This window comes from Maribacter sp. Asnod2-G09 (assembly GCF_045063795.1).
Taxonomy (GTDB): domain Bacteria; phylum Bacteroidota; class Bacteroidia; order Flavobacteriales; family Flavobacteriaceae; genus Maribacter.
The window spans coordinates 230,685-346,027 of record NZ_JBEFOA010000003.1 but is presented as its reverse complement, the minus strand read 5'-3'; the positions used below and the strand labels follow the sequence as shown (position 1 = coordinate 346,027).

Below are 115,343 nucleotides of genomic sequence, written 5' to 3'. Positions count from 1 at the left end.
TAGTTGTCTAGTGTAGTATCTAAGCTTAATTTGTTTTCTTCAACAAGTTGCATAATCATTGTAGCAGTAAATGTTTTTGAAATAGAGCCTATTCTATATTTAGAAGCTGAATTTGCTAAAATAGATTTTTCGACATCTATAAAACCAAAAGAAGTTTGATAGTCTTCTTTACCATCTTTGAAAATAGAAATACTGCCCATTCCTAAATTTTTATCTTCAATTCGAGAAAAGAACAAGTCCATTTTGTCTCGGTCAAAATCTTCGCCAAATTCGTCCACTTCTGGCGTACAAGAAAATACTAGCAATAGTAAAAATATTACAGCAATAGATTTTAGGTAATGCTTCTTCATATGTAAATAATTGAGTTAGTTAATGTTATGATGCCAAACTTCGACCATTAAAATACACAAGGTTGTTAATGAAACAATAATGAAAGTTAAATTTAAGGTAATTATGTAGGAGGAATTCTGTAGGGATATTATTTACAGAAATTAACTTTTTTTAAGATTTAGTAGAAAGATTTATAGACTACATTTGCCGCCTTAAAATTATTATCAAGAATCTCAAAAAAGGAGATAGCAACCTGCAATAACAAGCAAGGTGCTAAATAGATAAGCCATTAATTGGAACAAATGTTAACACATGATTCTTCTAATTTATAGCTATTTCCTTTTTTAAAAATGATGAAAGAGAAATGGAAAGTACTAAAAAGATTATCCCAAAATTTTCAGCTTTAATACCCTTGTTCGTATTTGTATTGACGTTTTTAGGTGTAGGTATCTATCAAAACGATTTCTATGCACTGCCCGCTCCTATAGCGGTAATAGTTGGTATAGTGGTCGCATTTATATTGTTTAGGCAAACCATTTCTTCTAAAATTAATACGCTACTTAAAGGCTGTGGAGATAATAAAGTATTGACCATGTGTCTTATTTATTTGTTAGCAGGTGCTTTTGCCGCTATTACAAACGAAACAGGTAGTGTCAATGCTATTGTAAACCTTGGTTTAGATGTTATAGCTATTCAATACATATATGTGGGTATTTTTATTATCGCCGGATTTTTATCGGTTTCTACAGGTACTTCAGTTGGTGCCATTGTTGCATTGGCGCCTATTGTAATAGGCTTTGGAGATGAAAGTAGTGCAGATTTGGCAATACTATGTGGAGCTTTGTTGGGTGGTAGTATGTTCGGTGATAATTTATCTGTTATTTCAGATACTACAATTGCGGCAACTCAGTCTTTGGGATGTAAAATGAGCGATAAATTTAAACAGAATATCAAAATAGCGGTGCCTGCAGCTTTGTTCACCATTTCAATTTTAGTATTTCAGGGATTAGGGTTGGAGTCCGTCGTAACTGAAGCCACGGTTTATAATTATTCAATTATAAAAATAATGCCATATGTATTGGTGATTATTCTTTCCATTGTGGGAGTCAATGTCTTTGTAACCTTGTTGTTAGGTACAATTGCGGCAGGTGCATTAGGAATCGCTTACGGAGATTTCACATTAATAGAGTCCACTAAAATCGCCTATACCGGATTTACCAATATGACCGAAATATTTCTGTTGTCGTTATTGACCGGTGGACTAGCTGCCTTGGTAGAGAGAAATGGCGGAATTGAATTTATACTGGTCAATATTAAAAAACTCATTAAAAATAAGAAGTCGGCACAGTTTGGTATAGCTACTTTGGTAAGTACAATAAACATGGCAATTGCAAATAATACGGTTTCCATTATTATTGCTGGTCCCATAGCAAAAACGATAAATGACGAGTATCATTTAGATAATAAAAAGACAGCTTCAATCTTAGATATTTTTGCTTGTATATTTCAAGGTCTATTACCCTATGGTGCTCAGGTTTTAATGATTTTAAGCTTCTCAAAAGGGAAAATCGATTATTTAGATTTGGTAGGTAATACCTGGTATTTACTGCTTTTGTTTATTTATACATTACTGTTTATTGGGGTAAAGTCCCAGAAAAATGATTGATGTTAAACAAAAAATCAAATTATTAATTCCCAATAAATTGCAGTAAAGTTCGAAATGAGGTTCTTGGGTTGCTCAATTAGCAATACCTAAGGTAAAATCAAGTATAAATTTCAAATAGAGTGTTAAAAAATAACTATAGATATAGGAAATTTCCTTAAAAAAGTAACTTTGATAGACTAATTAAAAAAATGCAATTAAAATCTTAGCGATACTCTTAAGGTTGTTGGTCAAAACTCTGTTAATCAGTAGTTGATGTAGTTTTACTTTTGCTAATAAATTAGTTTAAAATCAATTTTCAACTTATAAATCATTTATTATGAAACACTTAATCGCTGTATGTGCAGCTGTTTTATTTAGCACGATATCTTATGGGCAATTGCAGGTTTCTGCAAGTTCTGGATTGGCAATTGGTAGTGCAACCATGAAATTAGGAGAACGTATTAATGCTTCTAGCACTGAGAACTCTTATGGTAGTTATGGAGAAGGTATTAATTTTCAAATAAGGGGTACCTACTTCTTTGACGATTCATTTGGTGCAGATTTAAGTATTGGGTATTTAAAAGGAACAGATCAAGATGTATCGATAGTTAATTTGCCAAGTACAGAAGTTAATGCTGTAGCTAGAGCACGTGCTTTTGGAGCTTCTGCATCTGTAGTATATAAGTTTACTAATAATATTTATGGTCGTTTTGGAGCTTTATTAAAATTAGGCGGAAAGACCGAGGGTGTTATCTATCAAAAATCTGTTTTTTCTGAAGCGGAAGCAGAAGCTTTTGGAGTGCCGGAAGGGTCGTATTCTGAGACAAATTATAAAGAAGATTTTCACGGACATTTTCCTTTAGGTTTTGTAGGTGCACTTGGTTATAAGTATGACCTAGATTCTAATTTTAGTCTTTTTGCTGAAGTAGAGTATTACGGAATCAGTTTAAAGCGTAAAGATTCTGAAATAGCTGAGTTTAATACCGATGTTAAACTACCTGATGGTACGGTTGCGGTTAGCGGATTGTATACTATTGATAATTTGCCAGAAGGAATAAACAAGACTACAACCTATGTAGATGAATTATCGAATACTAATACTGATACTTCTAGAGAATTATCTCAAAAAGTACCTTATTCATCTTTCGGTATTAACTTTGGTATTACGTACAAATTTGCACGTGCTATAAAAGAATAATTGTAAAGGTTTAGTCCTTTTAGTAATAAAGAAAAATCCCTATGAAACTTTTAGTTTTATAGGGATTTTTTTATTTTGGTTACTAAGGTTTTAAACTATCGATTGAAGAACTTCGGATAGTCAAAATCTAACTGTATGATTGAAAATAAGCTCTGTACGCTCTAAAAAATGTTTAATTAGTTTTCAAAAATTAAAAACGTATCTTGTTAATTATTATGCATGCATAATAAAAAAGTAACTAAAAAGTAACAAGTAATGACCAAGTACACCCATATTTTTGAGCCACTAGATTTAGGATTTACCACCCTTAAGAATAGAATATTAATGGGTTCGATGCATACCGGATTAGAAGAAGAAAAGAATGGCATAGATAAAATAGCCACGTATTATGCCGAACGAGCAAAAGGCGGAGTCGGATTAATAGTAACTGGTGGAATAGCGCCTAACGTACAAGGTTGGACAGGTCCTTTTTCAGCACGTATGAGCACTAAAAAACATGCAGAACATCATAAGATCATTACTGATGCCGTACATAAAGAAGGTGGTAAAATTTGTATGCAAATACTACATGCTGGTCGGTATGGGTATCATCCTTTTGCAGTTGCTCCTTCCGCAATAAAATCTCCCATCTCCCCTTTCAAGCCATTTAAGCTCAAAAAATCTGGCATTAATCGTACCATTCGTGATTTTGTAAATTCTGCTAAACTTTCAAAATTAGCAGGTTATGATGGCGTAGAAATTATGGGTTCTGAAGGTTATTTAATAAATCAATTTATTGTAGAAAGAACCAATAAAAGAACTGATGATTATGGCGGTAGCTATGAGAATAGAATGCGTTTACCGATTGAATTAGTAAGACAAACACGTGAAGCCGTTGGTAAGGAGTTTATTATTATCTATCGTTTGTCAATGTTAGATTTGGTAGAAAAAGGAAGCACTTGGCAAGAAGTGGTTGCCTTAGGTAAAGAAATAGAAAAAGCTGGTGCCACAATTATAAATACAGGAATTGGCTGGCATGAAGCCCGTATCCCCACCATTGCAACATCGGTACCCAGAGCTGCATTTAGTTGGGTGACCAAAAAGATGAAAGAAGAATTAACGATTCCGTTAGTTACCTCTAACAGAATAAATATGCCCGAAACTGCTGAGCAAGTTTTAGCAGAAGGTCATGCCGATATGATTTCTATGGCGCGACCATTTTTAGCAGATCCAGAGTGGGTCAATAAGGCTGAAGCTGACAAGGCAGATGAGATAAATACTTGTATAGGTTGTAATCAAGCTTGTTTAGATCATGTTTTTCAACGTAAGGTGGCTAGTTGCTTGGTGAATCCGCGGGCATGTCATGAAACGGAACTGAATTATAACCCAACAGAAACAAAGAAAAGAATAGCCGTTGTAGGAGCTGGTCCGGCAGGTTTGGCAGCATCAACGGTAGCAGCACAACGAGGACACGATGTTACACTTTTTGATGGTGAAAAAGAAATAGGCGGACAATTTAACCTTGCAAAACAAATTCCCGGTAAAGAAGAGTTCTATGAAACCATTCGCTATTATAATAAGCAATTAGAGCTGCATAATGTTACGGTGAAATTGAATACTCGAGTAACTGCAGAAGACTTGCAAAATGGTAATTTTGATGAAGTTATTGTAGCGACCGGAATACAGCCAAGAACTCCGAAAATTGATGGTGTAGACCATCCAAAAGTCCTGAATTACATAGATGTATTAAAATTTAAGAAACCTGTGGGTAAACGCGTTGCAGTTATCGGCGCAGGCGGAATCGGTTTTGATGTATCTGAATATTTAGCCCATGAAGGGGAAAGTACAGCTTTAAATATTGATGCTTGGCTTAAAGAATGGGGAATCGATAAGACTTTAGAAGCTCGTAGTGGTATTGAGAATATACAGGCAGAAATACATCCGTCACCAAGAGAAATTTTTATGTTTAAGCGTAGCAAAGGTAAGTTTGGTGGCAATCTTGGTAAAACAACAGGGTGGATCCATCGTTCTACCTTGAAAAAGAAAAATGTACAATTTATTAATGAAGTGCAGTATACTAAGATAGATGATGAAGGTTTGCATTATACCCAAAATAACGAGCAAAAAATACTAGAAGTAGATACTGTTGTTATCTGTGCAGGGCAATTACCCTTTAAAGAACTTTTAGAACCATTGCAAGCAAAAGGCATAAAAGTACATGTAATAGGTGGTGCAGATGTTGCAGCCGAATTAGATGCTAAACGAGCCATAAATCAGGCTTGTAGATTAGCCGCCGAAATTTAATGCAGCTAAAACAGGTTAAGGCGCTATTTTAAAATAATCTAATTTTCTAGAGGTATAAACACTCCGTTTTTATACCTCAGTTTTAGAATTTTACCGGTAGAATCCATAAAGCCCGATGGGGAATCTGGATCTCCATTAATATAACCCTCTACTAACTCATGGTATGATATTTCTTTTGTTTCGGGGTTGTATTGTGGTATCAATTCATCATGACCTCTACTTATTTCGTACATGAATTTATCATCCCCATTAAAGCAGCCATCGCAGTCTTTTAAAATACCATCATTAAAGCTTAAGAGTCTAAACATGTAAAACTCTTTGCCGCTACCGTGTGTGCCGTACGCCTTAGCTAGGTATTTGTCGTTATCGATTAACTGTACTTGATAGTGGTAAACTTCTGTATTATCTGTAATGTAATTATCCTCTGTTTTAATTGTTAAAAAGCCTACTGCTAATTCATTATTTACTTTGTACTGATACATAGAGTTATAGACGTGCCAGGTACCACCATTAAATTCATCCCAAGAAAATATCTTTAGTTTATCATCTTCTGAAGATATGATCCTCATGTATTCAGATAACGAATCGTATTTGACATTTAAAAAAGATTCCTTTCTAAGTGTTTCAGCCAATGTGTTTTGAAATCGTATTAAGATAGTATCTCTAGCTTCCCCATATTTACCACCATAGTCATGTCTATTATCACTGAACTTTTTATAAATGGAAGTCAAATGATTATCTATAGAAGCGGTATCAACCATTTGTTGAGAATGTATGATAGTACTATATCCTATGGATATAATAAAGCTGAGTATAAAAATTGATTTGTTCATTTCTTGAGAAGGACTAAACGTGCTACTATATTAAGCAAAAATTTGAACATTGGGTAAATTGATATTTAATGACAAGCAGCCTTTTAAAAAAAATGTTTTTAAAAGGAATGCTTATTTTACATAGTACCAAGATAATTATCAAATTTGATAGGCTTTAAAGTTTTCTAATCTTTGGCAGCATAGTTTCGTTCTTTTCTTGGTAGTCTTCCATATTAGAAAGAATTGTATTCAAAAGCACGAGCACATCTTCCATGTACGGACCTTTGTTTACCATTACACATTCCGAATTTAGCGCCGTAACCACATCGGTAATCTCTGATCGTGATGGCAGTCCGTTTTTCGCGAGGTTCTCCAAAACTTGTGTCGCCCAAATTACAGGTACGTGAGCAGATCCGCATATAGATAAAACTTCATGTTGCACTTGCCCAATATCTTGCCAACCCGTTTCTACAGCAAGATCACCACGTGCAATCATTACCCCAACATCTCGTATTTGCATGGCTTCTTGTAGTATTTCCTCAAGATTATCGAAAGCAAATTTTGTTTCTATTTTCAATATGACTCCGATAGTATTAAATACACCAAGTCTTCTAAACTCTGATAATAGCTCGCTCACATCTTTTTTAGAGTTTACAAAAGAGAAATTGACAATATCTGCATGCTGAGCAACAAACTCAAGGTCTTCTATATCTTTAGGGGTGAGACCGCCAGTACCTAAATTCGTATTGGGGAAATTCATGCCTTTTTCCGCCTTTAATTTAGCACCCTTCTCTACAGCTCTAGTGATTAGGACTTCAAAATTTTCTTTAGATACAGATTGTATCGCTCCTTCAATTTTACCATCATCGAATAACACTAAATCACCTTGGTTCACTTTTTCGAATATATCGGCAAACTGACATGGAATATGAGCTTTTTCAATAATCTCTCCTGTCTTACTTACAATAGCAGAACTCCCTAAAATGCTTTCTTTGGTTACAACTAGAACATCACCTTTATGGAGTAGTACCGCCTTTTGAATTTCAGGTAAAGTACCTATAGTTCCTTCTTTATTTAATTTTTTACACTCTAAAAGCATACCGCTTTTAAAAATAATCCGCTTTTTAGACCTTACAATAATTCCATTTTCAGAAGCGCTAACTACCTTTAATTTTCTAGATTTATTCTTAGCATCAATTAAGCTAAGCGTTTCATCTACAGCAAGTTGGTCTAACCAGTCCGCTTCAATAGGTATGGCATTCTCTGGTATGATTTTAGCAGTACTAGAAATCAATTCAATTTCAACAGGTTTTACAACATAACCCTCATCATCTTTCTCAGGTTTAAATTTTACGATTCTGCCACCTGGTTTAACATTACCAGTTCTAATTTTAGGTCCGGCTAAATCCATCGCAATTTTAACTGATGTCTTAAATTCCTCAGAAGCTTCTTTTATATTTTTAATAATTGCGAGCCAAACCTCAGGTGTATCATGCGCACAATTAATTCTTGCACAGTTCATACCATTTTGAACCATTGTGTTGACGAATTCTTTATCGTACGCGGCATGAGACGGCATGGTAACCATAATACGAACTCTACGACCCTTTGAAGGAGAACCTAAAAGTGCTTCTGTATTTGACTTTAAAAGAGCTTTACTCTTTTTGGTAGATAATTCTATTTTCTTAAAATCTGCTGGTTTACCATCTTTTAAACGGTATAATAGATATAGTACTTTTACCAAGCTATCTTCAACATGACCTTGAGCATTCGCAAAGCGCGTCATACCTAGGTCACCTAATTTTCTTTGACTTACCCTAAAATCTGATTTTCTAAACCTTTTATAATGCACAAGATTTACCGCACTCATTTTGTGTAATGGATGTGTTTTTTTCAAATTATGAGCTGTCTTTTTCTCCTCTTTCTTTATTTTTCGCAATACAGCTTCGACTTCTTTGATGAGGCTATTTATCTTTTTATGATTGATATTCATAGGTGCATTAATAAAAGGATTGTCTTTGAGGGCAAGGTATTGAAGACTACTTTTTTAAAATATGACAACTGTCATTTACAATTCTATATATTATAGAACAGACGGGTAGTCTATTATACACATAAACACTATTGCTCGGTTACCTTTCTCAACACAGTTCCGCTTAAAGCATTCAGTACCATAGAATTTACCTCTTCCCCTACTTCATTTAAATAAGGAGTGTCCAAATTTAATTGTATACTACCGGTGTCACTAGCATTTACTAAAACTAGGGCACGAGAGAACTCTCTATGGTAGAGTCCGTTTTCTAGTTGCGTATAGTTGCCATTGGCTATTCCAAAATTCCATGTGTATTCATCTCGCCAAGGTGAAGGGTCATTATAGGCATCGGTAACCTCTTGTTCAGAAAAATAGGTGTTACCATCGTTAACCAACCAATAACTGGCAAAGGCATAATAAAAGCCTTGGTTATCATTTGTTGAAGTATGCGGTTGTACCAAGGTGATTTTGTTTTCTAACTCGTTTACGACCACTTCGTTAATTTGAGGTGCAAAACCTTCAGCATAGTCAGATAGGTAATTTCCGTTGCTGAAAACAAGCCACCATTCGTCTAAAGCACCATCTAAATGCTGCATATAACTTTCCCAAACGCCAGGGTGTAATCTAGTATTGGTAATATTGGCGATTCCGATTTTATCATCAGCCTTAAGTCTGGTATTTATGGTCGTCAACATTGACTTGTATGCCAGTTGAAAATCTTCATCAGATTCATAGTTTTTGGGGAATATATTTTCATGATAGGTATCTAGCGTGTAAATAGCATTGTCCATTAATACTCCGTCCCAATTATTAGCAATTAGCTCGTCAACCACTTGGTTTGCCCAAAGCTGTTGGTATTCTGTATTGCCAATATCCATCTGCCAATGATCGATATAGCCGGTATACTCCAATCGATTATCATTTTCATCCACTAAAAACCATTCAGGGTAATTGCTATCGGCATATTGAAAACCCACTCCTGTTGGTAAATATTCATTGTCTTCCCCATTTTCAACGGCATAACTTCTAGTAGAAGAAAGATCTTTGTAAACCAATGTTTTAATATCAGGGTTAACAGATTTAAATTTCTGCACATATTCATGAAACCAAGCATTCATTACAATTAAATCTCGTCTTGCTGCTTCGGTTTGTATTAAGGCATCGGGTATTTCTTCGTGATGCAGGTATAACCAAAACAACTTGGTTTGGTTGACGATAGTATCAGTTGAGATTTCTTCAAGTATTATAGGTGGTTCAGTAGTATCAACCTCAGAAGAATCAATCTTATCAGTGAACGCCTCATTTTCATCACTGCTGCACCCTTGACAGATGAATAGGATAGATACCGCTACTACTCTTAAAATAAGCTTGTTCATAATTCAATTTTAATATTCGGCAGATTTGGGAATCTGTAATCAATTTACGGAAAATCATTGTTTTAACAACTATATGGATATTTCTAAACGTACATAACATAACCCCAAAATTAAAACGCTATGCGAAAATTAAAGACTTACCTATGGTTATTTAGTCTTAGTTGTGCCATAATTGGCTGTACTAATGAAGAAGCTATTTTACCAGTAAATGACAGTATTGAAGCTGAAACAGAAACAGCAGAAGAAACAGTTGAAGAGGCGGAAGAAACGGAGCCTACAACTGACGAAAATGTAACATCGGTAGATGTGGCAACAACACTCATTGCAAACGACCTTGAACCACACCCCATGCAAGATGTTGCAAAACCAGCATATTTAGAAACAATTGTAGATCCGTCGTTCGGAACACTTATTCGTAGAATTTCGAATGCAGGTACTGGCGGAGTAATTAAACCTATGTATAGTACCATACAGGCATGGAATGCAGATGAAACTAGAATGATCTTGTATGATCAAACTAATGGAGTACATCAATTACTGAATGGTATGACATATGAGTTTATTCGGAATCTTGATGATGTTCGACCAGACGATTTAGAACAACTCTTTTGGGATTTTAATAATTCTGATATTTTATATTATTTGGATGCCGTTACCGATGAATTTGTAAAGTATACAGTATCATCAGGTACTAAAGATATTCTTGTAAACCTTAAAGAAATAGCTAACTGCTCAGGAAGCATTAGTATGGGTAATGATGTGCAAATGATGTCTTGGGATTCTGATGTTATAGGATTTCGTTGCGATAACAGTCAGGGGTATTCTTATAGAATATCTACACAAGAATTAGTTACCTTCAATTTAGATGATGTCAATTATACAGCGGCAATGCCAGCACCAAGCGGAAACCTATTTTATCATAACGTATCATCTTATGATGCTAATGGTAACTTTAAGGCTAGATTGAATATGAGCAAAGCAGAACATTCTTGTCTAGGAAAGATGGCAGATGGTACTGATACAAGTTTCTCTGTAAGTTTTGATACCGGACCAAACGGCGGATGCCAGGGTAATATCATTGCTTATGATTTAAATACAGGTGATTGTCTACCCGTCATATCAGAAGATTTAGGGTATGCCTATCCGAAATCGGGAACACATATATCTGCAGTTGCACATAAGAATCCGGGATGGATCGCTGCATCCATGATCGGTTTTGAAGGAGATGGTCAGGCATTGTTAGATCAAGAACTGGTAATAGCTAGTGTTGAGCCAGGTAATGTTCAAGTATACAGAATTGGACATCATAGAGCAGATGAAGACGAGTTTGACTATTGGGGAGAACCGCACGCTGTTATTAGTCCTACAGGTACAAGAGTACTTTTTGGTTCTGATTGGAGCGGTAGTGAAGATGGTACCTCTGTAGAATCTTATGTGGTAGAGTTGCCTTCGTTTAATTAGATAACCGGCTTGTAGATTGTTAATAACAGTAAGTACTAAAAGCAAAAAAGGCATATTCATCAGAATATGCCTTTTCTATTATAATTTATGTTTACTTCAACAAAGCAAGTATACCTTGTAATTCAGTAACGTCTAAGTTTGAGCTGTTATCTGTATCTAATACATCAAAATTTTCAGCGACAGAGCCAATAGCTTCTGTAGAGCTAATAGCTGCGTCGTTATTTGTGTCCAAAAGACTAAATAGACTTGCTACTTGTTGTACTGTAGAATTAGAGCTTAAAGAACCTAATAGTTGAGCAGCATCTGAAACCTTAGAGGTATCCATATTTTTAACACTATTACAGCTGGTTAATGAAGCTACTAAAATGAATGTTGCAATTACTTTTTTCATGGTTATGTGTTTTATAATTTAGTGCAAAAGTACTCTTAAACTAGATATGGTTGTACTAAAGATATGCGAGTAGTACAATTGTCGATACATATTCAAGAAATTGATAGATGAAAAAGAATTTTTAACTGTACTTCTAAAATAAGTGGTTACAAACAAATAAGTTATTTTAACTCATTGTTAGCTTACATCTCGAGAACTCTAAAAAAAGAAAGTATTATATGGATAAAATATATGACATTGAATCAATTGAAGAACTTTCTGGCTATCTAAATGCTTTAAATACGGACGAAATAAGAAAAGCACTCGAAACTGAATTTAAAAGTTTAGTTGAATATAAAGATGCGAATGAGTGGAATAAACTTGTAAGAATTTGTGAGGTTTTTTCAATTATTGGATGGATAAATTTAGAACGTGTTGATGCTATTTGCTACAAATCAATGAATATTTGGATTACGGAGCTTCGTAATAAACAAAAGGAAGCAAGATTTTTATCAGCAAGTTGGCTTAAACGAAAAAATGGATTTATTTACACAAACCCAAGTTACCATTATAGTCCTGATATTAATGAAAAGCAAAGTATTGGTTGGAAAGATTTTCCGAAAGCAGACCTTAAAGAAATTGATGTACCTAAGTTATTAGATCAATGCAATAAGCAAAAAGTAAACCCTATCATATTTTCGGGTGTATACCAATATCAATCAAAAATTGACCGTTCAATGCTGTTTCCTTTACTCAAAGAATTGCGAATACGACTCGACAACAACCTAAATGTGGACAATTTTGGTAATGGAATAAACAAAATTTATATTCATTATAGTACAGCAAAACCCAATGAAGAAGGGATAACAAGACTTTTGAAAAGTAGATTTTCGTCAAAAGTATCAGAATATTCAGCAGACCTATTTATAGGAGAAGAATTTGTTCTGAAAACAGAAATACAAAGAAAAGAATTGCTGAAATATATTATTCTACAAGTTCTTGAAGACGTAAAGAAAAAGGTAATTAAGAATAAATTGAAATATGATATTGATCTATTGATAAGTGAAGTAAAAAATGAAGCATCAATTTGGATTGACTAATAAAACAAAGGCTAAAACCGTAAATGATTAACTGCTTGATTTTAGCCTACTAGTGAATTTTCTATTCGTTTTATATTTCTTGATTTTAATGTTTTATCACACAACTAATCATTCATTACTTTAAACCAAATATCTATAGTCGTTTCTTCTGGTCTGTCTTGTTGTGGTGGCGGTCCGCCTTTTGATCCCCCGCGACCACCGCCGCCCTGGCCTCCTCTTCCACCACCAGGTCCGCCGCCTTGACCACCACCGCCAAAGCTGATATTTGAATTTTTATCTTGAGTTTCTTTTTCCCTTTTAGGTGTAACGATACCAATGGATAATTTAGATAAGTTAGCATCGGAAATTTTATGCTTCGGAATGATCAGTTCATACTGTAACTCTTTATTTTCTTCATTATAAACGTAGTTAATAGAAACCCCTAATTGGTTTAGGTCTAAATGGAATTCTTGTTCATAATCTAGATTTGTATATTCCCCAATTTTTGGCATCTCAGCTAATAGTGTAGCAATATCAGGACCGCTTTGCTCCTCTTCTTGATCTTCTCTGCTTCCATTATTTCTTTCGCTTCTATTCGGTCTTTCAGGCGGCGCGCTGTTTATAGGGTATTGTATAGCCACATTCTTTTTTCTTTTACCCTTAACATCAAAATACACATTAAAGCCTTTATGTAACATGGTAAGCATTGTGGCTTGGTCAACAGTGCTTAGTTGTACGTGAACATTTTCATCCGTAATAAAACCATTATAATTGATGTTGTCTTGTGATTTTTGGGCTTGGATTGTTGTTGCCAATAAAACTATCATTGCTTGAAGATATAATCTCATACTTAATTGCTGTTATATATTAAGTTTCAAACTTAACATTAATGCAAAAGCAAGAAGCAAAGTTTAAGTGGCTGTAAAGTAGCTCTCAGTAAACGTATCATGTTGGGCGGTAAATGAATTAGTTTATTAATCAAACTAGTCGATAACTATTGTTTCAATGATTCAAAAAACTGTGCTAATTGATACTTTAAAAAAGCAATATCTTTGAGAGTAGAAATTAAAATTAAACAACACTTAAAAAATGGCGACCGAATCTCATATATCTGTAAACGGACATACGCATGTACTATATAAAGAAAATGCCTTGTCACAAGAAGAACTTATAAAACAGAGCGAGGTGTTTTATAAGCTTTTAGATGAACGAAGATCGGTAAGAGAGTATGCAGATAATCCTGTGCCAAAAGAAGTGATTGAAACTTTAATTAAAACGGCATCTACAGCACCATCAGGGGCGCATAAACAACCTTGGACCTTTTGTGCGGTATCTAACCCAGTATTGAAAACGAAGATTAGAGAAGCCGCCGAAGCAGAAGAGAAAGAAAGCTATGAAAGTAGAATGAGCGACCGTTGGTTGAAAGATTTAGAACCGATGGGTACGAATATGTACAAGCCCTTTTTAGAAGATGCACCTTGGCTTATAATCATTTTCAAAAAAGTACATGATTTAGATACTGATGGTGAAAAAGTGAAAAATTACTATGTAAATGAATCTGTAGGTATTGCTGCTGGCATGTTAATTACAGCGATACACAATGCGGGGTTGGTTACATTAACACATACTCCGAGTCCGATGAACTTTCTCGCAAAGCTATTAGGTCGACCGAGTAATGAACGCGCATTTTTATTGTTACCAGTTGGTTACCCAAAAACACCAACATATGTGCCAGATATAGAAAGAAAACCATTAGATGAGGTTTCTAAGTTCTACGAGTGATACTTTAAGTAAAGATATTTTAAATCCTATCTAATAATATTTTAGATAGAATTTTTTATGCACATTATTAAGTAGATTGTTGAATTAGGTAGACGGTTTTATATTCTGATTTACTTGAAATAAATTCTGCGGGTCATAACTATTTTTGATTTTAACCAGCCTCTTATAATTGTGTTTATAACTGGCTTTAATTCGATTTTGACCTTCATCCATCATAAAATTAGAATATGCACCACCGGCAGAAAAAGGATGCAAGGCTTCTTGGTATGCTTTGCACCATTCTGTTATCTCTGTAGCTTTATTTGGATCAGAAGATACACCAATGAAAACCCCGGCATATTTCGCATCTCTATATGCCCACGGCGTATCCTCAGCACCTACTCTACTCGCTGCCCCTGTAATGGGGTACAAATGCATTTGTGATAAAGGTGTCGGAATTTTAGAACCGTATTTTAAATGTTCAGCACGAATTTCAGGAGTTAAGTCATTGAAAAAATCTGCACGCCAGTACCACTGTAACCCTGGGGGTAATAATCCGTCAAACATGCCTTGTAAGCTTGGGTAAGGCATTTCGCCAACATGGGCAAAAACAGGATTCAAATCTAAAACCGGTTTAAAGATATCTGCGAATTTGTCTGGGTCACCGGTATAACACCAAACAATAGCACAGAATTTCTTATTGTGTAATTCCGCAGGAAAAGGAGATTCAGGTATTATCATAGTTGCAATGAAGCCGTTGAGGTCTTCAGACACCTCATGTATGAAAGTGTCGTACCATTCCATGATTTCTTCTACTTTTTCTATAGGCCATAAAGTGGGTCCTCCAGTAATCATTTTTACAGGATGCGCTTGAAAGGTAAAAGAAGTCACCACTCCGAAATTACCGCCACCGCCACGTATAGCCCAAAACAAATCTGTATGCTTAGATGCATTTACAGTTACGAAAGATCCATCTGCTAAAACCATTTCAGCTTCGATGAGGTTATCTATGGTAAGTCCGTATTTTCGAGATAAATAGCCTACACCACCACCAAGCGTTAATCCGCCAACACCAGTGCTAGAAATCATACCTGAAGGTATTGCCAGACCAAAATCATGTGTAGCACTATCGACTTCGCTCCATATATTACCACCACCCACTTTTACTGTATTATTAGAAGCATTAACATCAACAAACTTAATACCAGAAAGGTCAATAACTAAACCATCATTACACAGACCCAACCCAGCTCCATTATGACCTCCACCTCTTACAGCAACTAATAAATTGTTATCTCGCCCAAAGTTAACGGCAGCGACTACGTCATCAGTATTTTTACAGAGAGCGAATAGTCCGGGGTGTTTATCAATCATTGCGTTATACACTTTTCGGGTATCATCATAACTAGTGCTTGAAGGCAATACAATGCTTCCTTTTAAAAGCTTTTTAAATTCATTGATGCGGTTTGATGGTATTTCAGCAACTGTATTTTTCATTTTTTATATATTTAAATGTAAACTTTAAATGATATTATTTAATTTATTGATGTATAGTAATTAAATACTAAATTAATAATCTATTTTTTGTTACTAATTTAGTGGAGAATGATGTTCGTGGACCATTTTCCAGCCATCTGTTGTTCTAACAAACAACAAGGTTATTTGGTCATTAACTATTACTACATCTTCACCAAACTTCAAATCAAAGTCTGAATGGAATGTTAGGTTAGCAACATCGCCGTACACCGCTATCTGCAAATCTTTAGCATCGAATTTTACCACTTCGGTTACAGAACCGAAAACTGTACGTTCATGAGCTTCAGTTGCTACATCTCCATTTCGTGGTTCACCGTTCTTGAATTCTGTAAACTTCGGTCCATAAGCATGAAAGGATATCAACTTATCCATATCGCCATCTTTTATACTTTGAGCAATAGCTCCAAAAGTTTCTAAGACTTCTTGTTTTGCCTCTGGAAATTCTTCGTTGATTAAATCGATTTTTGCATCGTGCGATTCTGTTTTAGTCGAAAATCCTGTCAATAAAATTCCAGAAATCATCAATACTACTAATGTCAATTTTGTCTTCATAATTAAAAATGTTTATTTGGTTCTCAACAAAACTAGCGCAGAAGAATATCTTCAAATTCTATATTTAGACCAAATAAAAGCACTTTTAGACCATTAAGTAATTATATATAATAATCTGTATTACAGTGATTTGTAATTAAAAAATAAAACTAGATGGCTGTATTCCGTATTTTTTAAAGAAACATTTAGAAAAATAAGCGGGACTATTAAATCCTGTAGAATAGGCAATTTCAGAAATGTTGGCATCTTGTTTTCGTAGTAAAGCTAAAGCTCTATCTAATCGATAGTCTCGTAAATAAGTGTTAGGAGATTTTCCTACTAAATCCATCATCGTTCTATAAAGTTTTGATTTACTGTATCCTAAATTTTCTTCAAAACCATTCACCGTAGTAGCAGAATGAGACCAAACTTTCTCTGTAATATTCATGAGGGACATTAGAAATTCTTCATCCTTAGTTTTTACAACAATTATGGAATCGCTTTGTATGGGTTTATTTTGATTTTCACTTTCATAGAGGTCATTTACAGCTGTGGTTATCGAGAAATTACCTTTAGAGATATCACTCAAATAATCTGATGTCTTTATAGTGTCTTCGAAGATTTCGTCTTTATTGGTAACCGGTATGCCAGCGCTCATACCAATTTTAAACTCCAGATCAGGGGTGACAATAGTATTATAGCTTTGAATAATTTCTGTGGCGCAATGAATACCATCACTAACCGAGGCAAAAGACACTAGAAACGAATTAGATTCATGGCGAACCAAGCCACCATTGTATTTAGCTATTAATGTTTTTATGGCAGTAGTATATCCTCTAATAACTGCTTGAAGTGTAGTTATATCTTTAGTTCGTAAGCTTTTGTTTTTTATTTTAAGAATCATTAAAGTTCTAAAGGCGGGGTCGTTAACGATATTAAGAGTGTCGTCTTTAGATTTTTCGGGGTCTTCAATTCGACCAAGAAACGATTCTACAATAGTATCGTTGACCTCAATAATTCGTGTTGGTACGGCACCATGCGCATTTTCATGTAATTCGATAAGTGCTTCTTTACTTGGAGCTTCAATTAAGCAAAAGGCAGTTTTTCTTATCTCATCGCACCAATAGGTGAGTCCGCGGCAACCATATTCATGTTCAATATCTAAATCGGCCTTGTGCATTTCGGCAACATGTGCAGCGGTAACTCCGTCAGGTAAGTCGTGTAAATCTAGAAATAAAGGCATCCTCTTTGTTTTAGTGTAATACTACATAGTTCATCTAACAAGAATGATATATGTCGCTCTTGCTATTTTGTATGTACCAATTCTATTTAAGGGGAATGTTTTGAAATTACGTAATTTCTAAGAAGTTACGTTAATTAAAGGTGTAAATATTTGATTATCTAAAATTTAGATTTATTTGAGATAAATCAATTAGGCTATCGAAATATAACTAGGGGTATAAAACTTCAAATCCCCATTAAACTAATGAGGATTTGTGTTGCTGTAAAAGTGTAACTATCGCCTTCTACTTGCTTAAGCCATTGCCAATTCTTGTAATTCTTTGGCAGCTTTAGCAGGATCTTCTGCACCATAGATAGCTGCACCAGCTACTGCAACTGTTACGCCAGAGTTTTTAACCGCGGTAATACTGCTTAAATTAACACCACCGGCAATCGAAACTGCCACCCCTGCTCTTGTTGCTTCATCAATTAATACTTGAATAGAGTATCCGTCTTCAGCTTGCTCGTCTAAACCAGCATGCAATTCTACGAACTCGGCACCTAAAGCAATAGCTTCTTGTGCACGTTTTACTCTGTCTTTTACTCCGATAGTATCAACAACCACACCTTTACCATGTGCTTTTGCTGCTTTTACTGCACCTGCAATTGTTGAATCGCCCGTTGCACCTAAAACCGTAATATAATCTGCACCAGCACCGAAAGCCATGTTAGCTTCTAGTTCACCAGCATCTGCAGTTTTAAAATCAGCCAATACCAATTTATCAGGAAAAGCATCTTTCATCTTTCTGATACCTGCTAAACCTTGACTTTTAATAAGCGGTGTACCTAACTCGATAATATCAATATACGGAGCAACTTTTGTTGCTAATGCAATAGCGTCATCAATGTTTAATAAATCTATTGCTACTTGTAATTTTGCCATAATATTCTATTTAAAATGTTATTAATTTGTATCTATTTTTCTATTCTTAATTATTCCATATTCGCGTGACGTTTCCATAATTCAGAAGCAGAACTACCGTCAAGATCCCAAAGCGTTTGTATTAATGCATCAAATACCAAAAGCAACGATTGTTCAAAAAGGCTACCCGCATATTGTTGAGAAACATTTTCGTCACGTTCTTGCTTTTGTGCAGCAGGTATTAATACTGTTTGTATTGATAACTCAGCCAATGGAGAACTACTATTGGTTGTAATACAGACGACATCTGCACCAACATTTTTTGCGGTTTTTGCAGCATTCACAATTCCGCCAGTTGTACCAGATCCAGAACCTGCAATTAATAAGTCTCCTTCTGCAATTGCCGGTGAAGTCGTTTCTCCTACTACATGAACGCTATAGCCTAAGTGCATTAAACGCATGGCAGCAGCTTTCATCATCAGCCCTGTTCTACCTGCACCCATTATAAAAATATGTTTGGTATTTGTAATAATAGGTATCAGTGCAGCTACTTCATCATAATTTATGGTGTGTACTAGTTTTATGTGCTCATTTATAATGATATTCATTGCACTTTCAACCAATTGGGTATCCTTATTTTTTAGTAAATTTTCCATAATTACTTTGTTGTTTTTTTACTGCTTCACTAATTCGAGTACAAAGTTATGGCGGTACTTACGCTATTACTTATACAATTTGATAGATGTGTGGTACAATCTGCCCATAGCGTAAAAACCATTGGTGTTATTTCCTATTTTTGTGGTACATTTTGGAAATGACGGGATTTTAGCTTGTAAATTGTGCTTTCTAAAATCAACTATTAAAGTGCTTAAAAAATAGAATTATGCTGAGTGATAAGGTTTTATACATTAAAGATTTAGGTAACTGTCCCCCATCCTATTTAAACGACCCTGCTAGAAGAGATTTCTATGAAATTGTATGGTTGGTTAATGAGGATGCTCTACATGTACCACAACATGATTTTCAAACCTTAAAAGGAGATTGGATCTATTTGATTCCCCCACACCGGGTTCATCAATTGAATAAAGCAGGTAAAAACGGAGTGCTTATTTCTTTTAAACAAGAATTATTAGAAGGCGATCTAAAAGAGTTTTTGCTAGATGTATTTAGAATGTTCAATATACAAGGTGAGTTTTCTTGTTTACAGGTAAATGAAGAAACCAGTAAAGGATTGGCGACCGTATTACAATTATTGAAAGATGATTATAATAAGGAAACGGTAAACCTAATTATGATAAAAGCATTGTTAAAGGTGTTTCTATTAAAGTTGATCCATTTAAAGGAACAACATTTTACCTTACAGGATATAAATGAAAAGCGCGTTTATGAGTTCATGCTTTTGCTTGAAAATAATTATAAAGAAGAGCGTAATGCCAAGTTCTATGCAGAGCAATTGGGTATTAGTGCAAAGCGATTGAATCAGATATTGAAAGAAAAGCTAGATAAAACCGGAGTACAATTAATTCATGATCGATTAATTCTAGAAGCCAAAAGACAGATTATACATAGTGAGAGTACGATAAAGGAAATTGCGTATAACCTAGATTTTAAAGATCACTCCTATTTTAGTCGATTCTTTAAACAACACGCAGAACAAACTCCGCAAGAGTTTCAAAACAAGGTAAAAGAACATGTTATCTCACATGATAATACCTTGTATAGTTAATTAATAGATTTTACGATTATTTTCTTTCGATTGACTCGTGGCATTGCACTATAGATTTAGATAAGAAGTATTTTAAAGTGTATTTAATACAATAGAATAAATTATGTAACAATTTGATTGTAAGTAGTGAATTTGAAAATTGGTTCGCTTTTAAAGTTTTAATATTTGTATATTAGAATCCTATATATTTAAATAATTCAGCTGATTTTATGGTTCGTAAAAAGTTTCGGATTATTTATTTTTCATGTCTTCTAATATGTTTTTTAGGCTGCAAGACAAACGACCAAAACAACTTTGTTTTAAAAGCAAGCCTTTTAGTAAGCGAAGATCACTCTTGGCATAAAGCATTTATATTTTTCGGAGAACGCTTAAAAGCAGAATCTAATGGTCGCTTACAATTAGAAACTTTTCCTTCTGAACAATTGGCTAAAGAGGTAGAGGCTATAAGAATGATTCAGACGGGCGTTCTAGATATGACCACTACCAGTTCATTACTTAGTAACTGGACAGAAATTATGACATTTTGCGAGTTGCCTTTTTTATTAAAGAGTCCAGATGACGTTGAAATATTAATGAATGGACCTTTGGGTAAACGTATTTCTCAAGAAATGCAAGAAACCACAGGCTTAATACCACTTGGTTATTTTCAGGCAGGTGTTCGCCAACTTACTTCTAATAGACCAATAAAACATCCAGATGATTTACAGGGATTAATTTTGAGAGTGCCCAATGTGCCATCTTTTGTAACCGCATGGGATGCCTTGGGCGCAAAAACAACTCCCATGGCATTTTCAGAAGTATTTACCTCATTACAACAAGGTACTATAGATGCGCAAGAAAATCCATTAGCACTAATCAAAGTATCAGGATTTTATGAAGTTCAAAAATACGTTAACCTCACCAACCATGTAGTAAGCTGGACCTACCCGGTTATTGGAGAGAAATCATTAAATAAGCTTCCGAAAGATTTACAAAAGTTATTTTTAAAAACATCAAAAGAGATGATTGATTATCATCAAACCTTGTTTCTAGAAAATGAAAAGAAAATACGAGAAGAATTAGAAGCTAAAGGGATGATTTTTGTTGATGTTGACAACGAAGCATTTGTACAAAAATGTGGTACCACCATGTATGATATTCTTTCACCAGAAATGCAGATTATATATAATTCAGTTAAAGAAGATTTGCCTTGAAATCACTATTTAAAGCTTTTAGAAAATTGATGATATGGGGTACAATTACCAGTACTTTATTATTTATAGGGATTACATTAATTCAAATATATGGTAGATTTTTTATGGTTAAAGCGCCTTCTTGGTCAGAAGAAGCAGCTAGGGTAGCTTTTATTTATGCTATTGCCTTTGCGGCCGGTTTAGCGGTTAGGGGTTCTTATTACGTCGATTTCGGTTTCTTGGCTCAAAAACTAAAACCTCGTTTACAAAAACGGCTTACTTATTTTGTTTGGGGTGTAACTGTTATATTCATTGTACTATTTACCTATTACGCTATAGATTTTTTAATGTTGGGGTTATTAGAAAAATCGCCAAGTTTAAAATATAAAATGGCCATATCATTTTCAGGAATAGCAATTATGGGACTTTCCATTTTAGTACATCTATTAGATCAAAAACCAAAAATTTAATATCGAACTTATGATAACAATTCTTTTTGTGGTTTTTGTTGTGTGTCTACTATTACGATTTCCAATAGCATTTTCGCTTGGTATATCAAGTATGGTATTTTTGATATTTAATGGGACAGATTTGATTGTAATGCCCATGAAAATGTATTCTGGTATAGATGTTTTTGTTTTGTTAAGTATACCAGGGTTTATTATAGCAGGTAATTTAATGAACCAAGGTGGGCTAACCGCAAAGATCATTAGATTCTGTAATCATTTAATAGGTCATGTTCCTGGTGGGCTTGCATTGGCAAATATTGGATCTTCTATGCTGTTTGCAGGTATTTCTGGTACAGCTATTTCAGATACGGCAAGCATAGGTTCGGTAATGATACCCGCTATGAAAAAAGAAGGTTATGATGCAGACTTCGCTTGCGCGGTTACCGCATCTTCCTCTACCGTTGGTCCAATTATACCGCCAAGTGTACCAATGATTATAGCCGCAACCTTAAGTGGTCTGTCTGTCGGTAAATTGTTTTTAGCAGGTGCTATACCGGGTTTGTTATTGGGTGTGGCAATGTTGATACTTACCTATTACATCGCTAAAAAAAGAAATTATCCCAAACACGAGCGTAGTTCTTTAAAGGACATTTTTAGAGGATTCATAGATACCTTTTGGTCGTTATTAATGACTTTTATTATTCTTTTCGGAATAATAGGTGGTGTATTTACGCCAACTGAAGCCTCAATTATAGCAGTACTTTATGCCTTTGTAGTAGGCGCATTTGTGTACAAGAAATTGAATTTTAAAAGAACCATGGCAATCATTATTGATGCCATGAAAACGTCTGCGAGTCTAATGGTCCTTATTGGTTTTGCTAACTTGTTTGGTTATATATTGGTTTCAGAAAAAGTACCTCATGAAATATCTAATATGATTTTGGGTTTTTCGGATAATAAATATGTGGTGCTTCTACTTATAAATATTCTCTTGATTCTTGTGGGTACCTTTATGGAGACGATAGCGGCATTACTTATTCTATTCCCAATTTTATTAAAAATTGCTATAAGTGTTGATGTAGATCCAATTCACTTTGCAATTATTGCACTATTGAATTTAATTATTGGTCTAACGACACCTCCTCTAGGGGTTTGTTTATTTGTAGCCTCTGGTATAGGGAAAGTACCTTTAGAGAAAGTAAGCATAGCCAATTTACCTTATTTAGGCATTAGCTTTTTAGTGTTGATTATAGTTACCCTATTTCCAGAAATAACCCTGTTTTTACCTGAACTCTTAATGGGTGATTAATAACATTCAATTAGTATTCGTTTTTAAGTAATTATATTAAAATAGCTATAGGCTGCCAAACAAATGTTGCTTATTACTGTAAAGTGATGAGAACTTCACATTGCAACAGCACTAGATTAAAACATCAAAAAAATCTTTAGGTATTCAGGGTTTCTGAGTTAAACAGTTATACTATGCCTATGTATTATAGATTTGACAATATCATATCATTTTCTTAGAAATAATTATATTTATTTAAGTGATATTAAAGATCATTCTTATTTTAGTCGTTTCTTTAAACAACACGCAGAACAAACTCCGCAAGAGTTTCAGAATAAGGTAAAAGAGCATGTTATCTCGCATGAGAATACCTTGTATAGCTAGTTATTACATCCGTTAATAACATACTAAACGTTAATAAAAAGAAATCTAGCCCTTCATTAATTCCTCTAAATCTTCTGGAGTTCTAGGTAAATCGTCACTTAATAGCTCACAGCCATCTTCAGTGATAAGAATCATATCTTCAGTAAAAACTGATATATTTTCATCATGATTATAATACCATGGCTCAACTGTAAACACCATACCTGGTTTTAGTGTTGCGGTAGATATATTTGGATCACCGGTAGAGAGACCTAAATGATGCCCAAAAAACAAGCCTACTTGCATATATTTTTTTGCATTAGCAGGAATAATGCTATTAGTAAGTGTTTGTACCTCTTTAAATGTAATACCGGGTTTTAGAAACTTAATTATTTCATCGGCTATTTTAGTTTCCATAACAAGAATCTCTTTCTGCCTTTCGGTAAACTTACCAGATACGGGAAAGGTTCTGCCAATATCACTAACATACTGCTCATATTCACAACCGACATCAAAAATAACCAAGTCGCCATTTTCCATAACTCTATTTCTACGGTTATAGTGGGTTGCTAATATACGCCATGGCCAGTGCGAATTAGGTCCCGATTTTATGATGGAACCAAAAGCTAAGCGTTGAGATCCGTTGATTTTAAAATCGCCTTCAAGAATACCTTCTAAATAACGCTCATCTACACCAGGTTTAATCTTTTTAGCAGATTGTTTAATCGCATTTACCGTTATGGTAGCAGCCTTTCGAATGATTTCAATTTCAGCTTCAGATTTGATCATACGTACATTGGCAACTGCATCGTATATATTTTCATGTTTCAAACTAGGCTGTTTCTTGCTTAGGGCTTGTAATAAAACTTGAACGGGAGAATAGGTGGCGATATAGGCGTCAGAAGCATATCTAATTTTGCCTTGCCGACCATTATTAATCAATACAGTGTTTGCTTTTTTACTTTCAGCATCCATAAAAATGCTAAAGTCTTCAATAGATGCAAGGGTTACGCCAGTTTTTTCTGTAATGCTCTTATCGTTCAATAAAGGTCTCCCCGGAAAATCATTTACCCTAGAACCATTTTCAAAACGTAAATCTCGTTCAGGTGTATATATAATTGCCGATTGGTTTTCAACATTCATCACCAAAATGGCATTTGGTAATTCTAAACCGGAGAAATAATAAAAATCATCAGCCTGTCTAAATGTTTCTCCGAATGAAAATCCGTCACTAGCAGGTATCACGACTACTCCTAATTTGCCTTGTTCTGCTAAAAGGTTCATTAGGTTATCTCGTCGTTCACTTAACTCTTCTTTTGTGAATGGCAAGTTTGTCCATTCAAAATAAGATTGCACGGGAGTTTGGGCAAAAAGAAAGGTAGCTGAGAAAAGCAGGATAAAGAATGTGATGGTTGTTTTCATGTTGGTTTGTTACGGTTAGTCCGAATTTCGAGCTTTTTTAAAACTTAAAAGAATTTTCTTTATTAATAATCAATGATTTTAAAGTTTGAGAATATTATATGGCTTAGGTTGTACCAAAAGAAGTAAATTATTCAGATTCAAAAGTTTGTAGATGTAAAATCTTAATTTCTGAATATTAGTGCTTTATGACATATTTTTGAAGCTGCAATTAGGTAGATAAGAATTTTTTTGTAATTTTGTCAACCAAATGGTTAAACCATGTAGTTAGCAATGAAAAAGGGAAAAGACGAAAATACCGAAGAACAAATTTTAGAGGCTGCAAAGATTGTGTTTCAAGCTAAAGGAATGGATGGTGCTAGAATGCAAGAAATAGCAGATAAAGCAGGTATTAATAAAGCTATGCTTCATTATTATTTTAGAAGTAAACAATTACTTTTTGAGGCCGTTTTTAAAAATATGTTTTCTTTATTGGCACCTCAGTTAAATGCTATTTTGAATGGGGATTCTACTATTGAAGATATAATTAAAAACTTCACTTTTAACTACATCTCTTTTATAAGCGAGCATCCTTATTTGCCAAATTTTATTATTCAAGAATTGAATAGGAATCCGGAGTTTATTCTAAAAATGAAGGGTAATCCAGGTTTTCCTAACCTCGTTAAATTTAAAAAGCAAGTAGAAAAAGAGGTAGAAGAAGGTATTATAAAGCCTATAAGTGCCGAGCAGTTGTTCATTAATATTTTCGCTTTAAATGTATTTCCGTTTGTAGCCAAACCTTTAATAATGGCATTCTCTAATGTGGAAAGCACCGCATATGAACAACTTATGGAAGAGCGTAAAACTGAAGTTGCTAATTTCATTATCAATTCTATAAAGAACACTTAGTATGAAACGTATACTATTCATTATTATACTACTAAACATGCTTCCTGCTGTTGCTCAGCAAAGCATTACGTTAGAAGAATGTTATAATTCCGTGACTAAAAACTATCCTTTGGCAAAACAGTCTCAACTGTTAGAAATTCAAAATAGTTTGGAAGCTGAAGTTATATCAACTACTAAATTGCCACAATTAAGTTTAGATGGGCAAGCCACTTATCAATCTGATGTAATTGAAATTCCTATAGCCAACGCCAATATTGACCCCTTAAATAAAGACCAATACCGTGCAACGTTTTCTGTGAATCAACTTATTTATAATGGCGGGGCAACGGTTGCATCGTTGGCTGTGAAATCTGCAGAGTTAAAATCGAAACAAAAACAGGTAGAAGTCAATTTGTATCAATTAAGACAGCAAATTAATCAACTCTACTTTTCTATTCTGTTAGCACAAGAAAGCAATCTATTACTAGAATCTAAAAAAATACAATTACAGGCTAAGTTAAAAGAGGTTCGTTCTGGTGTAAAAAATGGTATGCTTCTACCCTCTTCCGATAAAGTGTTGGAGGCTGAATTATTAAAAATTAATCAACAATTTCAAGAATTAGAAAGCAATAAAATAACCTTGATAGAAACGCTATCTAGATTAATAAAGCAGCCTTTAGATACTGCTACAGAATTTAAGAATCCGCTTATAGAAACGCATCCGGAGAATGAATTAATTAGACCTGAATTAGAATTGTTTCAATTGAAAAAAGATGAAATAGCACATTCAGAACATTTGATTTCCAAACAAAATGCCCCCACATTAATGGGCTTTGCCACTGGTGGTTATGGTAACCCAGGTTTGAATATGCTAGATAACTCATTTCAACCTTTTTACACGGCAGGTGTAAAATTACATTGGAATGTTTTTGACTGGAATGCGAATAAAAAACAACGGGAGTCTTTAACTATTAATAAAGATATTGTGGATAATGAGACAGAAGTTTTCAAACTCAATACGGCTATAGAACTCAACCAACAGCAAAGAGAAATTGAGAAAATAGAAGCTATCATAACTTCTGACCAGGCTATAATCAACCTTAGAAAAGAAGTGTTGCAAATGGCAGATTCTCAACTTAAAAACGGGGTAATTACCTCTTCGGCATATATCACAGAACTTACCAATTTGTATGAAGATGAAAATACTTTAATACAACATGAAATTCAGTTACAACTTGCAAAAGTAAATTACAATGTTATTAAAGGGTAATACAGACTTAAAGATGAAAAAATACAACTATATACTCGGATTTATAGGCATAGCCACTACCCTATTTTCCTGTGGTGATTCTAATGGAAAAGCGGATGGTTATGGCAATTTTGAAGCTACTGAAATTACTATTTCAGCTGAAAATAATGGAAAGCTACTACAGTTTGATGTTAATGAAGGTGATGTGCTTAAGAAAGCTCAATTTATAGGATATATAGATACCATTCCGCTAGCCTTAAAACGGGAACAGTTAGAAGTTTCTAAAGCCGTAGTGAGTTCAAAATCTAAAGGTGTGCTGTCTCAAATTAATGTGTTGAATGCCAAATTAAAAAATGGCAATATAAACAAGAATAGAATTGAGAATCTAATTAAGGATAATGCCGGTACACAAAAACAATTAGATGATATCGAAGGAGAAATAGAGGTGTTCAAAAGCCAAATTAGAAGTGTAGAAATACAGAATGCACCTGTGGTAAACGAACTTAAATCTATAGATGTTCAGCTTAGACAGATTGATGATCAAATTCAAAAAAGTAAAATTGTTAATCCAATAGCGGGAACGGTGCTTACCAAGTATGCAGAACCTAATGAGATAACAACTTTTGGTAAACCGCTCTATAAAATTGCAGATTTAAAAACCATGCAGTTACGTGTTTATATAAGTGAAACGCAATTGGCAAACCTAAAAATAGGACAGGAAGTCACCGTTAAAATTGATGATGACACTACGATGAAATCTTATAAAGGAACCATTAGCTGGATTGCCTCTGAAGCCGAATTCACACCTAAAATTATTCAAACAAAAGAAGAGCGTGTTGCTTTGGTCTATGCCTTAAAAATAGATGTAGCCAATGATGGAAGCCTTAAAATTGGTATGCCTGCAGAACTTTGGATTGATAGAACAAAGGATAATGAAAAATAAAATATTACTTAAAAACAAAATATAAAAAAGATATAATAATGGATAAGCATAGCTATAACGTTAATGTAAACTGGACACAAGAAAGAAAAGGAACTATGTGTTCACCAGAATTAAACAACAGTGCAACTAACGAAACTAATTGTATAGAAGTTGCCACACCACCAGAATTCCCTGGAGGGATGCCTAATATTTGGTCTCCAGAACATTTGTTTACAGCCGCTGTAAGTAGTTGTTTAATGACCACTTTTTTGGCAATTTCTGAGTATTCAAAGTTAGAATTCGTGAGTTTTAAATGTGAATCTAAAGGAATTTTGGAAAAAGTAGATGGCAAATTTGTTATAAGTGAAATACTATTATTCCCAGAAGTTGTGATTACAGATGAGTCTAAAAGAGAACGAGCAGAACGTATTTTAGAAAAATCAGAAAAAGCATGTTTAATCTCAAATTCAATCACTTCAAAAATTACTATGGAAACTAAAATTATTGTTCAAAATTAAAACTGAGTGAGTATATCTATTAACCATATTAGCAAATCATATAAAACCGTAAAGGCTTTACAAGACATCTCATTTGAGGTGAATGAAGGTGAACTCTTTGGTCTAATTGGTCCTGATGGTGCCGGTAAAACAAGCCTATTTAGGGTGTTAACTACCTTGTTGTTGGCAAATGAAGGCACGGCAACAGTTGCTGGTTTTGATGTGGTATCAGATTATAAGCAGATTAGAAGAAACGTAGGTTATATGCCCGGAAAATTTTCGCTCTATCAAGATTTGACCGTAGAGGAAAACCTAATTTTCTTCGCCACTATTTTTGGAACCACTCTTCAGGAAAATTACGACCTCATACAAGAAATATATGTTCAAATAGAACCGTTTAAAAATCGTAGAGCAGGCAAACTTTCTGGCGGAATGAAACAGAAGCTGGCGTTATGCTGCGCGCTTATTCACAAGCCAAAAGTTTTGTTCTTAGATGAGCCTACAACAGGTGTAGATCCAGTTTCTAGAAAAGAATTTTGGGAAATGCTAAAACGATTGCAGCAAAAAGGTATTACCATTTTGGTTTCTACCCCTTATATGGACGAGGCTACTTTGTGTGATAGAATAGCATTGATACAAGACGGCAAAATTCTACAGATAGATACGCCCCAGGCAATTATAAAACATTATCCAAAACAGATTTATAATGTTAGCGCAAATAAAACATATCAACTTATAAACGCTTTAAAAGCCTATGAACACAACCACAGTGTTTATCCTTTTGGGGAATTTATTCATTACACCGATCAAAGGTCTGATTTTAATCCCGTTGAACTACAACGTTATTTAGCCTCTAAAAAACTATTTGATATTGTAATAGAAAAAACCAAGGCTACTATTGAGGACACCTTTATGGAACTGGCAAAATAATGAAAAACGACAACGTCATACACGTAGAGGGTTTAACTAAAATGTTCGATGATTTTACGGCTGTAGATGCCATTACCTTTGATGTAAAAAAGGGAGAGATATTCGGTTTTTTAGGTGCTAATGGCGCAGGGAAAACTACAGCCATGAAAATGCTTATCGGTATTTCTATTCCGACATCTGGTGCAGCTAATGTAGCAGGCTTTGATGTTTTTACCCAACCAGAAAGCATTAAGAAGAACATTGGTTACATGAGCCAAAAGTTTGCATTGTACGATGATTTAACGGTAAAGGAGAATATTACTTTTTTTGGTGGTATTTATGGCTTGTCACGAAAAGCAATACAAGAAAAATCAGATCTATTAATTTCTGAACTAGAACTTGAAAAAGTAGCCAACCAACTAGTAGGTTCTTTGCCTTTGGGTTGGAAACAAAAACTATCCTTTTCTGTGGCTTTGATACACGACCCCAAAATTGTGTTTTTAGATGAACCCACGGGTGGTGTTGACCCTATTACCAGGCGCCAGTTTTGGGAAATGATTTATAAAGCCGCAAATGACGGCACTACCGTTTTTGCAACCACGCACTATATGGATGAAGCGGAATATTGTGATCGCGTATCTATAATGGTGAATGGCAAAATAGAAGCTTTAGATACACCAAAAAAACTCAAAGAACAGTTCAACGTTACTACTATGAATGAAGTATTTCTAAAACTAGCTAGAGGATGAAACGGTTTATAGGCTTCGTAAAAAAAGAATTTTACCACATCTTTAGAGATAGGCGCTCCTTGTTTATACTTTTTGGGATGCCCATTGCCCAAATTTTACTTTTTGGTTTTGCGATTACCAACGAGATTAATAATGTAGATATTGCCGTGCTAGACCATTCAAAAGATGCGACTACAAAAGAAATCATCAATAAAATAGCCGCTTCAAAATATTTTAGCATAAAACAAATGATTACGCATGAAGCGGATATTACTTCCGTTTTTGAAAAAGGACAGGTTAAAGCAGTTTTAAATTTTGAAAATGACTTTAGTAAAAACCTAATCAACGACCACAAGGCAACGCTGCAAATCGTTACCGATGCTACTGATCCAAATACAGCAAATACCATAAGTAATTATGTAAGCGCCATTCTACAGCAGTATCAAATAGAATTGAACAAAGGCATCACTACTCCTTATCAAATCGTTTCTCAGACGCGTATGGTGTACAATCCAGAGTTAAAAAGTGTCTATATGTTCGTTCCTGGTGTAATGACCATTATTCTTATGTTGGTTTCGGCAATGATGACTTCTATCTCTATTACAAAAGAAAAAGAAATGGGTACTATGGAGATACTTTTGGTGTCCCCAATTAACCCCTTTCAGGTGATTATAGGAAAAGTAGTTCCTTATATTTTTCTGTCTATAATAAACGCTATAGTTATCGTGCTACTGAGTATTTTTATTTTTCATATGCCAGTGCAAGGCAGTTTATTTCTGTTAGGTTTTGAAAGTGTATTATTCATAGTAAGTGCTTTGGCATTGGGTATTTTAATCTCTACTATTTCAAAAACACAGCAAACGGCTATGATGATTTCATTAATGGGGCTCATGCTGCCGGTTATTCTATTGTCCGGCTTTATTTTTCCGATTTCAAGTATGCCCGTACCGCTTCAAGTAATCAGTAATATCATTCCTGCTAAATGGTTTATTATTATCATTAAAGGCATTATGCTTAAAGGTGTAGGCTTACAATATATATGGAAAGAAACCCTAATATTAATAGGAATGACCGTATTTTTCATCGCATTAAGTGTGAAGAAATATAAAATAAGATTGGAGTGAAATGTGTACGCAGTAACACTATTCAGTCAAAAAAAAGAAAAGATTAGCATTAAAAAGAGATTCCTGTTTTTGCAGGAAGTTTTATGAAAACAATTCTATACATCATACAAAAAGAGTTTAAGCAGATCTTTAGGAATAAGGGAATGCTACCCATCATTTTTGTGTTACCGGTTCTTCAATTGATTATCCTTTCTAATGCAGCTACTTTTGAAGTGCAAAACATCAAATTTGGCTATATAGATAATGACCATACCTCTACTTCTAGAGCGCTGGTAGAGAAATTTAATGCTTCTGAGTATTTTAATGTGTTGACAGATTTTCCGTCTGAATCAAAGGCTAGTGCAGAAATGTTGCTTGGTAATGTAGATGTGGTGCTAGAAATTCCGCAATATTTTAAACGTGATTTGCAGAAAGAAAAATATATGAACCTAGGGGTTACCATTAACGCTATAGATGGCGCAGCAGCAGGTGTTGAAAATGTATATGTTACCCAAGTATTACAACGTTTTAACCAACACTTAAAAGTTGATTTACAACAAGTTTCAGATCAGCAAATACAACCCGTAAATATTAATTCGATACCCCTGTTTTGGTATAATGAAACCTTGAATTATAAAACATTTATGGTACCCGGAATATTAGTGTTATTGGTAACGATGATTACACTATTTCTTTCGGGAATGAATATTGTTCGCGAAAAAGAGATAGGCACTTTAGAGCAAATAAACGTTACTCCTATTAAAAAGAGTCAGTTCATTATTGGAAAACTATTCCCTTTTTGGGTCATTGGAATGGGGCTATTAACTATTGGGCTGCTGCTTGCTAAGGTAATATTTCAAGTCCCCATGGTTGGTAGCTTAGCACTTTTGTATTTGTATACGTCCATTTATATTTTAGTGATTTTAGGCATAGGATTGTTCATCTCTAACTTTACGGATACGCAGCAACAAGCTATGTTTATTGCCTGGTTTTTTACGGTGATTTTCATCTTAATGAGTGGTTTGTTCACACCTATAGAAAGCATGCCTAAATGGGCTCAAATCGTAACGGAATTCAATCCCATCAGGTATTTTGTAGAAGTTATGCGTATGGTAATGCTAAAGGGCTCTGGTTTTGTTGATATTTTACCCCACCTTTTAAAAACGCTGCTCTATGCCTTTGTTATGAACGGTTTGGCAGTTTGGAGGTATAAAAAGACCACTTAGTTATCCTTATATAACAGATAACTTTATCTACAGGTAGCTACATTAAGTATCATAGTATTAATTTACAAAGACCAGCAGGATAGAGAGCCCTAGTCTATAAATTGATGATTTAATAAAATAATCTCAATTTTTGAAATAATATTAACTTTTATTTATGAATATTTAAAATTTATTAAAATAATGTCAATAAATATTAAAATTCATTAGGATTTCATCAAAAAATAGCTTAAATTATAACAACGATAAAAACAAAAATAATATATGAGGCAACTGAAGATCACTAAGCAAATTACAAACAGAGACACTAAATCATTAGAAAAATACTTTCAAGAAATATCAAAAATTGATTTGATTACTGCAGATGAAGAAGTGGAGCTAACTAGAAGAATACGTGAAGGAGATCAAATTGCCCTAAATACATTAGTAAACGCCAACCTACGATTTGTAGTTTCTACAGCAAAACAATATCAAGGTAGCGGATTACGACTTTCAGATTTAATCAATGAAGGAAATATTGGTTTGGTAAAAGCGGCAAAACGTTTTGACGAAACCAGAGGTTTTAAATTTATTTCATATGCTGTTTGGTGGATCAGACAATCCATATTATCATCGATTTCTGAGCAATCGCGTATGGTACGTATTCCACTGAATAAAATCGGAGAAATCAGTAAAATCAACAAGGTGTATTCTACGTTAGAACAATCTCTACAAAGACCACCAAGTACAACCGAAATAGCTAGAGAACTAGATATGAGTGGTACGCAAGTAAAGCTTGCTTTAAAAAATTCAGGCAAACACTTATCTATGGATGCACCTTTTCAAGAGGGGGAATCATCAAATTTATATGATGTGGTAAGCTCTAAAGATGCAAACAGACCAGATGCTGGTATGATGATGGATTCCCTTAAAACGGATCTTAATCAAGCATTAAATACACTGCCTAGTAGAGAAAGCGAAATAATCAAACTTTATTATGGCATTGGTGAGAGTCACCCTAAAAGTTTAAGTGAAATCGGAGAGCTTTTTGATTTAACGAGAGAGCGTGTTAGACAGTTAAGAGAAAAGGCTGTACGTAAATTGCGTAACAAGTCTCAAAACGAAATGTTGAAAGCATATTTGTAGATTACAAATCATTATATATTAAAAAAGCCGACTACATAAGTCGGCTTTTTTATGCAGTAAGGTGTTGTAAACGATGAAGATTACTAATTATAATTATTTTTTTCTTTTCGGCTCTTCTGACTTCATATGTAAACTAGCAGTTTGTGCTATATGGTTCGCCAATATTTTCTCTACCAATTCTTCTTTCGTCAAGTGATGAAAAATGGTTCTTACCTTAGTTTTAAATTCTTCGGACACTTCGCGATTAGGCTTGGTTTTAAAGATTTTTTTAGCCCAAAGTAAGGTGTTGTTCTCTTCGATACTCTGTGCATCTGCTTTTTGGTATTTCGAGAAAGAAATACTTAATTCTTTTTCAAAATCAAATACTTCGGCTACTTCCTCTTTTTGTAGAATGGTTAAGGAAAGTCCCTTCTCCCCTGCTCTAGCTGTTCTTCCGCTTCGGTGAACATAGGCATCGTAAGTATCAGGTAAATGATAATTAACTACGTAACCCAATTCTTTTACATCGATACCACGCGCAGCTAAATCGGTTGCTACCAATATATCGATATGACCTTCTCTAAACTGACCCATTATACGATCACGAATACCTTGAGATAAACTACCGTGTAAAGCTCCCGATGAAAATTTATTGATAGCCAAGTTTTTCGCCAGCTTATTAACTGCCGCTTTCGTTTTACAGAAAATGATACCGCGCTGCCCTTCTTTTGTGTTTAAGAAGTGCATAAGTACATCTAACTTTTCAATAGGCTCTACAACTACATATTGGTGATCGATACCTTGATGACCAAGTGTAGACATATCTGCCTCTACATGAACTACATGTTTAGACATATAGTTTTGTACCAGCTGTTTAATAGCGCCAGACATGGTAGCAGTGAATAATAAAGTACGGCGCGATTTTGGAATGCCTTCGATAATGGAATCTAAATCTTCTTTTAAAGCAGTTACCATTTCATCGGCTTCATCTAAAACCAGGTACTTCAAGTTTTTAATGTCTATAGCCTCGCGTTTTACCAAATCAACCAATCGACCTGGTGTAGCTACTACAATATGAGTAGCTTCTTTTAAACGTTCTATTTGAGGTTTTATAGGTATACCACCACATACTGCAGCGATTGATATAGCAGGACTATGTTTTGCATACGAAATTAGGTTCGTATGTATTTGTTGAGCCAATTCTCTAGTTGGCGCTAAAATAACGGCTTGCACGGCAGTATTCTCTGTATTTATTAATTGTAATAATGGTAAACCAAACGCAGCGGTTTTACCCGTTCCGGTTTTTGCCAATGCAACAAGGTCATCTTTTTTCTTTAGGACAACAGGTATACATTTTTTCTGTATATCTGTAGGAACAGTAATTTGTAACTCCTCTAAACTCTGTTGAATTTCTTTACTAACACCTAAATCTGAAAACTGCCTTGACATAAAAATATTTTTGGCAAAGATAGCGACAGTTATGCTGGTAGTAACATGAATATGATTATTAGTGAAATATAATCACTAAAGATATTAGACTTGCTGAAATACAGTGAAATAACTAATAATACATTATGTAAATATTCAATATTATTTATCGACCCAACCCCACGGAGCTTCTGGTTCATCTATAGGCTTAGTAATATCCATAACCACTTTAAAAACTCTGTCAGAACCAAGTCTTCTTAAATTATATGTAAAAGAGGTGTCGTCTAAAGTAATCCACCAAACATTGGTAGCTGCACCAGGTATCATTTTTTGAGTTGCGACATCTGCTGGAAAAAACTGAATATCTTCTTTACCGGCATTACTGGCTATACCACCGTAAAAATTTACATCATCTTCAGTACCATCTTCATGTCTATGGTCATGCTTTAAAGTAAGAATGCTATTATCTTTAGTTATTACCCATGTTCTAGATTTATCTTCACCCACATAAAACGGAATTTTAATTTCGTTATCACTACAAGATCTAACATGCATAACAAGTTTTTTGCCACCAAAACTTTCATCTTCTTCGGGTAATGCCAAAGTGCCTTCGTAAGCCTTGCCACAATGAGATTTTAAGGTGTTCCAAAATACTTCAGAAGGGCTAGTTTTTTGAGCTATAAGTGGTAACGCAAATAAAAAAGTAATGATGTAAAGTTGCTGTTTTAGTGTCATGGTGTTGAGTTATTTATTTTCTCAAAAATAGGCAAATGCATTGATAAACTTTAATACAATAGCAAAGCTGAATATTATATAAAGAATCTTAGTTCTAGGTAGGGGATTTTTAATAAGGAGATTATTCAGTAGCTTCCCAACTCCTCCACCTATCCATTCCGTCTTGGTACCACTTATCCCCTTTAATAAGCGATAAATCATTGTTACGCTCCACTTTAAACTCTATTGGCTGATTATATAATTGTCCGCCTTTCCAAGCATCAAAACATTTAATCAATGTATCAATTTCTTCATCTTTAGTTAAGTCCATATCTAATTTATACAAATCTTGAACTAAGGGAATTATTGAAGCGTCAGTTTCTTCGTCGTAATGAATTAATGGCGATAAGCGTATAATTTGCTCGTTAAGTAATTTACCCGTAGCCACCTGTAAAAACATCATGGCAATATAATTGGCAGTATCTGGCGGTTGGTATAAAATAGTTTTAGCTTGATGAAGTACGGTCTCTTTAAAAAAGTTGAATTGCGGTTTCCATTTAGAGAAAGCAAATTTCTTTCTTCTAAATATTAATGCAATTTGTTTCCAATCCCAAAAGTTTTTCTTCGCATCTGCTGACATTAAAGAATTACTGGTGCCAAGCGATATAATCTGAATCGTTTTTAAATCTACTCCTAATTTATAAGCTTCAATGATTCCTGCTAAAATTGGATTATTGAATCCGCCCAAAGCGCCATCCCATAACTCATAATATATTTCACTTTGTTTCGCTTTAAACCGTGCCGGAAAATCGAAATATTGAACTGGTGCATTAGATGATCCGTTGATGGCTTGGGTAAGTCTAACAGAATCATACGAATCGGGATTTTTTGAGAAAGATTTAAAGAATTTAGCTCGGTTATTTAAGGCATCATATGTAGCAACCACTATTTTTAGTGATTCCTTGCCAATAAGAGTTGGCAGTTCATCCATCTGAATTTTATCAATTTCAGGGAACAGATTTTCAAAAGCCTCTTTCTTTTTGGTAGCGCTATATTTTGGTCCGAATCCGGCATTGAATAGTCCCAAATAATCCACCGGAAAATAGCGATCCTTAAACGTGTTTTTATGGAATATGAGTTCTCTATTCTTCTGTTCTTTAAATAATGATATTGCCTTATCTAGAGTATAGTTTTCGGCAAGCGCAGCTAAAACAATGCTTCCGCCAGAATTGGCAATGACTAAATCGAATTTTTGTAGAATCTGATGTCCATTAATATTTCCGTATCTGTCTTTAAGGGTAAGTAGTTGAATAATAGCCCAGCTTCCGCCGCCATCTAAAGAGAGAATTTTATACATTTTCAAAAACGAATTGTTGATTTATCTTCAATTGAGATTTTAGTGCAATAAGAAAGGTCGCGGGAACTACCTGTAATGGAGTTATTAAATTTAACTATTCATTTTTAATATTGATTATAGAAAGTTATTACAAATTAAGAGGTTATACTGTTATTCGGTCTAAATTTTAACTATTTTTCAATAACATTAGTAGAATTATGCGAGTTATAATATCACAGGTATAATTATTCTAAATTTTATAAAACCGCCAGTACCGCCATTACTATATGCTAATAACTGATTCTGTACAGAAAAGACTTTATAACGTTATACTTATTATGCTTGTATTTTGTGCATCGACTTCCGCTGTACTATTAGGTCAAACTCGAGAAGAAGATTTGGCTGAGATTAAGAAAATGAGGCTTGATGAAAGTATATCAACTGAAAGCATAGAATACATTGACCTGTTAGTTCACCTAGCCAATAATTACTATTTCTACAAGCCCGATAGTACGCTTATAATGCTAAATGAAGCATATGAATTAAGTAAAAAATCTAACTATTATAAAGGACAGTCGAAAGCCCTAAATAGTCAAGGAAATTATTACAGCAATATAGGAAATCTTGAAAAGGCTTATGAGTTACTAAATGAATCGCTGTCTACTGCAAATCAATTTAGTTTACAACGAGAAAAAATCGATGCTATAAACTTTATAGGCCTAGCACAATGGCAAGAAGGTAAAAATGGATTGGCACTAACTAACTTTCTAGAGGCATTGCCTATCGCCGAACAAATTAATGATACCTATATGATGGGTGTACTTAATGATAACATTGCCCTACTATACGACGACTATAAAGATTATGAAACTGCATTAGCTTTTAATGAGAAATCGCGGAAAATTAGTTTAGCAAATAATTTCGACGTTTCAGCGGCGCAGACATTATTGAACATGGCTGTGATTTATAGAAAGCAAAAAAAATATGATTTGGCTACTAAATCGGTCGATGAATGCATCATTGTATTTAAAAATGGAAATGTCATTGATTGGTTATCATTTAGCTATGAAAACAAGGGCAGTATAGCATTAGAAAAGCATCATTATATAGAAGCTAAAGATTGGTTTGAAAAAGCAATGAAGATTTGTGACGAAATTGATTTTAACATTGGTTACACTCAAACATATAAAGGTTTAGCAGAATCATACTTAGGGCTATCTAATTTAGAAATGGCAGAATTCTATGGTCTAAAGGCATTAAAAGTATCTGAAGAGTTAAAAATTTTTGAAAATGTAAAAACCTCGAATGCTCTTCTAGCTAAAATATATCATGAAAAAGGAGACTTGTTGAAAGCATATGAATATCAATCGGAGTATTTAAAGCTTTTTGAAAAGTCATCTTTAGAAGATTATCAAAAAGGACTGGGAGTACTAAAAAGTGAAATTAAATTTGAAGACCAAAAGAAACTATTAATAGAAGAGAATAAGTCGGCGATAGCACAACAAAGACTTTATATTTTTGGGGCATTCGCAGCATTATTGGTTTTAGGAACTTTTCTAATATTATTATATAGAACACATAAAATACAAAAAAAGTACAATCATCAGTTACAAGAAAAACAAACCGAATTAATAAAACACGAAACAGAGTTACAAGAAGCAAATGATACTAAAGACAAGCTCTTCTCTGTTATTGCCCATGATTTAAGAGGACCCATAAATTCATTACAAGCATTAATAAAGCTCTACGTAGATGATAGTCTATCTAAGGTTGAAGTTGATATGATTTTGCCCAAAGCACTTCATGATATTAATGGCATTTCAGATATGCTTAATAACCTTCTGGTGTGGGCGAGAACGCAAATGAGTGGTTCAATGATAAAGCCGAGCAATTTGAATTTAGAAACCTTGGTGAATGAAAATATTAAATTATTAAATCCTTTAGCGGAGAAAAAAAATATAACACTCACTAGTACCATTCCAACAAACATGATAAGTTTTAGTGACCGGGATCATATAGATATTGTATTAAGAAATTTATTAAGTAACGCTATAAAGTTCACCAACGAAAAAGGCGAAGTGACAATTAGTGCCATAGAATTACCGGACAAATACCAAATTAAGGTGAAAGATAATGGCGTTGGTATGAGCACTGAAGCCCAGACCAAACTCTTCGATAAAAATAACACTAACACCACCTACGGCACTAATAATGAAAAAGGTACCGGTTTAGGTTTATCTTTAAGTAAAGAAATGGTAGAGAGTAATGGAGGTGAAATTTGGGTTGAAAGTACATTAAATGAGGGAACGTCAATCTTTTTTACTGTTCCTTTAAAAGCTCATAATAATAGTTGAGAACATTTTGGGTTTTAAAGTATATAGCCACGTATTGTATGCAGTACTCCCCTTTCAACATTCGAATCAATAATATTTTAAGATGATTTTTTGATGGAATTAAAGTTCTGTTAATAAAAAAGAATGAACGTTCATTTTCTATATCTTTGTACTCTGATATAATAAAAATGGCAGCACTTCAAAAAAGTATAGACAAAAGAAACGCATTGATAAATGCCACCATAGAGTTGGTAAACAATGACGGTTTTCATGCGACACCCATGAGCAAGATTGCAAAAATGGCGTGTGTTTCTCCGGCGACTATATATCTCTATTTTGAAAACAAGCAAGATTTAGTAAATAAAACCTATATAGAAGTTAAAGCGAGCTACACAGCATATGCATTTGCGACATATAATGAAACCATGCCGGTTGAAGAAGGTTTTGAAGTGATTTGGAAACGTATTGCGGAGTTTAAACTTAAAGAAAGTGCTAACGCCATGTTTCTTGCCCAATGCGATAATACACCAATGATCGATGAAGAAAGTAGACAAGAGGGCATTAAGCATTTACAACCCCTACTCGATTTATGGGCACGCGGCAAAAAAGAAGGAGTCATAAAGCCTTTATCAGATTACATGTTGTATGCGTATTCAATTAATCCACTTTCTTTTCTTATGATTACTCAAATTCGTGGTTCGGTAAAAATGGATAAAGAAGAATTAGAGCAAGCATACCAAGCAGCATGGAGTAGTATAAAAGTTTGTAACTAATATGAAAAAGACGGCAATTATTTTAGGAGCTTCTGGCTTAACTGGTGGGTTATTATTAGAAAAATTAATAGCAGATGATAGATACGAAACTATTAAATTATTTTCTAGATCTAGAATAGAAGGGCTACCTAACAAAGTGCAACAGTATATTGGTAATCTCTTGGAGTTAGATCAATTCAAAAATGATTTCACAGCAGATGAAGTATACTGTTGTATAGGTACCACAGCAAAGAAGACTCCAGATAAAGCAATGTATAAGAACATTGATTATGGTATACCAGTAGCTGCAGCAAAATTAGCGAAAGAAAACGGTATCCCTACTTATTTAGTAGTGTCTGCAATGGGTGCAAATAAAAAAAGTAGTGTGTTCTATAATAGAACTAAAGGAGAAATGGAACAAGATGTTGTCAACCAAGGCATACCAAATACTTCAATACTAAGACCGTCATTAATTGGAGGTGAAAGAGAAGAACAACGAGTATTGGAAAAAATAGGATTGTTAGTATTTAAAGCCATTCAGCCACTATTTATTGGTCCGTTGAAAAAATATAAAATTATCAATGCAGAAAGCATTGCACAGGCAATGTTGAATTTAGCAAATACAACGAGTAATACCGATGTTATTATAACATCGAACGATATAGAACAATTAGCAAAACGCAACTCAAAATAGAAAGATTAAAAATGGAATTATTAGATAAATTAAACTGGAGATATGCCGCTAAGGCAATGAATGGCGAAAAGGTAGCAGAAGATAAAGTAGAACGTATTTTAGAGGCTGCCCGCCTTGCTCCTACCTCTAGTGGTTTGCAACCATTTGAAATTATAGTGGTTAAAAATCAAGATATTAAAGAACAGATTAGACTAGTAGCTTGGAACCAGTCTATGATTACAGATTGTTCTCACCTTTTGGTTTTTGCAGCTTGGGATAATTATACAGAAGATAGAATCAACTATATGTTTGATTTAACCAATGAAATTCGTGGTTTTAAAAACGAAGGATGGGAAAATTACCGTAAAATGTTGTTAGATATGTATCCGCAGAAAGACCCTGAAGAAAACTTTAATCATGCTGCAAAGCAAGCTTATATCGCATTTTCTCAATCGATTGCTGCTGCGGCATTTGAAGAAGTAGATGCTACACCTATAGAAGGTTTTGATCCAGCTGCTGTAGATAAAATTTTAGGCTTACGCGAAAAAGGATTACGCAGTGCAGTACTGTTACCATTAGGGTATAGAAATGAAAGTGAAGACTGGTTAGTGAATTTAGTGAAGGTTAGAAAACCAATGGAAGAATTGGTAACTGTTATTGAATAAGCGGTCATTAATGTAAGTGAAGAATAAAAATTAAAAGAAAAAGAAAATGAACAATTTTGAATTTAAGAATCCGACAAAAATTATTTTTGGTAAGGATACGATAGAAAAATTAAGTAAAGAAATACCTGAAGATGCTAAAGTACTTATGCTCTACGGTGGTGGTAGTATTAAGAAAAACGGAATCTACGATCAAGTTATGACTGCATTGTCGGGCATAGAGGTTGTAGAGTTTGGTGGTATACCTGCCAACCCGGAATACGCTATCTTGTTGAAAGCTTTACAGCTTATCAAAGATGAAAAAATCACCTATTTATTAGCAGTTGGTGGTGGTTCTGTAATTGACGGAACCAAATTTTTATCTGCTGCAGCAGTATATGATGGAGATACCCCGTGGGATATTCTAACGAAAAACATTAGAACTAAAAAAGGGATGCCATTTGGTACCGTTCTAACTTTACCGGCAACAGGATCAGAAATGAATTCTGGATCGGTTATTACAAGAGCAGAGACTAAGGAAAAATTAGCAATGGGCGGACCAGGATTATTCCCTGAGTTTTCAATACTAGATCCACAGGTAATAAAATCAATTCCTGAGCGTCAATTGGCAAACGGAATTACAGATGCCTTTACACATGTATTAGAACAGTACATGACATATCCTATAGATGCATTGTTACAAGATAGATTTGCAGAAAGTATTTTGCAAACGCTAATTGAAGTAGCACCTAAAGTATTAAAAGATCCAACGGACTATAAACCTGCTGCAGATTTTATGTGGAGCTGTACTATGGCGTTGAACGGATTAATTCAAAAAGGAGTTCCGGGCGACTGGGCTGTTCACATGATGGGTCATGAGCTAACAGCATTATTCGGTATTGATCATGCACGTACGCTAGCTGTAATCGCACCAAGTCACTATAAGTATAATTTTGAGGCTAAAAAAGAAAAATTAGCGCAGTACGGTGAACGTGTTTGGAATATTACCGACGGTAGTATAGACGACAAGGCATATGCAGCAATAGAGAAAACAGAGGCATTCTTTCATGAATTAGGTATCGATACCAAGTTATCAGAGTATACCAAAGATTATGAAGGCACTGGCGAAGAAATTGCAAAACGTTTTACAGACCGTGGTTGGAAATTAGGAGAACGCCAAGCTTTAATGCCAGAAGATGCTGAGAAAATAGTTAAAATGGCTTATTAAGCTAAATAGATTATTTTATTAAAGGGCTGTCTAATTTTAGACAGCCCTTTTTTTATATTCGGCTGTGCCAATTACTAATAGAATTTGATTTTGAATTCTAGAAGGAAGAACAGTCAAAAACCAATATCTTCGCGCGCATTATGTGGATGTACCTCGGACTTTTAGCAGCGCTTTTTTTAGGATTACACAACTTATGTAAGAAACATGCCGTACAAGGTAATGATGCTTTTTCTGTTTTACTAGGTACTTTAATAACAGGTTTTTTATTGTTTTTACCCTTGTTTTTGGGTTCTAAATACTATCCGGAGGAATTACAGTCAATCGATTTATTTGTATCGGATATTTCATTGAAGACACACGGTTTTATATTTATAAAGGCAATGATTATGGCTTCATCATGGGGATTGGCATATCAAGCGTTGAAGCACTTACCAATTACTATTGTAACACCAATTCGTTCTGCTGGTCCGTTTTTCACTTTTATCGGTGCAATTTTAATATATCAAGAACGTCCTAATTTTTTGCAATGGATTGGCTTCTTTTTAATCATATTTTCTGTTTTTCTATATTCTAAAATCGGAAAAAAAGAAGGTATAAATTTTAAGAACAATAAATGGATATATGCCATTATAGGAGCCACCTTTTTAGGGGCTTCAAGTGGTTTGTACGATAAGTTCTTGATTCAGAGTTTAGCGTTAAACCCTCCTACCCTTCAGTTTTGGTTTTGTACCTATACCATGTTAATCATTGGTATGGTCGTACTTATTACACAATCTACAAACCCCAATTTAAAAGGCTCTTTCAAATGGCGATGGACCATACCAATGGTGGGTATATTATTGCAAACGGCAGATTATTTCTATTTTAAAGCTTTACAAGATCCAGATGCATTGATTATGTTATTATCTGCTATTAAGCGAAGCCAAATATTAATCGCTGTAGTCGTTGGTGGTTTTATCTTCAAAGAACAGAACAAACGTAAAAAGCTCGTACCGCTAGCAGGTATTATGCTTGGCGTCTTTCTTATACTTTATTCCTAAGAAATTGTCTTGCTTGCTTCTTATAAGAAATTAGAGTACTATAATAGGGTTAGCCCGTTGGTAGGCTGTATCTTTGCAAAATTATATATTCTTAATAAACGTAGAATTTTATAAAACATATTATGTCTTTTAAAAAACTGAATCCATACATACTTGAAACTTTAGAAGAATTTTCTATAGAAGAGCCAACAGCATTTCAAAAGAAAAGCATTCCAATTATTAAAAGTGGAGCGAACGTATATTGTACGGCAGCAAAAGACAGCGGTAAAACAACCACCTTGATTTTGACGACCCTACAAAAATTAAAATGTAAGGCAGAGGGTAATGCACCTAGAGCGGTTATTGTAGTTCAGAATAAAGAGAAAGTACTTGAACTTTATGATGAATTTTTAAGGTATACAAAATACTGTTCATTACGCGTGTATGCAAGTTATAAAGAACTGCATATAGATATTCAAAAATCAGAAATATTTGAAGGTATAGATATATTGATTACCACACCTACTACCCTACACAAGTTGTTTTTATTAAATGGAGTAAGTACTTCACAATTAAATATTTGTAGTATTGATGATGGTGATTTTTTAATTCAAAAATCAGACTATACTGCAATGATTACGGTTGCGCAAAGTATTATGAAATGCCAGTATGTGATATACTCGGAAAAAATGCATCCTAAATTAGAACGTTTTGAAGATTATTTCATGGAACGTGCTAGTCATGTGAAGTTTTAAACTAAGCTTTCTTATTGTTTTGAATATCCCTGTTTCTTTAGCGCATCAATAGTACTATTGTAACCAATATCAAAAATGGGATCTATAGATCGCATATCAAATGTAGCATATTCACAAAGCTCTTCTGGTGAAATAATTAGTTCACATTCTGAAAATTTAGCAATCGATTCTGATGCTGATTTTATTTTATACGCTCTTTCCAATACATTGTAAGAATGTTTTAAATCTTTTATTTTAATAGATTTTAGTGCGTTTACATAGCTGCCTATTATTTTATCGCAGTGTGGTTGTAAAGGCTCAATAGGGAAATTATTCAATACACCACCATCTACATAGAAAGACCCATTAATATTAATAGGTGAAAAAACACCAGGAAAAGTTGCAGATGCAAGTACTGGTTTTATCAATTCACCAGTATCAAAAATCTTTAATTCCCCTTTAACGATATCCGTAGCCGTTATAAAAAGCTCCTTGGGAAGTGATTCAAATTTATCGTTAGGGAAAAACTTTTTAAACTCATCATAAAACTTCTCGGTGTCTATAAAACCGGGTTTTTTACGGGCGAATCTGTTGGCATGAAAAATAGGAATTACTTTGAAGAATTCTAAAATATCTTCCCATTTTACACCACCTGCATATAATGACCCAACAATAGCACCCGCACTAGTACCAGATATATGAGTTGGGTAAATACCATGTTCCTCCAAGGCTTTTATTACACCAATATGTGCTACTCCACGTATGCCACCGCCTGAAAGTACTAATCCGGTATTTGTCATAACTGTTTTATGTTATATTTCTTAAAATAATCATTTTTGGGCAACAATGTCAAACTTTATCAATCCTCCATTTATTTCTGCTTTTTCTAAAAAGCCATCTTTATAATAATAAATATTCTCGTTGTTTTTAGCATTTATTTTTTTGTACGAATGATTGCCTAAAGGTATGATAGTATTAAAACTTCCATCTTGTTCAGAATAGCACCGTTCTATGTCTACTGGTTCCACAAAATATAGCAATATGGTAGCGTACTGGATATCTTCTTGTACCACTAACTCATTTTTATCATTTTTGGAAATCTGGTAATAATCTATTTCCCAATTGGTAAGAATGTCGGCATAGGGTTTATCATTGACATCTATAAGTACATTAGCCCTCTTCAATTTATTATTTTCATAGATAACATTGTACAAATAATTTACATCTATTTCTTTGATGATGCGCGTGTTTATGGTAGTTACACTTTGGTAATGAGTTTTAGAATCTTTAATGGTTTTAGAAGCTTTTAAACTACCTATTACATTGTCTTTATGTACAATATCAAAGAAAAGAGTGTTTTTTAGAGGCTTTACATCATTTGATATAGAACCAATTGATCCTAAAAAAATAAACATACATACTATAATGAAATGATTTATTGATGACATCTTTACGTGTAAAGGGGTTCTTGATTGCAATCTACTATACTAAGGTAAAAGTAAGTAATTAGGTTTTTTATAAACCTAACGAATATCATGTTTTATTGATTGGAATAAAAAAAAGGGCTTACGAATATTTTCGTAAGCCCTTGACTTTTAAAACGTTTATTTAATTACTCCATATCAATAATACCTACAACTTCATAAGCTCTTGATCCATTCACTTGTATTTTTTCATACAGTATATTAGAGTATTCATAATATGTAAATCCATCAATAGTAACTTTTTCATACCCATCAGGTATCTCGCTAACTACTGTACCAATTTCAGGATCTACAACTTCATATCCAGAATTAGCTTCTACGTAGAAGGTGCCACCAACATTAAAATACAAATGGTTATTGAAACGTACCCTAGCATAGTTTGGAGGTAGGCTATTTATTCTAAAACCAATTTTAGGTGCTATGGAAATATATCTACCACGAGATGCAGTATAGTATTTATTATTTGAGTAGTAATAATTTTGCCCATTATGTTTTACTACGGTTTTGTTAGGTACAGTCCTAACTGCTACCACTTTTTTCTTGGGTGTTTTATACTGAACTCTTTTACTTGATACTCTACCTGGTGTTTTTGTTACTGTAGTAGTTCTTGTAGTAGTTGTTTTTGTTGACGTTCTTTTACGTGTTTGTGCTGTACTTGGCAAAGCGAATGCCATAAGAAATAATCCTAGTACTACATATGTTTTAGTATTTGTTTTCATCGTTTTAAATTTAAAAGGTTAAACTTTTATTTTTACGTTCAATACTTTGACATGTAAATGCACTTGTGGTTTAAACTATATGCTAGTTATTAAGTTAGAAATAGATGAATTGGCACATTCTGTCTATGAATTAGCCTATTTTATAGAAGTACAAAATAGCCTTTTAGAAGACTTTAGTTGGTAGATGAAGAATTGTTATTTTGTTGGTCTTTTAATACCTCTCTAATAGATTCACTGTCCCAATGATTATCGTATTCGACGATACCTCTTTTAAAATCTTCTTCCAACAATCGTTCCTGCTCCTCTAATTCTTTACGAGCTTTAAAAATATAGTTCTCTTCTCCTTTTGGTTCAGCTGCCAATCTTCTTAAACTTGTTTCATCATATTTAATGAAATTCTGTACCTGTTGGTTTAAGGTATATTTTCTAAAGCCAAGCTTGCTCAATACATCTTTGGCCAATGATAAAGATGTATCTAGAGATTCTCTATAAATATTTTCGAAGCCCATATTCAAATATTCATAGGCATCATACCGATTTTGAGCACGAATCATGAGTTCAACATGCGGGTACTTTTCTTTTACCATTTTTGTAATTTCTTTGGTAACACTAGGGTTGTCAATTGCGCAAATTAATATTTTAGCTTGTGCAATACCTGCAGATTCTAATAGATCTATACGTGTGGCGTCGCCGTAATATACTTCAAACCCCATTTTACGAAGAAAGTCAACACGGTTAGAATCTTGATCTAGAATAGTGGCTTCAATACCATGAGATCTTAGAAAACGACCAACCGTACTACCAAAATGACCGAAGCCGACTAGAATAACATTTTGCGATTTAGCAATGTGATCCATTGGTCTTTTAATAGATTCTTTTGTTCCAATTTTAGGCAGAATCAATCGTTCGTTTATGATACTTATAATTGGTGTTAACGACATTGTTAATGCTGTAATTACCAGTAAAATATCCATTTGTTCTTGTTCTAGAATATTCAATTGAAAAGCAAATGAAAGAAGTACGAAAGCAAATTCACCAATTTGCGCCAAGCCGAAGGTCAGTAACAATTTCTGATCAAGTTTCATTTTAAACACCGTACCAATACCAAATAGAACCAATGCTTTAATTAAAATGACAGCAATTAATATTCCGCCAATGGTCAACGGCATTTTGGCAATAACCACAAAGTTTATCGATGCACCAACGGCAATAAAAAACAATCCTAACAGCAAGTTTTTAAAAGGTTCTAAGGTACTTTCTAGCTCATGTTTATATTCGCTATTAGATAGCACTACTCCGCCTAAGAATGCTCCTAAAGCAGGCGATAGTCCTACATATTCCATTAAAAAAGAAATACTGAACACTATTAATAGCGCAGAAGCAATTAATAGTTCTCGTACCCCAGTCTGTGCTACCTTTCTTAACATCGGTACTATTAAATACTGGCCTGCACCAATAATTAATGCAACAGAAAGAATAATGGCGAGTGTTTGGTAACCCATAGGTAAACCATCTAAAAGGTTGCTACTTGCCTCATGTGCATCGGTAGTTGCCGCCACATCTGTATTTGAGAGTAATGGAATAGCACCCAACATGAAGATTACGATGATATCTTGGAATAATAGTATAGAAAAGGCAGAATTACCAAAGGTAGTATCCATCAATCCTTTTTCTTTTATGGTCTGCATGGCAATTGCAGTAGATGATAGCGCCACGGCCATAGAAATAACCAAAGCTACTTTCCAATCAAAATCTAATAGTATAAAAAAGAGATATGAAAGTACCATGGTTCCACCAACCTGTAGCCCGCCTAAACCAGCAATAGTCTTTCGCATATTCCAGAAATTCTTTGGCTCAATTTCCAGTCCGATTAAGAACAGCATAACCACAACACCGAATTCGGCAAAATGAAGAATATCTTGACCTTCTTCACCAATAAAACCCAAAACATAAGGTCCGATAATTACCCCTGCCATTAGGTAGCCAATAACAGAACTGAGTCCTAATTTTTTCGCAATAGAAACACAAATGATTGCTCCTAATAAGAAAACAATTGCATCAAATAGTAAGCTGCCGGTCATATTGGTTGGTTTATTTGTAATGTGTTTTTAGACATTACTGTGGTAATGAAGTTATTGGTTTTATGTTTGTAGCCCGTCTATAAATGAGCTGTATTGTGCTCCATAAACCTCTAATTCATCATCTGTTAATTTATAAGTTCCCATCACGGTAAAAGGTTTATGATAGTTCATTAAACATAGATTAGCCGTCTGCTCAAAGGGTCTTAAAAATTCTGTTATGGTATAGCTATTTGTTCCTTGTGTACAATATAATTCTTTACTGCCTCCAGTGGTGATAGCGTTTAAGCAGATTTTAGAAGATAAAGCCTTTCCATTCGGACCGTAAGCCCAATTAAATTCCAGCACCATATCAATCCATTGTTTTAATAGCGGCGGACAACTATACCAATACATAGGATGATGCCATATAATAACATCATGCTCTTCTAATAATTTCTTCTCGAACGGTACATCTATATGAAAATCGGGATACTGTTCGTACAAATCATGAAAAGTGACACCTTCTTTGTCTTTGATATAATTGACCAATATATTATTTGCTCTTGATTTTTCAAACTTCGGATGTGCAAATAAAACAAGTACCTTCTTCATATTCCAATACGTTAAGAAAAATAAGTATCCTTTAATTTAGGTATTTATTTTGTAATCAGATTAAAGGAAATTTTTATTCCTTCGATAATCATACCTGTACCAATAATGGCTATAATTAAACCCATAATCTTACCAATAACAGAAATCACGTTATAGCCCACCAATCGTACAATTAAATTACTAAGCCTAAAAGTAAGGTAGGTTAGTAAACTCATAAAACCGAAAACAGCGATTACGATGGCGATATGCACAGGTTGTGCACTAGATACAAAGTTCATAGCGGTAACAATAGTACCAGGACCTGCTAGAATGGGAATAGCTAATGGAGAAACCGCAATGTTTTCATCAATATTTACATGTTTAATGTTCTTTACATTCGATTGTTTCGATTGTAGCATTTCAAATCCGATGTAGAATATTAAAATTCCGCCTGTAATCTTAAATGCGGGGATACTGATGTTGAACAATTCAAATATATATTTCCCTAAGAGCACAAATACCAATACGATTATAAAGGCAATAAGATTGGCTCTTTTATTGATATCAGCTTTGGTTTTTTCATCTGCCCCTTGGGTTAAAGATAGAAAAACGGTCATGTTAGATATTGGGTTAGTAATAGCAAAGAAGCCAGTAAAAACAGCAATAGAAAACGTAATTAAATCATCCATTATTTTAAGCAAAATTTAATCGTGCAAGAACTTGAATTCTTACTAAAATTCCAAGATTATTTTAAACCTTTTAGTAATTATTGGAATATAAGAAAAGCTGAGACTAATTTTAAATTAATCTCAGCTTTTAAAAATGTAATGTAAATTATATTTGACTATTGAAAATCCGATGCTTTAAAAGGATATTTTCTTGGTGTTTTTTGAATGGTAATCCAATGTGCTACGGTAAACGATTTCACACCCCATTGTCCATTAAAACGTCCTAGACCTGAGTTTTTAACTCCACCGAATGGTGCATAAGCACTATCATTAACTGGTTGATCATTAATATGTGTCATACCAGCTTCAATACCTTGTGCAAATGCCATTCCTTTAGCTTCGTCTTGTGTGAATACAGAACTAGATAAACCGTAGTCTGTAGCATTTGCTAAACGTAAAGCATCTTCTGTATCTTTTGCGCGAGCAATTGAAACTGCTGGTCCAAAAATCTCATTTTGAAATAATGGACAGTTTTCGTCTACATCTACAAAAACGTGTGGTGGCATATGTAAACCTTCTGCTTCACCTCCTAAAGCCATTTTGTAACCTTGTTTCTTCGCCTTATCTATCAAACCTTTTACAGTATCAAATTGTGCTTGATCTATGATTGGTCCTACAAATGTATCAGGGTCATTCATATCTAAACGTTTTAAGGTTTTTACTTTGGCAATAAACTTCTCTGTGAATTCATCATAGACTTTATCTTCTACAATAATTCTGTTTATAGCCATACAAATCTGACCTTGATTCATAAATTTACCCCAAGCAGCAGCTTCAACCGCTTGGTCAATATCTGCATCTTCCAATACCACGAACGGACTATTACCTCCTAATTCTAATTCGATATTTTTTATAATATCAGCACTCAACGCGTTAATTCCTACTTGACGACCAACTGGCGTTGAACCTGTAAACGAAATTAATTTTGAGATAGGATGTTTTGTAATTGCAGTACCAATAGTGCTTCCGCCACCAGGCAATACACTTAATAACCCTTTAGGGAAACCTGCCTCTTCTAAAAAAGAAGCAAAAATTAATCCGCCTGTTACTATAGACGTTGATGCTGGTTTTAAAACCACCGCATTACCTACTGCTAAGGCAGGACCTAAAGTACGCGCGGTTAATTGACCCGGAAAATTCCAAGGAGAAATTAAACCAATAACTCCTAATGGTTTTCTAACTGCAATAGATTCTTTGCCATCAATATCTTGTGGCAAAATTTTACCTTCTACTAATAATGGTAAATGCACAGCACTTTCAAAAACGCTAGCAACCAATTCTGCTTCAAAATACCCTTTTGCTAATGTTGCTCCTACTTCTTTTCTTGCCCATTCTGCAAACTCTTGCTTTCGGTTTCTAACTACTTCGGCTAGTTTAAGCATCATTCTACTCTTTTCAGGAGGTAGTACTGCTGCCCATTTTTTCTGCGCAACTGCTGCTTGTTCAAAAGCTTCATTCACATCATCTGTGGTAGCTCCGTTTAAGGAGAATAATTCCTCTTGGTTCCAAGGGTTAATATCCTTGATTGCTGGTCCTTTTCCGTCTTTCCATTCGCCACCAACAAATATTTTTCTCGTATAATTCGGTAATTTATCTTGTGTTTTCATTTTCAGTATGTTTTAGATGTTCTTCTATTTTTCAATCTGATTCACAAAAAAAGCTTGCATTGTAGACGCTATAATAGCCTCCTTCATTATAGCTCCCGTTTCTTGTGTGTATGGTTGTTTTCTATGGAATGCACCAGCTTCTTCATTCTTCCAATGCTCTTGAAAAACAAATGTATTTTCTTTTCCATTGATGCTGTAAAAATCAAAACGGATATTACCTTCTTCTTGCCTAGTAAGCTCCGTATGCTTAATTAATTGTTTTACAAATTTTTCTTTGTACCCTTCTTTTATTTCAAAAATGGAAAACAATAAGACTTCATTATTGTCTACTTTAATTTGACTGAAATCATTAGTTGGTAACGGTTTTTCGTTATTTAAAAACAAGGTTTTAGGTGCTTCAATTAAAGCCGATTTTACACGATCTGCAATTCCTCTTTTGTCTACCGCTTCAGAATGCGATTCTAAAGTTTTTTTACCTTCATTTATTCCGAAGACCAAAAAATTCTCTAGATTGTTTTTATCTTGAAACAACTTCATCTCTAAAGTACCTTTCTCTTTACGAACCACATCTTGGTTGGCGAGCATTTCCTTTTTAAACAATTCAACCTTTTCTGGTTTTATTTTAAAGGTGGATAGGATAGTGATTTCTGGGTCTTTCTTTTTATCATAAACCACAGACATTCCTGTTCCTTTGTTTAAGATTAAGCGCATTTTAGTGTCTGTAACATCAATCTGAATACAATCTGAACCTAAATCCATTGTTCCTAAAGTGCTTGTTCTACAGAAAAATTCATCTTGCCAATCCCAGGTTCCTTTTAATTCTTGTCCGCCAAAACTCCCTTTAATTATTCCGTCGCTAGTAGCTATAGACGTTCCGCCTTCATCACCATAATAATTGTCTGCTCCTTTTTCTATATACTCGGCTTTAGTAGTAACTCTATCCCAAGGTGTTGGTTTATACGCTACTAACTTATTATCAAAAATATAAGGCGCATAAATAATTTTTCCGTCAGTGTTGATGTCTGCAATACCTTTTGAAGAAGCATCAATTAAATAACTTTTATCCTCATCAAATGTGAATAATTGTCCCGTTGGATTACTGCTTGCCAATAAAACGCCATTTATTGAAGTGACACCATCAAAAACTCCTTTTTTGTCTGAAGTTGCAATTAACTCTAACTTTTTAGAAGTAATATCAACATTGTATAGCGACCCAAAATCTTCAGGTTTCCAAGTTGCACGCATCAATCCCTCTCCATTTTCTAACCCATAATTAGCAACAACCAAACTGTTGTTTTCTACATAAACACCATTAGGAAATGGAATTTTATCAGACTGTAACCATACCACTAATTTATCATTCTCAATAGTGTAGATTTTACCCCCTGGAACATCAGAAATAAAAACTTGCCCTGTTTTTTGATTTATTGCTAAGTCATTTAAAGAACCTGCTTCGTTTGCTGCATAACTTTTTACAATGCTTCCGTTGTCTAGGTTTATAAGATGCACTTGTTTTTGGTCGGCAACGTACAAGGTGTTTTCATAAATATCAGAGCCTGTTGGAGACGTTAATCCTGTTACCCAATTTAGGTTGTCTATAACACCATCTTTAGATACGCGACTTATAAAACCGGGAGCAGGACCATTGGTATTTGAAACGTACAACCATTTATGATTAGTTGAAGCATATACAGATTCGGGCATTTTAAATCCACCTATTTCCCATTTTACTGCTACAGAAAAATCGTTCGTAATTACGCTTCTACTTTCTTGAATTTCTGATACTTTCTCATTTTTAGGAGTTGTTTTGCCCTTGCACCCTGCAAGTATTAAAACAAACAACACGACTATTATATTTTTTAAATTTTTCATATCTCTTCTATTTGATGTAATTATTCTGGTTTTATTCTCAAATTGAGCTACAACCTTTATCATCATTTTTATGATAATGTTACAATTACTTTACCCACTGTTCTTCCTTTTTCAACTTCGGTATGGGCATTAGCCATATCTTCAAAAGCAAACGTTTTGTAAATATTTGGTTTAATGCTACCGTTTTCTAACATTTCTTTTAAGGTGTTCATATCTTCAGCACTAGAGTGTACTAAAATGTCTGAAACGGTTTTGTTCTCCTTTTTAGCTGATGCTTTTAAGTCATCTAAATCCATACCTACTGTTGTATAAGCTGTACCACCGCTTTTTAAAACTTTTACTGAATTTTCTAATACTTTACCACCTTGCGTATCTAACACGAAGTCGATATCGGATAAAATTTCTTCAAACTTTTCAGTATGATAATCAATTGCGTTATCTGCTCCAATAGAGGTAACAAATGCACCGTTTTTTGCCGAGGCAGTAGTATTTACAAAAGCTCCCATTGCTTTTGCAATTTGAATCGCAAAATGACCAACACCACCAGAACCTGCTTGTATTAGTACTTTATCACCTTTATTAATCCTTCCTTCTAAGATTTGCAGTGCAGTTAGAGCAGCTAAGGTTGTAGCTGCAGCCTCTTCAAAAGAAACGTTGTCTGGCATTATAGCTAAATGTGCTTCTGGCGCAGCAACAAATTCCGCGTAAGCGTTACCTACACCAGGAAAATTTACCATACCAAAGACTTTGTCGCCTATTTTAAAATTGGTAACATCCGTACCAACTTCTGTTACGGTTCCTGCTATGTCCCAGCCTAAAATAACAGGTCGTTTTTCTCCGTACATCATATTCAGCATCTTATCTTGATACTTTGGTTTTACGTCTGCCGGGTTTAATGAAATAGCCTTTACCGCTACTAATACCTCGTTATCTTTTATGCTTGGTTTTGCTACTTCTGCTAAATGAAGGTTTTCTGGTCCTCCTGCTTTTTCTAATACTATTGCTTTCATAGTGTTTCTATTTTTAAATTATTTTTTATTGTAGACAACGGTCATTCCCTTGCCTTGCTTAAGTGTTAAGCGCATTTTGGTGTCGGTTACTTCAATTACAAGTTCATCATACCCTAAATCCAGATCTCCGATTTTGCTGGTTCTGGTGAAGAAATTATTCTTCCAATCCCAAGTACCTGTCAAAACTTTACCTCCAAAAACTCCAAATATTTGTCCGTCGTGAGTAGCAACAGATTGCCCGTCTTTGTCACCATAAAAATTATCGGCAGCTATCTTTAAATATTCTTCTTTTGTGTTTATTCGTTTCCAATTTTCATCTACAGGTATAGCTTCACTAATCGTTGATGGAAGTGTGTAAGATGCTATTGAATTACTAAATAGAACCGGAGTAAATAACACATTGTTTTCTATAGTAATATCCGCTAAACCTTTCGGGAAGTTTCCAATTAATTGTCGCGTATTCTCATTTATAAAAAACAAGTCACTAACCGTACCTCCTGTTACTAAAAAACCATCATTAACAGCAGTTAAACCGTCTAAAGCTCCTAGTTGATAACTGCTTTTAAACCGTGTTATCGTTTTATCTTTTAGGTTAACTTTATATAGACTGCCAAACTTATCTGGTGAAATTTCTAAAGTCAATTCTTCACCAAAATTTGCAATAACCAAGTCTTCATTTTGAATATAAAGTCCGTTTGGATGCTTAATTTCAGAGGATTGAAACCAAACCTCTAATTTGTTATTTACTAATGTGAAAATCTTACCACTTGCTATATCAGAAATAAAAACCTGTCCGTTTTTAGAAACCACAACATCATTTAATGACACAACATCTGGAGAAGTAATGCTATTTACGACTTTACCATTTTTAACATTGATAATATGAAGCTCCTTACCATCGCCAACGTATAATTTGTCCCGATATAATGCCAAGCCTGCAGGCGAATTTAAACCAGTTACCCATTTATAATTATCAACTTTTCCGTCCTTTGAAATTCTACTTATATACCCTTTGTTATTTTGATTTACATTAGAAACATATAACCAATTCTCTGTTGGTGATGCCACAATAGACTCAGGCATAGAAAAGCCATCTAACTCCCAGTTTTTAACTAATTGTTGTGTTGTATTTATGTGATTAGATGCAGTATAGTTTGTTTCTTCTAAAACTTCCTTTAAAGCAAAAATGCCATTATTTGCAGCTGGAAAGCCCGTATACAAGCTTAACAAAATCATAGTTTCAGAAATCTCATTTGGCGTAGCCCCTAAATTTAATGCAGCATTTATATGCGACTTTAACTGCGACTTTGCATTAGCTTGTGTAGTAAGACTAGCTATTATTAATAATTCTTTGGTTTTAAAATCTATGCCTTTTCTGTTATAAATTTCTCCAAAACCATAGCGAATAATATAATCTGCCATATCTGGAGAGACACTTTTAAAAGCTGCTTCTAATCCTTTTGCAGCACCTTCACCATTAACCTCATTAACAATTTTTACGCCTGTTTTATAATTGTCCTCTTTTGTGTTTTGCGCATTATTTGCAAAAGAGAAAGACAATGCTAAAACCAAAATGATGTACTTTTTCATAATCTTCTTATTTTCCGTTTTGCTTTGCTGTAGCTTTTGGAGCTGCACCTTGCTTTAACGTTTTGTTTCTGAATTTTTCAGTTTGAGGAAGCTGTAGGTTTACTTGGTTTATTTCTTGAATTTCTACTTGAAGTTTGTCAAACTTGATATCTTCTAAATGTCCTCCCAGTGTTATATCTTCAGATAAAAAGTGAAAGTGCATTCCCGGAATCACTACATTTCCAATATAATCTGGCGTAAATAAACCTACTAAAGTTCCTTTGATATTTTCTCTAGTATACATTACTCTTGTATCTAAATATTCAAAAAGAGAGACATCTTCGTTTTCTACTTTATGTGCAGATGCCATTTTTAGATATCCAAACTCTCCTTTAATTCTGTAAGCATAAAAACTATTTTTAGAAGTAGAGTATTTTTGAAGCTCTTTATTTAGTTCTTCGTATGAAGTAATGTTTTCAACGGTTACCGTTTTTTTAGGTTGAAAATTTATCATCGTCATATTAGGCGATTCTAAATCTTCTGGTGCTTCTTTAATTCCGCCTTCCGCATCAATAGTATATACCACACCATCTACAGCAACCAGTTCACCTGCTAGGTGATTTACGGTACCAATACCAATATTACCTTGCTGTACCATTTGTTCTGGCGTAAAATCACCTTCATATATACTATTTAACAACGCAACCGTTGGCGCATATTGATGAATGGTGTTTTCCGTATGTGGTGCTAATCCGTTATCATCAACGTTGTGTGGATGCGGATGTTCGTGATCTTGCGTTTCTGTAGTTGAAACTGCTTCTTTTTTGTCCTGATTTCCGCAGCTTGCTAAAATTGCCAAGGAAACTAATAGAATTGCTTTTTTCATAAGAGTGCTTTTTAGTTGATTATTGATTTCTCTTAAATTTCTGTAACGAAATTCATATACTGCTTTAAATCACCAATGACAGCTTCTTCCATTAGTTTGCCTGTTTTTACTGCATAAGGTTGATTAAAGTGAATATCCCAAACATCAGATTCTTTTCTCCAATGCTCATAAACTGCTAGGGTGTCTTCTTGATCGTCTACCGTATATAAATCAAAAAGGATATTGCCTTCTTCCTCCTTTCTTGTGTGGGTAATGTGATCTTCAAACTGTTCAAGAAGTGCTCCTCTAAATTCAGTTTTTAGTTTAAAAATGAAGAAAATAATAAATACTTCATCTTCAGGATTTTCAGATTTAGAATGGTCTGGAAGCGGATTTGTATCGCCTAAAAAGTAGAAATCAGGAGCCGACTGTAAGGCGGTCTGTCCTACTTCCATTAACTTTTTGGTATGTGGCTCGTTATCGTGAGCTGTAATAGCAGCTTTGTCTGCCCAACGTTCGTAAACAAAAAACACATTGTCTTCTGCTTTAGACACAAATACTCTAATCTCTTTATTACCAGCCTCTTTTTGTGTTGCCGCTTGTGCTTCTTTAAGCGTTGCTGCAAACGTGTCTTTATGTTCTGGTTTTGCAGTAAATTTTACTATTGTACTTTTCATAATAATGTTCTTTAGAATTGAAGTACCTTTTATTTTAATGGAGTAAGTGGTACTTTTTGAATGATTGTAACCTCTTTTATTTTTGCAAATCTGTCATTTGGATTATCCTTTACAATCCAATGGTGAGAAGTAGTTGCGGTTAATTTTTGACCCTCTTTTGTTATCCCTTTCCAAACAAAATCTACGTTGACTTCATATTCATTTTCAGAAATTACTTTTACAATAAAGTTCTCTGGAAAATGACTGCTTTCCTTCAATTGTTTTGGTGTTGCATTCAACCATTGTTCTAATTGCTCTATGGTAACAATAGGTTCGCTATTTGTTGAAAAATTAAGTTTAAAACCATCTGCTAATACCTCTTTAAAAGGCGCAACATTACCATCTAACTGTTCCATATTTAAGAGCCAGTAATGCATAAGAGATAACATTCGGTTTTCTGGATATGCATCCTCAAACGTTGGATCTTTAATCTCGCCAGTAGGGTTAATATTAATTTCTGTAAACACAGGTAAAAGCGCACCAGGAACCTCTTTTAAAAATGTGCTGTAATGCAAAGGATAACTGTCATTAGAACCGTCTGACTTTAAATTTTGATAAATAATATCAGCTTCTAAATTAATAGTACCGTTCTCTAATTTATTAACTTCTATATTTTGAATATGATGCGCATTTTTCCATCCTTTATAAACTTTTAATCTTTCAGGATAATTTTCTTTGCCTTGCATTTCTCCAGCTGCAGATTTCATTTTTATATCATCTGCTAAAATTTCTAACTGATTTTCTAGTCGCTGTTTATTTTCAATATCACGTTCATAAAAAAGATACCAACGGTGATATTGTACGATAGCTGCGTGAATAATTTTTGTGTTTGTTTTCATAATATATTTAGTTTTAGAAATGAATTTTTTAATATCATTGGCTACTTCTTCCGGAACTTCTAATTGTGGAGAGTGCGATGCGTTTTCAATAACTACTAACTTCGCATTGGGGATGTGGTCTCTGTAGTACTCTGCCACATTAAACTTTACCACTTCATCGTGTCTACCCTGCAAGACTAACGTAGGTGCTTTTATAGATTGCACATCATCTTTAAGATTGAAATATTTTCCGTTTTTAATTGCAGGAATTAAAGAACCGTCAACAAAATCTTTACTGTTGTTAACCGTTTCAATCATATAATCTGCTATTGGACCTGGGAGGTCCGGTACTTTGTAAAACACACGCGAAAGCACAGCATTTAACTCTTCTTTGTTTTCAATTTCTTTACCAAAACCGCTGTACACCACGTGGTCATCTATTTTAATACCCGCAGCATCAAGTAAGATCAAGTTGGTAAGGTCATTGGGATATTTAATAGCATATGCTGCAGCGGTATGTCCGCCCATTGAGTTACCAACAAGGTTAAATTGACTCACGCCAAGTTTTTCTAAAAAGGACTTCAGAAAAGTTGCTTGTCCGTCTATAGAATAATCAAGTCCTTCTTTTCTTTCATTTTCACCGTGACCCGCTAAATCGGGTAGAATTAAATGATAATCTTCTGATAAAAATTTAGCCGTTTGTAAAAAACTACTTTTATCATCTCCCATACCGTGAACAAGAACAAAGTCTGGCTTATCATCTTCCCCTTCACTTTCATAGAAATGAACAGTGTAGCCATTTATTTCAACCGTCTTTTTCTCAAGACCCGAAGCACGAGCATAGCTGGCATTGGTTTGGTCTACAAGAACCTTTGGAAAGAAGAAGTATATGACTGCTACAGCAATCACTAATACTCCAATAATTCCACCAATTATTTTTACAAACTTCTTCATGTTTTTTTAGATTTTAAGATTGATTATAACTGAGTAATAACTGTTTCTTCAGGAAACCTAGACTTTGGTAATTTTGCATTAAAGTCACTGTCTTTTCTATAACCTAAAGACACAACTGCTAGAGCGGTGAAGCCTTTTTCGCGTAAGCTAAATTCTTCATCTAAGGCTTTTACATCTACACCTTCCATTGGGCAAGCATCAATACCTAAGGCAGCTGCACCTAATAAAAGTGCGCCCATATTTAAATACACTTGCTTTTCCATCCAGTGTGGTAAATCTTTAAGGTCATAGCGATGAATATTTGCAAATAACATACGACCACCGTGCATTTGATCTTTAAACTCTTGTGCTGCAAAGCGACCATCTTGGTCTTCTTGCTCCAAAATGCTATTCATATAATCATCGTCTGCATCTGTGCGAGCTGCGATTACAATTACGTGAGATGCATCTAAGACTTTTGGTGTATTGAATTTGAAAAATCCTTCTGTACCTTTTGCAATTCGCTCTTTACCTTCTTGAGTATCTGCAATTAAAAAATGCCAAGGTTGTAGGTTTACACTAGAAGGACTTAAACGCAGTACATCTTTTATCTGTTGAAAATCTGCATCTGATATTTTCTTAGTTGCATCAAATTCTTTTGCTGAGTAGCGGTTGTTTAATATTTCTGTTAGATTCATTTTTACTATTTCTTAACTTGTTGATTTATAATACTATCAAAATTATAGTACAAATGTAAGTGTAGAGTTGGTACGTGTCAATAACGGTCAAGAAGTATAGTATACAAAATAATTTGTAATAATATGAATATCAATTATTTGAATACATAATATTTTACTATAAAAAGTATAGTTGCATACTATATTAAAGCTTATTATCTTTGTCATATATTTAATTTTAAAGAAATGGACAGAAAAGAACTGTTTGAAAAGAAACCAAAAATTAAAATCAATAATAAAATATCATTCTGCCCAACGAGTGCAGCAATGGAATTGATAGGTGGAAAATGGAAGAGTGTGATACTAACGCATTTAATAGGTGACAAAAAACGCTATAACGAGTTGCGTAAAGAAATTCCTGGTATTACTGAGCGCACATTGAGTTTACAGTTAAAACAATTAGAAGCAGATGGTATGGTAAACAGAAAAGTGTTTACAAAAAAACCACCTTTAAAAGTAGAATATACCCTTACTGAATTTGGGCAAACATTGGTTCCTATTCTAAACCTAATTGTTGATTGGGGTTTACACGCCGCAGAAACTAAGGGAGAGTTTTTGTTTGAGAAAGAGGCTTAATAAAAAGTAGTCTTAGTTTCTGGGATTACCAAAACCGTTAGTTTTATGTCTATTTTAAAGGAGTTATAATACCATCGCGATCTTTATTTAATTTCATTTTAACCAAGACTTCATGCAGGGTTTCAGCCGCTAGACCGTGTAATACCAATCTGTATGCAACACTATAGGTGGTAGCTGGCACCATTGGGTGTTTATTATTCACCAAACCTAAATGCCCTGGGGTATTTATAATTTGAGAGGTGTAAATGGCTATGGTTTCATCTAATTGTAATGAATTTGATGCTCTAATAAAATCATTTGATGTAAGGAATAATTGGTAGTACGGCGTGAACAGTTCTATAGCCGATCTTAAATCAAGAAAGTTTGTCCATTTATTCGGAAATTCGATATGATCAAATTGATCTTCAGAAATCATATCTAAATTTATTTTTTTCGGCGGTTCAATTTTGATGCCTTTTTGTTTCAATTGATTGTTCAAATGAATTACAAAATTGTACAAATTCAAATCATGCTTTAAAAATAGGTCGTCTTTTACATCTTCAAAATCTTTAGGCTTTAAAGGATTACCTACAATTTCTGCTTCAGGAATATTGCCTGCAATAAATTGTAATATTTCGGTTCCGATATGAAAATGTCTAAAAATCAGCAAATTGGCATCTGGACTTATAAAGGTTTTTAAACCCCAAGCTAAAATGCGATGCAATATTCTAGATGAATTTATAAGGTTGGGTAAAAAGAACTTAAAAATATGAATTAAGAACATCGAAACCTTAGACCCAATATGTACAATAGGTAAAACGTATTTTGCAGATTTAGAAGCGTTGTCTCTCATCAAAGCCAACTTGGTGGTTTGATTAATAGGAATACTTTCATCTAAAAACAGTGCTAACCAAGGGTTAGGGTCCCTTTCGTCGTGTTTTGAAAAATCCATGTTTTCGTCTATCATAGCTTAATAATTACCTAATTCATTTAACTGCATAGTGTATAATTTAGCGGTAATCTTTGCAGTTTTTACTATTTTCTCAGCAACGACCATATTCATTTCTGGATGATTCAAAGCTTCTTCTAAATTATGAAAATGGTTTTCATCAGCAACACCATGATAGGTGAAAAAGGAAACCTGTTCGTCTTTCAAATTTAGTTGATCTTTTATCATTTTGCCCCAATAACCAGCCAAACGCTTGCCTATGCCTTCAATAATAAACATAGATCCCAGCAAATCAATAGGGTTGGGTTTACTAGCCTGTTGAAACATAAATGATGTAAGGGAAACCGTACCGATATTCTTTTCTCCATTTAAAATCACTTCCAAATCTTCTCCTAAAGCCACATAATTTCTTTCTAGCATTTGGTAATCTTTATGCTCGGCAGCAGTATGTTTGATAAAGGCAGAACGTAGCTCGAAAAGTTCAATATCAATATTTGAGGCAGCCCTCGATATCCATTGAGAACCGTCAATAACCTGTTGTCTAAGGTCGGTCAATAATAGCTTGTAATCAGACAAACTAAGCGTACCATTTTGTATTTTCGCTATAACGGGTACCTTAAGTAAGGCGTTTTCAAAATCAATCCATACTTGAGTTAAATTACGTATTAACCATTCTGAAGTTTCGGTCTTGTTAATAACCAACTCTGGAGATTCTATTTTTCTTAAAGGATACGGTTTTGTATCTGTATCGCTGTCACCTACTACCGTTAATTGCATGAACGAGGTAATAAATCGACCACTTTCAGGAACCATGCAAAGTATTTTGTTGCCCGGTTTTAATTTTCCTGAATGCATTAGTTCGTCGAGCATAATAAATATAGAGGCAGAACCGGTGTTTCCCTTTGAAGTTAGGTTGCTGAACCATTTATTATCGGCTATTTCGCCACCCCCTTTAAGCATTAATTCTTTAATAGGGTCTTTGAACATTTCTGAAGAATAATGGCAGCATAACCAATCGATTTCATTCGTATTGATTTTACCTTGATCAATGAGATCAAAATAGTGAGCAACTCCTGTTTTTATAACCTTATCTAATAATCGGGTGTCTTGTTGTAAATTGATGGCACCAGCCTTAGAGGCTTCTTCATAACTAGGGTAATCTAACCAAGTTTGTTCATTTTCGTTTTTATTGTCAGTCTTACCTGTATACATACAAACAGGAAATTCGTTAGCATGAGACTTTAGGTCGATCCAATCTATTTTTAAGGAAATACCATTTTCATTTTTCTTGTTTTGAAGAACAAAAGCCCCTGCCCCATCAGAAAGCATCCACCTTAAAAATTCGGCATTAAATGGTAGGTCTTTAACTCCTTGTGCTTCAAATCTAGAAGCTTTAAATAGTCGACTTGCCAATTCACTACCCACACAAACCGCATTCTCTTTTTCATCGCATTTAATTTGTGCATATGCATTTTTCAATGCCATTATACCACTAGCACACACACTTTGAAAATTAGCAACTTCACATCTGTTGAAATCCAGTCCGGCATGTACCATACTGGCAAAACCAGGTATTGGTAAATCAGCCTGAGTAGTTCCTGTACATAACAACTCAACATCGGTAGTTCTCAAACCACTTTTTTGAATTGCGTTATTAACGGCGCCAACTGCTAATTGTGCATTAGAATGAGTGCTTCTTTGATCCTTATCGATTGCATAGTATCTTGTTTTAATGCCATTTTGCTTTAAAACTCGATTTTTTGCACGGCTATCCTTACCATATATACGACCTAGGTAATCTTCCATTTCGTCATTAGTAATGGCTGTATTGGGTAAAAAAGAACCTGTACTTGTTATAAATACCTCACTCATATATTAGCGGTTATGTCTTGAAAATAATTTGTCTAAAAGATGTAATGCAAATCCGTAATTTCTACGTCCTTTGCTATGATGTTCATTGTGATGGGTGCCAAAAAGTTTCCAGTTTCGACCTTTTCCATTCCCAAACCTATAGTTACAGTGTCCTGCAAAATTTAATAAAATACTTACCAATGGATACAAAAATATAGCTACAATAGAAAATGGTACAAATGGAGCGATTATTAACGGAACCGTGCTTAGAAGAAGAGCTTCTACCCAGTGAAAACTGAAAACAGAATATACAGTAGGTACCGTAGATTTGTGATGAATTTTATGCACATGCCTCATCATGAATTTTTGATGCATTAAGCGGTGTACAATATAAAAATGAACTTCGTTCCAAATAGTAAGAATTATAAGTCCTATCAATATATTAGACCACGAATTGGGCAATAGTTCAATGTTCCCATTTCGAATTAAAAAAATAATTGGGATAATTGAAAATCCAAAAATTGCAATTGATTTTAAGGAGTGTTTTATTTCAAAGGCTATCTGCTTTTTAGAAACTTCGATAGCTATTACTATATTTAGTATTTGCTTACGCTCTAATAGCTTGCAGCTATATAAAAACAGCGTGCCCACACCAAAGTATAAGATTATAAAGTAACCGAATGTAAGACCATATAGTGCTATATAAGAATAATTAAAAACAATGTCTTTTATAAGATGGTCCAAGTCAATAATTTGCTTTGTATGTAACGAATATAAGCTCTTAAAATTGAGTAAAAGAATTAAATACAAAGTACGTTCATCTTATTAACGTAATTTATTAGGTAGTTTATTGTCTTAAATAAAAATATGTTTTTTATTGTCTGAATATTACAAAATGAATCGAGGTTTGCGCATAATAAAACCCCAACTTATAAAAGTATAAATTGGGGTTTATTCAATGTTTTTAAATTTATTTCTCTACTTCAAACAAGATAAACTGATTCAGCTGAGGACCATAAAGACTAAAATTATTATCGGCTACAACGACTAATGAGCGATTACCATTTTCAAAATCAGGTCCAAAAGTGATACCTTCAATATTGTCGACAATACCTTTGGTTAATTCATCTCTAATATCTTCAAAATTGAATAAAAGCTTCTTTGTTACTTTGGTATAGTGCTCACCTTTTAAGCTATTAAAACTACTTACATCGGTTGCTTTGCTTGCATCTACATCGTAAATTTTAACGGTATTACCTCCGTCACCGTATCCCATAGCATAAGAACGTTCTAAAACAAAAAACTTATTTTTTTCATATTCTAGAATCTCTACGATACCATTCAATTCAAAAGTAGCTCCGTCAGTTGCAGGGCGAGCAACTTTGTCCAATTCATATACTATCTCCTTCTCGAAATGCCCTGTTTCTTTATTTATAAAAGCTATTCTTACGGGGGAATCTGTTTCTTCTAAAGTAGGTTCTTCACCATCTTGTTTTAAGGGAAGTTCCATTGCAACCCAGTATCCTTTTTTATTGAAACTTAATGTGATGCCTTCGAAGACTCCGTTGTGGTGAGGTCCAAAATTTAAGTCTGAATTGGGCAAATATCGATTTGCTAGTGTAAACTCATTTACAAACACTCCGCTAGAATCAGCAATTTGTACAAAGGGTTTTAATCCATCTTTTATATTTCCTTCACTTGTCCAAATAAAAGAATTATTATCATATCGAATAGATTCAGGGTCCACTATTCCTTTAGGTATAACTTCAATAATAGAATCTTTGAAATGAGTAACGGAATTTATCGTAACCGAACCAAACCTGTTGATGTCATAAGAAATATTCGCGCTATAAAATCGAGGAAATTCGCTATCATCACTGATAGCATACCAGGTTCCATTGGCATAATCAATACCCGATAATCCCCCTACTCTAGTGTTCTCAAATGTAGTGTCATCTGGCAAAACATATTCATCTATAAAACGTAATTTTAGATTGTTTTTCGTTTCTTTAACCACATTCTTATAACGGCAAGAAATCACGGTTAATAATACTATAAATACAATTAACGTTCTAACTACGATCTTCATTTATCGGTTTTTAATAGTGAAAGTTAAAATTTGAAATTATTCCTAATTCAAAGGTAGCATCAAAAAATAACAAGCCATATTATTTAAACCAATGTATTTGTCAAAGAAAGTAATTCTTCAATCTTTTTAGCATCATATGCATCTGGGTGTGCATGTGCATAACCACCTTTGTCATTATCAAAATAGGCGTTTGTTTTCGCCATATCTGTCATACTTAAATCATACAAAATGTCAACCCCTTTTTCTGCAGGAGACCAATGTTGACCGTAGGCTTCCTTTGCCATCTTAGTATTCAATAACGAACCTGGGTTTACGGCAACAACCAAAATACTTGGTTCTTTTTTTGCTAAATCAAAACTCCACATGGTCAACGCTAATTTACTTTGTGCATAGGCATCATTAGCCCCTAAAATCATTTCACCTTTTAGTGCACTTAAAGAAACTGGGGATTGTGCCGCAGAACCAAGATTTACGATACTAGGTGCATCGGCTTTTTTCAATAACGGTAATACCGCATTTGTAAATTGATATGGTGCTAAATAGTTTACTGTTAAACGAACATCTACTCCGTTCGTGGCAGTATCAGTCTTAGCTTTTAAAACACCTGCATTGTTTACCAAAATATCAATTTTAGGCATTTTTTCAGCCACTTCTTTTGCCATTTGTTTAACCTCTGTCAAGTTTGAGAAATCAGCTAAAAAACCTACTATATTGTCATTCTTTGATTCCGCTTTGATTTCGGTTACAGTAGCCTTTAACTTAGCATCAGTTCTACCATGAACGCCAATAAAATGACCTTCTTTCGCCAAACGAAGTGCCAGTAGCTTACCTATACCATCAGTACTTCCCGTAATTAAAATATGTTTCATTTTTTTAGACTTTAGTATTTTATAAATAAAATTTTGGCAGAAAATGTTCTGCCAAAATTCTGTTTTCTTTTATTTTTAAAACGGTGCAAAGGTATCTTTGGGACCTTCTGGTAAACTCCAACGCTCGCGAGCCGTAATATTTTCTGCTACAACAACTTTTGATGTTGAATTATCAACGCTGCCATAACTATTTGCACCTCCTCGTGGTATTTGCATACGATCTCCATACAGCCATACAACCAAGTTACTACGTTGTCCGCTAGTAATTGGATGGGTAGCATGAGGTACTTTGCCAGTATGAATTATTGCCTTACCGGGTTCAAAGATAGTTTGAACAACCTTTCTTGTAGACGTATCATGAAAATCGACTTGTGAACCTGTAAATTTTTCTTCAGGTAAGTTAATATTGATATTCAAGGTAGCTGCAGAAGCATCCGTATGGGCATGCAAATCTTTATCTTTATCTGGGTTATACTGAATAGAAAAACCAAAGGTTTGGTTATCGTAGCCATAAGTACCTAGTAATAAACGGGCGATCGGACGCATATAGCGGTCCATTATTTCGTTGTAAAATGCCTGAAAATTAGGAGCTGCAATGTGTCCCTCTGAGCGCGGATCTAGCATAACTCCATGACGATTCAATTGAATACCATAAGGTGCACGTCTAGGTATTTCAGAATTTACAGTAGCCTCTAAATACTTGCGAAATTCTGCTAAGCGTTCTAAATCAAAAAACTGAGCAGAATACACACCAGGGATAATTTCTTCCCATAAATCAGCTACAGCATTTTCTTTTTCCGGATTTTCCCAAGCATCGTTTATCGCTTTTCTCAATTTTGGGTCAAGTAGCGTTTCATCAGGAATTAATAAACTGTCTTTGTTTTCTATTTCCCATTCGCTCCATGCATTTTCAAGTAACTCTCGGTTGCTATTCCAAAATTGTGACACAGAAGGATCACGGTTTAATGAAGCTTCGCGAGTTGGTAGTGTAAGTGCACGAGCTTGTGCGAGTGCATTAGTATTTGTTATTGTTTTCATGATATATTTGTTTTTTACCAAAACCTCTTTAAAAGTATTTTTGGTTTTATTTACTTATTCATTCTGATAACAAAGGTAGTATGAGACACCACTAATTTTTTGGTAGTAAAAACGGTTGTTTAGGTAAATTTCAAGGTTTTATTTTAAAGCAAAAAAATGCCCCATTTCTGGGGCATTCAACAAAACATATTAATCGGCATGTTTAGAACGTGCAACTCTAATCCTACTGCATATTTTATTATCTATTATTAGTTTTCAACCACAACTTTACCAATGGCTGTACCACTAGCTAAGTGTGCATAAGCATCACCGACTTGTTCTAATGAAAATTGATTTTCATCTACAATCGGGGTTAAATGACCTTCGTTAGAAATTTCAGCTAATTTTTCTAAAATACTACCATGATTTTCTCTTTTGAAGTTATGTAACATCGGAATCAACATAAAGACCACGTGTAATGATGCTCCTTTAAAGTGCAACGGAGTTAAATCGATTTCCAATAAGGAAACCGTTGTGGAAATATGACCGTTTAGGGCAACTGCTTCCATAGAGTTTGTCAGGTTTGGACCACCAACGGTATCAAAAACAACATCAAAACCACCATCGGTATATTTTGCTGTATAATCTGCTACTTTTTCAGTTTTAAAATCGATAAAGGTTGCCCCGAATTTTTCAACAATTGCTTTTTGTTTGTCACCTGTACCAGTAGCAAAAACTTCTGCTCCAAAATATTTAGCCAGTTGTACCGCTAAATGACCAACACCGCCAGAACCACCATGTACCAATACTTTCTGACCTGCTTTTACACCTGCTCTTGTCAAACCTTCATAAGCTGTAATTGCAACTAAAGGTAAAGCTGCAGTTTCGCGCATAGTCAAGTCTTTTGGTTTGTGACCAATTAAATTGCTATCAGCTACAATGTATTCTGTTAATGTCCCAAGTAAATCTGCTAATCCACCAGCACAACCGTATACTTCATCTCCTACAGCATAACCCTCTACGCCTTCTCCAACAGCTTCAATTACTCCGGAAAAATCCATACCTAATAAGGCTGGTAAAGCTGGTGACAATGGTAAATCTGACCCCATATTCTTAATCATCATATCAATAGTATTGACACTAGATGCCGCAATTTTCACTAAAACGTGATTTGCTTTTATTGCTGGTTTCGCTATTTCTGAAACTTCAAAATTTGCATTTTCTCCGTAACTGTTTAATAACATTGCTTTCATAATCTTTCTTCTTTATTTATTTCGTTAATCGTTAATCGTTGTTGTTTTTTCGCTATGCGCTATGCGCTATGCGCTATGCGCTACACGCTACTCGCTTCGCGCTTTACTCAAAAATTTAAAGCGATATGCGCTCAGCGTAAAGCGTAAGGCGCTCAGCGCCTTAATTCACTTCTTGAATATCCATAACCATTTGTTCCCAGTTTTTCTGATTATCGTGGTCAAATTGTGCTCCGTTATCATCTGCATAGGTAAAACGTTTTATAGCCGGAGTTTTACTTGTTGCTTGAAATAATTGGTATGCTTCTTCTTTTAAAGCTTCTTTTATTGGTAAATCTATAGACGCATATACTGCACGTTTTGAAGCTGCAATAGAATCTGCCGGAAATTGTGATATACGTTGTGCTAGGGCATCTACATAAGCACCAATTTCATCTGCGTCTAAGGCTTTGTTTATGGTTCCGAATTTTTCAGCTTCATCAGCATCCCAATCTCTAGCGCCTAAAATTATTTCTAAAGCTTTACCTAAACCTGCTTGTCTAGCCATACGCGATGCTCCACCACCACAAGGTAAAATGCCCATACCTACTTCCATTTGCATGAATTTCGCTTTTCCTCTAGCTGCAAAACGCATATCTAAAGCCAACGCCATTTCGTGTCCGCCACCTCTTGCAAAACCTTCAATTTTGGCGATTGTTGCTTGTGGCACGTTGCTTAGTCTTTCTAATATTGCTTGTAAGTCTAATAACTGTACTTCGTTTCTTGGCACAGCTTCCATAGACATATCTTTTAATAAGTTGGTATCATAATGACATACCCAATATCCTGGATTTGAAGATTCAAAAACCACAACTTTTACGCTTCTATCTCTTTCTAATCGTAAGCATAAGCTGCTTAAATCTGCTAGCATTTCTTGCCCCTGTACATTTACTGGTCCGAAGTTGATGTCTACGGTTAAAATTCCGCCTTTTTGTTCTGCTGTAAATGTTTGAAAGTTCTTGTAGTCCATAGTATTTATTTTTCGGTTGATATTTATTCTGTTTTAATTACAGTACAAAGGTATCTAGGGACACAAGGTTCAAATGGGTAAAAAACAAAGTGGTTTTGGTAAAAAAAGAGGTAAATGGTATTTTTCTGAGTAGATGAAATAAAAAAGCCAGTATTAATAACGATTACTTTGAACCATTACTAATACTGACTTAAAATATTTTATATAAAGCTTATGCCGATATACTTGCCTTAAAAGCCCCAATCGTCATCCCTTTATAGCTTTGGAAAGTTTTGTTAAGGTGACTAGAATCTGTAAACCCTAATTCCATTGCAATTTCTGAAAACTGCAAATCGGTATATTTTAAACGGGTTTCAACAAGTTTTAACTTGTAGTTGATGATGTACTTCTTTAATGAAACATCGGTATGCTTTTTAAAATATTCACTCATATAATTATCTGACATATGAAACTCCTCTGCCAGACTTTTGGTGGTAAGCAATTCGGAATTGTAAATATTGGCGTGAATGTAGTTAATGATTTGTTGAATTTTAGATGACTTCACATTCTTTACCGTATCTGCCGTATTAATGAATTGAATATTTCTAGCAATAAGATGTAGAATAACCGATACGGAATTTTGAATGATAAAAATATCAAAGGTCTGCTCGCTCATATATTCAGTCGCAACCATGTTAATAAGAGATACCAAGTGTGAACGGTCAGATTCGGTTGCAAATTGCATTTCACGAAGCTGATGACTTTCGCTATTTAGTATTTCTTCGATTTTTCGAAACCAATCATTTACCGGTAAGGTTTCGTTTAGCGCAGATGTTTTTCTAAAAAAGCTCTTTAAAAATTTTATAGCCACTGTGGTGGTGGCAGAATCAGGGTTTACAATATAAATATCGTCAGGAATAAAAACAAAAACACTGTTAGAAGTATAGGGTACGGTATTACCGTTTATTTTAATAGTCCCTGTTCCTTTTTCAAAATATACAATTTCAAAAAAACGAATGGTAGTATACTTACAGAACTCAAAAAATGTTTGGTCTTTGTATTTCGCAATAACGATATTCTCTATAATAGTTCTAGCCATGAGTATAAAAGGTTACTTTACAGTTTTTACTTCGTTTTCCAGGGCTAAAAACTTATGGATATCACTCACCACAATAGACCCCTCGCCTACTGCCGATGCCACACGTTTTACGGAACCTGAACGCACATCGCCCACAGCAAAAAGTCCGGGTAAACTGGTCTCGAATGTATAAGGTTTTCTATTGTTGAATACCGTTTCGTTTTTAAGGGCATTATCGCAAATGGTGAGACCCGTGTGCACAAAGCCTTTTTCATCTGTATCGATAATATTGTCTAGCCATTCGGTACAGGGTTTGGCGCCAACAAAAGTGAATAGGTAATTGATGTTATTCTCAATTAACGTCTCATTCTTTTTGATTTCAACCTTTTCTAAATACGTATCCCCGTCAACTTTAACCACGTTACTACTGGTCAATACTTCAATATTTTCGCAAGCGATGATACGTTGCACCAAGTAATCGCTCATTTTGGCACCAATATCCTCATTTCTGATGATTACATAAACTAGGTGTGCATAATTAGCTAAAAATAATGCTGCTTGTCCCGCAGAATTACCACCGCCAACAATACCTATTTCACTATTCTTGCACATATTGGCATGCATAGATGTGGCGCTATAGTAAATACCAGAGCCTTCAAATTTTTCAATTCCCTCTAAAGGCAGTCTTCTATATGCAGCGCCGGTTGCAGCAATTACCGTTTTGGCTTTTAAGGTTGAAGTGTTGTTAGAGTTGATTTCATAGTAACCTTTTTTACGTTCAATGCCTTCCACTCTATGCGGTACCGAAATAGTACAGCCAAACTTTTGAGCTTGAATGTAGCCGTTGTTCGCTAAATCCCGACCGGAAATACCTGTAGGAAATCCCAAGTAATTTTCAATTTTAGAACTCTTGCCAGCTTGTCCGCCAGGAGAATTACTATCAATGGTCAATACACTCAATCCTTCTGAAGACGCGTATACGCTAGCAGCCAAACCTGCAGGTCCAGCGCCTACGACCAAAACATCATAGATTTCATCATCTAGTTCTAACCGAACTCCCGTACACATACCAATTTCATCAATTGATGGACGAATAGAAATTTTATTCTGACTATTGATCAATACGGGTAAATCTGATTCCTTTAAGTTGAAAGTATCTAACATTTGTACCAATCCATCCTCCTTGTCAGAATCTATAAAATTGTACCAGATATCATTTTTATCCATAAAATCTCGGATAGCATACGTTTCATTAGAATGTTCGGAACCTATTAATTTTATACCCTGAACTTTGTTTTTAAGAGCATCTTCCCGCAATAAAAAGGCGTTTAAAAGTACATCGCTAATATCGCTGAATTTGGCAATGGCGCTTTTTAGCTTTTCTGGACTAATTCGTATTAGTTGTGTATTTTCTAAAGTTTCGCCACATACACCAACCGTTCTATGGGAGAGAATACTACTTGAACCGGAAAATTGATGCCTTCTATGTATGGTAAGGCTATCATCTTTTTTATCAGGATCAATAATTCTTATTCCGCCAGTAAGCACTACGAAAAAATCGTAATGTTGATCACCAAAGTCCAACACCACGGTGGGCTCTTTATAAAATTCGATTTCACCGTAAGATTTAAGTTTCTCTACTTGCAGATCGGTGAGTTCTGGATATTTAGGATCTATCATAATTGGTTGGTTTAATACGATACAAAAGCTTCATCTTTATAACACCAAAGCCATCTCTCGTTAGGTTCGGCAGAACTAATAACGGGATGGCTTGTTGTATTAAAATGAGCGGTAGCATGCTTGTTTTTAGAATCGTCACAGCATAGTGTAACACCACATTCTTGACATGTGCGTAGATGTACCCAGACATCGCCAAGTTTCACACATTCTTCACATACGTGCTCAGTAGCAGTTTTTAATTCTGAAATGGCATTAATATGTACACATGCATCTTGCTCCATGAAATATTGTTCTTATAATTAACTTACACTAGCACGTAACATCCAAGCCATTTCTTCATGTTCTTGTAAAAGTCCAGTTAAGAAATCTGCTGTACCTACGTCTTTCAAATCTTCTTCAATAGTTGGTATAATTTTTCTGATTTCAACTATAATAGTATCATGATCTGCTAATAGTACTTTCATATAATTTAAACTAGAATTATCACCTTCTATTTCTTCTGATAAGTGAGTTAATTCTAAAAATTGCTTAAGGGTACCTGGTGCATAATGACCTATTTTTCTAATACGTTCAGCTACACCATCAATAAATTCTTTAATAGCATTATAATGATCTTCAAAGAATACATGTTTTGTATGAAAATCAATACCTTCTAAATTCCAATGAGCCCTTAAGGTTTTGGTATAAAGTACATATTCATCTGCTAAAACTTTTGCTAAGTGCTCAGCGACTTTTTCTCTATTTTCTTCTGTAATTCCGATGTTCGTTTTCATATTTTCTTGTCTTTTTATTTAATTCTTAAACTTCTCAGACAAATTAAGCATAGAAATTGATTTTTGCTAGTTCTTCATAAATTGTAAATAGCTCATTTACAATAATTATTAATGCTTTCAATCGCTATTTTTCAATCTGTAAGATTTGTTTTACGAATTATGCTATTCTTAAAAAAAATGAACATATTTAAGCTCGGTTCGCACGGGTAATATGGTTATTAACTAGGACGATGAGCGAAATATGTAAACCTAAATAGTTTACATAGTCACTTCAAAATCACCGTTACTTCTAATATAAAGAACCGTTTCTTTAGCTGTTGAAATGATTGAGGTTGCGTTTTCTTCTGCGCCAAAATATGAAGGAGCGTCTAATTGATTTTTAGTTCCCTTTTTAGAAAATTGATGAGTTATACCACCAGAAAGAACTACTGTTCTAAAATTAGGACTCAAATTTTTGATTTTTCCACTGAAGCCTGCTGGCAACCTTAAAAGTGTTGCACGCAATTGATTTTCCTTGTGGCTTCCCCATAAAAAAGCAGTTTCAACATTACTCTTTGCAGAAACCCATTCAATATCGTTAGCATTTAGCCAAACCATATTGGTTTTGTCTACATTAATTGGTCTTTCGCCATTATCAAAGGCTTCAGATGTTGGTTGTACTAAATACGGACCTTCTTGAATATCTAAAAAAGCCATATTTTCATTATCGTCAGCAGCTGTAATATGTGCTTCTCCTGCTGGTTGCTGCCAATAAGATCCTGCTGGCAACCACTGTTTTTCTGCTTTTTCATCATCATTATGTAATAAACCTTGTATTACTACACCTCTATAAGTAATGTTGTGAATGTGTGGTGGCGATGAAAATCCTTTTTTAAATTTTACTAAAAATCCAGCAGGTTCATTTTTTGTACGATCTCCCCAAAGTTTTCCGGCAGCCGGACTTTTGTCTCCACGTAACGGGTTTAACCAACCCCATTCAACATTGTCTGCCGTTACCACCTCATTTACAGATTTGGCAGGATCTGTTGTTGGTGTTTGGGCACTTGTATATGCCGTTGTTATTATTGCTAATGCAAGTAATATTGTTTTTTTCATTTTGATATGTTTTATTTCCATGCTATTTCAATAAAAACACTCGAAGTGACAATCTCTAATAATGATTAATAGTTAAAATGTCAGTTCGAGTGAAATTCTAATTTCAGCATTTTGTATCGAGAACATATCATTTAAAAGATTTCTAGATTCCTTCCCGTTGATTACCATAATTTTGGTGCATCAAAATTCAATCGAAGTGACTTACTAATTTTCTTTATCTGTCTTTTTTAAATAATCTGGTAATTCTTTGCTTAACCAATCTTGACGTACAGGAACGTGAACATCTAAATCCACTGTTTTTTCCAATGCCCAAAATTCGTGCGGTACATTTTCTGGAAAAACAATTACTTCCCCGCCAGAAACAATTACAAATTCCTCTTTGCCATCAATTATAGTCTTGATTTTTACCTTGCCAGACATAATGTATGTTATCTGCTCATTAGGGTGTTTATGCCAAGGAATGTGTGCTCCTTTTTCCAAGTCAAAAATGGTCATTTGCCCTTTTTCACCGTGAAACCATTTTCTTTTAATACCTTCACCAATGGACTCAGATTCCATTTCATCAAAATTGAAATGTTGTACTTGTGAAGTGGCTACAGAGTCTATGGTATTTACTTGAGCATTTGCTGTACTACTTATAAATAATGCTGTTATAGCTACTGCTGCAAGTGTAATTTTTATCTTCATTTTATAATTTTATGTTAGATACCCGTTGGAATGAAATTTTAAAAGTCATTAGTATCGAAAAGCAAGCGTGTTCCCAAATTCTCGATACATTTTTATTTCCATGCTATCTCAATAAAAACACTCGAAGTGACATTTATGATAATGGGTTTAAAATCCTTCTAAAACAATTTTACCTTTTGCTTTACCTGTTTCTAAAAAAGCATGAGCTTTTCTAAGATTTTCAGCGTTTATAGTTCCGAAATTTTCTCCTAACGTAGTTCTAATAGTTCCGTTGTCGATTAATTCAGAAGCTTTGTTCAATATATTATGCTGCTCAATCATATCTTCGGTCTGAAACATAGAGCGTGTAAACATTAACTCTATATGCGTAGAAACCGCTTTTCCTTTAAAAGGCATTACATTTAGCGATTTTGGATCGTCTATAAATCCGAATTTCCCTTGAGGTTTAATCAGTTTAGCAATTTCATCTACGTGGTGTTCCGTAGCATTTAAGCTCACTACATATTCTGGAGCTGGTAAATTGTATTTCTCGAACTCTTCGCTCAATTTATTTCTGTGGTTAATAACCGTGTCTGCACCTAATTCTTTTAACCAAGACGTAGTTTCTTCACGAGAAGCCGTCCCAATAATATTTAGCTTCGTCAGTTTTTTAGCCAATTGCACCAAAATAGAACCTACACCACCGGCAGCACCGATGACCAAAATAGATTTATTGGCATCGTCTTTAGATACCTCTAATCGATCAAACAACATTTCATAGGCTGTAAGTGTGGTTAATGGTAATGCAGCAGCTTCAGCATAAGATAAACTTGAAGGTTTTTTACCCACAATACGCTCATCTACAACTTGATATTCGGCATTACTTCCTTGTCGTGTTAAATCGCCGGCATACCAAACTTCATCTCCTACATTAAACAAGGTTACATCTTCTCCAATAGCAGTTACAATTCCCGTTGCATCCCAACCAATTACACTCCAATTATCATCTGGAGAAGGTCTGTTGGCTCTAATTTTATAATCTACAGGATTTACTGAAATTGCTTTTATTTCAACTAAAATATCTCTTCCCGTAGCTTTTGGAGTTTCCAATTCTACATCTTGTAAAGACTTTATATTGTCAATTGGAAGATTCTCTTTGTATCCTATTGCTTTCATCTATATTAGAATTTTTAAAATTATATTATCGTAAAAATTTCACTTTCCGCTAATCTAGATTTTGGCGTTTTATCAGGAGAGTTGAAATCAGATTCCGCTCTATATCCTAAAGAAACAGCAACTAAAGAGGTGAATCCTTTTTCTCTTAATCCGAATTCTTCATCTAAAGCTTTTACATCAATACCCTCCATTGGTGTAGCATCAATACCTAAACTTGCAACGCCTAATAAAAAATTTCCAATGTTAAGATAGACTTGCTTTTCCATCCAGTGCTGTAAATCTTTTAAATCGTATTTATGAATCCCTGTAAAAGCTTTTACAGCCCCTAAAAATCCATTTTTAATATCCTCATTAGGAAATCTTCCATCTTTATCCTGAGTGTCTGCAATGTGCTGGTAGTATGCATCATTCGCATCAATTTTAGAACAAAACAATACAACAGCAGAGGCATTAGTTACTTTTGGCTCATTGAAGCTAAAAAAACCTTGAGTTCCTTTTGCTATACGTGCTTTACCTTCTGCAGTTTCGGTAACTATAAAATGCCAAGGTTGAAGGTTTACACTAGAAGGACTCTTTCTCAACAAGTTTTTGACTTTAGTCATATCTGCATCAGATATTTTCTTGCTTGTATTATATTCTTTTGTTGTGTATCTCCAATCTAATGTTTCTTGTAAATTCATCTTTTTATATTTAATACCGTTGATTCTTATTTTAAAACAAAGATATATACACAAAACACTAAAGTAAGAGTACAAAAAAAGGAGAATAAGGTATAAATAGAGGTTTTTAAGTGGTAAAATCTTAAAATATTGCCAAAAGAAGCTTGTTACAGGTAAAATTACCGGTTTTTAATACATTAATTTAATGTTAAGCCTTTATAATTACAATTCTAATTGGTAAGCTCTGTCATTTTATAAGCAGAAACATTCTCAAGCTTATCTTTAGAAGCAAGTCTATAAGCTGCAATATGGTCACTTTGCGAATGTTTTGTCAAATAATCTTGATTCACCCATTTTTCGTGAAATAAGAATAGATTGGGGTTATCGTTATCTTGATGTAAGTCATAGGCAATACAACCTTCTTCTCCTCTAGTGGGACTAACAAGTTTTAGTAATTCGGCTTTTATTTCTTCTCTAAATTCTTCTTTTACTAAAATATGTACCACTAAGGTTAAATAAGATTTTTTCATAAGATGCTTTAAATTGGTTCAAAAGTTAGAATTATAAAAGTAAAGATTGATAGCGGATAAATTAACCGATATATCTAAAGGTTAGGTTAATTCTTGGGGAAATCTGTTTTGCGGTCTTCGGTATTTTATGCTTCCAATTTTCCTGGGTAGCGCCTTGCATCAATAGAAGGCTACCATTTGCCAATGGAATATCCAACCGTTTTAAATCTGTTCTTGATACATGTTTTAATTGAAAGGGTCTGGTTGCACCAAAGGTAACAGAAGCAATGACCGTATTTTTTCGTTGTTCTCCTTTATAATCTTGATGCCAGTCTACGCTATCTTTTCCGTCGCGATAATAATTGAGCAAACAGCGTGTAAATTTAATAGGTACTTCCTTTTCTATACGTTCTTTAATGAAAAGTAAATCATCATTCCATAAATGCATTTTACTTTTTGTATTCGTGTATTTAATGTCTTTGTCAACATCTTCGTACCAAGCGGTCAACCTTGGGTAGTCTACCAAATTTCCATGAATGCTAATTTGTTCTTGCTGCCACGGCGTATTATGAAGCAGACTTTTATACAGCTTGTTACTCTCTTCAATGCTGAAGAAATTTTCGAACAACGTAACATCCGCTCCTGGTAAATCAAAAGTAGTTTTACGAACATCTTCCGTTGAAAATAAATTCGTTTGATTAAATAAATCCATCTGAAAATAACATCTAGTAATCATCTATTATTACAAAGATACTGGCTTTGATAGTATCATGAAGTAGTTACAGAGGTTTAAATGGTATAAATAAAGGTTAATATTTGTAACGAGTATTTGTTTTACACTATTTTCGTTCATATATCACTTAATTATCCTAAAAATGCAAGTATTAGAAGCGTATAAACCTTTTGAAATACAAGAAATTGAGCTGAAGGATTGGAAACAACGACCTGTTAAAAATAATTTTTTTGAGCTGGTATTAATAAAGGAAGGTGAAGGTACACAGTGCATCAACTACAATGATTACGCCTACGGCAAAAATAGCATGTTTTTGCTACCGCCTTTAAAATGCCATTCTTTTACCATTGAAAAACCGACACGTTTTGTCTTTTTAAAGTTTACCGATTCTTTCTTTAAAAATGCGAACAGAATCACTATTGATAGAAATGAGTGGTTTAAAGAGGCATCGTACATTTTGTCCAATTACAATCAGTTGCCGGGTGATATCATTAAGAACGAATTAGACCGTAATTATCTTGAAAACCTTATTGAGATGATACTTCAAGAGTCTAGAAATTATGGGGAAGAGTCTATAAATTTAGTGACTAGTTTAATGACTAGCATATTGGAAATTCTGATCCGTAATATTAAAAAGAGTAGTTATTTTGAATTGGCAAAAAATAATTCAGATGATAGAATTACTAAAATGCTCGCTTATATAAATTCTAATATTCATAAGACAGAATTGTTAAAAGTTGAGAACTTGGCAGATGTTTTTATGATGTCACCCACTTATGTTAGTGAATATTTTAAAAAGCAAGTGAGCATGTCTTTAAGAGAGTATATCATTAAGGCAAAATTAAAGCTTGTAGAAATTCGCCTGCTAAATTCAGACTATACCTTGACCCAAATAGCAGATGATTTAGGTTTTACAGATGTAAGTCACCTTTCAAAAACCTTTAAGCGCTATACAGGTTCATCTATTCGTGATTTCAAAAATAAAGGAGAATACATGTTATTAAAAAGAGCATCTTGTACATCTACCATAAGTGCTTAAATAATTAGTTTTTAAACTTCACTACAATGGCACTATTTACTTTTTCGCTAAGGCATATATTTTGTTCTAATGTGTATTATTAGGATATGAGATCCTCCTTTTTTTAACTCACAAACGGTAAATTTTAATTCATTTCCTTTTCCGTCAATTCTTATTTTAATCTAGTTAAAATACATCTTTCATTCAGCGTAACTTGGTTTGAAATCAAAAAAAAGACGCAATGAATTTAGAAGATAAAGTAATAATTATAACTGGAGCATCTAGCGGAATTGGTAAAGCAACTGCAGTAAAACTAGCAGAAAATGGTGCCAAAGTAGTGTTAATGGCACGTAGTGAAGATGAATTGAACGACCTAAAATCTGACATCGTAAAAAATGGAGGTCAAGCTTTGGTCGTGCCAGGTGATGTAACCAAAAAGGATGACTTTGAAAAAGTGGTTTCAAAAACCAAGCAAGAATACGGCAAAGTATCTGGCTTGGTAAATAATGCTGGATTAATGCCATTATCATTTGTTGAAAATTTAAAAACAGATGAATGGGAAAAAATGGTGGATGTCAACGTTAAAGGAGTGCTTAACGGAGTTGCGGCAGTGCTACCGCATTTAAAAGAAAATAAAGGTGGTAACATAATTAATGTTTCCTCAATGGCTGCCCACCGATACTTTCCTGGGGGCGCGGTTTATTGTGCAACCAAAGCGGCTGTTAAAATGCTTTCAGAAGGTTTACGTCAAGAACTAGCACCTAAATATGGTATTAATATTACCTCTATAGAACCAGGTAACGTAGATACTAATCTTCTTAGCACAATCACTGACGAGGATGTTAAAGAAAAATTGAAAGAAATGCCTCAGACGGAACCGCTTAAATCTGAAGATATTGCCAACGCTATTTATTATGCAATATCACAACCAGACAGAGTTAACATCAACGATGTATATATTCTGCCAAGCGAGCAACAGTAAAATTAACTTAAAACATAAAATATGTCTACTACAACAAAACAAGATACATTTAAAACTATAAATCCCACAACGGGAAAAGAAATAGCATCTCATTCTTACATGACAGATGCACAAGTTGAAGAAAGCATTCAACAGTCTCACAAAGCATTTTTAAAGTGGAAAACTAAAAGTGTTGAAGAACGCGGCGAGATTATAAAATCTATTGGCAAAGAACTTCAGAATTATAAGAAAGAGCTTGCTGAGTTAATGACCGATGAAATGGGTAAATTGCTTTCACAGAGCAATCATGAAGTAGATTTATGTACTTCTATCTGTAATTATTCTGCAGAGAATGCACCAGAATTTTTAAAAAGCGAAGAACGTAAATTAGACAACGGTAAAGGAATAATAACGTATTCTCCTATTGGAATTATTTATGGAATTCAGCCGTGGAATTACCCAAGCTATCAAGTATTACGATATACGATTGTAAACCTAATGGCAGGTAATAGTATTTTATTAAAACATGCCTCTAATGTCACCGGTACTGCCAAATTATTAAAATCAATTTTTGATACAGCAGGTTTACCTGAAGGTCTGTTCAATGTAATGGTCATTGAGCACGAGCAGTCAAATGCCATAATAGAGCATAAGTTAGTTAGAGGTGTTACCTTAACCGGTAGCCCTGTGGCAGGTGAAAAAATTGGAGAAAAAGCTGGCGCACAATTAAAGAAGACCGTCTTGGAATTGGGTAGTAATGATGCATATTTAGTGCTTGATGATGCAGATGTAGATTTAGCTGTAGAAAAAAGTGTTATGGGTAGAATCTATAATAATGGTGAAACCTGTATTGCAGCCAAAAGATTCATAGCTACTGAAAAAGTATATGATGAGTTCAAGGAAAAGTTCGTAAAGGCTATGGATGCCTTAAAAGTCGGTGATCCCAAAAAAGAAGAGACCGAATTAGGACCCATGGCTCGTGAAGATTTAAGGAAAAAGATTCACGAACAGCTTGAAGATAGTGTTGATAAAGGCGCTGAAATTTTGTGTGGCGGAAAAATTCCCGATGGTGAAGGCTACTTCTACCCAGCCACTGTATTAGGCAATGTTCTGCCAGGTCAACCTGCATATGAAGATGAGCTATTTGGACCCGTTGCTTCATTAATAAAAGCGAAAGATGACGAGGATGCTATGCGTATAGCAAATGATAGTAGATTTGGTCTTGGTGGAGGAATTTTTTCTAAAAATGTTGAGAAAGCTACCAGACTAGCCGCGCAACATTTTGATACGGGAATGGTTTTTATTAATTCTTTCGGATTAGCTGAACCTTCAATGCCATTTGGCGGAGTAAAAGATTCTGGTTACGGTCGTGAACATGGCGGATTTGGAATGAAAGAGTTTGTAAATGTTAAGTCCATCGTTATTATGGATAATAAATAAAAGCACTTAAAAAGGGGCAGTTGAATGACTGCCCCTTTTATATAATATAGTTGTCTTTTTATAAACCTTTGTTAAAAAATGAATGTTCATTCTTTTTTTGTAATATCTTTGAACTGTCTAATAAATATAGATTATAAATTTGCTATCAGTTATATAAAAGCAAACTAGAAATAGTACTTATTATCACATATTTCTATAGACAATAATTTAGTATAGAATTTTAATAATAACTTATGAATAAGTCCATTAATTTAAAAAAACGTCCAGTAGGTACTCCTACTCTTTCTGACTTTGAATTTGTTGAAACTGATGTAAATCCTAGTATTACTGATGGTCAATTATTGTTAGAAGCCAAATATATTTCTGTTGACCCATATTTAAGAGGTCGTATGAGCGATGCTAAGTCGTATGTACCACCATTTAATTTAGATGAGCCCATAAGCTCTGGTGTGGTTGCGGAAGTTATCGAATCTAACAACGACAAGTTTAAGAAAGGTGATTTTGTATCAGGATTATTACAATGGAAAGAAAAGCAGGTTTCAACAGGTGAAGGCTTGCAGAAAATAGATAAAAGTAAGGCTCCACTTAGTGCATATTTAGGTATCGTCGGCATGACGGGCTTAACAGCTTTTTTAGGTCTTCACGAAATCGGGAAGCCTAAGAAAGGGGAAACTTTGGTAGTATCTGGTGCTGCAGGTGCCGTTGGTAGTGTTGTAGGTCAGATTGGTAAAATTCTTGGATTGAATGTTATTGGCATTGCCGGTACAGATGAAAAAGTTGATATGATAAAATCTGAATTCGGTTTTGACCATGGTATCAATTATAAAACCACTAAAGATATGCAAGCTGCCATAAAAGAAGCAGCCCCTAACGGCGTAGATATTTATTTTGATAATGTAGGCGGACCAATATCTGATGCTGTTCTCTTCAATATCAATCAGTTTGCAAGAATTATTATCTGTGGTGCTATTTCAGTTTATAACAAAACAGAAATTCCGATGGCAGTGGCAGTACAACCATTCTTGGTGAAGAATAGTGCATTAATGCAAGGCTTTATAGTTTCTAATTACGCAGACAAATTCCCAGTAGCCATGAAGCAATTATCTACTTGGTTGGGAGAAGGTAAATTAACATATAAAGAAACCGTCGTTGAAGGCTTTGAGCATACACCACAAGCGTTCTTAGATATGATGGATGGTAAGAATAAAGGAAAAATGATAGTTAAAGTCTAAATACAAGACTTATTATAAATCAATAACTTAAAAACAAAAATAAGATGAAAATATTATTCGTATTAACCTCTCATGATCAATTGGGAGACACAGGAAAGAAAACAGGATTTTGGATCGAAGAATTTGCAGCTCCGTATTACGCGCTTTTAGACAAAGGTGCTGAGATTACAGTAGCTACTCCAAAAGGTGGTCAAGCGCCAATTGATCCAAGTAGTGATTCTGAAGACGCTCAGACAAAAGATACAAAGCGTTATAAGGAGGATAAAGATGCGCAAAGCGTTATAAACAATACCAAGAAATTAGCAGAGGTAAATGCATCTGATTTTGATGCGGTATTCTACCCAGGTGGTCACGGACCGTTATGGGATTTAGCGAACGATGCAACATCAATTAAATTAATTGAAACATTCAACGAACAAGCGAAGCCAGTAGCATTTGTATGTCACGCACCTGCAGCATTAAAAGGTGTTAAAGGAACTGATGGAAATCCTTTAGTAAAAGGAAAAAAAGTAACTGGCTTTACAAATAGTGAAGAAGCAGCTGTACAATTAACTGAGGTTGTACCTTTCTTAGTAGAAGACATGCTTCAAGAAAATGGCGGAATCTATTCTAAAAAAGAAGATTGGGCAGCGTACGCAATTCAAGATGGTAATTTAATTACAGGTCAAAATCCTGCATCATCTGAATTGGTTGCAGAGAAGTTATTGGCAGCTTTGAAATAGCATTCAGAATATTAAATGAAAAAGCCCGTAAAGTTAATTTACGGGCTTTTTTGTATTTACTACTTAATCAATCTATCAACTCTCTTCTAATAATGCATTTACATCGGTAATCAATTGCGCAATAGATGCTCTATTTAATCCGTTATAAATACCTCTTATGTGTTTGTTCTTATCAATTAATAAGAAGTTTTCTGTGTGTAAAAAATCATTAATATCCTTAGGAATACCTAAATCATTTTCTACAAAATATTCGTTTCTACCTAAGTTGTAAATTTCAGTTTTGTCACCAGTAACTAAGTGCCATTTAGCATCTATAACTCCATTCTTTTCAGCATATGTTTTAAGGACAGAAACTGAATCTATTGAAGGGGTAACGGAATGTGAAAGAATAGCTACTTCAGAATTATCTAAAAAAGCTTCTTGCACCTTCGTCATATTATTGGTCATCTTCAAACAAATACCTGGGCAACTCGTAAAAAAGAAGTCCGTAATGTAAATTTGATTCTCAAATGATTTTTGAGTCAATGTATCTCCTAACTGATCAACCAATTTAAAATCAGGAATTTTGTGAAATTGTTTTTCTTCTTCAGTATTCGGAGTTATCCAATGTGGTGTAAATGATTCATCATTATAATAAGGCAAGTGCTCTACCCTACTGGTATCTTTAACCTGTATGTCCTCTTTTTTTACTGTTTGTTTACAAGCAGCAAAAAAAAGTATAACAACTATAGAAAGTACTGTCTTGTTCATAATAATTCGTTTTCTGATCTAATTACAACTTCATCTTCTAATTGATAGCAAGAATTGGCTCTTCGTAACCCAAAAATACGTCCGTTTTTGGCTTCGTAATTTACATACAAGGTTCCATTTTTTAACCACGCTTTTTGTAATCCCTCTTCTCTACCGTTAACCAATTGACGTTCTTTTGCCAATTGACCATCTGCGTACCATTTCTTTTCTACTCCGTTCATGTTTCCATTAACATAGTTAGCTTCTTGAGCTAATTGCCCATTCTCCCACCAACTTTTATACGAACCTTCTAGACGATTATTTTTATAATGAAATTCAACTCGTAATACACCGGTATCTGACCATCTTTGTACAACGCCTTCTCTTTTACCTTTTACAAAACCCACCTTTTCAGCCAAATTGCCATTTTCATGTAAGGCTATTGAATAACCATCATAAGGTGAGTTTTTGTAATACCAAGTTCCTTCCAATTGATTTAGCTTTAATTCTTCTTTAAATTTAGTTTCTTGCTTAATCACTATTGGTTCATCAACCAAAGCTTTAGGCTCAGTTGTATTTTTACAACCAACTTGAAAAATTAGTATAAAACAAATAATATGGAAGTGAACTATTCTCATTCTTAATATCCTTGGTAAGGACCTGCAAATGCAAGGTATGATCCTGTTGTTGAATAAATTTCATTTATAATATGGTAATGATATTCTTCTTCACCATCAGTATACTGAGTAGTAGAAGTGTGTCCGCCAGAAGCATCTAGATCTGAAGGATAATCACCTGTAGAATTACATTTACGACCATAAAGAAAAACACCGTCTAATAAAACACCTACTAAATTTTCATCATCATCAGTAAATGCTTTAGGCTCTAAATGATAATGATATACTCCAGGACCAATATGAGCACCTGTCCAGTCTAAACTTCCTGCAGCTTGGTCTAAAGCGCCACCACCTTCTTGGTCGTTGAATATGGATGAACCACTAACAGCAATACCTATTGTATTTAATTCTGTTTCAATAGTACTGCCGGTTAAATTAGGTGTTGCATCTACCCGAATAGTTGTCGCATTATTATTGCTAGACATAATACTAGGTGTGGTAGCAACATCTGATTCTTCTAAATAAAGCTCATTACCTTCGCCCCAATAAACCGTTTCGTGATTAGGCAAACCAGTAGTTTCAATAACAACCTCAGACCCATCTAAATAAACAGTTACAGCATCTGAATTAAATGCAGCATATGCAGCATGTAATTCTGTTACGACTTCTTCAGAATCATCGTCATCATTACTGGCAATGTCTTCTGTAATATCATCATCAACACTATCACTACTACATGCAATTAAGGTGATGAACGATAATGCCAAAACAAATGACACTTGGGGAATTTTTTTTAGACTATTTTTTTTCATAATATTTAATTTGAGCTTAATTTCAGCGATTTAACACTACAATACTACTAACTTAGTGCATACCAGATTTTAGAAATCAGTGAATAACGGTAAACTTTAAGTGATTGGGAATTTTGTATGGGTGAATAGTTTTTTATCTACCTCCATTTTCACCTTGAGGACCTAATTCTCCACCAATTTGAGTTACTGTGCCATCAATGGTAAAGAAATCACCTGAATCTGTACCTCCGCTATATGTGCCAGATGTGTATAGACCGTTAACTTCAGTACCATTACTTACACTACCTCCTGTGTAGATTGTATATGTTTTACCTGTTTCTAGTTTTGAATTAGAATAAATGATGGTATTTACGCGGTAAGGAACTTCATATGTTAGGGCTTCAGTACCATCTTCTGATTGAATGTTCAATAATGTATTGGCACTTATACCGTCAAAAATTACAGTGTTTTGAGTACTTGCACTTTCTGTTGGGAAAGAAGTGTTTAGTGCTAAACCTAAAATAGTACCACCTGTAACCTTAAACAGATTGTCATCTGTGTCAAAACTTCCATCAGGTTCGTCTGTTCTAACGGATATGGCAATCGTAGTACCACCAGTAATCGTAATACCGGCATTACTATCTATGGCATCGTTAAGTGTGCTTTTTACAAAAGTATTTCCACCATTTATATATAAGGTTCCAATGGCGTTAAGTCCGTCATCATAGGCATCAATATTTATGGTGCCATCATTTATGGTCATAATACCTTTGGCTTCCATTCCTTCTCCTTCAGAAGTTGTGATGGTAAACTCACCACCATTTATAGTTAAATTAGGAGTAATTGAATCATCTGGTTCATCTTCATCATCAATATCGTATGATGCAACGATACCGTCATCTATGGCATTTATATTAAACGTACCGGCATTAATAATAATATAGCCTTCTCCACAATCCATACCATCACTGCTTGCATTTATATTGATTGTACCTCCATCGATTATTATATAATCATTAGTGTGCATTCCATCCGATGCTGCTTCTGATACCGTAATTGTACCGCTAATAACTCTAATGTAATCATCACTTGCAATACCATGTTTGTAGTTTCCTGCAACATTAAGAGCACCAGATCCGCTAAAAACCAATTGTCCTTCGCTGAAAAATGCTGCTTTTGCATCTTCATCATCTGGTATATCGCTATAACTAGAGGCATCGATTAGATTATTTGTACCCTCCAATAACACAAAAATGGTTTTTGATGATTGAATGTTTATGGCAGGACCATCATTATTTGTAATACTTAAATCGGTAAGTGATAATTTAAATTTTTTATCACTGTACATTTTTAACATTCCGTCTGTAGTGGTCCCTGAAACTTCATAGGCTACTTCTGATATGGAAGAGTTTACAGTTACATCTGCTCCGTCTTGTGAAATAACTACATCATCTGGAACCGGATTGGTAATTGTAACAGATGTTTCTGAAAATACAATTTCAACCGTATTTGTAAAAGTGGCGTTTTCTTCTAAATCATCTTCGTCGGCACCCGTGTTATCTGTATCACCTTCTGCCGTGCCAGATGCATTGGTACTTGTTATTTCTATTTCTTCCGTGGATATTGCTATGTCATTTTCACTGTCATCACTACTACAAGATGTAAACACTAATAGTGCTAATATGAAACTCGTCGCCGTTTTAAATGCTCTATACTTCATAATATTAAGATTTAATCGATTGTTGATTTAATATTTAATGACACAAGTATATGCATATGTTTGTAGCAGAATTTTAACATTCAGTAAATCACATATAGAATTAAGTGAATGCCTATTCTTTTATGGTCAACTAATTTTAGAAAATGAATATATAGCTGAAAATGTAGGCGTTGCAGTAACCAAACCGGTTCGGTTTTGATTAAAACAAAAATAGAGCAACTAATATTAGTTGCTCCATTTTAAATAATATCTAGATATTATTTATACATCATTATTTGAAAAAATAATCTTGTGTATTAATAAACTAAAAGCTAAAAGGCTCAATACGATCAATACGATATATTTAGAATCAAAACCTGCATTTTGTTGATTAACTATAACAAACTTATTTCCGCTAGCTTTGAGTTCTAAAGAATGCTCGTTTTCATTATTTAAAATAAACTGATCTTTACTGAAGCCATCTTTAAAAATGAACAATGCACTTTGGCTTCTACCAATATCCTTAAAGGTGGTGTTTGTTACCTGTAAGGACTGTAAATTAGAAGGTATTCCAAATACTTCGAATACGACTTTAGTTTCATGACCTAGCTTTACTATGCCTTGACCAAAGTTAATTTTTGAGCCATTGTTATAGCTAATTTCAAGGTTATTCTTAATATGCTCTAAAACCATTTGTTGAAACTCCTCGGGGGTTTTATACGGAGTTTCTGCAAAATGTGTTCGTACTTCTTGCTGAAAAGCGGTTAATGAAGAACTGATCTGTAGCACCCAGGTGTTATTTTCCTTCTCAACTAACATAGTTGTAGAGGCATCTGCGTTGTGGGCATAACTTAGCAATGAAAATAGCCCGGTTATATATATTAAGATATACTTTTTCATAATAATATTTTTAGTTTACGTATGCACCTTTTAATCCATCAATAAAGTTGTTATTACCAGCTGCATCTACATGGTAATGGTAACCTCTAGTATCATCAGAATGTCCTCGTAGTTCATCCAAATCGGTAGCATCGACACCGCTGCTATCAGCCAATTCATAAATTCCAAATCCATCCAAAGCATAACCAATTAAGGCAGCATGCCCGTCATCTTGCGCTACTTTAGTACTAAAGCCCGTTGCTGCGTGGTAATGATAACCTTGGTGAACGTTAATATGTCCGCCAGCATCATCAAAGGGAGCTAAAGTATAGGCACCAAGAATATTATCAACTGGCGCCGGAGCAGAAAATTCGATACCGTTTAATGCTACTCCACGTGTTGATGGAGCTGTTGTTGTTCCTGGACCTCCAGGGCCACCACCTGTGGTAGTAAATAGTACAGGAGTATCTTGTGAAACCGGAGTAATAGGAATAGTCCATGTTTGCGTTAAATCTGTGATATAGGAAGGTAGACATTCTACACAAAAATTCTCATATTCGTCACCAACATTAGGGTTAGCCGCATTTTCACAATCTTCTTGTGTATCGGTAATATAAATATCACCATTAGCATCGTACATTAACCAATTTGGGTCATCATAGAATGTCGCCATATTTTCAACGAAAGCACCATCTACATCATATACTTCGCCACCTTCTAACCAAATACCACCTTCTGTAGCGTCATCTTCAATATTACCGGGGCACCAAGGTCCCATTTCATGATCTCCAGGTAGACTGGTAGTTACTATTTGATAGCAATCAGTTTCTGTACCATCTGATAATGTGCAGGGTACAGTTGTAATAGTAACAGAGCCATCTGTTGTATAAAAGTAAGAAGCATCTACACTTACCGTATTTGTATCTTCATCAGTGGTGTCATCGTCTGTGTCGTCAGAAGTTGTATCGTCTTCATCTTCTATTACCGAATCATCTGTAGTTGAAGAGTCATCACTGCTACAACTTACAAAACCAATAGCGGTAAAGGCGAAAAGGAAGTAGGCCAAAATCAAATATTTGTTTTTTTGTATCATAATTTTAGGTTTAAATTGATAATATTTTAAAGGAATTAAGGTCTGTTCAATTCTTGATTCAACTTTGTGGCAATTGTTTTAGTTTTCTCTTTTAAGCTTTTAGCAATCGTCAATTGACCCTTGGTCTGTAGTAATCTGTCTATTACACTATTTTGATATTCACGACTAACAAGTAGTTCTGGGTAATTAGACTGATTCCCATAATTTTTAATACGTTGATAATTATAACTTTTCTGCGGCAAAATTTCCATAAGAGAAATGTGTTTTTCTATTACGGGTTTCAAACGATCTGTAATTATATTTTCAATCTTATTTTGTTGATTATTAAAACTATCTAATTCGTTAGGGTATGCAGAAATTAATTGTTTAAGTGAATCACTTTCAATAAACTCGAATTTATTGGTAGCATTTATAGAATTAATGGCTTCATCTCTTACTATTGTCTTGTTGTAATTTAAATTTACTATCAGAGATTTTGCATCCTGTGTTAATTTCTTGGGCTGTGTTCCTAAATAATTAATTGTATTTTGAAGCATTTGTATACTTTTTGTGTATTCTACAATAGCACTATCTAAAACAACCAAATTCGTATCTAATTCTTGGCTTAAACTTTTATATATTTTAATCTCAACAACTCTATTTTTTCTAGACTCATTCATATTATTGATTTTCCAGGCAATTAAAAGACCCACCACAATCAATAAAATTTCACCTAGAGCATAAATGAAATACGTTTTAAATTTTTCTAGTTTCAATAACTTACTTCTAACCTTTCTGAATAAGACCATACTTTTGTATTTACCTTCTTATTTTAAATAAAGCTTCATGATCACTCATGAAGCTTTGGGCTAACTTCAACAAAAATTATTGATTCAAATTTTTATTTAAAATGAGAGAAAAATTAATTTCTAGGTCTTCCTTTTGGTTTTGGAGCGTCATCAAATTCTTCTTCTGATATAAAACCATCTTCATTGGCATCTATTTCAGAAAAGTTATCCTTTAAAGGACCTTTTACTTCATCTTCCGAAAGCTGACCATCTTCATCTGCATCCATTTCTTCTAAAAGTTTGGCATATGTAGGTGGTTCTTTTCTTTCTCCTCTAGATTGTGCGTTAACAGCTACAGTGCCAAATGCAACTAACATTGCAAATAGTAATCCTGTTTTTAAAGTAATACGTTTCATATATTTTAATTTTATAGTTAATATTCGAATACAAAGATGTAAGAAACTTTAATGTAATATGAGCGCATTAAGTATTTGCTATTTACTTTTAAGTGAATACCATATTATAAACAGCGAACTCTTTATTATAACCTATTTATCGCCATATTTACGGGATATGTTTGAATTTTTATTCCTTTTATTTGCATCATGAACAGACATAAGAATTTTATATTTCATGTAGCCCTATGGTTACTGATTTGGTCAATTGCATGGATTTTTAGTGGCAGTGATATTCAATTTGCAGTTGAGAATGGATTGGCACTCTTATTTCAGATTGTAGTAATTGCGATATTGATTTACTATACAGTTCCACAATTATTACTTAAAAAAAAGTATATAGCATTTACTATAGTCTCTATAATTACGGTTTTTGTAGTCACGCTAATTTTAACCAATATTGTTCCTGATCAAATACTAGGATCTGAAAATACGATTAGACAGATGCCTGGTCCTGGATTTGGACAGGGACCCGGAGCTGGCGGACCAGGAACGGGACCTAGATTTGAAGATGGACCACCATTAGATATTAATCGTAGACCACCTTCAAGGTATTTTATCAATTTATTACTAATTGCCTTAGCTTATGTGATTGCTACCCTTGTTGAAATATTTTTATTTGCTCGGCGAAAAGAAGAGGAAATCGTAATCAATAAAAATGAGGCTTTGCAGACAGAATTGAAGCTATTGAAATCACAGATCAATCCGCATTTTTTATTCAATGCTTTGAACAATATTTATGCATTGTCTGCCATAGATTCTGGAAGAACACAACAAAGTATTAGTTACTTGTCAGATATGCTTAGGTATGTTTTATACGAGTGCGAGCAAGAAATTGTGCCACTTTACAAGGAGATAGATTACATAGAAAATTACATAAAACTGTTTTGTCTAAAGAGTAGTAAAACATATCCTATAAAGACGACTTTTTCAATTGAGAATCAAAATGTTGAAATAGTACCTATGTTATTGATTCCTTTTTTGGAAAATGCCTTAAAGCATAGTAATATTGAAAAAGTAACAGGAACCTTTATTAATCTTAAAATTACTGCTACCGAAAGTAGTATTGATTTTGAGCTAGAGAACAGTAAACCTGAATTTAAGGTAGTAAAGGATGATGTTGGCGGTATTGGAATAGATAATGTAAAGAAACGTTTGGCAATTCTATATCCAAACCGTCATGAATTACTAATTAATGAAACCACAGAGGCTTTTAAAGTGAATTTAAAACTGCAGTTGAATGAATAGTATAAATTGTATAGTCGTAGATGACGAAGAATTGGCACGAGCCCTACTGATAAGTTATATCGAAAAATTAGATTTTTTGAATTTGGTGGGAGAGGCTGAAAATCCGTTAGAGGCTTTACAATTAATGAAAGCACATGATGTAGATGTTTTGTTTTTGGACATTCAAATGCCCGAGATTAAGGGGACTGATTTTGCTAAAATGGTAGATTCTAATACTAAGATAATTTTTACCACAGCATACTCTCAATATGCTTTGGAAGGATATGAATTAAATGCAGTGGATTATCTATTAAAACCAATAACGTTTGAACGTTTTGTTACTGCTGTAAATAAGGTAAAAAGCAATAAAATAGTAGAAAAGTCCGATTCATTTACTATTAAATCCGGCTATGATTTACATAAGGTGAAATTTGAAGATATTCAGTATATCGTAAGCGATAGCGAGTATGTTACCTTCCATATGGCTGACAAGAAAATTATAAGTAATCAACGTTTAAAAGCCTTAGAACAAGAGTTGCCAAGTGCTATGTTTATGAGAGTGCATAGATCATATATCATTAATAAAAACAGTGTAACCGGCTTAAAAGGTAGAGATTTACTACTGTCAGATGTGATGATACCTGTTAGTGATTCTTACTATGACCGGGTAAAAGATGAATTGTTTTAATTCGTAATTTTTTCCAATTTTATACTATTCAATTGTTCAATATTTCAGAAATTATTGAAAAACTTCTAAGTATCTAATTTTAAGTAGACTACACTCATTACTCTTAAATTGTGAATATCTATTGCATTTTTTGGCTTTTCAAACTATGACTAAGAAGTATATTTAGCACCCCAAAATAAAAGGAAATTATGAGTGCAACGTGGTACGAGTGTAAAATAAAATATAGAAAGCTAGACGAAGCTTCAGGAATGTTAAAGGTAAAAACAGAACCATTTTTGGTTGATGCCATTTCCTATACTGAAGCCGAAAGTAGAATTACCGAAGAAATGTCGGTTTACTTAAGCGATACGGAAGAAATTAAAATTACCAATATTAAGGTGGCAAATTTCGCTGAGATTCATCCGTTCGAAAATTCAGACAGATGGTTTAAATCTAAAGTGTCATTGATAGCCTTTGACGAAGAAAGTGGTAAGGAACGTAAAACGAACATGTATTTACTAATACAGGCGAATGATGTAAAGGAAGCTTATGACAATACCATAAGTGTAATGAAAGATACTATGGGTGAATACTCTGTACCCTCAATAGCGGAATCTCCAATTATGGATGTTTTTCCATATTTTTCTGGTGAAGAAGATGATATGGAACGAGTAGAAAAATTCAATGTATTAAAAGATTCGGTTCCAGTTGATAATTCAATGGATGAAGAGTTGGAGCTTAGTGATGTAATGTCAAGCGAAGAATAAGCGCTGTTAGATATATAACATGAAAAAAGAGGACCCAGTGGGTCCTCTTTTTTATTATATCAATATAAAGTTTACTGCTTTTAAGACTGTGTTTGTCACATGTACGATATCTCTATAATTTTAAAAACACGTTCTACTTTACCTAATTGCAATGTTGCAATATCACCAACATGTTTAGAAATTAATAGTCGTGCAATAGGTGATAGAAACGAAATTTTACCTTTTGCTATGTTTGCCTCATCAATACCAACTATTTGAAATTGTTGTGGTGTTTCTGCATTATCAATCACTACTGTTATCGTGGCACCGAAACGAATTTCATTTTGTGGTTGATCTTTTAGGTCTACAATTTTAGCACTTGCAATTCGCTCATTCAGTAATTGTAATTTAGCATTGATTAAATTACTTGCAATACGTCTTTCATTCTCATTGTCATGTTGTAAAGATTCTTTTTCAACCAAAAAAACATTCCTTTCTGCTAACAAATTAGTATACCCAATTTTAGTAACGTAATTAACGGCTCCGTTAGGTAAATCTGCCCTAGGCGGCACCATCGGTATTTCTTCCTGATCTTCTTCTTTTACAAACCCTCTGCTCATTGTTATTTAATTTGTAATGAAGTTAAAGGTTATGGCAATGAGGTATTAATGAGATTAAAAATATAATTATCTCAAATAATCAAATTTTAAGAAAATGGTGCTTTATAATATTAATCCTCTTTAAGTAGAAATGCAATCAGATAGCTATTTTCTATCAATATTATCAATTTTTAACCTTAAGAATTTAATGAATTGTCATTTATGTATTCTAGAAATCGGGGCTTGTACTGTTCAGAGACCGTAATGCGTTGCTTATTGATAATGATTTGACTACGTTCAATTACTTCAACGTATTTTAGAGCTACAATGAATGATCGGTGTACACGCATAAAATTAGTAGCAGGTAGTTCTTCTTCTAAACTTTTAAGACTCATAAGAGTTAATATAGGTTTAGGATTACCTATTAGCCAAATTTTAATGTAGTCTTTTAATCCTTCAAAATATAGTACATCTGCCAACTTAATTCGCAGTTGTTTGTATTCTGACTTTACGAAAAGAAACTCCTTTTCTTGCGGTATTTCTTGAGTTTGATTGGTTTTATTTCCTCTTACTAACGAAAACCACTCTAAAGCTTTGTTGGAAGCAGTTAAGAATTCAGCATAATCAAAAGGTTTAAGTAGGTAGTCTAAAGCCTCTACTTTAAAGCCTTCTAGGGCATATTGGTCAAAGGCAGTGGTAAAGATGACCTTAGAATTTTTCGGTAGCATTTTAGAAAACTCAATTCCTGTTAAATCTGGCATTTGAATGTCAAGAAAAAGAAGATCAACCTGTTCTATATTTAAAAACTGCATAGCTTCAATTGCGCTATTACATTTTTTAATCAACTTTAAATATGGGGTTTTTTCTACATAACTCTCTACTAGATTAACAGCCATAGGCTCATCATCAACAATCATACAGGTTATTTGAATTGCTTCCATATTAGTTTTTAAGATAAATTAATGAATAGTGTTTTCTTGTATTTAATCAGATATTTATTCTACAGTATACCTAACAAGCACTTCGTTATCCAAAATTACATTAGTAGACCATATAAACTGGGCATCAGCAGAATAATTATCGAAAATATCTGTAAAGTTGGTATATGACGGTTTGTTGTCTACGCCAATAACATCATTTGCATATTCAGATGCATTAGGCCATTGACTATCATCAAAGCTTGTTGATTGCCAATCTGATGGAGTTTTCCAGTGTAAGGCAAAGTAAGAGGTTCCATCATCTGAATCTTCGGTACTGCAATTATCACTTAATCTCAAAGTACCTTTTTCAGAAACACATGATAAATCTTTTATTGGTGCGGTGTAATAAGTCTGTGCTTTCCAATTTGAATTAGTAGTGGCAATAATTTCATTGTTGGCATTTTTGAAAACGCCAACCATACCACCATCTCCAGGGTGAAATGCTTTTCCCCTATTGCTTTCTGATCCTAGCCCACTATTCTCTTCCCAATCCACTAATTTCATAGCTATAGTAAAAGGGGTATTTACTTTAAACCGAACAATGTTAGAATTAAATTGAGTGAAAGGCACATTGTCTTTACCAACAGGCATACCGTTTATGTACAATTCAAAATAGTTATCGGCAAATATGTATGCTGTAATTACTTCGCCATCTGCATCTACTTCAACAATATCTGTACCATCTAATGCAGCTAAAGCCTCTTCTGCAGAAGCATATTCAACTTTGGTACACGGGTTGAACAAATCTGAAGCCAAAGGGAAATTATCATCCGTAAAATTAACTGTTGACGGTACAGTCCAGCTACTACCATCTATTGCTGTAGATGTTCCAATAGGTGCTTTTCTACCTCTATCACAATCGTATATGTTTTCAGTTATAACTGTTGCCAGTCCTTGAGAAACTGAAGCTGTACCTTTGTAAATACTAATATCTGACTGTGGTGTTGCCTCTGTTTGTGCAGTTTTATTACTATTCTTACAACCAATTATTGTAAAAGAAATAAGCGCAAGTATTACTAGTGAAGTTGGTTTCATTATTTTCTAGGTTTGTACGTTTCTATAGTTGATGTTCCATCAGGATTTAAGAATTTGTAGGTGTAAACATTTTCCTTATTCCATCCATAATTTATAATATAGTCTTTAGAATCTAAGCGATAAGTTAAAGAGTACGCGTTAGTACCTGTAGTTTCAAAATTTATAATTTCAGCTCCGCGTAAAGGTCTTAATGCAGGTCTAAGCTCTTGCGTTCTCGGTTGTGGGTAAACTTGGTTTTCAGGAGCTTTGCTTTTAGGATCTAACACTACTTCACCTCTCATACCTGCAATAAAATAGGGATATTCATCAATAGTGTGGTATTCATAAGATCCGTCTGAGTTTAATATACCTAAGTATTCATCTAGAGTCTTCGTTGTTTTTCCATAAACAGGAAAACCATCAACGGCATAGGCTACAGGGTTGCCTTCTCCTACTTGATTTTGTAAATGTAACGGTGGTAAATGATAATGGTAATCATCTGCACGACCGCAATGTCCGCCCCATTTATCTAATTCTCCAATAACATTAGCATCTTCACCTCTATTGTTTAAAGGATTAAAAATGGGAATACCATTTACAGCAACCGCAATTGCACCTTTTAAGAGATTCGTTTTTGTAGAAAGTGGATGTTCCGCCATTTTTGGATGCGTAGGTATAGCCCAACTATTATCACCTGTGTAATCTTGTTTGATAGGCACTTGTTGCTGCCAGTTTGTAATACCAACCATCATGTCATGATCTGGTAATCCATTTGATGAAACATACAGGTAGTTCTTATCTGAATGCGTTGTAACACCGTCAAATTTTTTAAAAAAAGTTTGCATTAGCGAAACATCATTTGCTGGCACTTGCACAGTACTGGTTTTAGTAGTACCGGTATTTTTACATGATACTATTAAAATGACACTTAAACCAAGTACTCCGTGAGTTAAGTATATTACTTTTTTTTGTTTTATCAATTTGAAAACAGAAAAGGACAAAAGGAAAATACCTAAACCAATAAGTGCCCAATGAAAACTTGATAATGATTGTGAATCAACCTCAATAGCTTCGCTGCTATTTAAAGAATGAATGAATTTATTCTTTGTTTTAATAAAATTTTGATCAGCTTCTGTAAAGTCTGTAATTTGAAAAGTTTGAATAGTATGATTACCGTCCATAAGCCAAACTTCACCGTTTTCATATGATATAAAATTAGCTTTGATAACTTTATTATTGGCTGGTAATTCCCATTGTCTTAAAGGGTCTCCATGACCACCTTCGTGTGCAAAAAGGTGAATTTGTACTATGAGTGAAAAAATCAGTAATAAGTTAGTTTTCATATGATTATAATTACAAATTTGTAATTAATTCTATTCAGATCGCTAGTTAAGTCTCTATCTGCAAATTGACCTTGTAGACACCATCTCTAAGTTCTTTTTTGAAAGAATGTTTATTAGGATATAATAAGTGTAGTCGTTTTTCCAAGTTCGGTAAACCAATGCCACTACCACTTTTGTCACTATCTTGTTTTGGAAAATTATGATTTTCAATAGTGAAATCCACCTTATTTCCTTTAATGCCCATGTCAATTGAAATCATACTTTTTGTACTGGCAGAAACACCGTGTTTAAAAGCATTCTCAATTAAAGATATAAATAATAAAGGCGAAATTTTAATTTGTGAATCACTTACCGGAAAACTAGATTCTACTTCAGTTTTATCTGTTAATCTTAATTTCATTAACTCGATATACTTTCGCATAAATTCAATTTCCTTTGAAAGTGTTACCAATTCTGTATTTGTTTCATATAGCAAATACCGCATTAGTTTACCTAAACTATGTATGGTAGATTTAGCTTTATCCGGTGAAATATCAACCAATGAATAGATGTTGTTTAAAGAGTTGAAAAAGAAATGTGGTTGAAGTTGATATCTAAGATGTTGTAATTCTGTTTGTAACTTAAAATTATCAGCTTCTTTTCGCTCTGCTTCTGTCTTCACCCATTTTTTAGTCGATTTAATAGCTATGGACAGTAATACAGGAGCCGCATAGGATAACATTTGCACATATATGAACAATTTAAACGGTGGTCCTTCCCTATTTGCATTTGGGGGTCTATTATTAATTAGTTCGCTAAAATAATTATCTTCAATAAACTCTTTCAATAAAATAAAGAAACCGATTAAGACTAAATTGACGATGATAAAAATCAGCGTTTTCTTAGTAAAAAGAAACCTGTCTATGAGTACAAAAAAGTTTAAATAAAATATTACGGCATAGAACAACATTGGTATTAAGAAATGTGCAATCAGCCTATTTGTATCCAAATCTTGCCCGTAAGATAGAACGAAGGGCATGCTAAACAACACCAGCCAAATTATAAGATGCTGCGCAATTACTATTTTTTTATTTTTGTACATAATTATTTATTCATAACGTAAAGCTGTAATCGGGTCTAAAGCAGAAGCTTTTCTTGCAGGATACCATCCGAAGAAAATACCTGTAACTGCACAAACAGCAAACGAAATTATTATAGAATACATCGCTACGCTTGTAGGCCAATGTAAGAACTTTTCAATAAAAACAGTAGCGCTAAGCCCTAATAATACCCCAAGCACACCGCCCGTAATACTTATTAAAATTGCTTCTATCAGAAACTGCAGCAAAATATCTGATTCTTTACCACCAACAGCCATACGTAGTCCAATTTCTTTAGTACGCTCCTTTACTGATACGTACATGATATTCATAATGCCAATACCACCAATAAGCAATGAAATACTGGCAACAGCAACTAAAAGTACAGTTAGCATTTCACTAGTAGAACTAAATGTCGATATTAATTCTTCCATAGACCGTACGGTAAAATCATCTTCTTCATTATCCATGAGCTTGTGTTCTTCACGTAGAATATCGGTGACCTCTATAACAGCATCGGGAGCGTCATCTTCGCTAACGGCCGACCCCATTATTTGATTCAAATAATCAATAGCTAAAATTCGTTTTTGAACCGTAGTGTATGGTGCAATTACAACATCATCTTGATCTTGACCAAAGGTATTTTCCCCTTTTTCTTCTAAAACTCCTATTACCTTAAACGGAATATTATCAAAACGTATCATTTGCCCTACTGGTTCTTGCCCGTCAGGAAATACATTATCGACTACCGTTTGCCCAAGAATGACCACCTTAGAGGCAGATTTTACTTCGGCATCGGTGAACATGCTACCGCTTTGAAGACCAACAACTTTAATTTCTAGATAATCAGGATTTACACCATAAATCGTACTAGGCCAATTATTTGCTCCGCTAATTACTTGACCACCGCCATTTACAACTGGTGTAACATAACTTAACAAAGTAGCTTTCTCTTTAATGACCTCAAAATTTTTAAGTGTCAACGTTTGCACATCACCACCACTACCTCTAGCCGGTCCTCTATCATCGGTACCAGGTCTAATGGTAATCATATTAGATCCCATACTAGAAATGGTATTCCTTATGCTTTCTTTAGAACCTTCACCAATGGCAAGCATTGCAATTACAGATGCTACACCTATAATAATACCAAGCATGGTCAGTAATGTTCTCATTTTGTTGAGAACAATAGCCTTGAATGCAATTTTAAGTAGATTTAATATTCTCATAATCAATGATTTTCTTGTGGCAATTTTGCTAATTCTTCTGCTGCAGATTGTACTTTATGATTCTTATAATCTTGCATAATACTACCATCTTTTAATACGATTGTTCTACTACTAAATGTTGCTATATCTGGCTCATGAGTAACGAATGTGATGGTAATTCCCTTTTTGTTCAAATCTTGAAATAGTGACATAATTTCATAAGATGTTCTCGTGTCAAGATTTCCTGTTGCCTCATCGGCCAATATCATTACTGGGTTGTTTACTAAAGATCTAGCAATTGCTACACGCTGTTGCTGACCACCAGAAAGTTGAGAAGGAGTATGATGTAATCTATCTCCTAAGCCAACCATTTCAAGAGCTTTTATCGCACGTTCTCTGCGTTCGTCTGTAGACACCTTGCTATTATATAATAGCGGTAACTCGACATTCTCAATGGCTGAAGTTCTAGCTAAAAGATTATATGATTGAAATATGAATCCGATTTTTTCATTTCTGATTGTCGCCAATTCATTTCTACTTAAATCTTTCATACTAACACCATCAATTTCATAGGTACCCGATGTGGGTTGGTCCAAACATCCTAAAATATTAAGCATCGTACTTTTACCAGATCCACTAGAACCCATGATGGTTACAAATTCACCTTCTTTGATAGTAAATGATATTCCACGTAAAGCATGAACCGTTTCGGTACCCATCGTAAACTCACGCTTTAAGTCTTCAATTTTTATAATTTCTTTACTCATGGTTATTTCTTTTTACCTCCTGGGCGTTGTGGCATAAACGGACTCTCTTCCGTACCGCCTGCAGGTGCACCAGATTGAGTAGTTTCTGATTTTAAACTAAAAACCAGTTTATCCCCTTCATTAATACCGCTTAAAATTTGAACGTTTACTCCATCACTAGCTCCTAAAGTCACCTTTTTTGGAGAAATGGCACCATTAGATTCGAGAACCCAAACCCTTGTACTATCATCATTTTCATCAGGTTTTGGTCCGCCGCCTTTTGGAGGTTCAACAGTCAATTGTTCTTGTTCATTATATGCCATCATTTCAGGGGGAGTCGGTTTAAAATTTATAGCCTTCGCTTCTACAGATAGCACATCTTTTAATTCTAAGGTGTAGATTGAAATGGTAGCCGTAAGTCCTGGTTTTAATCTTAAATCAGGGTTGTCAGCTTTAATTACCACTGTATAGGTAACTACGTTCGATGTAATCGTTGGGTCCAATCTAACTTGTGTTACCTCACCTTCAAATTCTTGACCTTGGTAAGCATCAACGGTAAAGCTTACACGTTGCCCCTCTTTTACTACACCTATATCTGCCTCATCAACGTCAGCTTCCACTTGCATTTCTTTTAAATCTTGGGCAATGGTAAATAGTGTTGGTGTACTGTAACTAGCCGCAACGGTTTGTCCTTCATCAATATCTCTTGAAAGAACCACCCCGTCTATAGGAGAGTAGATATTGGCATAGCCTAAGTTTGTTCTTGCCTGCTGTAAATCAGATAAACGTTGTGTAACCGTACCTTTTGCAGTATCATAATTAAAAAAGGCATCGTCATAATCAGATTTGCTAATTACTTGATTGTCATATAAGGTCTTTTGTCTGTCGTAAATAGTTTGTAAATAATTACGATTGCTTACCGCGTTATCATATGAAGCTTGTGCCTGCGTCATAGCCGCTCTAAGATTGGTTTTATCTAATTCAGCAATCAATTGTCCTTCTGTAACTACACTGTTATAATCCACATAAATCTTCTCTACAACACCTGAAACTTGCGTACCTACATCAACTTGATTTATAGGTTCAATAGTTCCTGTTGCTGTTACCATTGTAGTTACATCACCTTTTTTGGCAGCTACTGTTTTGGCTTCAATAGCAACAGTTTCATCACCCTTTAAAAAGCTATATGCAACAAAAGCCAAGATGACCAAAATGACACCGCCTATTATGATATTTTTTTTATTTTTCATTTTGATTAAAGTTTAATTTCGTTTCCTTGATAGAATTGTAATAATTGATGGTATAAAATATTTAGGTATTTAGATTGTAAATAATTCTGTTGGGCATTTGTATACGTATTTTGACTGACTACAAGGTCTGTAGTACTTAAATCTCCCAACTCATATTTCTTTTGAGCTAAATTATACGACTGTTCTGCGGCATCTTGTGATGCTTCTGCAGCAACTAACTGCTCTTGCGATGATAATGCGTTTTGGTATGCTGTTTCTACTTTTTTAATTACCTCTTTTTCTACTGTTTGTTTTTGTATTTCAGCTTTTTCTATATTAAAAGATGCTATTTGTACCGCGGACTTTGTTTGGTTTCTATTGAAGATTGGTATACTAAGACTTAATCCCAATCTTTGATTAAAATTGACATCTAATTGATCGGTGAAATTGTTGTCGCTAATACTTGTGTAACCAGATCCAACACTACCGGTCAATGACAACGTTGGTAAATAACCGCCTTTTGCTATATCTAGCTCTTTTTCATTAATTTCTATAGTGGTTGCACTAGCTTCAACTTCCGGTAAGTACGAAAGGGCGTTGGTATAAATAGCCTCTCTATTTAATTCTAAGTGAATTAAATCTTCATTTTCATCCACGGTTTCAATCTGTAAATCTTCTAATGGAGATAATTCTAATAACTGCTTTAGCGTGATGATGTTTAGTTCATAGTCGTTTTTAGCTGCAATGACATTGTATTTATTAGTTGCGGCTTGACTTTGCGCCTCAGTATAATCGCTCAAAGCAATAGTACCGGCTTCTAATCTAGATTTTGCCCGAATTACCTCTTTTTCAGAGGCATTAAGATTGTTTTCGGCAATAGTAATTCCTTCTTTACTGTATAATGTTTGTAGATATGATTCTAATATGCTAATAACAATATTGTTTTTGGCCTCTTGTGCCAATAAACTATTTTGTTCAATTAAAAGTTTGTTCTGCTTAACCTGATTGGTTAACTGATTACCCTGAAAGAGTGTGACGGAACTATTAATTCCAAGATTGGTACTAAGTATTTGATCAGAAACATAATCACTGGTTATAGGGTCAATAGAAGTACCGCTAGAAAAATTTTGAGAAGCACTACCAAAAAGATTCGGTAGTTTGGCAGATTTGGACTGATTGTAATCTACTTCAGAAATACTAGTATTTAAATCGGCATCTTTTAAAGTGATATTATGCTCAATGGCATAAGAAATACAATCTTCTAGTGACCATATTTTTGAAGTCGTATTGGTTTCTACATCTTGACCAAATGTAAATTGGGTAAGTAGAATGACAGCTATGAATATATAATGTTTCATTTAAGCGTGTTTATAATTAACACTACAAATGTGAAACTTTATACTTCCTTATTAAAAAGGAATATAAGTCTGCCCTATATTTTTATACAGAAAGTGGAATTTTATCGATGAGAATTTTTGGGCAATTGCTATATCAACTGCAACTGCCCATTTTTAGTTTAGTTCAATTCCACTTGTTTTTTTATGGTATTCAACTGTAATTGAAGCTCTTTTAAACGCTCTACTTCTTCATTGCCAGGTATTTTATCTGCACCGCCAACGATGTAAGATAAATAGGCAATTTGAGGCACTAGCATTTGCTGCGGATAAGCTCCTTCATCATTCTTGATTTCTTTTAATGTTTTCTCTAAAGAAGCTTTTTTGTCTCCTGTTGTTTTCTTGATTTCTTTCTCTAATTGCGATTGAAATTTTCTAGCCTCGGTCAATAGTGCTAACACTTTATTTTCAAAAACTAAATGATCTTTTATAATTGTTTCATCAATGCCTTCTTCAGCTAATCTTGGATCAACCAGAATCTCAAAAAGTTGCTCAAATGTTTCTTTACCTACTGTCAGTTTTGCCGTGTAAGTTCCTGGCAATACTATTGGTCCATTTTTGTAGCTTCTAGATTCTTTGTCGCTCCATGCTCCTTTTTGGCGCATATCCCATTGAAACCTATTAATACCTTTTTTAGTTTCCAATTTATTGTCAAAGTAACTAAAAGCCATACTAAGCCCCATATTCTCTACTTCCTCTTTACTGGATTTCACTTTTGTAGAGTCACTTATGATAGTTGCAATAGATTGATTGTTAGCATCTAAAATTTCTAATTGTACTTCGGTTTTAAATTCTTTTGGTAGGTAGTAATCAATTAGAACTCCCGTTGAAGGATAATTAGGGAATCCTTTTGCTCTTCTAGGCGTACGATATCTAAAGGTATTATCTGGTTTAAACAATACAGGGGTATCGTCTAAATTAGCAATAGCAGAATCTCTTAAAGAGGTAATGTTATCCAATACCCAAAAACCACGTCCCATGGTACTTAAAACTAAATCGCCTCTTTGTATAATGATATCGGTAATTGGTGTTACCGGTAAATTTTGCTGAAAAGATTTCCAATCTTGTCCATCGTTTAAAGAAACGAACATGCCGTATTCAGTACCTGCATATAAGATTCCCTTTGTTTCAGGGTCTTCACGCAATACTTTAGCGGTATAGTCAGACGGAATTCCGTTTGTAGCAGTACTCAATAATTCCCAAGTTTTACCATAATCTACCGTTTTATAGAAATACGGAGTAGCATCACCCAATAAATGTCTATCTACAGATATATATGCTATCGCAGGATTAAATTGAGAAGGTTCAATAGACTCCACTCTACCACCTTTAGGCATTTTCTTAGGCGTAACAGTTGTCCAAGTTTGACCGCCATCTTGTGTTAATGAAACTACACCATCATTGGAACCTGTCCAGATCAAATCTTTTTTGATTTTTGATTCTCTGATGGAATATATAGTACTATAATACTCCTCACCGGTAATGTCTCTGGTAATCGGACTACCGGAAATCACTTGCTTATCAGCTTCAAAAGCTGTTAAATCAGGAGAGATCGTTTCCCAAATAACCCCGTCGTTCCTTGTTTTATGTACAAACTGTGAGCCCATATACACAACATCTGGATCATGTGGTGAAACATGAACAGGAGCTACACGCTGAAAACGATATTTTAAATCTTTAGGATTATGACCATAAATATTAGAAGCACCAATAGAATATTCCCTACCTACGCCAGTAATTTTGTTATAGACGCTAAAACGACCTTTACAATTGTTATAAACGATATTATGATTTCCCGGTTTTGGTATTGAGGGACCAGTTTCACAACCACCCACTTCAATCATAACCTGCGTACCCTGAGCGGAAGTTCCACTAGGTGCTGAACTTGGTATGGCAATGGTGGTATTATCTTGTTGTGCACCATAGATCCAATAAGGATATTGGTCATCCACAGCAACTTGATATATCTCTGCCGTTGGCTGATTAAATTGCGATGACCATGTTTTACCACCATTGTGAGAAACATTGGCACCACCATCATTACATTGTATTAGTAAATCTGGATTATTAGGGTTTAACCATATATCATGATTATCGCCGTGTGGAACCGACATCATTGTCCAATTTTTTCCGCCATCGGTAGACTTTAATAATGGGTTGGCATTTGAATACACTATGTCAGGATTAGTAGGGTCTAATTCTATATTAATATAATAGAAAGGTCTATTGACCAACCCTTTATGATTAGATGTCTGTACAAAGGTCTTACCTTGATCTACAGATTTATATACACCGCCTTCATCACCTGGTGCTTCAATTACAGCATAAAGAATACTTGAGTCTACTGCTGAAACTGCTAAATCTATTTTACCGATTAGTCCTTGTGGTAATCCTGTTTCTAGTTTGATCCAATCTTTACCGCCATTTACAGATTTATAGATTCCTCCTTCTTTGTTTTCTCCTCCAGATATAATAGTCCAAGGTGTACGTTGTGCTTTCCAAGCAGCAGCATAAACAATATTAGGGTTTCCGGGTAATAGCTCTATATCTGCAAATCCGGTTGTGTTAGATATGTGTAGCATCTTTTCCCAAGTAACACCACCATCTATAGTTTTATAAATACCACGTTCTTCATTCGCTTTAAATGCATCGCCAATTGCTGCAACCCAAACGATATTGCTATTGGTAGGGTCAATTTCAACCGCTCCTATTTGTCCTGCTTTTGCTAACCCAATGTGATCCCAGGTTTTTCCCGCGTCTATAGATTTATAAACTCCTTTACCACTAATGATGTTACTACGTAGTCCGTCAGAACCAGTACCAACATAAACTATATTAGGGTCATTGACGGCAACTTCAATAGCTCCAATAGAGGGCGTATCAAAAAAACCATCAGAAACATTGTTCCAAGATGTACCGTAATCATCGGTTTTCCATACTCCAGCACCTGAAGCTCCTAAATAAAAAGTACCAGGTAAAACAGGTGTACCAGTAACCGTGGTAACACGACCACCTCTTGACGGGCCAATAGTACGATACTCCAATGCTGAAAAATCTTGAGAAAAAAGGGATGAAGAAATGCATACAAATGATGCAACGGATAGGTAACGAAAGAACGATTTCATTTAGGTTTGAATAATAGTTTGGTTAAGACCTAAAGTTACTTAAACCATTACGCAAAACATACGTTCAAGATGATTTTTGCGATTTTCTTATTTTGACAATTCTTTATTGAGATTAGAACTAATTATTTGATAAAATTTAAGCAAAATAAATTCCGGTACTATTTTTTGTTCAATTTGTCCGCTTCCTTAAGCTTATCATTCTCCCAAATGCCACTAATAACAGAGCCTTCTTTCTTGTGAAAAATACCTTTGCCATTTCGCTTGTCGTTTTTCCACTGTCCTTTATACTTTTCACCGTTAGGCCAAAAATATGTTCCCTCACCATTTCGCATGTCATCTTTATAGCTGCCAATATAATATTCACCATCAGGCCAATAAAAAGTACCGTTGCCTTCACGTAAATTATCTTTCCATTCACCTTCATACCTGCTACCGGTTTCAAGAACAGCAATACCTACACCATTGGCCTTATTGTTTTTTACTTGCCCTACATAATGTAGACCAGTTCCTTTTTTACTAGTAAAACTCAGATATTCACCAAAAGATTTATTGTTCAGTTGCTTACGCATGTTATTTAACTGAACTCGCGCTTTTTCTAGGGCAAAATTAAGAGAATCAATACTTCTTATTTCACTTTGCGAAACCGGAGCTACAGCAATTGAATCTACAGAGATTTTTTCTGTTCCCTTTTCAGAAGTATTTACCGTATTATTTTGCATTAATTTTTGAGCAAGGGCAATCCGTAAAGGAATAACGCTGTTCAGCTCTTCATGATTTTGAAGTGTGGTATTGTAAGATTCGATTGCTTTATTATAATCACCTTCCATTAATACAGAATCAATTGCCACTAATTCTTTATTACCGGTTACAAGTACATCCAATTCCTCTTTTGCCTTGCTACTCTCCCCTATCTCATTTTCTAGAGTACTGGATTTAACTCCGAAATAAAGAGCTAGTGCAGAAATGATAGCAAGCAAACTGTATAATGTAATATCCTTTTTTTTCATACTTTTCTTATTACTGACCCTCTAGTCCGTTAAGTGAATTTCAGGAAGTTTGTTCTTTACCTTTCTAAAATCAGGAGAATAGTAAACATGAAATCTCATTGCCCAGCTTTGCTTATAATATCCTCCGTTAGCTAAATCTTGCCCTTGGGAATACATTGCTCCTGCCGCAACTGTTAATCTTGGTGTTAGAATATAACCAAGTGTAGTGGTTAAACGCAAATCTTCCATAGGGCTTGCAACAACCGCTTTTCCACTTTGCATGATCAATTCTGCTTCTGGTGCAACGTAAAAAGTCTTTGGTTTTAACTTGTGATTGTTCAGAGGAATTTTCATTCTAAACATATACCTCCAACGATTTCTAAAGATGTATTCACTATTTTCCGCAAAACCTTGCGTCCATCTATGTTCTATACGAATACGATGATAAATCATCATACTGGCAAGTGATTGTGCAAACTGATATTGATGCCAAATACGCCATTCTGGTACTAAGTTACGATCTGTAGAAGCTTCATCAGTATTAAAGTTAAGTCTTAAAACTCCACCTAATCGAACATTAAAATATTTAGAGTGAATGTACCCAATGGCATGTCTATTATATACCTGGGCTACCTGACCAAAAAATGGTGTAGCTTCTGTTTCCTCTAATCTAAGGTGGGTTTGCGCATCCCAAAATAAGCGTTTGCCAATTCTAATATTACCATAAGTATTGATCCAGGTCTTTGTACCTAAATCTTTATATTTTGAATACTCAGGCAATTCTACAGCCTCTTTCTCTTGTGAAAATCCTTGAAACACTAGAAAAAATAGGAATATAAGCTTTATGCTATATGTACGAAACGTTTTCATAGGCTATTGCTTTGCAGTGTTTTGTACATTCAACATTTCTAATATAGTAATAGGGTCTTTTTGCCTCTTTAACTTGCGTTCAAGTTTTTTGGTGTCCTGGTCTTTTAATTCTAGAATCTTGGTATATGTAGCATTGATAGTGCTGTTTAATTCTTTAGTCGTATCGCAAGACAAGTGTTGGTCTATCTCATTTAAAAAATAAGGTTCTAACGTTTTTGAATAAGCTGATGTTATTCGTTTTTTAATATCCTCATCCATCAAAGTTGCCATAAACGGATTCCAAATTCTATCAGTATAGCTTTCTTTAATTGTAGTTTGATATATTGGCATTTCTGAAACCGTCTTAGATAACTCGTTTAAATTATTAAGACATTCAACTGTTGTTCTAGCAGCAGATAATCTGTTTTCTGCAGATTTCACTTTAGAATAGTCGTTTATAGTTTTACTGGTAAAAGACTTCAGTTGTTTTAAGGCTGTCGCGTATTTTAAAGGAATATTTGAACTGGTAGAATCAATAAAAACCATCATTGAATCATTTCTAATAATGATTTCTTCTTCCAAGCTAGCCAATTCGTTTTGACGTTTTTCTTGAGCAAGTGTTTCTTTTACTTCATTTGCAATAGACAATATACCGTCATAGCCCATTTTAGCAACAGCTTCAATTTTTTCTATGTTGGGAGTGTCAGCAGATATTGAAACGCTTGAAGGAATTGTATAAGATTTAGAAGATACAACACTATCTATTTGTATCTCAATATCCATTTTAGGTTTTGGAAGTCCGTTAGCAAACACATGATTGATTAATTGCTCTTGAGAAGTGTATTCCAATATGCCCAATGAATCATAACTTACAATTTCTTGAATAGGATTTAAGAAATTCTCCTTCAATTGAACTACCGTATTATATTGATAAGCAGTATTGTTATCGGATAATCTTAAGATGTTCAGTTGTGAATTATGCAAGATAGACTCACTTAACTCATGTGCTTTTTTATAATAAGATACAATGCTATCAATTTTAGTGACCTCTAAGGAATCAAGCGGGTAATAAGGTACCTTTACTTTTAACTCTGGTAGAAATTTTGATTTACCCAATTCTGATAATATCTCATCTACTTCTTGATAACGTGCTGCATTTTGCTTTAAAAGTTCAGGTAGACTATTATGATGAAGAATATCAACATCTACTTGCGAAAGTTGAATTTCTAAAGCATTAATATAACCCGCATTTAGATTGATGATTTTCGTTTGACCGTTATACCCTTGGTAAGCCTTTATAGTTTTATGATCGTTTTCATCATCTACTCTAATAGACTGTAATAGTCCATCTTTAAAAAACCAGCTTTCAGATTGGTCCATACCATTAGAAGGAAACAAGGACCACTCGTCATGCGCCAAACCATCTCGTAGAAATCTACCTACCAATGTATAGTTTTCGTTATTGATGCTAAAGTTTTGCTGTGGTACACCGTTATCGAAAGAAATAACACTTTTAAATAAGGTCTTAGATATTTCGGAATTTTCTATTTCTTCTTCTACAATAGTCCATTTACCGTTGGGCTTACCCATTTTAATTTTACCGATAGCAGATTTCTGAATTCCACTAACTAGAACTCGGTATTGATAATCTATAACTTCAGACTGACTTTTTGAATTGAATTCTCCGAATTGAAATTTCCAAGGTCCGTTTGCGGTACCGTCAACGAAAGCGCCTTTAAATTGAAAGGAATAATCTTGTTTCTCTAAGAGTTCTTGAAGATTTGAACGTAGTACCGTAAAATCGCCATCAAGAACAGTGTCGTTGTCAACAAGTTTATAAGAGTACGTTGCTTTACCGTTATACTTACCTATTTGTAAAGGTCCGTTATACGTTTGCGTTTCTTGAGCACTCATAGGAATTGATATCCCGATGATGATGAATACAAGAAATTGTAGTAATGAATTGATAGTTAGCCTAATCATGCCGCAAAAAAACGAAAATAGATTCAGACTAGTAAATTAGAACGGTAAGAGTTTTAACTTTTTATTAAATGTTTCTAAACAATTTAGAATGCAGCAATAAAAACAACATTTTTTAAGAATAATGCAACTACCAATCTATTGGAAAATAGTCTTTTAGGAATTTACCACACCAATGTTTTCCGGTATTTATACCATCAAATAATGGGTCCATAACCCTAGCTGCACCATCAACAATATCTAAAGGTGGTTGAAAATCGTGTACTTCTTGTTTCTTCTTAGCCAATTCTGCAGGGTCTTCGTCAGTTACCCAACCCGTATCCACTGCATTCATGAAGATTCCGTCTTTTGCTAATTCACCAGCAGCAGTATGCGTTAACATGTTTAATGCCGCCTTCGCCATATTGGTATGTGGGTGACGAGATTCTTTAAAGAAACGGTGGAATTTACCCTCCATCGCCGTTACATTAATAATATGTTTCTGACCAGTGTTCTCTTTCTTCATCAACTCTGCCAAGCGATTACATAACACAAAAGGTGCTACAGAATTCACCAACTGAACCTCAATCATTTCAGTGGTTTCTATTTCGCCTAACTTTAAACGCCAGCTGTTCGTTTTTCGTAAATCTACCTGTTGTAAATCGGCATCTAATTCCCCCGTAGGGAATACTTCTTGCGCAACTAAAGCATTATCAAAACTATACGGAATTTGAGATAGTTTCGCAGAAGCTCGTAAACCAATACCAGGTTCTGGTCCGTGCCAAGTAACCGGCATGTTTTGATTTGGAGAAGCTTTAGAACTGAATGATTTTAATTCATCTAAACAACTTTCATGGTCGCTTAAAACCATTTGAGCAAACTTAGGTAATGAAGAGAATTCTTTTTCTTCATTTTCCATTAAATGATGGTAGAAACCTGCAGGTCTACGTACCGTTTGTGCAGCGTTATTAATAAGAATATCTAGTTTATCATATTCCTGCTCAATGAAATTGCAGAATATTTCAACACTTGGTATATGACGTAAATCTAGACCGTGAATTTTAAGTCTATGCCCCCACTCCATAAAATCTTCCTCTTTAGAAAAACGAAGTGCAGAATCTACAGGGAAACGTGTGGTAGCTATAACGGTAGCTCCGCCACGAAGTAACATTAACGTAATATGATAACCAATTTTTAAACGAGATCCGGTAATAACCGCAACTTGACCTTTTACATTGGCATTTTGGAATCTTTTCGCATAATTAAAATCACCGCAATCGCTACACATGGTGTCGTAAAAATGATGCAGTTTAGTAAACTCAGCCTTACAAACGTAACAATTACGAGGTGTTGTTAGTTCTGGTAAATCTTTACTGGCTAATTCTGCAGCAGGTAGTAATTTTGGAGCAACAAATACATGAGCTTCACGTGCACTTCTTATACCTGTTTCTTTACGAGCATGCTTATCGCGAACTGCTTGCTTTCTTTTTTCGTTACGTTTGGCATCTTTTACCCTTTTAGCAAACTCTTGCTTGTTTGGTCGAGATAATTGACCAGCAACTTTAATTAAGGCAATTCTTCTATCTTCAGGAATTTCAAATATCTGATTGGTATCTGTTACCAAACGATTTAAAATTTCAATACAACTTTCAATCTCGGTTAAATCGATTTCAGTTTCGTTCTCGTGTTGTTTATCCTTCATCATACTACCTTAAAAAGGGCAAAAATACTAACTATGATTAAAGTACGGTAATACGCACTTTTTTCTTTTTTAATCTGGAGTTGTTTAACTCGTTTACAAGTTTATCTGATTTGCTTTTAGGTACTGCTACAAAAGCGCAATCTTGCTTAAGTTCAATGTCTCCTAATTCTTCTCTGTTCAAACCACCTTGTTTGAAGAAAAGTCCCGCAATATCACCTTTAGATATTTTATCTTTTCTGCCACCAGAAATAAATAACGTTTCCCAAAAAGGGTCCCCTAACCTATTGGTTTTACCGATGCCAATTGGTTTTGAATTTGAAATAAACCCTGGTAACGATTCTTGATCCCATTTTATAACATAGGCAGTCCCTGTTGCATTTACACGAGCAGTTCTACCATTACGATGTGTGAACTCTTCTATACGTTGTGGTAATTCGTAATGAATGATAAAATTTAATTCGGGAATATCAATACCTCTACCAGCTAAATCAGTTGCAACTAAAATACGACTGCTACCATTTCTAAATTTAATTAAAGCACGTTCGCGGTCTTTCTGTTCCATATCACCAGAAAAGCACTCATGTAGAATGTGTTTCTGACTTAGAAACGAACTAACAGTTTCAATACTATCCTTTAAATTACAAAAGATAATACCTGGTTCTTCTCCAATATATTTTAATAGTTGAACTAATGTTTTCAACTTATCTTTTTCTTCAGAGATAACTGTACTAATGGTAAGTTTTGAAGGTGTATCTTTCTTAAGATAATTGATTCTTCTAGGGTTTTCCATTCCCACAAACTTGGGAATTTTAACAGCTTCCGTTGCAGAAGTAAGAATACGTTTTTTAAGATTTGGTAATTCCGCAAGAATTTCAGTCATCTCCTCTTCAAATCCGACTTCTAAAGACTTATCGAATTCGTCAAGAATTAAAGTTTTAATATGCTCTTTGGTAAAACGATCTGCCATAAAATGGTCAAGAATTCTACCAGGTGTTCCAACTAAAATTGCAGGAGTATGTTTTAGCTCTATCTTATCTTTAGACATAGCTCTACCACCATAAATGGCATTCACTTTAAAACCAGTACCCATATTACGAATAACCTGTTCTATCTGAATAGCCAATTCGCGAGAAGGAACTAAAATCAATACCTGAACTTCAGGATCGTTATGGTCCATAAAATCTAAAACCGGTAAAAGAAAAGCCAAAGTTTTTCCTGTACCGGTCGGAGAAAGTAAAATGGTATTATTCGATGATGAGATAGTATCTAACGCACTCTCTTGCATCGGATTTAACGCATCAATATTCAATTTTGATAAAATCTCTTTTTGATTTTTCATGCGTTTTTGATAACCATTAATTTATATACGATTACGCCTCTTGAAGGTCACGTTTCGATTTTCTGTATAAATAATTTGGGAAAATTGTTCTTTTCGCGAATCTGTTCAACTTGTTAGAATTGATCATTTTCTGAAAAATAGGCTTCGTTACACCGAAGTACTCATACGTAGCACCATCAACGAAAGTAACTTCTAAAACTAAACCATTATGCTGAAAATCAGCAACACCAGAGTTAATAGACTCGTTGTATACTTCTTTATTAGCTTCTTTGGTTTCAGGAGCGATACTTACTAAAAAGTGGTATCCGTCAATAATACGACGACTTTGAACTTCAGCTTCTTCTCTTTTTTCATCACCTTCTTGAAACTTGTCTGGGTGCCATTCTTTAACTAAACCTCTATACGTGGACTTAAGTGCTTTAAGTTCAATCTCTTTTTCAACCCCGAAGAGTTTCTTGTATTCATTAATGCGCTTCATAATACAGCTTTTTTGCGGGTGCAAAATTACATCTTTATTTTGACGTGAAAGCTTGAAATTCAGTAATAAAAGAAAAAAATAACCTCTCGTTGATAGCTACTCGTTATTCAGACCTTTTTCAAGAACCGATTTGATACCCGCTAAATTTTCAGAAAATTCCATCATTTGAGAAAGTACTTGTGCCATTTCATTATCATTACCAAATCCTTTTAGCTTATTATTTTTTACAAATTGTTCTTTAATAGCACTCCAGCGCGCATCTTCTTCCGTAGTAAGATTACCGATCAGCTCATTGTACTTTAACAAGTTTGCTTCTGCAGAACCAGTTAAAGTTTGTGCTTCGTTTTCATAATGAGAACGCAACATGGTGTTTAGTTCTTTTTCGTTCATGATTGGCACTATTTGAGCCACCAATTTATTCATGTCTCTATAAGAACCTTGAAGTTTAAAAGAAGGCTCTGTACGGTATTCGTCTTGCATGGCTGCACTTTTAATATATGTTGCATTTACTTTCAACAATACATCTCGTACCCTTAAAACTTTTTCAAGTACCTTTTTATATTCTTCAACTTCTTGGCTAGAATGGTTTCCTATAAGCTGACCTTCGTCAGATTTAGACTCAATTTGTTCTACCAATGTATACACATCGTCAAATTCCTTACTTGCCAATTGCTGTAAAATAGGATTTGCGGTAAGTGAATTTTCAATTAAACTTAGTCTGAACAAGTGTTCTGTTTCGCCAATAATATCACCAAGGTTATAAATATCGGCACGGTTGGCTAACATATCTGGAATCTGAAATTTCTCTCCGCTTTCCGTATATGGGTTACCTGCCATTATTACGCAGAATTTTTTACCACGTAAATCGTATGTTTTAGGCTGTCCTTCGTATACACCTTCTATTTTACGAGTACCATCTGATAAGGAAATGAACTTTTGTAAAAATTCCGGATTACAATGCTGAATATCATCAATATATAGCATTACATTGTTTCCCATTTCAAAAGCAAGATTCAACTTTTTAAGTTCTTCACGAGCAGCACTGTTCTTTGCAGAAGCAGGGTCTACATTGGTAACCTCATGACCAATTGCCGGTCCATTTATTTTAACGAAAATTAAACCAAGTCGGTTTGCTATATATTCCATCAAGGTGGTTTTACCATAACCTGGTGGCGATATCAAAAGCAACATACCCATTCTATCGGTACGTTTGTTTGCACCTACCGTACCTAGTTGTTTCGCTAAATTGTTACCGAAAATTGGAAGATATACTTCATCAATTAATTTATTACGTACGAAAGACGTAAGCACTCTTGGCTTAAATTCCTCTAACTTTAAATCAATTTTTAGTTTTTCGGTTATTTCGTGTTTTGTCTTTTTAAACTTTAGAAATGCCGGAACTTCATCTGACACAAATAAATTCATTCTAGAAATAAAATCATGATAATTGAATGAATAAACTCCTTCAACAATAGTTTCATGAGAACCTCTCAACTCTTTTAAACTTTCATTTGGCGAAACAGCCTTGATTTTAGAAGCAGATTCATCTCTAAATAAAATGGCACCAACAATCTCATTTTCATATCTGTTTAAATTAAGATTAGCATCGACATCTTTTTTAGATTTTAAAAATGCACCTACCCATTGTTTCACCAAACGAACTTTCGATGAAAATTTTGGAGCTTCTTCAACACTTTTCTTAAACTTTAAATCTGCATTTTGAGATTTAAGTAATTTTAAAAATTCATCTTTTAATTGAATAGCAAAGCCACTATACACGAATTCAGAATCTGATTTTAGTTCTTCAAACAGATAATCAGCAATATCTTCGCTTAATAGTACGTCAAAAAGTTTCGTTTCTCCAGAAAAGACTTCTATTTTCTTTTTTAATCCCTCAATGATAGAAGCGTATTCTTTAGATTCAGGAAAATATTGTAAAACCTCTCCTGCGGCTTTTAAACCTTTATCTAATTCGGCTTTAATATCTTGATCCAAATCATTCCAGAAAAATTGGGCATACCCACGAATTTCTGGTCGGTAGGTAAGTAAATCTAATTCATGGTGTTTATGTACCAAAAGCTTCAGTATTCTTGAAGCATCAACATCATGAACCCCTTTTATATAGCCTTCAGAATAGTCGTTTCTACTTTGTTCTTGAACAAGCTTCAACAACTCTTCATCACTTAAAGG

At 34.4% G+C, this 115,343-nt stretch carries 107 protein-coding genes and 1 riboswitch (2 of these 108 cut by a window edge); of the genes, 35 read left to right on the top strand and 72 right to left on the bottom strand.

The window, feature by feature from the left end:
• Nucleotides 1–350 carry the start of a serine hydrolase domain-containing protein gene (locus ACJJVT_RS05445; RefSeq protein WP_405397087.1) on the bottom strand. It extends 733 nt beyond the left edge of the window, so the window shows 350 of its 1,083 coding nt (coding positions 1–350); the start codon lies at nucleotides 348–350; its stop codon lies off the left edge, out of view.
• Nucleotides 351–546: 196 nt separating this feature from the next.
• Nucleotides 547–643, top strand: a riboswitch (SAM-I-IV-variant riboswitch).
• 51 nt (nucleotides 644–694) lie between these two features.
• On the opposite strand from ACJJVT_RS05445, the gene ACJJVT_RS05440 reads away from it, so the two are divergent.
• From ACJJVT_RS05440 to ACJJVT_RS05430, 3 genes are all read left to right on the top strand, one after another.
• The gene (locus ACJJVT_RS05440; protein ID WP_405397086.1) at nucleotides 695–1,996 is read left to right on the top strand and encodes a Na+/H+ antiporter NhaC family protein; all 1,302 of its coding nucleotides are present in this window, start codon (nucleotides 695–697) and stop codon (nucleotides 1,994–1,996) included.
• Between the two features lie 316 nt (nucleotides 1,997–2,312).
• Nucleotides 2,313–3,173: an outer membrane beta-barrel protein gene (locus ACJJVT_RS05435; protein WP_405397085.1), complete on the top strand. Its 861-nt coding sequence runs from the start codon at nucleotides 2,313–2,315 to the stop codon at nucleotides 3,171–3,173.
• A 255-nt stretch (nucleotides 3,174–3,428) separates the two neighbouring features.
• A complete protein-coding gene (locus tag ACJJVT_RS05430; RefSeq protein ID WP_405397084.1) occupies nucleotides 3,429–5,456 on the top strand; it encodes an FAD-dependent oxidoreductase in 2,028 nt (675 codons plus the stop codon).
• A 38-nt stretch (nucleotides 5,457–5,494) separates the two neighbouring features.
• Here ACJJVT_RS05430 and ACJJVT_RS05425 read toward each other — a convergent pair whose 3' ends face one another.
• From ACJJVT_RS05425 to ACJJVT_RS05415, 3 genes are all read right to left on the bottom strand, one after another.
• Nucleotides 5,495–6,289, bottom strand: coding sequence for a hypothetical protein (locus ACJJVT_RS05425; protein WP_405397083.1), 795 nt, complete (start codon nucleotides 6,287–6,289; stop codon nucleotides 5,495–5,497).
• A 154-nt stretch (nucleotides 6,290–6,443) separates the two neighbouring features.
• Entirely contained in the window at nucleotides 6,444–8,261 is a 1,818-nt protein-coding gene (locus ACJJVT_RS05420) for a pyruvate kinase (protein WP_405397082.1), read from the bottom strand.
• Nucleotides 8,262–8,389: 128 nt separating this feature from the next.
• Nucleotides 8,390–9,676, bottom strand: a complete 1,287-nt coding sequence (locus ACJJVT_RS05415; RefSeq protein ID WP_405397081.1) for a putative glycoside hydrolase — start codon at nucleotides 9,674–9,676, stop codon at nucleotides 8,390–8,392.
• Nucleotides 9,677–9,796: 120 nt separating this feature from the next.
• On the opposite strand from ACJJVT_RS05415, the gene ACJJVT_RS05410 reads away from it, so the two are divergent.
• On the top strand, nucleotides 9,797–11,137 hold the full coding sequence (locus ACJJVT_RS05410; RefSeq protein ID WP_405397079.1) for a hypothetical protein: 1,341 nt from the start codon (nucleotides 9,797–9,799) through the stop codon (nucleotides 11,135–11,137).
• Between the two features lie 91 nt (nucleotides 11,138–11,228).
• Here the strand turns inward: ACJJVT_RS05410 and ACJJVT_RS05405 are convergent, their stop codons facing one another.
• On the bottom strand, nucleotides 11,229–11,528 hold the full coding sequence (locus ACJJVT_RS05405) for a hypothetical protein (protein ID WP_405397078.1): 300 nt from the start codon (nucleotides 11,526–11,528) through the stop codon (nucleotides 11,229–11,231).
• Nucleotides 11,529–11,746: 218 nt separating this feature from the next.
• Between ACJJVT_RS05405 and ACJJVT_RS05400 the strand changes: the two genes are divergently transcribed.
• The gene (locus ACJJVT_RS05400; RefSeq protein ID WP_405397076.1) at nucleotides 11,747–12,607 is read left to right on the top strand and encodes a hypothetical protein; all 861 of its coding nucleotides are present in this window, start codon (nucleotides 11,747–11,749) and stop codon (nucleotides 12,605–12,607) included.
• A 104-nt stretch (nucleotides 12,608–12,711) separates the two neighbouring features.
• Here ACJJVT_RS05400 and ACJJVT_RS05395 read toward each other — a convergent pair whose 3' ends face one another.
• Entirely contained in the window at nucleotides 12,712–13,434 is a 723-nt protein-coding gene (locus ACJJVT_RS05395; RefSeq protein ID WP_405397075.1) for a hypothetical protein, read from the bottom strand.
• A 241-nt stretch (nucleotides 13,435–13,675) separates the two neighbouring features.
• On the opposite strand from ACJJVT_RS05395, the gene ACJJVT_RS05390 reads away from it, so the two are divergent.
• Nucleotides 13,676–14,368, top strand: a complete 693-nt coding sequence (locus ACJJVT_RS05390) for a nitroreductase family protein (RefSeq protein ID WP_405397074.1) — start codon at nucleotides 13,676–13,678, stop codon at nucleotides 14,366–14,368.
• Between the two features lie 84 nt (nucleotides 14,369–14,452).
• Here ACJJVT_RS05390 and ACJJVT_RS05385 read toward each other — a convergent pair whose 3' ends face one another.
• The 5 genes from ACJJVT_RS05385 to hxlB form a co-directional block, all read right to left on the bottom strand.
• Nucleotides 14,453–15,844, bottom strand: coding sequence for an FAD-binding oxidoreductase (locus tag ACJJVT_RS05385; protein ID WP_405397073.1), 1,392 nt, complete (start codon nucleotides 15,842–15,844; stop codon nucleotides 14,453–14,455).
• 93 nt (nucleotides 15,845–15,937) lie between these two features.
• Nucleotides 15,938–16,435, bottom strand: a complete 498-nt coding sequence (locus tag ACJJVT_RS05380) for a YybH family protein (RefSeq protein WP_405397071.1) — start codon at nucleotides 16,433–16,435, stop codon at nucleotides 15,938–15,940.
• 136 nt (nucleotides 16,436–16,571) lie between these two features.
• Entirely contained in the window at nucleotides 16,572–17,657 is a 1,086-nt protein-coding gene (locus ACJJVT_RS05375; protein WP_405397070.1) for a nickel-binding protein, read from the bottom strand.
• A 291-nt stretch (nucleotides 17,658–17,948) separates the two neighbouring features.
• Nucleotides 17,949–18,578 carry a 3-hexulose-6-phosphate synthase gene (hxlA, locus tag ACJJVT_RS05370; RefSeq protein ID WP_405397069.1) on the bottom strand — a complete coding sequence of 210 codons (630 nt, stop codon included), beginning with the start codon at nucleotides 18,576–18,578 and terminating at the stop codon, nucleotides 17,949–17,951.
• Nucleotides 18,579–18,628: 50 nt separating this feature from the next.
• Nucleotides 18,629–19,213 carry a 6-phospho-3-hexuloisomerase gene (gene hxlB, locus ACJJVT_RS05365; RefSeq protein WP_405397067.1) on the bottom strand — a complete coding sequence of 195 codons (585 nt, stop codon included), beginning with the start codon at nucleotides 19,211–19,213 and terminating at the stop codon, nucleotides 18,629–18,631.
• Nucleotides 19,214–19,440: 227 nt separating this feature from the next.
• Between hxlB and ACJJVT_RS05360 the strand changes: the two genes are divergently transcribed.
• The 4 genes from ACJJVT_RS05360 to ACJJVT_RS05345 all read left to right on the top strand — a co-directional run bounded on the left by ACJJVT_RS05360 (nucleotide 19,441) and on the right by ACJJVT_RS05345 (nucleotide 23,213).
• Nucleotides 19,441–20,283, top strand: a complete 843-nt coding sequence (locus ACJJVT_RS05360) for a helix-turn-helix domain-containing protein (protein ID WP_405397066.1) — start codon at nucleotides 19,441–19,443, stop codon at nucleotides 20,281–20,283.
• Nucleotides 20,284–20,492: 209 nt separating this feature from the next.
• Nucleotides 20,493–21,476: a TRAP transporter substrate-binding protein gene (locus ACJJVT_RS05355; RefSeq protein WP_405397064.1), complete on the top strand. Its 984-nt coding sequence runs from the start codon at nucleotides 20,493–20,495 to the stop codon at nucleotides 21,474–21,476.
• On the top strand, nucleotides 21,473–21,925 hold the full coding sequence (locus ACJJVT_RS05350; protein ID WP_405397062.1) for a TRAP transporter small permease: 453 nt from the start codon (nucleotides 21,473–21,475) through the stop codon (nucleotides 21,923–21,925). Before ACJJVT_RS05355 ends, ACJJVT_RS05350 begins: the two co-directional genes overlap by 4 nt.
• A 10-nt stretch (nucleotides 21,926–21,935) precedes the next feature.
• Nucleotides 21,936–23,213 (top strand): TRAP transporter large permease, encoded by a 1,278-nt coding sequence (locus ACJJVT_RS05345; RefSeq protein ID WP_405397060.1) that lies wholly within the window; start codon nucleotides 21,936–21,938, stop codon nucleotides 23,211–23,213.
• 408 nt (nucleotides 23,214–23,621) lie between these two features.
• On the opposite strand, the gene ACJJVT_RS05340 is transcribed toward ACJJVT_RS05345, so the two are convergent.
• Complete coding sequence (locus ACJJVT_RS05340) at nucleotides 23,622–24,977, bottom strand: aminopeptidase P N-terminal domain-containing protein (protein ID WP_405397059.1); 1,356 nt, start codon at nucleotides 24,975–24,977, stop codon at nucleotides 23,622–23,624.
• A 270-nt stretch (nucleotides 24,978–25,247) separates the two neighbouring features.
• On the opposite strand from ACJJVT_RS05340, the gene ACJJVT_RS05335 reads away from it, so the two are divergent.
• From ACJJVT_RS05335 to ACJJVT_RS05295, 9 genes are all read left to right on the top strand, one after another.
• Entirely contained in the window at nucleotides 25,248–25,862 is a 615-nt protein-coding gene (locus tag ACJJVT_RS05335) for a TetR/AcrR family transcriptional regulator (protein ID WP_405397058.1), read from the top strand.
• 1 nt (nucleotide 25,863) lies between these two features.
• Nucleotides 25,864–27,111 (top strand): TolC family protein, encoded by a 1,248-nt coding sequence (locus ACJJVT_RS05330; protein ID WP_405397057.1) that lies wholly within the window; start codon nucleotides 25,864–25,866, stop codon nucleotides 27,109–27,111.
• A 13-nt stretch (nucleotides 27,112–27,124) separates the two neighbouring features.
• Nucleotides 27,125–28,033 carry an HlyD family secretion protein gene (locus tag ACJJVT_RS05325; protein ID WP_405397056.1) on the top strand — a complete coding sequence of 303 codons (909 nt, stop codon included), beginning with the start codon at nucleotides 27,125–27,127 and terminating at the stop codon, nucleotides 28,031–28,033.
• A 38-nt stretch (nucleotides 28,034–28,071) separates the two neighbouring features.
• Nucleotides 28,072–28,530 carry an OsmC family protein gene (locus ACJJVT_RS05320; RefSeq protein ID WP_405397054.1) on the top strand — a complete coding sequence of 153 codons (459 nt, stop codon included), beginning with the start codon at nucleotides 28,072–28,074 and terminating at the stop codon, nucleotides 28,528–28,530.
• A 6-nt stretch (nucleotides 28,531–28,536) separates the two neighbouring features.
• Entirely contained in the window at nucleotides 28,537–29,439 is a 903-nt protein-coding gene (locus tag ACJJVT_RS05315; protein WP_405397053.1) for an ABC transporter ATP-binding protein, read from the top strand.
• Nucleotides 29,439–30,167 (top strand): ABC transporter ATP-binding protein, encoded by a 729-nt coding sequence (locus tag ACJJVT_RS05310; RefSeq protein WP_405397052.1) that lies wholly within the window; start codon nucleotides 29,439–29,441, stop codon nucleotides 30,165–30,167. Before ACJJVT_RS05315 ends, ACJJVT_RS05310 begins: the two co-directional genes overlap by 1 nt.
• Complete coding sequence (locus ACJJVT_RS05305) at nucleotides 30,164–31,270, top strand: ABC transporter permease (protein WP_405397050.1); 1,107 nt, start codon at nucleotides 30,164–30,166, stop codon at nucleotides 31,268–31,270. The genes ACJJVT_RS05310 and ACJJVT_RS05305 overlap by 4 nt, the downstream gene beginning before the upstream one ends.
• A gap of 83 nt (nucleotides 31,271–31,353) precedes the next feature.
• Entirely contained in the window at nucleotides 31,354–32,475 is a 1,122-nt protein-coding gene (locus ACJJVT_RS05300; RefSeq protein ID WP_405397049.1) for an ABC transporter permease, read from the top strand.
• A 261-nt stretch (nucleotides 32,476–32,736) separates the two neighbouring features.
• A complete protein-coding gene (locus ACJJVT_RS05295) occupies nucleotides 32,737–33,597 on the top strand; it encodes an RNA polymerase sigma factor RpoD/SigA (RefSeq protein WP_405397048.1) in 861 nt (286 codons plus the stop codon).
• Nucleotides 33,598–33,690: 93 nt separating this feature from the next.
• On the opposite strand, the gene ACJJVT_RS05290 is transcribed toward ACJJVT_RS05295, so the two are convergent.
• The 3 genes from ACJJVT_RS05290 to ACJJVT_RS05280 form a co-directional block, all read right to left on the bottom strand.
• The gene (locus tag ACJJVT_RS05290; protein ID WP_405397046.1) at nucleotides 33,691–35,025 is read right to left on the bottom strand and encodes a DEAD/DEAH box helicase; all 1,335 of its coding nucleotides are present in this window, start codon (nucleotides 35,023–35,025) and stop codon (nucleotides 33,691–33,693) included.
• Between the two features lie 141 nt (nucleotides 35,026–35,166).
• Nucleotides 35,167–35,739: a hypothetical protein gene (locus ACJJVT_RS05285; RefSeq protein ID WP_405397044.1), complete on the bottom strand. Its 573-nt coding sequence runs from the start codon at nucleotides 35,737–35,739 to the stop codon at nucleotides 35,167–35,169.
• Between the two features lie 121 nt (nucleotides 35,740–35,860).
• On the bottom strand, nucleotides 35,861–37,075 hold the full coding sequence (locus ACJJVT_RS05280; RefSeq protein ID WP_405397043.1) for a patatin-like phospholipase family protein: 1,215 nt from the start codon (nucleotides 37,073–37,075) through the stop codon (nucleotides 35,861–35,863).
• A 317-nt stretch (nucleotides 37,076–37,392) separates the two neighbouring features.
• On the opposite strand from ACJJVT_RS05280, the gene ACJJVT_RS05275 reads away from it, so the two are divergent.
• The 7 genes from ACJJVT_RS05275 to ACJJVT_RS05245 all read left to right on the top strand — a co-directional run bounded on the left by ACJJVT_RS05275 (nucleotide 37,393) and on the right by ACJJVT_RS05245 (nucleotide 44,455).
• Nucleotides 37,393–39,408: an ATP-binding protein gene (locus ACJJVT_RS05275; protein ID WP_405397041.1), complete on the top strand. Its 2,016-nt coding sequence runs from the start codon at nucleotides 37,393–37,395 to the stop codon at nucleotides 39,406–39,408.
• Nucleotides 39,409–39,575: 167 nt separating this feature from the next.
• Nucleotides 39,576–40,160 carry a TetR/AcrR family transcriptional regulator gene (locus ACJJVT_RS05270; protein WP_405397040.1) on the top strand — a complete coding sequence of 195 codons (585 nt, stop codon included), beginning with the start codon at nucleotides 39,576–39,578 and terminating at the stop codon, nucleotides 40,158–40,160.
• 1 nt (nucleotide 40,161) lies between these two features.
• Nucleotides 40,162–40,833, top strand: coding sequence for an NAD(P)H-binding protein (locus tag ACJJVT_RS05265; RefSeq protein WP_405397039.1), 672 nt, complete (start codon nucleotides 40,162–40,164; stop codon nucleotides 40,831–40,833).
• An 11-nt stretch (nucleotides 40,834–40,844) separates the two neighbouring features.
• Complete coding sequence (locus ACJJVT_RS05260; RefSeq protein ID WP_405397038.1) at nucleotides 40,845–41,477, top strand: NAD(P)H-dependent oxidoreductase; 633 nt, start codon at nucleotides 40,845–40,847, stop codon at nucleotides 41,475–41,477.
• Nucleotides 41,478–41,523: 46 nt separating this feature from the next.
• Nucleotides 41,524–42,681, top strand: a complete 1,158-nt coding sequence (locus ACJJVT_RS05255; protein WP_405397037.1) for an iron-containing alcohol dehydrogenase — start codon at nucleotides 41,524–41,526, stop codon at nucleotides 42,679–42,681.
• A 140-nt stretch (nucleotides 42,682–42,821) separates the two neighbouring features.
• Complete coding sequence (locus ACJJVT_RS05250; protein ID WP_405397036.1) at nucleotides 42,822–43,721, top strand: EamA family transporter; 900 nt, start codon at nucleotides 42,822–42,824, stop codon at nucleotides 43,719–43,721.
• Nucleotides 43,722–43,843: 122 nt separating this feature from the next.
• The gene (locus tag ACJJVT_RS05245; RefSeq protein ID WP_405397035.1) at nucleotides 43,844–44,455 is read left to right on the top strand and encodes a DEAD/DEAH box helicase; all 612 of its coding nucleotides are present in this window, start codon (nucleotides 43,844–43,846) and stop codon (nucleotides 44,453–44,455) included.
• Between the two features lie 11 nt (nucleotides 44,456–44,466).
• Here ACJJVT_RS05245 and ACJJVT_RS05240 read toward each other — a convergent pair whose 3' ends face one another.
• The 14 genes from ACJJVT_RS05240 to nfsB (ACJJVT_RS05175) form a co-directional block, all read right to left on the bottom strand.
• Nucleotides 44,467–45,234 (bottom strand): patatin-like phospholipase family protein, encoded by a 768-nt coding sequence (locus ACJJVT_RS05240; RefSeq protein ID WP_405397033.1) that lies wholly within the window; start codon nucleotides 45,232–45,234, stop codon nucleotides 44,467–44,469.
• Nucleotides 45,235–45,264: 30 nt separating this feature from the next.
• Entirely contained in the window at nucleotides 45,265–45,849 is a 585-nt protein-coding gene (locus ACJJVT_RS05235; RefSeq protein ID WP_405397032.1) for a DUF6134 family protein, read from the bottom strand.
• Between the two features lie 197 nt (nucleotides 45,850–46,046).
• Nucleotides 46,047–46,637 (bottom strand): DUF6515 family protein, encoded by a 591-nt coding sequence (locus tag ACJJVT_RS05230; RefSeq protein ID WP_405397031.1) that lies wholly within the window; start codon nucleotides 46,635–46,637, stop codon nucleotides 46,047–46,049.
• Between the two features lie 173 nt (nucleotides 46,638–46,810).
• Nucleotides 46,811–48,718, bottom strand: a complete 1,908-nt coding sequence (locus tag ACJJVT_RS05225; RefSeq protein WP_405397030.1) for a monovalent cation:proton antiporter-2 (CPA2) family protein — start codon at nucleotides 48,716–48,718, stop codon at nucleotides 46,811–46,813.
• Nucleotides 48,719–48,778: 60 nt separating this feature from the next.
• Nucleotides 48,779–49,309: an NAD(P)H-dependent oxidoreductase gene (locus ACJJVT_RS05220; protein WP_405397029.1), complete on the bottom strand. Its 531-nt coding sequence runs from the start codon at nucleotides 49,307–49,309 to the stop codon at nucleotides 48,779–48,781.
• Between the two features lie 44 nt (nucleotides 49,310–49,353).
• Nucleotides 49,354–49,977: a MarC family protein gene (locus ACJJVT_RS05215; RefSeq protein WP_405397028.1), complete on the bottom strand. Its 624-nt coding sequence runs from the start codon at nucleotides 49,975–49,977 to the stop codon at nucleotides 49,354–49,356.
• 155 nt (nucleotides 49,978–50,132) lie between these two features.
• Nucleotides 50,133–51,623 (bottom strand): aldehyde dehydrogenase family protein, encoded by a 1,491-nt coding sequence (locus ACJJVT_RS05210; RefSeq protein WP_405397027.1) that lies wholly within the window; start codon nucleotides 51,621–51,623, stop codon nucleotides 50,133–50,135.
• A 24-nt stretch (nucleotides 51,624–51,647) separates the two neighbouring features.
• The gene (locus ACJJVT_RS05205) at nucleotides 51,648–53,495 is read right to left on the bottom strand and encodes an antibiotic biosynthesis monooxygenase (RefSeq protein ID WP_405397026.1); all 1,848 of its coding nucleotides are present in this window, start codon (nucleotides 53,493–53,495) and stop codon (nucleotides 51,648–51,650) included.
• Between the two features lie 68 nt (nucleotides 53,496–53,563).
• Nucleotides 53,564–54,505 carry an NADP-dependent oxidoreductase gene (locus ACJJVT_RS05200; RefSeq protein WP_405397025.1) on the bottom strand — a complete coding sequence of 314 codons (942 nt, stop codon included), beginning with the start codon at nucleotides 54,503–54,505 and terminating at the stop codon, nucleotides 53,564–53,566.
• Between the two features lie 18 nt (nucleotides 54,506–54,523).
• On the bottom strand, nucleotides 54,524–56,095 hold the full coding sequence (locus tag ACJJVT_RS05195; protein ID WP_405397023.1) for a carboxymuconolactone decarboxylase family protein: 1,572 nt from the start codon (nucleotides 56,093–56,095) through the stop codon (nucleotides 54,524–54,526).
• Between the two features lie 7 nt (nucleotides 56,096–56,102).
• A complete protein-coding gene (budA, locus tag ACJJVT_RS05190) occupies nucleotides 56,103–56,960 on the bottom strand; it encodes an acetolactate decarboxylase (RefSeq protein WP_405397022.1) in 858 nt (285 codons plus the stop codon).
• A gap of 32 nt (nucleotides 56,961–56,992) precedes the next feature.
• Complete coding sequence (locus ACJJVT_RS05185) at nucleotides 56,993–57,616, bottom strand: putative quinol monooxygenase (RefSeq protein WP_405397020.1); 624 nt, start codon at nucleotides 57,614–57,616, stop codon at nucleotides 56,993–56,995.
• 29 nt (nucleotides 57,617–57,645) lie between these two features.
• Nucleotides 57,646–59,427: an alpha/beta fold hydrolase gene (locus ACJJVT_RS05180; protein WP_405397019.1), complete on the bottom strand. Its 1,782-nt coding sequence runs from the start codon at nucleotides 59,425–59,427 to the stop codon at nucleotides 57,646–57,648.
• A gap of 23 nt (nucleotides 59,428–59,450) precedes the next feature.
• Nucleotides 59,451–60,104 (bottom strand): oxygen-insensitive NAD(P)H nitroreductase, encoded by a 654-nt coding sequence (nfsB, locus tag ACJJVT_RS05175; RefSeq protein ID WP_405397018.1) that lies wholly within the window; start codon nucleotides 60,102–60,104, stop codon nucleotides 59,451–59,453.
• Nucleotides 60,105–60,329: 225 nt separating this feature from the next.
• On the opposite strand from nfsB (ACJJVT_RS05175), the gene ACJJVT_RS05170 reads away from it, so the two are divergent.
• Nucleotides 60,330–60,719 carry a winged helix-turn-helix transcriptional regulator gene (locus ACJJVT_RS05170; RefSeq protein ID WP_405397017.1) on the top strand — a complete coding sequence of 130 codons (390 nt, stop codon included), beginning with the start codon at nucleotides 60,330–60,332 and terminating at the stop codon, nucleotides 60,717–60,719.
• Between the two features lie 49 nt (nucleotides 60,720–60,768).
• Here the strand turns inward: ACJJVT_RS05170 and ACJJVT_RS05165 are convergent, their stop codons facing one another.
• The 18 genes from ACJJVT_RS05165 to ACJJVT_RS05080 form a co-directional block, all read right to left on the bottom strand.
• A complete protein-coding gene (locus ACJJVT_RS05165) occupies nucleotides 60,769–61,665 on the bottom strand; it encodes a DUF6999 family protein (RefSeq protein ID WP_405397015.1) in 897 nt (298 codons plus the stop codon).
• A 3-nt stretch (nucleotides 61,666–61,668) separates the two neighbouring features.
• The gene (locus ACJJVT_RS05160; RefSeq protein ID WP_405397014.1) at nucleotides 61,669–63,519 is read right to left on the bottom strand and encodes a beta-ketoacyl-ACP synthase III; all 1,851 of its coding nucleotides are present in this window, start codon (nucleotides 63,517–63,519) and stop codon (nucleotides 61,669–61,671) included.
• Between the two features lie 3 nt (nucleotides 63,520–63,522).
• The gene (locus ACJJVT_RS05155) at nucleotides 63,523–64,242 is read right to left on the bottom strand and encodes a sterol desaturase family protein (protein ID WP_405397013.1); all 720 of its coding nucleotides are present in this window, start codon (nucleotides 64,240–64,242) and stop codon (nucleotides 63,523–63,525) included.
• Nucleotides 64,243–64,468: 226 nt separating this feature from the next.
• The gene (locus tag ACJJVT_RS05150) at nucleotides 64,469–65,587 is read right to left on the bottom strand and encodes an esterase-like activity of phytase family protein (RefSeq protein WP_405397012.1); all 1,119 of its coding nucleotides are present in this window, start codon (nucleotides 65,585–65,587) and stop codon (nucleotides 64,469–64,471) included.
• Nucleotides 65,588–65,670: 83 nt separating this feature from the next.
• Nucleotides 65,671–66,456: an SDR family NAD(P)-dependent oxidoreductase gene (locus ACJJVT_RS05145; RefSeq protein WP_405397010.1), complete on the bottom strand. Its 786-nt coding sequence runs from the start codon at nucleotides 66,454–66,456 to the stop codon at nucleotides 65,671–65,673.
• Nucleotides 66,457–66,531: 75 nt separating this feature from the next.
• Entirely contained in the window at nucleotides 66,532–67,494 is a 963-nt protein-coding gene (locus ACJJVT_RS05140) for a 2OG-Fe(II) oxygenase (RefSeq protein WP_405397009.1), read from the bottom strand.
• A 248-nt stretch (nucleotides 67,495–67,742) separates the two neighbouring features.
• A complete protein-coding gene (locus ACJJVT_RS05135; RefSeq protein ID WP_405397008.1) occupies nucleotides 67,743–68,726 on the bottom strand; it encodes a zinc-dependent alcohol dehydrogenase family protein in 984 nt (327 codons plus the stop codon).
• 160 nt (nucleotides 68,727–68,886) lie between these two features.
• The gene (locus ACJJVT_RS05130; protein ID WP_405397007.1) at nucleotides 68,887–69,732 is read right to left on the bottom strand and encodes an enoyl-CoA hydratase/isomerase family protein; all 846 of its coding nucleotides are present in this window, start codon (nucleotides 69,730–69,732) and stop codon (nucleotides 68,887–68,889) included.
• A gap of 211 nt (nucleotides 69,733–69,943) precedes the next feature.
• Nucleotides 69,944–70,810: an AraC family transcriptional regulator gene (locus ACJJVT_RS05125; protein WP_405397005.1), complete on the bottom strand. Its 867-nt coding sequence runs from the start codon at nucleotides 70,808–70,810 to the stop codon at nucleotides 69,944–69,946.
• 12 nt (nucleotides 70,811–70,822) lie between these two features.
• The gene (locus ACJJVT_RS05120; protein WP_405397004.1) at nucleotides 70,823–72,469 is read right to left on the bottom strand and encodes an FAD-dependent oxidoreductase; all 1,647 of its coding nucleotides are present in this window, start codon (nucleotides 72,467–72,469) and stop codon (nucleotides 70,823–70,825) included.
• Nucleotides 72,470–72,480: 11 nt separating this feature from the next.
• Entirely contained in the window at nucleotides 72,481–72,750 is a 270-nt protein-coding gene (locus ACJJVT_RS05115) for a UBP-type zinc finger domain-containing protein (protein ID WP_396634435.1), read from the bottom strand.
• An 18-nt stretch (nucleotides 72,751–72,768) separates the two neighbouring features.
• Entirely contained in the window at nucleotides 72,769–73,242 is a 474-nt protein-coding gene (locus ACJJVT_RS05110; protein WP_405397003.1) for a Dps family protein, read from the bottom strand.
• Between the two features lie 258 nt (nucleotides 73,243–73,500).
• Nucleotides 73,501–74,337: a DUF4437 domain-containing protein gene (locus tag ACJJVT_RS05105; RefSeq protein WP_405397002.1), complete on the bottom strand. Its 837-nt coding sequence runs from the start codon at nucleotides 74,335–74,337 to the stop codon at nucleotides 73,501–73,503.
• 204 nt (nucleotides 74,338–74,541) lie between these two features.
• A complete protein-coding gene (locus ACJJVT_RS05100; RefSeq protein WP_405397001.1) occupies nucleotides 74,542–75,024 on the bottom strand; it encodes a cupin domain-containing protein in 483 nt (160 codons plus the stop codon).
• A 147-nt stretch (nucleotides 75,025–75,171) separates the two neighbouring features.
• Nucleotides 75,172–76,179, bottom strand: a complete 1,008-nt coding sequence (locus ACJJVT_RS05095; RefSeq protein WP_405396999.1) for a zinc-binding alcohol dehydrogenase family protein — start codon at nucleotides 76,177–76,179, stop codon at nucleotides 75,172–75,174.
• Between the two features lie 20 nt (nucleotides 76,180–76,199).
• Nucleotides 76,200–76,859, bottom strand: a complete 660-nt coding sequence (gene nfsB / locus ACJJVT_RS05090) for an oxygen-insensitive NAD(P)H nitroreductase (protein ID WP_405396997.1) — start codon at nucleotides 76,857–76,859, stop codon at nucleotides 76,200–76,202.
• Nucleotides 76,860–77,068: 209 nt separating this feature from the next.
• Entirely contained in the window at nucleotides 77,069–77,368 is a 300-nt protein-coding gene (locus ACJJVT_RS05085) for a putative quinol monooxygenase (RefSeq protein WP_396634440.1), read from the bottom strand.
• 61 nt (nucleotides 77,369–77,429) lie between these two features.
• Complete coding sequence (locus tag ACJJVT_RS05080; protein ID WP_405396996.1) at nucleotides 77,430–78,059, bottom strand: alpha-ketoglutarate-dependent dioxygenase AlkB family protein; 630 nt, start codon at nucleotides 78,057–78,059, stop codon at nucleotides 77,430–77,432.
• A gap of 163 nt (nucleotides 78,060–78,222) precedes the next feature.
• Between ACJJVT_RS05080 and ACJJVT_RS05075 the strand changes: the two genes are divergently transcribed.
• The 5 genes from ACJJVT_RS05075 (at nucleotide 78,223) to ACJJVT_RS05055 (ending at nucleotide 83,453) form a co-directional block, all read left to right on the top strand.
• Complete coding sequence (locus tag ACJJVT_RS05075; protein ID WP_405396994.1) at nucleotides 78,223–79,119, top strand: AraC family transcriptional regulator; 897 nt, start codon at nucleotides 78,223–78,225, stop codon at nucleotides 79,117–79,119.
• 220 nt (nucleotides 79,120–79,339) lie between these two features.
• Complete coding sequence (locus ACJJVT_RS05070) at nucleotides 79,340–80,080, top strand: SDR family oxidoreductase (protein WP_405396993.1); 741 nt, start codon at nucleotides 79,340–79,342, stop codon at nucleotides 80,078–80,080.
• A 21-nt stretch (nucleotides 80,081–80,101) separates the two neighbouring features.
• Nucleotides 80,102–81,499 (top strand): NAD-dependent succinate-semialdehyde dehydrogenase, encoded by a 1,398-nt coding sequence (locus ACJJVT_RS05065; protein WP_405396991.1) that lies wholly within the window; start codon nucleotides 80,102–80,104, stop codon nucleotides 81,497–81,499.
• Nucleotides 81,500–81,732: 233 nt separating this feature from the next.
• Nucleotides 81,733–82,731, top strand: coding sequence for an NADP-dependent oxidoreductase (locus ACJJVT_RS05060; protein ID WP_405396990.1), 999 nt, complete (start codon nucleotides 81,733–81,735; stop codon nucleotides 82,729–82,731).
• A gap of 44 nt (nucleotides 82,732–82,775) precedes the next feature.
• Complete coding sequence (locus ACJJVT_RS05055) at nucleotides 82,776–83,453, top strand: type 1 glutamine amidotransferase domain-containing protein (protein WP_405396989.1); 678 nt, start codon at nucleotides 82,776–82,778, stop codon at nucleotides 83,451–83,453.
• 75 nt (nucleotides 83,454–83,528) lie between these two features.
• Here ACJJVT_RS05055 and ACJJVT_RS05050 read toward each other — a convergent pair whose 3' ends face one another.
• The 8 genes from ACJJVT_RS05050 to ACJJVT_RS05015 form a co-directional block, all read right to left on the bottom strand.
• Nucleotides 83,529–84,203 (bottom strand): SCO family protein, encoded by a 675-nt coding sequence (locus tag ACJJVT_RS05050; protein WP_405396987.1) that lies wholly within the window; start codon nucleotides 84,201–84,203, stop codon nucleotides 83,529–83,531.
• Complete coding sequence (locus ACJJVT_RS05045; protein WP_299799637.1) at nucleotides 84,200–84,820, bottom strand: toxin-antitoxin system YwqK family antitoxin; 621 nt, start codon at nucleotides 84,818–84,820, stop codon at nucleotides 84,200–84,202. The genes ACJJVT_RS05050 and ACJJVT_RS05045 overlap by 4 nt, the downstream gene beginning before the upstream one ends.
• A gap of 2 nt (nucleotides 84,821–84,822) precedes the next feature.
• On the bottom strand, nucleotides 84,823–85,611 hold the full coding sequence (locus ACJJVT_RS05040; protein WP_405396986.1) for a YHYH protein: 789 nt from the start codon (nucleotides 85,609–85,611) through the stop codon (nucleotides 84,823–84,825).
• 133 nt (nucleotides 85,612–85,744) lie between these two features.
• Nucleotides 85,745–87,310 carry a carbohydrate-binding domain-containing protein gene (locus ACJJVT_RS05035; protein WP_405396984.1) on the bottom strand — a complete coding sequence of 522 codons (1,566 nt, stop codon included), beginning with the start codon at nucleotides 87,308–87,310 and terminating at the stop codon, nucleotides 85,745–85,747.
• A gap of 261 nt (nucleotides 87,311–87,571) precedes the next feature.
• On the bottom strand, nucleotides 87,572–88,189 hold the full coding sequence (locus ACJJVT_RS05030; protein WP_405396983.1) for a hypothetical protein: 618 nt from the start codon (nucleotides 88,187–88,189) through the stop codon (nucleotides 87,572–87,574).
• A gap of 10 nt (nucleotides 88,190–88,199) precedes the next feature.
• Nucleotides 88,200–89,261 carry a YHYH protein gene (locus ACJJVT_RS05025; RefSeq protein WP_405396982.1) on the bottom strand — a complete coding sequence of 354 codons (1,062 nt, stop codon included), beginning with the start codon at nucleotides 89,259–89,261 and terminating at the stop codon, nucleotides 88,200–88,202.
• 35 nt (nucleotides 89,262–89,296) lie between these two features.
• The gene (locus ACJJVT_RS05020) at nucleotides 89,297–90,016 is read right to left on the bottom strand and encodes a hypothetical protein (protein WP_405396981.1); all 720 of its coding nucleotides are present in this window, start codon (nucleotides 90,014–90,016) and stop codon (nucleotides 89,297–89,299) included.
• Between the two features lie 146 nt (nucleotides 90,017–90,162).
• A complete protein-coding gene (locus tag ACJJVT_RS05015) occupies nucleotides 90,163–90,444 on the bottom strand; it encodes an EF-hand domain-containing protein (RefSeq protein ID WP_405396980.1) in 282 nt (93 codons plus the stop codon).
• 189 nt (nucleotides 90,445–90,633) lie between these two features.
• Between ACJJVT_RS05015 and ACJJVT_RS05010 the strand changes: the two genes are divergently transcribed.
• The 3 genes from ACJJVT_RS05010 (at nucleotide 90,634) to ACJJVT_RS05000 (ending at nucleotide 93,144) form a co-directional block, all read left to right on the top strand.
• Nucleotides 90,634–91,731, top strand: coding sequence for a sensor histidine kinase (locus ACJJVT_RS05010; protein ID WP_405396979.1), 1,098 nt, complete (start codon nucleotides 90,634–90,636; stop codon nucleotides 91,729–91,731).
• Entirely contained in the window at nucleotides 91,724–92,398 is a 675-nt protein-coding gene (locus ACJJVT_RS05005) for a LytR/AlgR family response regulator transcription factor (protein WP_405396978.1), read from the top strand. The genes ACJJVT_RS05010 and ACJJVT_RS05005 overlap by 8 nt, the downstream gene beginning before the upstream one ends.
• Nucleotides 92,399–92,586: 188 nt before the next feature.
• Complete coding sequence (locus ACJJVT_RS05000) at nucleotides 92,587–93,144, top strand: DUF4494 domain-containing protein (RefSeq protein WP_405396977.1); 558 nt, start codon at nucleotides 92,587–92,589, stop codon at nucleotides 93,142–93,144.
• A 95-nt stretch (nucleotides 93,145–93,239) separates the two neighbouring features.
• Here the strand turns inward: ACJJVT_RS05000 and ACJJVT_RS04995 are convergent, their stop codons facing one another.
• The 17 genes from ACJJVT_RS04995 to ACJJVT_RS04915 form a co-directional block, all read right to left on the bottom strand.
• A complete protein-coding gene (locus ACJJVT_RS04995; RefSeq protein WP_405396976.1) occupies nucleotides 93,240–93,743 on the bottom strand; it encodes a GreA/GreB family elongation factor in 504 nt (167 codons plus the stop codon).
• A gap of 176 nt (nucleotides 93,744–93,919) precedes the next feature.
• On the bottom strand, nucleotides 93,920–94,663 hold the full coding sequence (locus ACJJVT_RS04990) for a LytR/AlgR family response regulator transcription factor (RefSeq protein WP_405396974.1): 744 nt from the start codon (nucleotides 94,661–94,663) through the stop codon (nucleotides 93,920–93,922).
• A gap of 54 nt (nucleotides 94,664–94,717) precedes the next feature.
• On the bottom strand, nucleotides 94,718–95,737 hold the full coding sequence (locus tag ACJJVT_RS04985; RefSeq protein ID WP_405396973.1) for a hypothetical protein: 1,020 nt from the start codon (nucleotides 95,735–95,737) through the stop codon (nucleotides 94,718–94,720).
• Nucleotides 95,737–97,059: a YHYH protein gene (locus ACJJVT_RS04980; protein WP_405396971.1), complete on the bottom strand. Its 1,323-nt coding sequence runs from the start codon at nucleotides 97,057–97,059 to the stop codon at nucleotides 95,737–95,739. The genes ACJJVT_RS04985 and ACJJVT_RS04980 overlap by 1 nt, the downstream gene beginning before the upstream one ends.
• Nucleotides 97,060–97,105: 46 nt before the next feature.
• Entirely contained in the window at nucleotides 97,106–98,140 is a 1,035-nt protein-coding gene (locus ACJJVT_RS04975; RefSeq protein WP_405396970.1) for a sensor histidine kinase, read from the bottom strand.
• Between the two features lie 6 nt (nucleotides 98,141–98,146).
• The gene (locus tag ACJJVT_RS04970; protein WP_405396968.1) at nucleotides 98,147–99,367 is read right to left on the bottom strand and encodes an ABC transporter permease; all 1,221 of its coding nucleotides are present in this window, start codon (nucleotides 99,365–99,367) and stop codon (nucleotides 98,147–98,149) included.
• A gap of 2 nt (nucleotides 99,368–99,369) precedes the next feature.
• Nucleotides 99,370–100,113 carry an ABC transporter ATP-binding protein gene (locus ACJJVT_RS04965; protein ID WP_299317143.1) on the bottom strand — a complete coding sequence of 248 codons (744 nt, stop codon included), beginning with the start codon at nucleotides 100,111–100,113 and terminating at the stop codon, nucleotides 99,370–99,372.
• A gap of 2 nt (nucleotides 100,114–100,115) precedes the next feature.
• Nucleotides 100,116–101,348, bottom strand: a complete 1,233-nt coding sequence (locus ACJJVT_RS04960; RefSeq protein WP_405397531.1) for an efflux RND transporter periplasmic adaptor subunit — start codon at nucleotides 101,346–101,348, stop codon at nucleotides 100,116–100,118.
• Nucleotides 101,348–102,679 carry a TolC family protein gene (locus ACJJVT_RS04955; protein ID WP_405396967.1) on the bottom strand — a complete coding sequence of 444 codons (1,332 nt, stop codon included), beginning with the start codon at nucleotides 102,677–102,679 and terminating at the stop codon, nucleotides 101,348–101,350. The genes ACJJVT_RS04960 and ACJJVT_RS04955 overlap by 1 nt, the downstream gene beginning before the upstream one ends.
• A 158-nt stretch (nucleotides 102,680–102,837) precedes the next feature.
• Entirely contained in the window at nucleotides 102,838–105,840 is a 3,003-nt protein-coding gene (locus ACJJVT_RS04950; protein WP_405396966.1) for a WD40/YVTN/BNR-like repeat-containing protein, read from the bottom strand.
• A 158-nt stretch (nucleotides 105,841–105,998) separates the two neighbouring features.
• A complete protein-coding gene (locus tag ACJJVT_RS04945) occupies nucleotides 105,999–106,847 on the bottom strand; it encodes an MORN repeat-containing protein (protein WP_051941797.1) in 849 nt (282 codons plus the stop codon).
• 21 nt (nucleotides 106,848–106,868) lie between these two features.
• Nucleotides 106,869–107,696 (bottom strand): DUF2490 domain-containing protein, encoded by an 828-nt coding sequence (locus tag ACJJVT_RS04940; RefSeq protein WP_405396965.1) that lies wholly within the window; start codon nucleotides 107,694–107,696, stop codon nucleotides 106,869–106,871.
• A gap of 3 nt (nucleotides 107,697–107,699) precedes the next feature.
• On the bottom strand, nucleotides 107,700–109,589 hold the full coding sequence (locus tag ACJJVT_RS04935) for a hypothetical protein (protein WP_405396964.1): 1,890 nt from the start codon (nucleotides 109,587–109,589) through the stop codon (nucleotides 107,700–107,702).
• 196 nt (nucleotides 109,590–109,785) lie between these two features.
• Entirely contained in the window at nucleotides 109,786–111,336 is a 1,551-nt protein-coding gene (locus tag ACJJVT_RS04930) for an SDR family NAD(P)-dependent oxidoreductase (protein WP_299317136.1), read from the bottom strand.
• A 37-nt stretch (nucleotides 111,337–111,373) separates the two neighbouring features.
• Nucleotides 111,374–112,675 (bottom strand): DEAD/DEAH box helicase, encoded by a 1,302-nt coding sequence (locus tag ACJJVT_RS04925; RefSeq protein ID WP_405396963.1) that lies wholly within the window; start codon nucleotides 112,673–112,675, stop codon nucleotides 111,374–111,376.
• Nucleotides 112,676–112,706: 31 nt separating this feature from the next.
• Nucleotides 112,707–113,153, bottom strand: a complete 447-nt coding sequence (locus tag ACJJVT_RS04920) for a KTSC domain-containing protein (RefSeq protein WP_073244317.1) — start codon at nucleotides 113,151–113,153, stop codon at nucleotides 112,707–112,709.
• Nucleotides 113,154–113,249: 96 nt separating this feature from the next.
• Nucleotides 113,250–115,343 carry the 3' end of a DNA repair ATPase gene (locus ACJJVT_RS04915; RefSeq protein WP_405396962.1) on the bottom strand. The gene runs 2,796 nt beyond the window's last position, so only the last 2,094 of its 4,890 coding nucleotides appear in the window; its start codon lies beyond the right edge, outside the window; it ends in the stop codon at nucleotides 113,250–113,252.

Excerpts from the sequence above, each read along its gene's own strand:
- ACJJVT_RS05245 (WP_405397035.1), top strand. The coding sequence starts at position 43,844 with ATGTCTTTTAAAAAACTGAATCCATACATACTTGAAACTTTAGAAGAA.
- ACJJVT_RS04970 (WP_405396968.1), bottom strand. The coding sequence starts at position 99,367 with ATGAGAATATTAAATCTACTTAAAATTGCATTCAAGGCTATTGTTCTC.
- hxlB (WP_405397067.1), bottom strand. The coding sequence starts at position 19,213 with ATGGAAAATTTACTAAAAAATAAGGATACCCAATTGGTTGAAAGTGCA.
- ACJJVT_RS05395 (WP_405397075.1), bottom strand. The coding sequence starts at position 13,434 with ATGAGATTATATCTTCAAGCAATGATAGTTTTATTGGCAACAACAATC.
- hxlA (WP_405397069.1), bottom strand. The coding sequence starts at position 18,578 with ATGGCAAAATTACAAGTAGCAATAGATTTATTAAACATTGATGACGCT.
- ACJJVT_RS05240 (WP_405397033.1), bottom strand. The coding sequence starts at position 45,234 with ATGACAAATACCGGATTAGTACTTTCAGGCGGTGGCATACGTGGAGTA.
- ACJJVT_RS04950 (WP_405396966.1), bottom strand. The coding sequence starts at position 105,840 with ATGAAATCGTTCTTTCGTTACCTATCCGTTGCATCATTTGTATGCATT.
- ACJJVT_RS04920 (WP_073244317.1), bottom strand. The coding sequence starts at position 113,153 with ATGAAGCGCATTAATGAATACAAGAAACTCTTCGGGGTTGAAAAAGAG.
- ACJJVT_RS05000 (WP_405396977.1), top strand. The coding sequence starts at position 92,587 with ATGAGTGCAACGTGGTACGAGTGTAAAATAAAATATAGAAAGCTAGAC.
- ACJJVT_RS05185 (WP_405397020.1), bottom strand. The coding sequence starts at position 57,616 with ATGAAAAGTACAATAGTAAAATTTACTGCAAAACCAGAACATAAAGAC.
- ACJJVT_RS05085 (WP_396634440.1), bottom strand. The coding sequence starts at position 77,368 with ATGAAAAAATCTTATTTAACCTTAGTGGTACATATTTTAGTAAAAGAA.
- ACJJVT_RS05295 (WP_405397048.1), top strand. The coding sequence starts at position 32,737 with ATGAGGCAACTGAAGATCACTAAGCAAATTACAAACAGAGACACTAAA.
- ACJJVT_RS04975 (WP_405396970.1), bottom strand. The coding sequence starts at position 98,140 with ATGTACAAAAATAAAAAAATAGTAATTGCGCAGCATCTTATAATTTGG.
- ACJJVT_RS05025 (WP_405396982.1), bottom strand. The coding sequence starts at position 89,261 with ATGATACAAAAAAACAAATATTTGATTTTGGCCTACTTCCTTTTCGCC.
- ACJJVT_RS05140 (WP_405397009.1), bottom strand. The coding sequence starts at position 67,494 with ATGAAAACAATAACAAATACTAATGCACTCGCACAAGCTCGTGCACTT.
- ACJJVT_RS05425 (WP_405397083.1), bottom strand. The coding sequence starts at position 6,289 with ATGAACAAATCAATTTTTATACTCAGCTTTATTATATCCATAGGATAT.
- ACJJVT_RS05215 (WP_405397028.1), bottom strand. The coding sequence starts at position 49,977 with ATGGATGATTTAATTACGTTTTCTATTGCTGTTTTTACTGGCTTCTTT.
- ACJJVT_RS05275 (WP_405397041.1), top strand. The coding sequence starts at position 37,393 with ATGCTTGTATTTTGTGCATCGACTTCCGCTGTACTATTAGGTCAAACT.
- ACJJVT_RS05415 (WP_405397081.1), bottom strand. The coding sequence starts at position 9,676 with ATGAACAAGCTTATTTTAAGAGTAGTAGCGGTATCTATCCTATTCATC.
- ACJJVT_RS05300 (WP_405397049.1), top strand. The coding sequence starts at position 31,354 with ATGAAAACAATTCTATACATCATACAAAAAGAGTTTAAGCAGATCTTT.
- ACJJVT_RS04930 (WP_299317136.1), bottom strand. The coding sequence starts at position 111,336 with ATGAAGGATAAACAACACGAGAACGAAACTGAAATCGATTTAACCGAG.
- ACJJVT_RS05410 (WP_405397079.1), top strand. The coding sequence starts at position 9,797 with ATGCGAAAATTAAAGACTTACCTATGGTTATTTAGTCTTAGTTGTGCC.
- ACJJVT_RS05055 (WP_405396989.1), top strand. The coding sequence starts at position 82,776 with ATGAAAATATTATTCGTATTAACCTCTCATGATCAATTGGGAGACACA.
- ACJJVT_RS05330 (WP_405397057.1), top strand. The coding sequence starts at position 25,864 with ATGAAACGTATACTATTCATTATTATACTACTAAACATGCTTCCTGCT.
- ACJJVT_RS04935 (WP_405396964.1), bottom strand. The coding sequence starts at position 109,589 with ATGAGTGCTCAAGAAACGCAAACGTATAACGGACCTTTACAAATAGGT.
- ACJJVT_RS05045 (WP_299799637.1), bottom strand. The coding sequence starts at position 84,820 with ATGAGAATAGTTCACTTCCATATTATTTGTTTTATACTAATTTTTCAA.
- ACJJVT_RS05110 (WP_405397003.1), bottom strand. The coding sequence starts at position 73,242 with ATGAAAACGAACATCGGAATTACAGAAGAAAATAGAGAAAAAGTCGCT.
- ACJJVT_RS05265 (WP_405397039.1), top strand. The coding sequence starts at position 40,162 with ATGAAAAAGACGGCAATTATTTTAGGAGCTTCTGGCTTAACTGGTGGG.
- ACJJVT_RS05195 (WP_405397023.1), bottom strand. The coding sequence starts at position 56,095 with ATGAAAAAGTACATCATTTTGGTTTTAGCATTGTCTTTCTCTTTTGCA.
- ACJJVT_RS05375 (WP_405397070.1), bottom strand. The coding sequence starts at position 17,657 with ATGCCTTTATTTCTAGATTTACACGACTTACCTGACGGAGTTACCGCT.
- ACJJVT_RS05255 (WP_405397037.1), top strand. The coding sequence starts at position 41,524 with ATGAACAATTTTGAATTTAAGAATCCGACAAAAATTATTTTTGGTAAG.
- ACJJVT_RS05235 (WP_405397032.1), bottom strand. The coding sequence starts at position 45,849 with ATGTTTATTTTTTTAGGATCAATTGGTTCTATATCAAATGATGTAAAG.
- ACJJVT_RS05040 (WP_405396986.1), bottom strand. The coding sequence starts at position 85,611 with ATGAAAAAAAATAGTCTAAAAAAAATTCCCCAAGTGTCATTTGTTTTG.
- ACJJVT_RS05095 (WP_405396999.1), bottom strand. The coding sequence starts at position 76,179 with ATGAAAGCAATAGGATACAAAGAGAATCTTCCAATTGACAATATAAAG.
- ACJJVT_RS05160 (WP_405397014.1), bottom strand. The coding sequence starts at position 63,519 with ATGAGTGAGGTATTTATAACAAGTACAGGTTCTTTTTTACCCAATACA.
- ACJJVT_RS04940 (WP_405396965.1), bottom strand. The coding sequence starts at position 107,696 with ATGAAAACGTTTCGTACATATAGCATAAAGCTTATATTCCTATTTTTT.
- ACJJVT_RS05385 (WP_405397073.1), bottom strand. The coding sequence starts at position 15,844 with ATGAAAAATACAGTTGCTGAAATACCATCAAACCGCATCAATGAATTT.
- ACJJVT_RS05130 (WP_405397007.1), bottom strand. The coding sequence starts at position 69,732 with ATGGACTACAAGAACTTTCAAACATTTACAGCAGAACAAAAAGGCGGA.
- ACJJVT_RS05260 (WP_405397038.1), top strand. The coding sequence starts at position 40,845 with ATGGAATTATTAGATAAATTAAACTGGAGATATGCCGCTAAGGCAATG.
- ACJJVT_RS05440 (WP_405397086.1), top strand. The coding sequence starts at position 695 with ATGGAAAGTACTAAAAAGATTATCCCAAAATTTTCAGCTTTAATACCC.
- ACJJVT_RS04945 (WP_051941797.1), bottom strand. The coding sequence starts at position 106,847 with ATGAAAAAAAAGGATATTACATTATACAGTTTGCTTGCTATCATTTCT.
- ACJJVT_RS05270 (WP_405397040.1), top strand. The coding sequence starts at position 39,576 with ATGGCAGCACTTCAAAAAAGTATAGACAAAAGAAACGCATTGATAAAT.
- ACJJVT_RS05250 (WP_405397036.1), top strand. The coding sequence starts at position 42,822 with ATGTGGATGTACCTCGGACTTTTAGCAGCGCTTTTTTTAGGATTACAC.
- ACJJVT_RS05200 (WP_405397025.1), bottom strand. The coding sequence starts at position 54,505 with ATGAAAGCAATAGTATTAGAAAAAGCAGGAGGACCAGAAAACCTTCAT.
- ACJJVT_RS05290 (WP_405397046.1), bottom strand. The coding sequence starts at position 35,025 with ATGTCAAGGCAGTTTTCAGATTTAGGTGTTAGTAAAGAAATTCAACAG.
- ACJJVT_RS05065 (WP_405396991.1), top strand. The coding sequence starts at position 80,102 with ATGTCTACTACAACAAAACAAGATACATTTAAAACTATAAATCCCACA.
- ACJJVT_RS05360 (WP_405397066.1), top strand. The coding sequence starts at position 19,441 with ATGCTGAGTGATAAGGTTTTATACATTAAAGATTTAGGTAACTGTCCC.
- ACJJVT_RS04990 (WP_405396974.1), bottom strand. The coding sequence starts at position 94,663 with ATGGAAGCAATTCAAATAACCTGTATGATTGTTGATGATGAGCCTATG.
- ACJJVT_RS05050 (WP_405396987.1), bottom strand. The coding sequence starts at position 84,203 with ATGAACAAGACAGTACTTTCTATAGTTGTTATACTTTTTTTTGCTGCT.
- ACJJVT_RS05205 (WP_405397026.1), bottom strand. The coding sequence starts at position 53,495 with ATGAAAAATTTAAAAAATATAATAGTCGTGTTGTTTGTTTTAATACTT.
- ACJJVT_RS05015 (WP_405396980.1), bottom strand. The coding sequence starts at position 90,444 with ATGAAACGTATTACTTTAAAAACAGGATTACTATTTGCAATGTTAGTT.
- ACJJVT_RS05325 (WP_405397056.1), top strand. The coding sequence starts at position 27,125 with ATGAAAAAATACAACTATATACTCGGATTTATAGGCATAGCCACTACC.
- ACJJVT_RS05400 (WP_405397076.1), top strand. The coding sequence starts at position 11,747 with ATGGATAAAATATATGACATTGAATCAATTGAAGAACTTTCTGGCTAT.
- ACJJVT_RS05010 (WP_405396979.1), top strand. The coding sequence starts at position 90,634 with ATGAACAGACATAAGAATTTTATATTTCATGTAGCCCTATGGTTACTG.
- ACJJVT_RS05390 (WP_405397074.1), top strand. The coding sequence starts at position 13,676 with ATGGCGACCGAATCTCATATATCTGTAAACGGACATACGCATGTACTA.
- ACJJVT_RS05210 (WP_405397027.1), bottom strand. The coding sequence starts at position 51,623 with ATGAAAACACAAGATAAATTACCGAATTATACGAGAAAAATATTTGTT.
- ACJJVT_RS05115 (WP_396634435.1), bottom strand. The coding sequence starts at position 72,750 with ATGGAGCAAGATGCATGTGTACATATTAATGCCATTTCAGAATTAAAA.
- ACJJVT_RS05150 (WP_405397012.1), bottom strand. The coding sequence starts at position 65,587 with ATGAAGATCGTAGTTAGAACGTTAATTGTATTTATAGTATTATTAACC.
- ACJJVT_RS05165 (WP_405397015.1), bottom strand. The coding sequence starts at position 61,665 with ATGATAGACGAAAACATGGATTTTTCAAAACACGACGAAAGGGACCCT.
- ACJJVT_RS05060 (WP_405396990.1), top strand. The coding sequence starts at position 81,733 with ATGAATAAGTCCATTAATTTAAAAAAACGTCCAGTAGGTACTCCTACT.
- ACJJVT_RS05320 (WP_405397054.1), top strand. The coding sequence starts at position 28,072 with ATGGATAAGCATAGCTATAACGTTAATGTAAACTGGACACAAGAAAGA.
- ACJJVT_RS04925 (WP_405396963.1), bottom strand. The coding sequence starts at position 112,675 with ATGAAAAATCAAAAAGAGATTTTATCAAAATTGAATATTGATGCGTTA.
- ACJJVT_RS05420 (WP_405397082.1), bottom strand. The coding sequence starts at position 8,261 with ATGAATATCAATCATAAAAAGATAAATAGCCTCATCAAAGAAGTCGAA.
- ACJJVT_RS05070 (WP_405396993.1), top strand. The coding sequence starts at position 79,340 with ATGAATTTAGAAGATAAAGTAATAATTATAACTGGAGCATCTAGCGGA.
- ACJJVT_RS05220 (WP_405397029.1), bottom strand. The coding sequence starts at position 49,309 with ATGAAGAAGGTACTTGTTTTATTTGCACATCCGAAGTTTGAAAAATCA.
- ACJJVT_RS04955 (WP_405396967.1), bottom strand. The coding sequence starts at position 102,679 with ATGAAACATTATATATTCATAGCTGTCATTCTACTTACCCAATTTACA.
- ACJJVT_RS05405 (WP_405397078.1), bottom strand. The coding sequence starts at position 11,528 with ATGAAAAAAGTAATTGCAACATTCATTTTAGTAGCTTCATTAACCAGC.
- budA (WP_405397022.1), bottom strand. The coding sequence starts at position 56,960 with ATGAAAAAAGCAATTCTATTAGTTTCCTTGGCAATTTTAGCAAGCTGC.
- ACJJVT_RS04965 (WP_299317143.1), bottom strand. The coding sequence starts at position 100,113 with ATGAGTAAAGAAATTATAAAAATTGAAGACTTAAAGCGTGAGTTTACG.
- ACJJVT_RS05430 (WP_405397084.1), top strand. The coding sequence starts at position 3,429 with ATGACCAAGTACACCCATATTTTTGAGCCACTAGATTTAGGATTTACC.
- ACJJVT_RS04995 (WP_405396976.1), bottom strand. The coding sequence starts at position 93,743 with ATGAGCAGAGGGTTTGTAAAAGAAGAAGATCAGGAAGAAATACCGATG.
- ACJJVT_RS05030 (WP_405396983.1), bottom strand. The coding sequence starts at position 88,189 with ATGAAAAAGTATATCTTAATATATATAACCGGGCTATTTTCATTGCTA.
- ACJJVT_RS05335 (WP_405397058.1), top strand. The coding sequence starts at position 25,248 with ATGAAAAAGGGAAAAGACGAAAATACCGAAGAACAAATTTTAGAGGCT.
- ACJJVT_RS05120 (WP_405397004.1), bottom strand. The coding sequence starts at position 72,469 with ATGATAGATCCTAAATATCCAGAACTCACCGATCTGCAAGTAGAGAAA.
- ACJJVT_RS05145 (WP_405397010.1), bottom strand. The coding sequence starts at position 66,456 with ATGAAACATATTTTAATTACGGGAAGTACTGATGGTATAGGTAAGCTA.
- ACJJVT_RS05225 (WP_405397030.1), bottom strand. The coding sequence starts at position 48,718 with ATGACCGGCAGCTTACTATTTGATGCAATTGTTTTCTTATTAGGAGCA.
- ACJJVT_RS05435 (WP_405397085.1), top strand. The coding sequence starts at position 2,313 with ATGAAACACTTAATCGCTGTATGTGCAGCTGTTTTATTTAGCACGATA.
- ACJJVT_RS05125 (WP_405397005.1), bottom strand. The coding sequence starts at position 70,810 with ATGGCTAGAACTATTATAGAGAATATCGTTATTGCGAAATACAAAGAC.
- ACJJVT_RS05230 (WP_405397031.1), bottom strand. The coding sequence starts at position 46,637 with ATGAAAACAAATACTAAAACATATGTAGTACTAGGATTATTTCTTATG.
- ACJJVT_RS05305 (WP_405397050.1), top strand. The coding sequence starts at position 30,164 with ATGAAACGGTTTATAGGCTTCGTAAAAAAAGAATTTTACCACATCTTT.
- nfsB (WP_405397018.1), bottom strand. The coding sequence starts at position 60,104 with ATGAATCTAACAGAAATATTAAACAACCGCTACTCAGCAAAAGAATTT.
- nfsB (WP_405396997.1), bottom strand. The coding sequence starts at position 76,859 with ATGAATTTACAAGAAACATTAGATTGGAGATACACAACAAAAGAATAT.
- ACJJVT_RS05035 (WP_405396984.1), bottom strand. The coding sequence starts at position 87,310 with ATGAAGTATAGAGCATTTAAAACGGCGACGAGTTTCATATTAGCACTA.
- ACJJVT_RS05180 (WP_405397019.1), bottom strand. The coding sequence starts at position 59,427 with ATGAAGAAGTTTGTAAAAATAATTGGTGGAATTATTGGAGTATTAGTG.
- ACJJVT_RS05285 (WP_405397044.1), bottom strand. The coding sequence starts at position 35,739 with ATGACACTAAAACAGCAACTTTACATCATTACTTTTTTATTTGCGTTA.
- ACJJVT_RS05005 (WP_405396978.1), top strand. The coding sequence starts at position 91,724 with ATGAATAGTATAAATTGTATAGTCGTAGATGACGAAGAATTGGCACGA.
- ACJJVT_RS05280 (WP_405397043.1), bottom strand. The coding sequence starts at position 37,075 with ATGTATAAAATTCTCTCTTTAGATGGCGGCGGAAGCTGGGCTATTATT.
- ACJJVT_RS05380 (WP_405397071.1), bottom strand. The coding sequence starts at position 16,435 with ATGAAGACAAAATTGACATTAGTAGTATTGATGATTTCTGGAATTTTA.
- ACJJVT_RS05340 (WP_405397059.1), bottom strand. The coding sequence starts at position 24,977 with ATGAAAACAACCATCACATTCTTTATCCTGCTTTTCTCAGCTACCTTT.
- ACJJVT_RS05310 (WP_405397052.1), top strand. The coding sequence starts at position 29,439 with ATGAAAAACGACAACGTCATACACGTAGAGGGTTTAACTAAAATGTTC.
- ACJJVT_RS05345 (WP_405397060.1), top strand. The coding sequence starts at position 21,936 with ATGATAACAATTCTTTTTGTGGTTTTTGTTGTGTGTCTACTATTACGA.
- ACJJVT_RS05100 (WP_405397001.1), bottom strand. The coding sequence starts at position 75,024 with ATGAAGATAAAAATTACACTTGCAGCAGTAGCTATAACAGCATTATTT.
- ACJJVT_RS04980 (WP_405396971.1), bottom strand. The coding sequence starts at position 97,059 with ATGAAAACTAACTTATTACTGATTTTTTCACTCATAGTACAAATTCAC.
- ACJJVT_RS05105 (WP_405397002.1), bottom strand. The coding sequence starts at position 74,337 with ATGAAAAAAACAATATTACTTGCATTAGCAATAATAACAACGGCATAT.
- ACJJVT_RS04985 (WP_405396973.1), bottom strand. The coding sequence starts at position 95,737 with ATGAAACCAACTTCACTAGTAATACTTGCGCTTATTTCTTTTACAATA.
- ACJJVT_RS05075 (WP_405396994.1), top strand. The coding sequence starts at position 78,223 with ATGCAAGTATTAGAAGCGTATAAACCTTTTGAAATACAAGAAATTGAG.
- ACJJVT_RS05080 (WP_405396996.1), bottom strand. The coding sequence starts at position 78,059 with ATGGATTTATTTAATCAAACGAATTTATTTTCAACGGAAGATGTTCGT.
- ACJJVT_RS05135 (WP_405397008.1), bottom strand. The coding sequence starts at position 68,726 with ATGAAAGCAATGTTATTAAACAGTTACGGAGAAAATGCAAATTTTGAA.
- ACJJVT_RS05170 (WP_405397017.1), top strand. The coding sequence starts at position 60,330 with ATGGACAGAAAAGAACTGTTTGAAAAGAAACCAAAAATTAAAATCAAT.
- ACJJVT_RS05355 (WP_405397064.1), top strand. The coding sequence starts at position 20,493 with ATGGTTCGTAAAAAGTTTCGGATTATTTATTTTTCATGTCTTCTAATA.